This is a genomic window from Streptomyces sp. JLYT201 (assembly GCF_059448825.1).
On sequence record NZ_CM182551.1, the window covers coordinates 7,802,571 to 7,916,160 of the forward strand.

The window sequence follows — 113,590 nt, forward strand, 5'->3', positions numbered from 1 at the left end:
TCCGCGACCGGCGGCCCGGACGTGGCGCGCCGGATCTATCCCATCGTGACGGTGATCTCCGAGGAGGGTTTCCGGAGGCTGTCGGAGGAGGAGTCCTCCGCGATCGCGCGCTCGATTCTGGAGCGGCGTCTTGAGCAGCCGGACGGACCCCGCGCAGCACTGCTCTGAGTACTCCGTTGTTGTTGTGAAGTTTTGACAGAAAGGGACGGATAGCCGGTGTCGACGCCGTTCTATGTCTCACCCCAGCAGGCCATGGCCGACCGGGCGGAGTATGCCCGCAAGGGCATCGCTCGCGGTCGCAGTCTGGTTGTGCTGCAGTACGCCGACGGCATTGTGTTCGTCGGTGAGAACCCGTCCCGTGCGCTGCACAAGTTCAGCGAGATCTACGACCGGATCGGTTTCGCCGCGGCCGGCAAGTACAACGAGTACGAGAACCTCCGAATTGGCGGTGTCCGCTACGCGGATCTGCGGGGATATACGTACGACCGTGACGATGTGACGGCCCGTGGTCTGGCGAACGTGTACGCGCAGACGCTGGGCACGATTTTCTCCTCCAATGCCGAGAAGCCGTACGAGGTGGAGCTGGTCGTCGCGGAGGTCGGTACGACCCCGGACGGGGACCAGATCTATCGGCTGCCGCACGACGGCTCGATCGTGGACGAGCACGGTTCGGTCGCGGTGGGTGGCAATGCGGAGCAGATCAGTACGTATCTGGATCAGCGGCACCGGGACGGGATGACCCTCGCGGAGGCGCTGAAGCTGGCGGTGCAGTCACTGTCGCGCGATACGAACGGCAGTGAGCGGGAGATCCCGGCGGAGCGGCTCGAAGTGGCGGTTCTGGACCGGACGCGTCCGCAGCAGCGCAAGTTCAAGCGGATCGTGGGCGGCCAGCTGGAGCGGCTGCTCGGCGGCGAGGCCGCGGCTCAGGCGTCCTCGGACGCGGAGGCCGACGGCGAGTCGGACGAGGCCTCCGAGGGCGGTTCGTCCCAGGAGTAGCGGTCCGAGGTTCCGCGGAGGGCCCCGTGCCCCGGTGCGTCAGCGCCGGGACACGGGGCTCTGTGCTGTGGAGCCGCGGACGACGAGCTGGACGGGCAGGGGCGCGGGCTCGGGGGTGCGGCCGTCGAGGACGTCCAGGAGGGTGGCCATGGCCTGCTCGCCGAAGTCCTCGGCGGGCAGTCGGACGGTGGTGAGCTCGGGTTCGACGGCGGTGGCGAGGGTGAGGTCGTCGAAGCCGGTGACGCTGAGGTCGTCGGGGACGTGCAGGCCGAGGCGGCGCGCGGCCTTGCAGGCGCCCGCGGCGAGGACGTCGTCGTCGCAGATGAGGGCGGTGGGCCGGGGGCCGGGTGCGGTGAGGGCGGCTTCGGTGGCGGTGCGGGCCTCGTCGACGGTGAGGGCGGCCTTGACGGTGCGGTGGCGTGCGCCGGTGCCGTGCAGGGTGGCGGCGAGGGTGTGGCGGCGTACGTCGAAGGTCCAGGAGTCGATGTCCGCGGTGAGGTGGAGCAGGTCGCGGTGGCCGAGGGCGAGGAGGTGCTCGGTGACCTGGCGGGTGCCGTCGGCGATGTCGAGGTTGACGGTGGCGGCGCCGAGGCTGTGGGCGGGGTCGCTGTCGAGCATGACGAGGGGGAGGGCGTCGCCGCGGAGGGTGGCGAGGGCGTCGGAGGCCATGGAGGAGGCGAGGACGCCGTCGAGGGCGGCGCGGGCGGAGCCGAAGGGATCGCTGACGCGGGGCGCCTGGGTGGTGGACCCGCTGGGGCCGACGCTGTCGGGGGAGGGGTAGAGGACGACGCTGAAGCCGTGCCGGGCGGCGACGCGGGCCGCACCGGTGTGCAGCCGGGCGAAGAACTCGTTGGTGAGCGCGGGGACGACGAGGAGCGCGGTGCGGGTGCGGCCGAGGCGGAGGTTGCGGGCGGCGAGGTTGGGGCGGTAGCCGAGTTCTCGGGCGGCGGTGCGGACGCGTTCGGCGGTGCGCTCGGCGACGCGGCCCTGCCACTTCTCGCCGAGGACCAGGGAGACGGTGGCCTGCGAGACGCCGGCTGCGCGGGCGACGTCGCGGCTGGTGGGGCGGGGGGCCGTGGTGTCGTGCTGGGGCCTTGCCACGGACGTCTCCTGGGGTGGGTGGTCGCCGCCGCGGGGCGGAGTACTCGGTGGACTGTGAACAGCGCTCATGGTACGTATGACCCGCGACGTTATACGTAACACTTGAGGCGCTGCGGCGCACGGGCGGGCGAGGAGAGCTCACTGATGGCTTCCGGTTACGGCGAGATCCTGCGCGCGCGGTACGCGACACGGCTGCTCGCGGGCACCCTTGTGGGCCGTTTGCCCAATGCGACGGCGGCCATCGCCATCGTCCTCTTCGTCCGCGCGGAGGGCGGGACGTACAGCCTGGCGGGTGCGCTCGCGGCGGTGTACGGGGTGGCGACGGCGGTGGGCCAGCCCCTGTTGGGACGCCTTGTGGACCTGTACGGGCAGCCGCGGGTGATGCTGCCGTCGGCGGTGGCGTCGGCGCTCGGCATGGCGCTCTTCGCGGTCGCGGGGCCGAACGCGCCGGTCGCCGCGTATCTCGCGATGGTGATCGCCGGAGTGTTCACACCGCCCCTGGAGGGCGGTCTGCGGGCGCTGTGGCCGGACGTGCTCGGCAAGGAGGAGCAGGTCCACACGGCGTACGCGATGGACGCGGTGGCACAGGAAGTGATGTTCACCGTCGGCCCGTTGCTGGTGACGGGCATCGTGTCGCTGTGGTCGGCGCAGGCGGCGCTCCTGGTGGTGAACGCCATCGGGGTGCTCGGCGCGCTGTCGGTGGTGGTGTCGCGCCCCTCGCGCGCGTGGCGCTCGGCGCCCCGGGAGGCGCACTGGCTCGGGGCCCTGCGCTCGCCGGGGCTGCTCGCGCTCCTCGGCGCGTTCCTGTGCGTGGGGACCGCGCTCGGGGCGATCACGGTGGCGGGCGTCAGCTACGCGGACGCGCACGGCGGCGACGCGGTCTACGGCTGGATGATGGCGGGCCTGGGCCTGGGGGCCCTGCTGGGCGGCGTGGTCTACGGGGCGCGGCAGTGGAGCGGGGTGCCGGAGCGGCGCCTGGTGGTCCTGGTGGCGCTGCTCGCCGTCTTCTACCTGCCGCTGGTCCTCACGCCGGGCGCGGTGGGGATGGTGGTGCTGACGTCGCTGGCGGGGGTGTTCCTCGCGCCGGCGCTCGCGTGCGCGTTCATCGTGGTGGACCGGCACGCTCCGCGGGGCACGGTCACGGAGGCGTTCTCGTGGCTGGTGACGACGTTCACGGTGGGGACCGCGGTGGGGACGGCGGCCGGTGGGCCGGTGGTGGAGCGGGGCGGCACGGAGTGGGGTTTCGCGGTGCCGGGCCTCGCAGGAGCGGCCGCCGTGCTGGTGCTGTTGTGCACCAGGAGGGTGCTCGTGGTGCGTGGTGCGGGTGTGGTCGTCGCGGCCGAGGCCGGTGTGACCTCTTCGGAAACTGATCGAAACGGTACCGTCGAACCCGGTTTCAGTGCGGGGCATCGGGCGTAATGTTCTGGCATGGACCGCCGCATTTTCGGGCTGGAGAACGAGTACGGTGTCACGTGCACGTTCAGGGGACAGCGCCGTCTGTCGCCTGACGAAGTGGCGCGCTACCTCTTCCGCCGTGTTGTGTCATGGGGCCGCAGCAGCAACGTCTTTCTGCGGAACGGCGCCCGCCTGTATCTCGACGTGGGCTCACACCCGGAATACGCAACACCCGAGTGTGACAACGTGACCGAGCTGGTCACCCACGACAAGGCCGGCGAGCGCATTCTGGAAGGCCTGCTCGTCGACGCCGAGCGTCGCCTGCACGAGGAGGGAATCGCGGGTGACGTCTATCTGTTCAAGAACAACACCGACTCGGCGGGAAACTCATATGGTTGCCATGAGAACTATCTCGTGGCGCGGCACGGTGAGTTCTCGCGCCTCGCGGACATCCTGATTCCGTTCCTCGTCACCCGGCAGTTGCTGTGCGGTGCGGGCAAGGTGCTCCAGACGCCGCGGGGCGCCGTCTACTGCGTGAGCCAGCGGGCGGAGCACATCTGGGAGGGCGTGTCGTCGGCGACGACGCGGTCCCGTCCCATCATCAACACGCGTGACGAGCCGCACGCGGACGCCGAGCGCTACCGCCGCCTGCACGTGATCGTCGGCGACTCGAACATGTCCGAGACGACGATGCTCCTGAAGGTCGGTGCGACCGATCTGGTGCTTCGCATGATCGAGGCGGGCACGGTGATGCGGGACCTGACCCTGGAGAACCCGATCCGGGCGATCCGCGAGGTCAGCCACGACACGACGGGCCGCCGCAAGGTCCGCCTCGCCAGCGGCCGGGAGGCCTCGGCCCTCGAGGTCCAGCGCGAGTACTACGAGAAGGCGGTGGACTTCGTCGAGCGCCGAGGCATCCGCACGGGCACGGTCGAGCGCGTCCTGGAGCTGTGGGGACGCACCCTGGACTCGATCGAGTCCGAGGACCTGGACCGCATCGCCACGGAGATCGACTGGGTGATGAAGTACAAGCTCATCGAGCGCTACCGGGCGAAGAACAACATGACGATGTCGCACCCGAGGGTCGCCCAGATAGACCTCGCGTACCACGACATCCACCGTCGCCGGGGCCTGTACTACCTCCTGGAGCGGAAGGGGCAAGCCGCCCGGATCTGCAACGACTTGAAGATCTTCGAGGGCAAGTCGGTGCCGCCGCAGACGACCCGGGCGCGGCTGCGCGGCGACTTCATCCGCCGGGCCCAGGAGCAGCGCCGGGACTTCACGGTCGACTGGGTGCACCTGAAGCTGAACGACCAGGCGCAGCGCACGGTGTTGTGCAAGGACCCCTTCCGTTCGGTGGACGACCGGGTGGAGAAGCTCATCGCCGGGATGTGAGGGACCGGCGGGCCGGGCCCGCCGCCGTTCGGCCGGTCCCCGGGACCGGTGAGACGTCAGTGCGTGGCGGGAACGCAACGCGGGGCGCCGCACGTTCCTCGTGCGGCGCCCTTCTCACTGCGTAGAGTTGCGCGCACGCCAACTGACAAGATCGAACGATACGAGGCCCCCACCGTGCGCCGACGCTCACTCCTCCTGGCCGTTCCGGCCGGCCTGCTGACCCTGGCCGGATGTGGTGACGACAAGTCCGACAAGGCCAAGCCCAAGGACAGCAACTCGCCGACGAACTCCATGCCCCCCAAGGGCAAGATCGTCGACGGCCCTGTGCCCGAGATCACGAAGGGCACGAAGTTCGGTGAGAAGCCGACGGTGGCCAAGGGTTCCGGCAAGCCGTCCACCGACCTCGCGGTGAAGACGATCATCGCGGGCAAGGGCGTCGAGGTCGCCAAGGGCGACTATCTCCAGGCCCACTACCTGGGCCAGATCTGGGACACCGCGAAGGTCTTCGACAACTCCTACGACCGCAAGGCGCCCACGATCTTCCCGATCGGCGTCGGCCAGGTCATCCCCGGCTGGGACCAGGGCCTGGTCGGCAAGAAGGTCGACAGCCGCGTCGAGCTCGCCATCCCCCCGGCCCTCGGCTACGGCAAGGAGGGCAACAAGCAGGCGGGCATCAAGGGCACGGACACCCTGGTCTTCGTCGTCGACATCGTGAACACGTACGGCCCGAAGAGCTCCGCCAAGGGCAAAGACGTGGCGCAGGACAACAAGGACCTGCCGAAGGTCGGGACGAACACCGACGGCAAGGCCCCCAAGGTCGACGTGCCGAAGACGGCCGCCCCCAAGAAGGTCTCGGCGACCTACGTCATCGAGGGCAAGGGCGACGAGGTCAAGGAGAGCGACACGCTCCTGTGCCAGTACAAGGGCGTGCTGTGGGCGGACGGCAAGGAGTTCGACTCCTCGTACAAGAGCGGTCGGCTCGCGCAGTTCCAGCTCGCTCAGGTCATCCCGGGCTGGCGCCAGGGCCTGACCGGCAAGAAGGTCGGCAGCCGCGTCCTGGTCGTCGTCCCGCCGAAGGACGGGTACGGGGACAAGCCGCCGCAGAACAGCCCCATCAAGAAGGACTCCACGCTCGTCTTCTCGGTGGACATCCTCGCGAAGATGTGAGGCCGCGGGATGGCAGACTGTCCCGGTTGTCCTTATCGCTATGAGCAGGAGCTAGTCACGTGAACATCGACAAGCCCGAGATCGACTTCCCCGAGGGCCCGGCTCCCACGGAGCTCCAGATCGACGAGATCTGGGAGGGCGAGGGCGCGGAGGCCAAGGCGGGCGACTTCGTCCAGGTCCACTACGTGGGCGTGTCCTTCTCCTCCGGCGAGGAGTTCGACGCCTCCTGGAACCGCGGCAAGCCGCTGGAGTTCCAGCTCGGTGCCGGTCAGGTCATCGCGGGCTGGGACCAGGGCGTGCAGGGCATGAAGGTCGGCGGGCGCCGCAAGCTGACGATCCCGGCGCACCTGGCGTACGGCGACCGTGGCGCAGGCGGCGGCCGCATCGCCCCGGGCGAGACGCTGATCTTCGTCTGTGACCTCGTGTCCGTCTGAGACGGCTGACCCGGCCGCGGCGGCTCGTGCCGTGCGGCCGGAGGTGTCCGTGGGGCCCGCGCCGGTGTCGGCACGGGCCCCCGCGGCGTCTTCCGTCCCCGTCGGCGGACGGGCGCCCGGGGCGTGCGCCGTGCCCTCGGCTTTTGCCACGACACGCCGTAGCGGTACGGTCATCGTTCGGAAGCACTGGTGAGCGGGGCACCTGGGGCGGCGGGCGGTCGTCCACCGGGGAGCACGGCCGAGAAAGGGCGTCGATGGCCATTGCCAAGGCCGAGCGGCTGATGAGTCTGGCGCTGTGTCTGCTCGGGACGAGGCGTCCGCTCAGCAAGCGTGAGCTTCGGGAGTCGATCGAGGCGTACGTCGAAGCGTTCGGGCCGGGAAGGGGCGCCGCCTTCGGGCCGGGGCGGGGTGCCGCCGGGTCCGGCAGGGGCGCGGCCACCGGGCCGGGGGCCGCCGCGGCGGCGGCCGAGGAGTCCTTCAACCGCATGTTCGAGCGAGACAAGGACGATCTGCGGGAGCTGGGCCTCGTCATCGAGACGGTGGAGAACCTGGACGGCGAGACGGGCTATCTCGCCCGCCGGGACAGCAACCGGCTGCCGCCGATCACTCTGGACGCCGAGGAGGCCGCGGCCCTCGGTGTCGCCGCGAAGGTGTGGCAGCAGGCGAGGCTCGCCGGTGCCGCGAGCGGCGCGCTGCACAAGCTGCGGGCGGCGGGGCTGCCCGAGGGCGTCGATCCGTACGAGGCGCACGGCGCCCTGGAGCCGCGCATTCCGGTGCACGAGGCGGCGTTCGAACCGCTGATGCTGGCGTGCCGTGACCGCAGGCCGGTCGTCTTCGACTACCGCAAGGCGACGGCGGCCCGGCCCGAGCAGCGCCACGTCGAGCCGTGGGCGCTCGAGTGCTGGCGCGGCCACTGGTATCTGGCGGGCTGGGACCGGGACCGCGAGGACGAGCGGGTCTTCCGGCTCTCCCGCATCACGGGCAAGGTCCGCTCGCGGGCGGGCACGTTCCGGGCCGAGGTGCCCGACGTGGTGACCGTGCGGGAGACCGTGGCGAGCTGGGCGGGCGAGAAGGCGGACCGCACCGCGCTGATCCGGCTGCGCAAGGGCGCGGGCTATCCGCTGCGCGCCCGGGCCGTGGGCACGCGGGAGCTGGACGGCGACTGGGACGAGCTGGAGATTCCGTACGGGCACGGGCTCGACGCCTGGCTGGTGGAGTTCGGGCCCGACGTGGTGGTGCTTGAGCCCGCCGAGCTGCGGGCCGACGTGGTGGACCGGCTGCGTGCCGTGGCCAAGGGCTGAGGGGACGAGAGCGAGCAATGGCCGCGAACGCCATCGACCAGACCCGGCGGATGCTGTCCCTGGTGACGTATCTGCGCGAGCGCCCCGGGGCGCGCGTCGCGGACGTCGCGCGGGCCTTCGGCATCAGCCAGGACGAGCTGATCTCCGACCTGGACGTCCTGCCGCTGTGCGGGACCAGCTTCCGCGGGGGTGACCTGCTCGACATCGACACGGACGGCGACCGCATCTGGTGGCACAACCCGGACGCGCTGGGGGCGGACGCGGCGGAGCCCCTGCGGCTCGCCGCCGACGAGGCGACGGCGCTGCTCGTGGCGGCGCGCGCGGTGGCGACGCTGCCGGGCCTGCGCGAGAGCGACCGCCTCGCCCTGCTGCGGGCCACCGCCAAGCTGGAGGCGGCGGCCGGTGAGGCGGCCGGTGCCAGCTCGCGGCTCTCGGTGACGTTCGAGTCCGAGGGCGGGGTCTTCGCCGATGTGGACCGGGCGATCTCGGAGCGGCGCAGGCTGTGGATCCGCTACTACTCGCCCGCGCGTGACGAGCTGACCGAGCGCGAGATCGACCCGATCAGGCTGGTGAGCGTCGGCCACACCTATGTGGAGGCGTGGTGCCGCCGCTCCGAGGCGCGGCGCACCTTCCGCCTCGACCGGGTCGCCGAGATCAAGGTCCTGGACGAGCCGTCCGCGCCGCCGGAGATCGAGCTGCGGGACCTGTCGGAGGCGCTGGTGCAGCCCGCCGCCGAGGACCCCGAGGTGGTCGTGGAGGTGGGTCCCGGCGGCCGCTGGGTCGCGGAGTACTACCCGCACGACAGCGCGGAGGAGCTGCCCGACGGCGGTCTGCGCATCACCCTGCGCACGCCCGACCCGGCGTCGCTGCGGCGTCTTGCGCTGCGCCTGGGCGGCGACGGCCGCATCGTCTCGCCGCGGGACCTGGCGGACAGCGCCCGCGAGGCCGCCCGGGAGGCGCTGGCCGCGTACGACGAGCTGCCGTGCGAGGGCGAGCGGGACGGGCGTGAGCCCCTCGCGCCGGGTCCCGGCGCGTCGGGTGAGCGTGGGGCGTGAGGGCGCGGGGCACGGTGAGGGGGCGTGCGGGGGCGGATCGTCCGGAAGCCGGCGCCCGTAGCAGGTGCTCCACCGGGGCGCGGATGCCGGTCGGCGGCGGCTGTGACCGGGGCCGGGGGAGCGGTGCCGTCCGGCGCGGTCGCGCGGTGCGGCCCAGGGGAGCGGCGAGGGCCGCGGGCGCGGGGTGGATTCCGTTCTCGGCAGGGCGTGACCGTGCGTCGTCGGGCGGCTCCGCACCCGGGCCTGACCGTGGGTCATCGGACCAGTTCCGGCCGGGGCGCGACCCGGCGGCCCGACGCGACCCCTCTGCCGTGTGCGACCGCGTGCCCGGGCGTGGCCGTGCGCCGGGGCACGACCGTGCGCCGAAGCGGTGGTGCGGGCCGAGGTGCGACCGTGTGCCGATGCACGCCGGCGAGGTGCGACGCGGGACGGGGCCGCGGCGGATCGGAGCGAGGCCGCAGCGCCCGCGCGGTGGTGCGTGGGAGCCCGCGCGGTGGAGTGTGGAGAGCGCGGAGAACAGAGCCGAGGAGACTTGCACAGTATGTCACTGATGCCCCTTACGCCCCGCCCGGTGGCCGTCCTCTTCAAGGCCGCCTGCCCCGACTGCCGCGCGCGCTTCGAACTGGCGGCGGGTGCGCTGCGGTTGGCGATCGGTGCCAGCCGCCGCACCACCTTCTACTCCTTCACCTGCCCCGAGTGCGGCACCGCCGTGCGCAAGCCCGCGGGGGAGCGCATCGTCGAACTCCTCACCGGTGGCGGGGTGCGCACGCTGCGCCTGCACTCCACCGTCTAGGCTCGACGCATGTTCTGGGCGATGCTGGCGGTGGCCGTGGGATTCTGCGGTCTCGCCGTTCTGGGTGTGTTCGCGATCAAGGTCTTCGTGGAGGCCCAGCGGCTCGGGCGGCAAGTGACCGAGACCACACGGCGGATCAACCGCGCTGCCGAGGACCTGGAGCGGGCGGCGGCCGGTGTGGCCCGCGCGAGCCGGGACGTCGGCTGAGCGCACGCGCCCGCACGGCGCCCGCGGACGCCGGACGGGTGCGGGAGACACCGGACCGGTCCCCGGGGCGACTTGCCGAGGTGGCCGTCGCCCGCGGTCATGCGGCCTGCCGCCGTCCCCGGCCCTGCGGGTACGCTGCTGAAGTGGTCCGAAATGTGAGGCGCGGGCCGCAACTGGGAGTATGCACGGGGATTGCCCCGCGTTTACTCCAGGGGGTTACGATCGCTGCCAAGCCCGGTGGTCGGACGACTGTCCGACAGCCGGTCCCGAAATCTGACGCCTCGGTGAAGAAGGTAGACAGCTATGGGTAGGCTCGGCCCCACCGAGATCATCCTGATCCTCGTCATCCTGGTCCTGCTCTTCGGTGCGAAGAAGCTCCCGGACATGGCCCGGTCCCTCGGCAAGTCGGCGCGCATCCTCAAGAGCGAGGCCAAGGCGATGAAGTCGGACGGCAAGCAGGACGAGGCCGCCCCGGCCGACCCGCCCGCCGACACGACCGCTCCGCAGCAGCGCACCATCCAGGCGGCTCCCGGCGATGTGAGCAGCTCCCGTCCGGTCGCCGAGCCGACCGACCACACGACGAAGCGCTGACCCAAGGCCGGCCCCGGCGGTCGGCCTGCCGCACGAGATGAGGACGTGGGTTGCTCAAGTCTGCCCGCAAGAAGGAGAGGGACCCCGAGGGGCGGATGCCCCTCGCGGACCATTTGCGTGAGCTCCGCAACCGGCTCGCGAAGGGAATGCTGGCGATCGTCGTCGTGTCGATCATCGCCGCGTTCTACAGCGAGGAACTCATGGAGTTCCTCTCCGACCCCGTGCCGCGCTGCGAGGACGGAAAGCCCACCACGGGCGGCGTCTGCGCCAAGGTCGCGTACATGGACCTGCTCTCGCCGTTCACCACGACGGTGAAGGTCTCCCTCATGGTCGGTGTCGTGGTGGCCAGCCCCGTCTGGCTGTACCAGCTCTGGGCCTTCGTCGCGCCCGGACTGCACAAGCACGAGCGCAAGTACACCTATGCCTTCGTCGCCGCGGCCGTGCCGCTGTTCTTCGGCGGCGCCTGGCTGGCGTACGAGATCATGCCCATCAGCATGCGGGTGCTGCTGAGCATCACTCCGGACGGCTCGGAGAACATCCTGCCGATGGACAAGATCCTGGACTTCAGCGTCCGGATGGTCCTGGTCTTCGGTGTCTCCTTCGAACTGCCCCTGCTGCTCGTCATGCTGAACATGACGGGCATCGTCACCGGCCGCCGCATGCTCACCTGGTGGCGCGGGGTCGTGATGGGCGTGTTCGTCTTCGGCGCCGTGGCGACGCCGACGACCGACCCGTTCGGCATGATCGCCCTCGCGGGCCCCATCGTGGTCCTGTACTTCCTGGCCGTCGGCTTCTCCATCCTCAACGACAAGCGTCGCCGCCGCGCCGACCCGGACGCGGAGCTGGACGACGACGAGGCCTCCGAGCTCGACCTCACGCCGCAGCCGGTGGACGACAGCGAGCCCGTCCCCGCGGCCAGGACCGTGCCGGAGCAGGTGAACGGCGACAGCGGCCGCTCGTCGAAGTACAACGGCTACGACGACGTCACCTGACCCCCGGCGTCATCGGGAGCGCAGCACAGCACAGGGGCCGGACGCCCATCGCGTCCGGCCCCTTCTGGTTGCCGGGCGGCGCGCTGTGTAGGGTCCGCCCAGTGACCAGCGAGATCACCCTCTTCGTGAATCCCACCGCGGGCCGCGGCCGCGGCGCGCACGCCGCCCAGCCCGCCGCCGCGGCGCTGCGCGCGTCCGGCTTCTCGGTGCGCACCGTCATCGGCGAGGACGCCGGGGACGCGCTGCGCCGGGCCCGTGCCGCCGTCGACGGCGGCACCGGGGCGCTGATAGCCGTCGGCGGCGACGGCATGGCGAGCCTCGCCCTCCAGGCCGTCGCCGGGACCCGCACCCCGCTCGGCGTGATCGCCGTGGGCACGGGCAACGACTTCGCGCGCGCCCTCGGCCTGCCCGTGCGCGCGCCCGCGGCCGCCGGGGCGCTGGTCGCCGACGCGCTCAAGGGCGCCCGGACGCGGGACGTCGACCTCGGCCGGGTGGGGGAGACCTGGTTCGGCACGGTCCTCGCCTCCGGCTTCGACTCGCGGGTCAACGACCGCGGCAACCGCATGCGCAGGCCCACCGGACGCTTCAAGTACGACCTGGCGATGGTCGCCGAACTCGCCGCCCTCAAGCCCATCCCGTACCGCCTTACCCTCGACGGCGGCGCGGTGCGCGAGATCGAGGCCACGCTGGTCGCGGTCGGCAACGGCTCCTCGTACGGGGGCGGCATGCGGATCTGCGCCGGGGCCGACATGAGCGACGGCCTCTTCGACGTCACGGTCGTCGGCGCCTGTAGCCGCACCACGCTCCTGACGGTGTTCCCACGGGTCTACCGAGGAACGCATCTGGGCCATCCCAAGGTCACCGTGCACCGCGCCGCGAAGGTCGAGCTCGCGGCCCCGGACGTCACCGCGTACGCCGACGGGGAGCGGCTCGGGGCGCTGCCCCTGACGGCGGAGTGCGTCCCCGCGGCCGTCCGGGTCCTCGGCCCCTGAAGGGGCGGCTCCCGACGGGGAGCCCCGCCCCTGACCTGGAGCGTTTCCGTCGACCCCGATATTGATCGTCCGATGTCAGCGGTGGCCGGTAGGCTCGAAAGCACGATGACAGAGGACCTCTCACCGGCCGAGCGATATGCGGCAGCGCGGCAGCGCGCTGCCGAGCAGGCCACCGCACTCGCGTCCTTCCGCGGGATGTACGAATTCGGCCTCGACCCCTTCCAGATCGAGGCCTGTCAGGCACTCGAGGCGGGCAAGGGGGTGCTGGTCGCCGCGCCCACGGGCTCCGGCAAGACGATCGTCGGCGAGTTCGCCGTGCACCTCGCCCTCCAGCAGGGCAAGAAGTGCTTCTACACCACGCCGATCAAGGCGCTCTCCAACCAGAAGTACGCCGACCTCGCCAAGCGCTACGGCGCGGAGAGGGTCGGCCTGCTCACCGGTGACAACAGCGTCAACTCCGAGGCGCCGGTGGTCGTCATGACCACCGAGGTCCTGCGGAACATGCTGTACGCGGGCTCCCAGTCCCTGCTCGGCCTCGGCCACGTGGTCATGGACGAGGTGCACTACCTCTCGGACCGCTTCCGCGGCGCCGTCTGGGAGGAAGTGATCATCCACCTGCCGGAGTCGGTCACCCTGGTCTCCCTCTCGGCCACGGTGTCGAACGCCGAGGAGTTCGGCGACTGGCTCGACACGGTCCGGGGCGACACCGAAGTGATCGTCTCCGAGCACCGGCCGGTCCCGCTGTTCCAGCACGTCCTCGCCGGCCGCCGGATGTACGACCTCTTCGAGGAGGAGGGCCGCCGCAAGACGGTCAACCCCGACCTGACCCGCATGGCCCGCATGGAGGCCAGCCGGGGGTACAACCCGCGCGAGCGCCGCAAGGGCAAGATGGTCCGCGAGGCCGACCGCGAGCGCGAGCGCCGCCAGCGGTCCCGGATCTGGACGCCCTCGCGCCCCGAAGTCATCGAGCGGCTCGACGCCGAGGGCCTGCTGCCCGCCATCACGTTCATCTTCAGCCGCGCGGGCTGCGAGGCCGCCGTCCAGCAGTGCCTGTACGCGGGCCTGCGGCTGAACGACGACACGGCGCGCCTGGCGGTCCGCGAACTGGTCGAGGAGCGCACGGCCTCCATTCCGAACGAGGACCTGCACGTCCTCGGGTACTACGAGTGGCTGGAGGCCCTGGAGCGCGGCATCGCCGCCCACCACGCGGGCATGCTGCCCACCTTCAAGGAAGTCGTGGAGGAGCTGTTCGTCCGCGGTCTGGTCAAGGCCGTCTTCGCCACGGAGACCCTCGCGCTCGGCATCAACATGCCCGCGCGCAGCGTCGTCCTGGAAAAGCTCGTGAAGTGGAACGGCGAGCAGCACGCCGACATCACCCCGGGCGAGTACACCCAGCTGACCGGCCGCGCCGGGCGCCGGGGCATCGACGTCGAGGGCCACGCGGTGGTGCTCTGGCAGCGCGCCATGAGTCCCGAGCACCTGGCGGGCCTCGCGGGCACGCGCACCTATCCGCTGCGCTCCAGCTTCAAGCCGTCGTACAACATGGCGGTGAATCTGGTCGCGCAGTTCGGCCGCCACCGCTCGCGCGAGCTCCTGGAGACGTCCTTCGCGCAGTTCCAGGCCGACCGCTCGGTCGTCGGCATCTCCCGCCAGGTGCAGCGCAACGAGGAGGGCCTGGAGGGCTACAAGGCCTCCATGACCTGCCACCTCGGCGACTTCGAGGAGTACGCGCGGCTGCGCAGGGAGCTCAAGGACCGCGAGACCGAGCTGGCCAAGCAGGGCGTCGTGCAGCGCAGGGCCGCCGCGGCGGCCGCCCTGGAGAAGCTCAAGCCGGGCGACGTGATCCACGTGCCGACGGGCAAGTACGCGGGCCTCGCCCTGGTCCTCGACCCCGGCCTGCCCGCCGGGCGGGCCAACGGCCACCGCGGCTTCGACCACCAGGACGGCCCGCGCCCCCTGGTGCTCACCGCCGAGCGGCAGGTCAAGCGGCTCGCGGCGATGGACTTCCCGGTGCCGGTGGAGCCCGTGGAGCGGATGCGCATCCCCAAGTCGTTCAACGCCCGCTCCCCGCAGTCCCGGCGCGACCTGGCCTCCGCGCTGCGCACCAAGGCCGGGCACATCGCGCCCGAGCGGCACCGCAAGGGCCGCGCGGCCGCCGCCGACGACCGGGAGATCGCCCGGCTGCGCACCGAGCTGCGCGCCCACCCCTGCCACGGCTGCGACGAGCGCGAGGACCACGCCCGCTGGGCCGAGCGCTACCACCGCCTCAAGCGCGACACGCACCAGCTGGAGCGCCGCATCGAGGGCCGGACGAACACCGTGGCGCGCACCTTCGACCGCATCGTCGCCCTCCTCACCGAGCTGGACTATCTGCGCGGCGACGAGGTCACCGAGCACGGCAAGCGCCTCGCCCGGCTCTACGGCGAGCTGGACCTCCTGGCGAGCGAGTGCCTGCGCGCCAGGGTGTGGGAGGGCCTCGACCCCGCCGAACTGGCCGCGTGCGTCTCGGCGTTGGTGTACGAGGCGCGGCTCAGCGACGACGCGCTCGCGCCCAAGCTGCCCTCCGGCAAGGCCAAGGCCGCGCTCGGCGAGACGGTCCGCATCTGGGGCCGCCTCGACGCGCTCGAGGAGGAGTTCCGGATCAGCCAGACCGAGGGCGTCGGCCAGCGCGAGCCCGACCTGGGCTTCGCCTGGGCGGCGTACATGTGGGCGAGCGGCAAGGGGCTCGACGAGGTGCTGCGCGAGGCGGAGATGCCCGCCGGTGACTTCGTGCGCTGGTGCAAGCAGGTCATCGACGTGCTCGGGCAGATCTCCGCGGCGGCCTCCGGCGAGGGCGGCACGGTCGCGCGGAACGCCCGCAAGGCGGTCGACCAGCTCCTTCGCGGAGTGGTGGCGTACAGCTCCGTCGGCTGAGCGCGGCGCCGTCGGCGCGGACGGTGAGCGAAGGGTGTGGCCCCCGCCGGGTGACTCGGCGGGGGCCACTCGCGTACCGGCCGGGGCCGCCGCGGGCGCCGGGGGTTGACGTCGGCCTCGTACACGCGGGGGAGGCCGGGGGTCGTACAGGCGGTCGGGATGCGGCGGTGGGCGGGGCGGCGGCGCTCGCACGCCGCCGTTCGACGCCATCACCCCGCGCGTTCGAGTGATCGCGATGCGTGTAAATAAAGCTGAGTGTAGGCGTGTTGGCGGGCGCTCGCAGAGGGTTGCCGAATATGACTCCAGCGTGATGCGAGCGGACTAAGCTCGCCCGGAGCGCGACGAGTTGAACGAGTTGCGACAGATTCGCGCACTTGTTCGTGCTTTAAGGCTGCTAGTTCGATACTTCGCTTTGCTGTATGTGTCGAAACCCCCACGTACCACCTTCACATGCAGAACTCCCCACGCACTCCCCCCACATGGCGAACTCCCCGCGCACCACGTCGTTTTTCCAGGTACTACCTGAACCCCCGCGCACCACCAGATTTCCCAGGCACCACCCGAACCCCACGCACCACCCCGTGCACATCCCCCTTCCCCCCAACTTCCTCCCCCCAAGACGAGTGTTCAGAGGGCATACATGGTGAGTGTTCAATCGCCTCCCGGTGGCCGAGAAGTCCCTTACGCACGCGTGCTGTTGCTGCCCGCCATGGTGATGGCCGCGGCGACCGGAGCCGCCGTCGCCGTCGTCGCGGCCCCGGCCCGGACCGCCGTGGCCTGGTGCGGCGCCGTCGCCACGCTCGTGGTGATCGCCGTCGGCGCCGAGGCCGCACGCCGCGCCCGCATCATCCGGGAGCTGCGCAGGAGTCACGCGGAGCGGGTCGCCCACCTGGAGCGGCGCATCGCGGCCATCGACGAGGACACCGAACGACTCGGCCAGGAGCTGCTGCCCGAGACCCTCTACCGGGTCCGGCAGGGCGAGGCTCCCTCTGAGGTCGTCCGCCACGTCATCGACGGCGACGAGACCAACCGCCGTCTGCCGCTCTCGCAGCGCGTGCTCCTTCGCTCCATCCTGGACATCCTGGACCGCGAGGAGGCGATGCGCGAGAACGCCCAGCGCGCCTTCGTCAACATCGCCCGCCGCGTGCAGTCCATCGTCCACCAACAGGCCGCGGAACTCCGTGAGATGGAGGAGTTCCACGGCCGCAACCCCGAGGTCTTCGACGACCTGCTGCGCATCGACCACGGCACGGCCCTCATCGGCCGTCTCGCCGACTCGATCACGGTCCTCGGCGGGGCCCGGCCGGGCCGGCAGTGGCCCAAGCCCGTCCCGCTGTTCAGCGTGTTGCGCGGCGCCATGTCCCGCATCCTGGAGTACCAGCGCGTCGATCTGCACTCCATCGCCAAGGTCGCCATCCACGGCACCAAGGTCGAGCCGCTCATCCACGCCTGCGCCGAACTCCTCGACAACGCCACCCGCTACTCCCCGCCGCAGACCCGGGTGCACGTCACCGCGGTCGAGGTGCAGACCGGCATCGCCATCGAGATCGAGGACGGCGGCGTCAGCCTCAGCGAGGAGGCCCGCGGCCGCGCCGAGCGCATGCTCGAACAGGCCCAGCAGGGCATGGACCTGAACGACCTCGGCGAGACCCCGCGGCTCGGCATGGCGGTCGTGGGGCGGCTCTCGCAGATGTACAACATGCAGGTCTCCCTGCGGCAGTCCGCCTACGGCGGCGTGCGCGCCGTCCTGATCGTGCCGCGCGACATGCTCACCGCCGAGCCCGCGCACGGCCTCGCGCACGGCATCGGCGCCTCCGCGGTGCCGCGCGTCAACGCCGACGGCACGGTCATCGAGGAGGCCCGCGACATCCGGCGCAAGAAGCCGCGCAAGGTCACCACCGTGCCGCGCCCCTCCATGCCGCTCACCGCGTCCATGGAGGACGAGATCCCCGAAGTCACCGAGTGGACGGCCAACGGCCTTCCCCAGCGCAGGAGTCGAGTCAAGATGCCCCTCAGCCAGCGCTACGCGCAGGAGGCGGAGGCACAGCGGCGCGCCGAGGCGGCCATGGCCGCCGCGCCCCCGCAGGCCGCGAGCCCGCCCGCCCAGAAGGAGGAGCCCGAGCCCGGTCTGTGGATCGAGGCCTTCATGAAGGGCGTCAACGGCGAGGACACGGCCGAGCGGCCGGACGGCCCGGCGGCCCCGCAGCAGAACCGCACCGAGAACGACCACGGCAGCACCGACCACGCCGACGAGGGGGGCTGGAAGTGATCCAGCAGCGTGCCAACTTCGACTGGATGCTCAAGGAGCTCGCCGACGGCGTGCACGGCACCCGGCAGATCGTGGTGCTCTCCGCCGACGGCCTGCGCATCGCGCGCCACGGCGGCGACCCGGACGGCGCCGACCGCCTCGCCGCCGCCTGTGCGGGACTCCAGAGCCTCGCCGCGGCCGTCGCCACCGAGATCCCGGAGAGCGACGGCAAGATGCGCATGGTCATCATCGAGGTCAACGGCGGCTACTTCTACATGATGGCCGCGGGTGCGGGAGCCTTCCTGGCCGTACTCGCCGACGAGACCGTGGACGCGGGCCTGATCGGCAACCGCATGCGGGACCTCGTCGTGCGCATCGGCGCCCATCTGACGAGCCCGCCGCGGCGAGACGGGCAGGCCGTATGACTCATCCGCAAGACCCCCCGTACGACGATCCCCACGACCCCCGCTTCCAGGCCGAGGTAACCGCGCAGCGGGAGCGCCGCAGCCAGGATCCCGCCGCCAACCCGGCGCGGCTCTACATCCTCACCGGTGAGGACTCCGAGCGGGCACCGCTCGACCTGGTCACGCTGATCGTCGCCAAAGGACAGCCGTCGCCGACGGCGCAGCCGGAGCACTCCGCCCTGCTGCGCCTGTGCCGGACCCCGCTGTCCGTGGCGGAGCTCTCGGCCTATCTGGTGCTGCCGTTCAGCGTGGTGACCGTGCTCCTCACGGAGCTGCTCGCGGCGGACTTAGTGCAGGCGCGCGCTCCGCTCGTGCGCTCCGCGCTCCCCGACCGTTCCCTCCTCGAAGCGGTGATGCATGGACTTCAAAAGCTCTGACACGCTCACCTCCGGCGCCGGTGCCGGGCCGCGCGGGCAGGACGTCCTGCCCGCCACGGCCGCCGCCGCGGTCAAGATCGTCATCGTGGGCGGCTTCGGGGTCGGCAAGACCACGATGGTGGGCTCCGTCAGCGAGATCCGCCCGCTGACCACCGAAGAGACCATGACACAGGCCGGCATCGGCGTCGACGACAACTACGGCTCCGAGACCAAGACCGCCACGACCGTCGCCATGGACTTCGGGCGCATCAGCATCTCGGACGAACTGGTCCTCTATCTGTTCGGCACCCCCGGCCAGGAGCGGTTCTGGTTCCTGTGGAACGGCCTCTTCGAAGGCGCCCTCGGTGCGGTCGTGCTCATCGACACGCGCCGCCTCGAAGTGAGCTTCGACGTGATAGGCCGCCTGGAGGAGCGCGGCGTCCCGTTCATCATCGCCGTGAACGACTTCCCGGACGCGCCCCGGCACCCCGTCGAGGCCCTGCGTACGGCACTCGACCTGGAGAAGGAGGTGCCGATCGTGCACTGCGACGCGCGGCGGCGCTCCTCCAGCCGCGACGCGCTCCTCACCCTCATGCACTATCTGCACTCCCTCGCCATGGCCCGGGCCTAGGCCCGGCCGCACGACCCTTCGCGACCCCGGAGCGACCACCGTGACGACTCCCTCCTCACCTCCCTCTCCCGCCTCGTCCGGCCCCACGGCCGGCACCGCGGCGCCGCCCGGCTGCCCCGCGCACCACGGCGCGTCGCTCGGCCCGGACGGACTGCGCCGTCTGTACGGACCCGAGGCCGACGAGGACCTCGCGGGCGTGTACGAGAAGCTGCGCGCCGAGCACGGCCCCGTGGCCCCCGCGCTGATCCACAACGACGTACGCGTCTGGGCGGTCCTCGGCCACAGCGAGAACCTGCACATGGTGCGCACGCCCTCGCAGTACACCCGCGACTCCCGCGTGTGGAGCGCGGTCAAGGACGGCACGGCGGGCCCCGACCACCCGCTCGCGCCCGTGTTCACCTGGCAGCCGATGTGCAGCTTCGCCGAGGGCGCCGAGCACCAGCGGCTGCGCGGCGCGGTCACCGGCGCCATGGCGGGCCTCGACCACCGCGGTATCCGCCGCCACATCAACCGCTACAGCAACAAGCTCCTCAACGGCATCTGCGAGAAGGGCGAGGCCGATCTGGTCGGCCAGTTCGCCGAGCACCTGCCGATGATGGTGATGCTGCACGTGCTCGGCATGCCCGAGGACTACAGCGACCGCATGGTGCAGGCCGCCCGCGACATGATCAAGGGCACCGAGACGGCCATCGCCAGCAACGCGTACGTGATGGAGGCCCTCACCCGGCACGTGGTGCGCCGTCGCGCCCAGCCCGAGGAGGACTTCACCAGCGCCCTCATCGCCCAGCCGCAGCAGCTCACCGACACCGAGATGGCGGAGCACCTGCGCCTCGTGCTCATCGCCGCGTACGAGGCGACGGCGAACCTCATCGCGAACGTGCTGCGGATGGTGCTCACCGACCCGCGCTTCCGCGCCCAGCTCAGCGGCGGCCAGATGACCGTCCCCGAGGCGGTCGAGCAGTCGCTGTGGGACGAGCCGCCGTTCAGCGCGATGGTCGGCTACTTCGCCAAGCAGGACACCCAGCTCGGCGGCCAGCAGATCAAGGCGGGCGACGGCCTCCTGCTCGGCATCCAGCCCGGCAACGTCGACCCGGTCGTGCGCCCCGACCTGTCCGCCAACATGCAGGGCAACCGCTCCCACCTCGCCTTCAGCGGCGGGCCGCACGAGTGCCCGGGCCAGGACATCGGGCGCGCCATCGCCGACACCGGGGTGGACGCGCTCCTGATGCGGCTGCCGGACGTCGAACTGGCCGTGGACGAGGCCGAGCTGTCCTGGCGCTCGTCGATCCTGTCGCGGCATCTGGTGGCGCTTCCGGTGACGTTCGGCAAGCGGCCGCCGCAGGACGTCACTGCCCGGCCCATGGCGCAGGTGCCGACGCCGCGCACGAGCTGGGAGGTGTCGTCGCCGATGCCGGAGGCGCAGGTTCCGCCGGCGGCCCCGGCGCCGCAGCCCGCGGCGAGCGCCCCCGCGGCCCCGGCGGCCGCTCCGGCGCTCGTCCGCCGCAAGGGCGCGTGGCGGCGCTTCCTGGAGTGGTGGCGGGGCTACTAGCGGCCGCTCAGCCGTCGGCCCACGTCCCGTACGACGACCAGGCCTCCAGGACCCGCTCGCTGACGAAGCGGTGCGCCGCGCCCGTGAGCGGGTCCGTGAACTCCAGGGAGCGGGCGAGGAGTTGCAGCGGGCGCCGGAAGTCGTCCGGCGCCACCGCGGGGAGCACCGCCGGGTAGAGCGGGTCGCCGAGCAGGGGCAGGCCGAGGGCGTTCATGTGGACGCGCAGCTGATGGGTGCGGCCGGTGTGCGGGACGAGCCGGTAGCGCCCGATGCGGCCGTCGTGCGCGAGCAGTTCGACCCGGCTCTCGCTGTTGGGCCCGGCGCCCGGCACCTCGTACGCGGCGAGCACGCCGCGCTCCTTGACGATGTGGCTGCGGACGGTGCGGGGCAGCGCGACGGCCGGGTCGTACGCGGCCACGGCCTCGTACTCCTTGTGCACGCGCCGGTCGGCGAAGAGGGTCTGGTACGCGCCGCGCTCCTCGGGCCGCACGGTGAGCAGCAGCAGCCCGGCGGTGAGCCGGTCCAGGCGGTGCGCGGCGCCGAGCGCGGGGATGCCGAGTTCGGCGCGCAGCCGGGCGAGCGCGGTCTGCGTCACGTGGCTGCCGCGCGGCATGGTCGCGAGGAAGTGCGGCTTGTCGGCGACGACGATGTGCTCGTCGCGGTACACGACGGTGAGGTCGCCCGGCACCCGGGGCTCGGCGGGCAGATCCCGGTGGAACCACACGTACAGGCCCGCCGCGTACGGGGTGTCCGGTGCGAGCGGCGTGCCGTCGGCGCCGACGATCCGGCCCTCGCGCAGCATCCGGTCGACGACACCCGGTTCGGCCGCGAGCCGCGCCACCAGGTGGTCGCGCACGGTCGCCCAGGTGCCGTCCGCCGGGAGGCGCACCCGCACCGGGTCGACGCCGTCGCGCTGGGGGAGCGGTGCCGGGGGCACGCGGGGCTTTCGTCTCACGTCGGCCCAGCGTACGGGGCGGTCGTCGGGCGCGGCCCGCGGGGCGGCCCGGGTGCGGGGGCGAAAACCGCTGTGCCGCGACGGCCTCCGGCAGCACTATGAGGGGCATGCCCTTCATGATCTCGAACGCGGTCGAGCCCGGTGCCCTCGCGGGCCGGGCGCAGCCGACCCTGCCCGCCTCCGGCGGCCTCCTTCTGCGCCCCTGGGCCGACAAGGACGCGCCCGCCGTCTACGAGGCCTTCCAGGACCCCGTCCTCCAGCGCTGGCACGCGCGCGTGGCCGACTCCGAGGAGGAGGTCCGCCAGTGGCTGGCGACCTGGCGCACGGAGTACGAGGAGGAGACCAGTGCCCAGTGGGCCGCCGTCGACGCGGACACCGACGAGGTCCTCGGCCGGGTCGCCCTGCGCATGATCAACTTCATCGACGGCCAGGCGGAGATGGCCTACTGGACCATGCCGCGCGCCCGCGGCCGGGGCGTGGCCCCGCGCGCGGTGGCGGCGCTGACCACCTGGGCCTTCGAGGGCCTCGGCTTCCACCGCCTCGAACTGCGCCACTCCACGCTCAACGAGGCGTCCTGCCGCGTGGCCCTGAAGACGGGCTACGTCGCCGAAGGTGTCCAGCGCAGCGCGGTCCTGCACGGGGACGGCTGGCACGACATGCATCTGCACGCGCGGATCCGCGCGTAGCCGGGGCCGGACCCCGCGGGAGAGGGGACCGGCCCCGGTGCCGGAGCCGCGGGCGGGGCGCGGTGGTCAGGCCGCTTCCTGCTCGGCCTCCACCTGGGCGTTCCAGTCGCGCTTGGAGGCCTGCCAGCCGTCCTCGTTGTGGCCGAGGCGCCAGTAGCCGGAGATGGACAGGCGCTCGCGCGGGATCTGGTGCTCGACGCGCAGGACGCGGCGCAGTTCCTTCACGAAGCCCGCCTCGCCGTGCACGAAGACGTGCGGGGTGCCCGTGGGGAAGTCCAGGGCGCGCACGGCCTCGACCAGGGCCTGGCCGACCGGGCGGCCCGCGCGGTGCAGCCAGACGACCTCCGCGCCGGTGGCGATCGCCTGCTCCTCCTCGGGGCCCTCGACCTCCACGAAGGCGCGGACCTCGCAGCCCTCCGGCAGGGCTTCGAGGGCGGCGGCGATCGCGGGCAGCGCGCTCTCGTCACCGGCGAGCAGATGCCAGTCGGCGGCCGGGTCCGGGGCGTAGGCCCCGCCGGGGCCGAGCAGGCGCACCGTGTCGCCCGGCTCGGCGCGCAGCGACCAGGGCCCGGCGAGGCCCTGGTCGCCGTGGACGACGAAGTCCAGGGCCAGCTCGCGCGTCTTGGGGTCCCACCAGCGCACGGTGTACGTACGCGTGACGGGCCACTGCTCGCGCGGCAGCTCCTCGCGGATGCGCTGGAGGTCGAACGGCTCGGGGTAGGTCACGCCCGCGGGGGCGAACAGGAGCTTCACGTAGTGGTCGGTGCAGTCGCCGGCCGTGAACTCCGCCAGGCCGTCGCCGCCGAGGACCACCCGCTGCATGTGGGGGGTGAGCCGTTCGGTGCGGACGACCTGCGCGACATGAGGCGTGGGACTCTTGCGTGCGGGCCGCTCTGCCATGGTGTGCCTCCCCTGATCCAGCTTGTTAGGTTCACCTAACCTAACATCCGGCCCCTGCTCACGCCTCGAGCGTGGCCAGCAGTCGGCCGAGCGAACCTCCGAGGCCCCAGCGGGCGGCGAGCGCGTCCAGGGCGGCCGGATCGCGCGGCGCGTGCGGAAGCGCGACGTCCACATCCGGCAGCGGCACGTCGCTCGCGACCCGCACCACCGTCGGCGCGACGGCCACGTACGGGCGGGCCTCGTCCAGGCGCTTGCGCTGCGACGGCGTCAGCTTGGACGTCGGGTCGTCCACCGCCGCCATGATCCCGGCCAGGTCGCCGAAGGCGTCGAGCAGCTTCGCCGCGGTCTTCTCGCCGATGCCGGGCACGCCGGGCAGGCCGTCGCTGGGGTCGCCGCGCAGCAGGGCCAGGTCCACATAGCCCGGTCCGTTCACGCCGTACTTCTCGCGCAGCAGGGCCTCGTCGGTCATCTGGAGGGTGCCGACGCCCTTGAGCGGGTACAGGACGCGGATGCCGCGGGCGTCGTCCACCAGCTGGAACAGGTCGCGGTCGCCCGTGACGATGTCGACCGGGCCGGTGGCGCGGGCCGCATACGTGCCGATCACGTCGTCCGCCTCGTACGCCGCGACGCCGACGCGGGCGATCCCGAGGGCGTCCAGGACCTCCTCGATGACCGGCACCTGGGGGGAGAGCGTGTCCGGGGTCTCCTCGACGTCCGGGGCCGCAGAGCTCTCCGGGGACTCCTGCGCCACGCGGTGCGCCTTGTACGAGGGGATCAGCTCCACGCGCCAGTGCGGGCGCCAGTCCGCGTCCATGCAGGCGACCAGGTCGTCCGGGCGGTGGTCCTGGACGAGGCGGGTGATGAATTCGAGCAGGCCGCGGACCGCGTTGACCGGAGTGCCGTCCGGGGCCTTCACGGATTCGGGGACGCCGAAGTAGGCCCGGAAGTACAGGGACGCCGTGTCGAGCAGCATGAGCCGTCGGGTTTGGTGGGTCACGGGTGCATCTTGCCGCACGGGCGGCGGGGCCTCGCGGGGGCGCCCCAGGGCCCGCCCGGCCGGACACCGGCACTCGGGACAAGTGGGGCCTTTTGTGACCTGGGACACTTCCTGGTTTGGGTGGTGCCGACGGGGGCAGGCGCGCACGCGGAGCGACCCGTCTCGTTTTCAACTTCTTGACGGGTGAACGGGCGATCCCGTGTCGCTCCACGGCCCGCCGGCGGGGGAGGCGGGCCGTCTTCGTTCGACCCGAGAGGTGTATGTGTCCAGGCTGCAAGCCGAGCACTTGTACAAAGTGTTCGGCAGACGACCCGACGACGCGGTGACCAGGCTCCGCGCCGGAGCCGACCGTGAGGAACTGCGCGCCGAGGGGACCACCGCAGCGGTGGTCGACGCGTCCTTCACCGTCGAGCCGGGCCAGATCTTCGTCGTCATGGGTCTCTCCGGATCCGGCAAGTCCACGTTGCTGCGCATGCTCAACGGGCTCTCGGAACCGACGGCCGGGCAGGTGCTCTTCGACGGCCAGGACCTGACGAAGCTCAGCCCTCGCGAGCTGCGCGAGGTCAGGTCCCGCAAGATCAGCATGGTGTTCCAGCACTTCGCGCTGTTCCCGCACCGCAGCGTGCTGGAGAACGCCGCGTACGGCCTGGAGGTCCAGGGCCTGCCGCGCGCGGAGCGCGAGCGCCGGGCCACCGAGGCGCTCGAACTCGCCGGGCTCAAGGGCTGGGAGAAGTCCTGGCCCGACGAGCTGTCCGGCGGTATGCAGCAGCGCGTGGGCCTGGCCCGCGCCCTGGCCACGGACGCCGACCTGCTGCTCATGGACGAGTCGTTCAGCGCCCTCGACCCGCTGATCCGGCGCGACATGCAGGACCAGCTCCTCGAACTCCAGAAGACGCTGAAGAAGACCATCGTCTTCATCACCCACGACCTGAACGAGGCCATGCGCCTCGGCGACCAGATCGCCGTCATGCGCGACGGCCGCATCGTCCAGACCGGCAGCGCCGAGGACATCCTGGTCACTCCGGCCAACGACTACGTCGCCGCCTTCACGCAGGACGTGGACCGCGCCCGGGTGCTCACCGCGGGCGCCATCATGGCCGACCCGGAGACCGTGTACGGGACCACGACGCCCGAGGGCACCGAGCTGCGCACCGCCGCCGACGTCCTCAAGGCCGCGCCCGCGACGGTGGCCGAGGACACCCCGATCATCGAGCTGTTCACGCCGTGCTCCACCAGCGGCGTCGCCGTCGCCGTGACCGGCGCGGACGGCGCGCTCGTCGGCGTCGTGCCGCGGGCGCGGCTGCTCGCCGTGCTCGGGGAGCCGGCCACGCAGCAGGAGCCCGCCGTGAGCGCCGTCATCCCGGCGCAGGTCAAGGACGCGGCCGAGGCCGCGGGCGACGCGGTCGAGGACGGGCGGAACGCCGGGGACGACGGCGGCAAGAGCGTGGGCAAGGTGAGCAGCGGTGCCTAGGATTCATCTCGGCGACTGGGTCAACGACGCGGTCGACTGGCTCACGAAACACCTCGACTGGCTGTTCAGCTTCATCGAGTCCGTGCTCAGCGGCATGAACGACACGATCATCGACGTCCTTCAGGCGCCCGAGCCGCTGCTCCTCGCGGGCATCTTCGCCGTCGTCGCGTTCTGGCTGCGCGGGCTGACCGCGGGGGCCCTCACCTTCGTCGGCTTCGCGTTCATCGACTCCCTCGAACTGTGGGACAACGCGATGATCACGCTGTCCCTGGTGCTCGTGGCGACGATCATCGCCCTGGTCATCTCGGTGCCCCTCGGCATCTGGGCGGCCCGCTCGAACCGGGTCAGCGCGCTGCTGCGGCCGGTGCTCGACCTGATGCAGACGCTGCCCGCGATGATCTACCTCATCCCGGCCATCCTGTTCTTCGGCATGGGCGGCCCGGCGGGCATCGTCGCGACCCTGATCTTCGCCCTGGCCCCCGGCGTGCGCATGACCGAGCTGGGCATCCGCCAGGTCGACAAGGAGCTGGTCGAGGCGGCCGAGGCGTTCGGTACGACGCCGCGCAACGTGCTGTTCCGCGTCCAGCTGCCGCTCGCGCTCCCGACGATCATGGCCGGTGTCAACCAGGTCATCATGCTGGGTCTGTCCATGGCCGCCATCGCGGGCATGGTCGGCACCGGCGGCCTCGGCGCCGACGTGAACGAGTCCATCGGCCAGCTGGACGTCGGCCTCGGTGCCGAGTCGGGCGTCTCCATCGTGATCCTCGCGATCTACCTGGACCGCATGACCGCGTCCCTGGGCACCCAGGTCTCCCCGCTCGGCCGCCGCGCCGCCGCCAAGGCGCGCGCCGCGCAGGGCCTGAAGCTGTGGAGCTACCGGCCGCGCCCGGCCTTCGCCGTGATCGGCGTCGTCGTCCTCGCGCTCGTCGCGGGCGGCGTGGGCGTCTTCGGCGGCTCGGACGACGACGCGACCACCGCCGCGGACGGCAAGAACGTCGGCCACGGCAAGCAGCTGAACGTCGGCTACATCCCCTGGGACGAGGGCGTCGCCTCCACCTTCCTGTGGAAGGAGATCCTGGAGCAGCGCGGCTTCAAGGTGAACGCCAAGCAGCTCGACGCGGGCCCGCTCTACACCTCGCTGGCCCAGGGCAGCGTCGACTTCCAGACGGACTCCTGGCTGCCGACCACGCACGCCTCGTACTGGGAGAAGTACGGCGACAAGCTGGACGACCTCGGCCGCTGGTACGGGCCGACGTCCCTGGAGCTGTCCGTCCCCTCGTACATGAAGGGCGTCGACTCCCTGGAGGACCTCAAGAGCAAGAAGGGCACCTTCAAGGGCAAGGTCATCGGCATCGAGTCCAGCGCGGGCATGATGAAGCTGCTCAAGGACAAGGTGCTCAAGGAGTACGGCCTGGAGAAGGACTTCGAGGTCGTCGACGGCTCCACGCCCGCGATGCTCGCCGAGCTCAAGCGCGCGTACGCCAAGAAGCAGCCCATCGTCGTGACCCTGTGGTCGCCGCACTGGGCGTACAGCGAGTTCGACCTGAAGAAGCTCGAGGACCCCAAGGGCGCCTGGGGCAAGGGCGACGGCGTGCACACCCTGTCCCGCAAGGGCTTCGGCGGCGATCACCCCGAGGTCGCCAAGTGGCTCAAGGACTTCAAGATGAGCGAGAAGCAGCTCACGGGTCTTGAAGCGGAGATCAACAAGGCGGGCAAGGGCAACCAGCGGCAGGCCGTGCGCGCCTGGCTGGAGAAGAACCCCGGCCTGGTCGACAAGTGGGCCCCGGTGGCCGCGGGCAAGGGCGCGGCTCCGGCCGAGGCCAAGCGGACCCTGAACGTCGCCTGGTTCCCCTGGGACGAGGACGTGGCCGTCACGTATCTGTGGAAGAACGTCCTGGAGCGGCGCGGCTACAAGATGAAGCTGTCGCAGTCCGACGTGGGCCCGGTCTACACCGGCCTCGCGCAGGGCGACATCGACGTGAACTTCGACGCCTGGCTGCCCAGTACCCAGAAGAACTACTGGGACAAGCACAAGGACGACCTCGTCGACATGGGCACCTGGTACAGCCCGACCTCCCTCGAGGTCGCCGTGCCGTCCTATGTGAAGGGCGTGAAGTCCCTGGAGGACCTCAAGGGCAAGGGCGGCACCTTCAACGGCAAGATCGTCGGCATCGAGCCGGGCACCGGCGTGATGCAGAAGCTCAAGGACGAGGTCCTGCCCGGCTACGGCCTGGCGGACGAGTACAAGATCGCCAGCGGTTCGACGCCCGCGATGCTCGCCGAGCTGAAGCGCGCGTACGCCAAGAAGGAGCCGGTGGCCGTCCTGCTCTGGTCGCCGCACTGGGCGTACAGCGAGTACGGCCTGACCAAGCTGAAGGACCCCAAGGGCGCCTTCGGCAAGGGCGACACGATCCGCACGATCACCAGCAAGAAGTTCCCCGAGCAGTACCCGCAGCTCACGAAGTGGTTCAAGAAGTTCAAGATGAGCGAGTCGGAGCTCGCGGGTCTGGAGAACGAGATCAAGAAGCGCGGCAAGGGCCACGAGGAGCAGGCCGTCGCCGCCTGGCTGAAGGAGCACCCGGAGGTGCCGGACCGGATGGCTCCGCAGTAGCCGACGGCTGGACCGCACGTCCTTCGGCCCCGCCGACGGCTTGAAGCAGTCCGCGCCGTCGCGGTGCCCCGCCGCTTCGCGGCGGATTCACGCCCGCCCACCCGCCCGCTTCGCGGCGGGTGGGCGGGCGTACGCGTGCCCGGGCACGGGCCGAAGGGGGCGGAGGAGATGCGCCGGGCGGGCCCGGGAGTTGCCGGAGTTGCGGTCCGGCGGGCCCTGCGGCGACGATTTCCGGTCCGACGGGCGTTGTTCGACGAGCGCGCGGCGCGGTGACCCCGCGACGGCGCGCGCCCCAGCGCCCGGCTGGAACCTGCGCACGGACCGCCCAACTGGGTAAAACCGTTTGGCGAACATGCGTAGGGTGCAGAAAACCCATCAGGGTGAAGGCACTGGCTCGCCCGAGTCGGCCCAAGCGCGCAAGAGAAGAAGGGAGCCGAGGCGATGGACGAGCACAAGGAAAATCTCCGGGTGGGCTCGGCCGTACGGCGGCGCCGCCGTCAGCTGGAGCTCACCCTCGCGGTCGTCTCCCGGCGCAGCGGCCTGTCGGTGCCGTTCCTGAGCCAGGTGGAGAACGAGCGGGCCCGCCCCAGCATGCGCTCCCTGGAGCGGGTCGCGGACGCGCTCGGCACCACCGCCGTGGAGCTGCTCGCCGCCGCCGACCCGACCGGCACGGTCGACCTGGTGCGCGCCGACGACGAGGTGAACCTGGCGGGCGGCACCTGCGAGACGCACGTACGGGACCTGGTGCGCGGCCACCACCAGCTGCACGCCTTCGAGTACGTGGGCGACCACGACGAGGGCCGCGAGTTCCAGCACCGCAACGACGAGCTGATGTACGTCATCGCGGGCGCCGTCGAGGTCGAGGCCGAGGGCCGCGCCTACCGCCTCGGGCGCGGGGACTCCCTGTATCTGACGGGCGGCGTGCGGCACCGCTGGCGGGCCACGGCCGCCGACGCGCGGGTGCTCGTCGTCGCGGTGGGCGAGCACATCGAGGCCCTGGACGCGGGGCGGCGCTGAGCGATGCCCGCCGCCCGGGTGGTCTCCCTGGTGCCGTCCCTGACAGAAGCGGTCGCCGTGACGGTGCCGGGTGCCCTGGTCGGCGTCACCGAGTGGTGCAGCCACCCGGCGGACCTCGACGACCTCGGCGTGGCGAGGATCGGCGGCACGAAGAACCCGGACGTCCCCGCGGTCGTGGCGCTCGCTCCCGACCTGGTGCTCGCCAACGAGGAGGAGAACCGCCCCGCCGATCTGGCCGCCCTGCGCGCCGCGGGCCTGGAGGTCCTGGTCACGGAGGTGCGCGGCCTGGAGCAGGCGTTCCGCGAGCTGTCCCGGGCGCTCGCCGCCTGCGGCGGGCCCGCCCGGCCGCGGTGGCTCGCCGAGGCCGAGGACGCCTGGGAGGACCCGCCGCGCCCGGCCTCCCGGCTGCGGGCGGCGGTGCCGATCTGGCGGCGGCCCTGGATGGTGCTCGGCCGCGACACGTTCGCGGGGGACCTGCTCGCGCGCCTGGGCGTCGACAACGCCTGGGCGAGGCACGCCGAGCGCTACCCCCGCGTCCCGCTCGACGAGCTGCGCGCCGCGGGCCCCGACCTGGTGGTGCTCCCGGACGAGCCGTACCGCTTCACGCCCGACGACGGCCCCGAGGCCTTCCCGGGGACGCCCGCCGCACTGGTCAGCGGCCGCCACCTCACCTGGTACGGGCCGTCGCTGCGCGAGGCGCCGGGGGTGCTCAGCGCGGCGCTGCGAGCAGCACATCCACGGATGTAGCTTCGGCCCATGGCCGATGACTTAGTACGGCGAGCCCACTGGGGTGACCTGGAGGGGCAGGCCTGGGCAGGACTGGCCCGGCTGTCCACAGAGGAGGTCGAGGGTGAAGCCCTCGATGACGGCCCGACGGGCAAGGCGCGCTTCGTGCCGATGACCGGCAGGGACATCAAGAGCACGGAGGAGCAGGAGAAGGACGGCCGCGAGTTCGTCGAGAAGCGGGGCGGCCGTTACGTGTACACCTACCTGGAGCCGGACACTTCCGCGTGGAAGCGTAGGCGCGTACGTCTGCCTGACGGCAGCGTGGGCTACCGAGTGGTCAGGCCAGTGTTCGAGGGAGCGCTGGAGGACCTCAAGCAGGGCAAGGCCCCGAACGGGAAGCGGATCGATGGGCTGATCGTGTACGACATCGACCGTCTGACGCGTGATCCCCGACACCTCGAAGACGCGATCGAGACCGTCGAGCACTACCGTCGACCGATCATCGACATCACAGGGACTCTGGATCTCTTGACCGACAACGGTCGCGCCATGGCACGGGTCGTCGTCGCCATGGCCAACAAGCAGTCGGCGGACACGGCTCGCAGGGTGAAGCGCAACCACAAGGCACGGCGGGACCTGGGCATACCCGTGGGCGGGACGCGCCCGTTCGGCTGGCAGGAGGACAAGCGCACGCTGAACACGGCTGAGGCTGACTTGCTCCGCAAGGCGGCCCGTCGGCTGATCGAGGGGGCGACGTGGTACGCGATCATCGCTGACTGGAACCGCGCGGGCCTCACCACGTCCAAGGGCAATCCCTGGACGCAGAGCGCACTCAGAGAAATGCTGCGGAACCCGCGTGTATGTGGCTACCGGTCGTACTCGGTGGTGGAGGCCGACCCGGAATCGGGGCGCGAACTCAAGAACATGGCCATCGCACGCGACGGCAAGGGCAACCCCGTCATCGGGCAGTGGGAACCGATCTTGACGGTGGCCGAGTGGGAGTCACTCGTCGCGATCATCGGCGAAGGGCCGGTACGCGGGACGGGATTCAACAGCCGCAAGTACCTGGGGACCGGGACGCTTCGCTGCGGCAAGGAGGGGTGCGGGGCGCTCCTCCGCCCCTACAAGGCGCCTCCCAGCGTCGGCAAGCCAGAGGGCTACTTCTACTACGGGTGCCACGCGAAGAGCACAGGGCGAGGCTGTGGGGGCGTGAAGATCGGCGGTCCGGAGACGGACGAGCTGATCGCGAAACTGGTGATCGCGAAGTACGAGGAGGAAGCCGCCAAGCGGAAGGCAGTCGCTGTCCCCGGGCCATGGCGAGGAGAGGACGAGCTGAGGACCGTTCGAGAGGACTTGGACGACCTGAAGCAGGCCCGCAGGGCACGCAAGATCAGCGCTGAGCGTTACTACACGGATCTTGCCGAGTACGAGGCGGACGAGCGTCGGTTGGTCAAGGAGCGCAACGCCTGGAGTCGCAAGATCATGACTGCCCAGGGAGACCCCGTCGACATCGCTACGGAGTGGTACCGCGATGGCGTCACTCTTGCCGAGCGGCGCGCCTACGTGGAGCAGACGTTGACTGCCCTCGTCGTTCTCCAGGTGGGCCGAGGGCGGCGAGTGCCTCTGAGGGACCGTCTGGTCCCTGTGTGGGCCGCGAACGAGGACTAGCAACCAGGGGAGGAGCCCGTCACTTCGCGCGGTGGTGGTGACGGACTCCGACGGATGAGGCGATCTCTAAGCCCAAGGTGGCATTCATACGTCGCCACTGGCTGTCAGCCCAGCGCGGAGCCTTGCGGGCATGCTCCCGAGCCCAGGCCGTATCTCGATCTTCTTCGTTGTCACCCGGACCCTGCACCCGGCCACCCCCTCTCGGTAGTGAGCACCTCCTGGGCGATCTGACGGTTGGCCACAAGGTCTTCCGCCACTCCAGCCGCGAGCCAGGCGGCGCCGGGTGTGTGGCCGGAGTCGAGGTAGCGCCAGTGCGCGTCGGTGGTGGTGCCCGGTGGCTCGTCGAGGGTGGCGCCCTGGTGTTGCGCGCGCTCGGCGCGTAGGGCTGCGTAGGTGGTGGAGTAGGTGCGGGATTTGGTGAGGATGTGGCCGCGGTAGCCGAGGGTGTGGGTCCAGGCGCGCAGCCGCAGCGGCTCGTACTCGGGCAGTCCGCCGAGGCGCCAGCAGGTGCGCTTGAGGGTGCGGACGTGGTCAGTGGCCGGGGCGTGGGTGATGTCGTCCCAGGTGGTGAGCCTGTGGTCGGTGCCGGCCCCGGTCTCGCTGGCGCCCTTGGTGACGTACTTGGCGACGTAGGCGGCCACCGCGTCGTCATCGGGGCCGTGGCCGTCGGCGTGGACGGGGCGGGCGTCGAGTTGGGTGCCCCAGCGCAGGGCGAGTTCGCCGACGGCGGGGCTGTAGGGGGTGTGGACGACGACGCGGCTCGCGGCGGCGTGCACGGCGTGGGCGAGGAAGTCTGTGGTGGCCCAGGGCGGGGGTTCGTCGCGGGGTCCGGCGGGGCCGTCGAGGCGGATGACGGCATGGAGGTGGATGGCGGCGCGACGCTGGTACTCGGCGACGCGGGCGAAAGACAGGCGCGCATGGTCCGGGAAGCGGGACTGAGGGAGGCCTGCCGCCGTGGCTAGGTGGCGTCGGACGCCGCGCGTGAAGCGGTCCCAGAGCAGGCCTGCGTGGGCGTGCCAGAGGGCGTGGGCGGTGTAGTCGTAGCAGGCGGTGCAGAGCGGCTGGCCGATTAGAGGGGTTTCCGGGGCGTGGGCGGCGGCGCAGCCGAGGGGGCGGCCGTGTTCGCATACGCCGCCCTCGCGTCGCAGTCGGCAGTGCTCTCCGGCCCGGTGCACGGGGCCGAAGGACGGTGCCGTGAGGGTGAGGAAGAGCCGGGGCCGGTCGCGGACGGTGGCGGGGATGTTCTTGCCGCCGAGGATGCCTGCGCGGACGAGGTGGTAGGTGTCGCCTGCGTGGAGGCGGGAGCAGGGGGCGCAGACGGTGGCGCGTCGGTTGCGGCAGCGGATCAGGAGGCGTTCGCCGGGTTCGTCGCGGGTGTCGTAGTGGCGGAGGACCTGGCCGGTCGCGGTCTCGTACGTGGTGGTCGTGCCGGACAGGTGGATGGGGTGGGTGCAGCCGCCGGTGGCGGTGATCTGGTCCAGCCAGCGGGCGAACTGCGGGTCTTGGGCGATGCGGATGGCGTCGCGGTCTGCTTCGGGGAGTTGGCGCAGGCGCGCCGCGCGGTCGAGGACGGCGCGCCTGCCAGCCGAGGTGGACTCGGGGGTGATGGTGGTGACCTTCCGGGGTGGGCCGCCGCAGCGGCACGGATGGGGGTGGGTGGCGCGGTGTGGTCCATGGGCTTCGCTCCTTGGTTGTGGTGGTCGGTTAGGTCAGCGGATGACGCCTGCGCCCCGGCAGTAGCGGCAGCGGTGGCGGTGGCCGGTCCAGGTGGGGCGGGTGCCTTCGCCCTTGCAGTGGGGGCACTTCACGCGGCTCATGGGCATGACGAGTCCTTCCGGATCAGTGCTGGGAGAAGCCGTTGGTGAGCCAGGTGATGAGTTCGTGGACGCTCAGGGCCACGGGGGTCTGGCCGAGGTAGACCCCGAGCAGGACGGCGCAGATGGCGTGGTGGACGCGCATGTCCCGGGAGCGGACGAGGAAGACGGTGATGACGCCGAAGATCAGCGAGAGGGAGAGGGCGGTGCCTTCGGTGATCACGGGGTGCCTCCCCGGAGTGCGGCGAGCATCTGGTCCACGGCGGGCAGGCTGGGCGTGAGGGCGGCATGTGCGTCGGCCGTGGCCCTGGCCTGCGCTGTGGTGGTCAGGTGGGAGCGGGCGCGGCTCCAGCCGCCGTCGGGGCCGGTGCACACGGCCACGCCCTTCTCTTCCGGGGTGATGGACTGTGCGACGGTGACGGCGTCCTTGTTGAGGTCGCCCAGGGCCATTTCGGCGGTGCCGGGGTCGTGGACTCGGTGGCAGATGCGGCCGCCGAGCTGGGCGCGCAGGGCGGTGACGCCGGAGCCGAGGTCGGAGCCGACGCGCTGCCCGGCAACGACCAGGTGCATCCCGAGTGCGGCCCCGAGTTGGGCCAGGCGCAGCAGCAGGGTCGAGCATTGCTCGGTCTCCGCCCGGCTTTCGCGGGTGCCGTCGGAGAGGTAGAGCTCTGCCAGTTCGTCGACGATCACGACGACGGGTACGGGGCGGAGTTTGTCGGGGAGTTCCCAGATCGAGCGGACGCCCGCGGCGCGGCACTCGTCCATGCGGTCGCGCATTTCGATGGCGAGGGCGCCGAGGACGGCCACGGCTTCGCGCCTGCACGTCGTCAGCGCCGACAGGCGGCGGGCGAACAGGCCCAGTTCCATGCCGCCCTTGCAGTCGATCCCGACCAGTGCGACGTCCTGCGGGGCAAGTTGCGTGATCAGCCGGGCCAGGAGTGTGGACTTGCCCGAGCGGGTGGCTCCGGCGATCAGCCAGTGCGGGACCAGGCGCAGGTCCATCACCCACGCCCCGCCGCTCTCCAGCACCCCCACGACGGCCGCGAGATGCGAAGCCGGGGCAGAGACCAGACCGGGGTGTTCCAGCGGGTCACTGGCCGTCGCGGCCAGGACCACCAGACCGCGCTCCGGGGAGGTGACGCGGACCGCGTGCATCTTCCAGGCATGGGCGAAGGCGTCTGCCGCCTTCAGATACGGGGCCGGGGTCTGGCCCGCGTGCAGCCGCACCGCCACCCGCAGGCCCATGCGGTGGGCGCGGGGCAAGGAGATGCGCGGAGCCACCGGCCGCAGCGGATCGCCCTTGACCACCAGCTCCCCGAGCAGCCCGCGGGCCGGGTGCTTGGAGACGGCCAGGTCGTTGAGGATGGCGACGCGGCGCCAGGTGCACAGCACCCGGCACGCCGCGACGGGGTAGCCGGTGAGATACCAGTGCCAGTGCGGGCGCAGCCGCCGCAGATGGTCGCCGATGACCAGCAGCCAGGCCAGCACGGCTAACGCGAGAGCGAGCAGGACGGCATCCATCAGGCACCACCGCCCGTCTTCTCGGTCCGGGGCATCTGGGGTGCGGTGGTGCCGGGCATGGGCGTGATCGCCTCCGCGCGGAAGCTGACGCCGTGGCGGTCGCCCATCGCCCAGGCGAACGCCGTCAGCCCGGTGACCTTGACGATCTGCCCTTCCTCCAGGCCCTTGGGCTCGCCGGAGACGGCGATCTCGATCACCGAGATGCGCCGCCCGTCCTGGCGGACGATGACGGCCACGGTGTAGACGGTGTTGCCGTCGCGGTCCTTCTTGGCCTCCCCGGTCTCGGAGTTGCTGATCTTCGCTTCGGGCGTGATGGCGCACCGCAGTACGCCGAGCCGCGCCGTGTCCACGGGTATGGACTGCATTGCGTGGGCCTCCTTGGCCACTTGAAGCGCGTCAGAAACTCTTCCTGACGTCACTTGTCCTTACGAGTGATGAGCATGGAGCTCTTCCCGGTCGGGGGGCAACTACTTATGCTGACGAGTGATGTCGCGCGTGCGACGTGACGATGACCTACGAGCCGCCGGCCCAGACGCCGATGACGAAGGTGCCCAGATGACGGAGATCCACCGCCCCGGAGCGCTCTACCAACAGGTCGCCGCCGCCATCCGCGAAGCGATCCTCTCCGGCGAGTTCGCCCCCGACAGCCTGCTCCCGTCCGAGGCCCAGCTCATGACCCGCTACCAGGTCTCCCGCCCCACCGTCCGCAACGCCATCGCCGCTCTGCGATCCGAAGGCCTGATCGACGTACGGCACGGCAAGGGCAGCTTCGTCCGCTCCAACGGCCAGCCCGCCGTGACGCTGGAGCGCCGTATCACCCAGGCCCGGGGAGGCGGCTTCACGCTGCCCGACGGGACCGAGTGGGACGAGGCCGAGACGCCGAGCGCATACCGGTCGCACACCACGAAGGAGACCGGCCCGCTCCTCCACCTCGGCGAGGAGGAAGCCCTCTTCTGCTGCGACCGTCTGCTCACCGACCCGGCGACCGGCACCCGCGCCATGCACCGGACGTCGATCCCCTTCGAGGTCGCCGACGCCACCCCGCACCTGGCCGAGAGCCCGGATCAGCAGCCCGTAGCGATCTACGGTCGGCTCGCCGAGGCCGGGCATCAACTGACCTGGTCCGAGACGGTGCGCGCCCGCATGCCCCTGCCCGACGAGCGCACGGCCCTGAAGCTCCCGGACGCGACACCACTGCTGCACCTGGCCCGCATCACCCACGGCACCGACGACCGCCCCTTGCTCCTCGAAGAGCTTCGCGTGGGCGCGGACCGCGCCGAACTCGCCTACCGGATCACCGCCGACAAGCAGCCCGCCCGCCGCGCCCGCACCTGAGGGCAGCGCACCTGTCGAAACTTCCTTCACTTCCTCAAGGGCGCGCCTGCGGCGCGCCGGGGCGCCCGTGCGCCTCGGCCGGGCATGCGGCGTGCCCGCCGGTCCCGGCCGGACACCCAGCGCCCCACACCGCGGCCCGCACAGCGAGGCAGCGCGTCGACCCGCAGCCACGGGCCGAGGCCGACGTGGCCGGGGGTCGGCGTTCTGAGGCTTTAGGCAGCCACTTTGGCGCGAGCCTCGAAGATCATGGCCCCACATCGGGCACTTGCGGGCAGGCCAGGAGCCAGCCCGATCCGCGGGCGAGCGTAAGGGGCCATGATCACTCGCGCCAAAGCAGCTCCAGCCCAAAGCAGCCCGCCGACGTGCCCACGCCCGGCACCCACGGGAACAGCACCTCATGCCTCACCACCGCCCCTGCACCCGGCCGACTCCAGGAGCCCGGCGAGCCGGTCCACGACGCCCGGGGCACCCGCCAGCCGCACGAGCCCGCGGCCATCCTGATCAGTCGAGGCGACGCACCGCACCTCCGACAGCTCGAAACCCGCACCGAGAAGCGCACGGTTCAGCCGGTCGGCAGCCTCTCGTGCCGCACGCCAGCCCGCCAGGTAGTCGACACCCGGGACCCACATACCGAAGTCCCCGCCCGTGACATCCAGGCTGTCACTCAGCCAGTCCTCACCCGCGCCAGTCACTTTGCTCACCTTCACCTTGATCGAGGTAACGGATCGTCAACTCACTTGCACCAAGGTCGAGATGCAGCACAGCGACCCCGGTACCATCGGGCACCGGGGGCCGCTGAGTCCCCAACCGGGCCACCCTTCGCTTTCCAGGGCTGATGGGGTGGCCCGGTCTCGGTATGAGGTTGTGAAGCGCGGCCCCCGGCGTGAGGACCAAGAGCCGCGCTCCTTGCAACCGGAGCTGGGTCGGCTACCGGCTGCGATCCGCCCCGCCGCCCGCTCCTCCCCAGCACGTAGGAGGACGTACGAGTGGCGGCGAGCCGGATGTCTCTACGGAGCCCGCTCGTTGGCGACGGGGTCCAGGTCGAAGCGGCACCAGACCGTCTTGCCTCCGGGCTCTTCCGGCGACCACCACACCGAGTCGGCCAGGCGCTGAACGATCAGCAGCCCGCGCCCCCGGTCCGGTAACAGAGCCTCCGGGAACTCACCGGCCAGGGCGGGCGATACGCACTCGCCCGCCGGAAGATCCGGCGGAGCGGAGTCCTCATCCGTCACGCCGATGCAGAGCAGGCCGGGCCAGGTCATGACGGACACGTCCACGCGCCGACTCGCTCCAGGACGCGCCAGGCAGCCGTCCGGCACGGCATGCTGCACGACATTCCCGACGAGTTCCGAGACGACCAGGCGGACGTCGTCACGCATCCAGCCGAGCCCCCAGTCCTGAAGCGAGGCGCCCACCATGTCCCGCGCCGCCCGTACAGCGTCCGCAGACTCAGCGAAGATCGTCAGTGCCCGGAAGTGCCCTGGGCTCCCCGCCCCTGCCGTGCCTCGTGGACCACTCTCACCCCGCTCCCGGGCAGAGTTGTCGCGCTTCCGGACGCCCCTCGGATTCATGACCCAGTCCACCGTCCCCGGCCGCGCCTGCCGGGACGCTCCCGGCAGGGTGTAGTGAGCGTGCACCCCCTCCACCGGCCGTCGCTCCCCCCTCTTGGGGACCCCCCTCATCGGTACACTCGCGAAACGGGCACACGAGAACGTCAGGTCAATCACGATGGGGAAGTGAGATGGCCGGAGTCGCTCCGACACCAGCAGCACTGCCGCCGCACGTTCTGGAACGCGCCGACGTACGCGCAGCCATCGCCAACCACGACTTCGGCGAGGTCTTCAGGCTCGCCAAGCTCCACGGCAACATCAGCTACGCCAAGATCGCCGAGGCCGTCGGCTACAAACGCGAGCACATCGGCAAGATGGCCCGCCCCGAGACCAACGGCACGGGCGTCCGCCCCCGGATCACCCAGCACTTCAAGATCCTCGAAGTGGTCGACGGGCTCCGCATCCCGGGCCACCTGGCAGGCCTCGCCCCACGCCCGTGGGAACTGGAACAAGCAGCGGACAGAGCCCAGCCGGACGACCCGAGCACCTTGCTCGCCCAAGGCGGCGCAGGCCTCTGGGACGTCGCCGAGCTACTCCGCCGCACAGAGATGTCCAGCATCAACAGCGCCGCCCTGGAGTCGATCGAGCAAGGCATCGACCAACTGGCCCGCGCGTACCCGTACGCGGACGCCGACTACCTCCATCAGCGCACGCGAAACGGCTTGCAGTACGTCACCAAGCAGCTTGAGAGTCGCATGACCCTGCGGCAGCACCGAGAGCTCCTCGTCGACGCCGGGTGGCTCTTCCTCCTGAACGCGTGCGTCCAGTACGACCGGGGCCAACGCGAGGCCGCCAACCTCAGCAAGGCCGCAGCCCTCCGCATCGGCGAGGAGGCCGGGCACGGCGAGATCAAGGCATGGGCCTGGGAAATCGAGGCCTGGTTCGCACTCACCCAGTGCCGCTGGGACGACATGCTCACCGCGGTCGACGCCGGACACGCCGCCGACCAAACCCACTCCGTCGGCGTCCAGTTGTACGCCCACAAGGCCCGCGCCGCAGCCCGCATGGGCGACGCCCGCCTGGTCCGCGACTCCCTGGACGCCGGACGAGCCCGCCTGGAACGCCTCCCGCGCCCGGACCACCCCGAGCACCACTTCATAATCGACCCGGACAAGTGGGACTTCTACGAGATGGACGCGTACCGCCTCCTCGGCGACGACGAACGCGCCGCCACCCACGCCCGCTCGGTCATCCGCATCAGCACGGGCCCCGACGGCACCGAAATCTCACCCATGCGTGCTGCGGAGGCTCGCCTCACACTCGGAGTCGCCGCCGCCCGCATGGGCGAGATAGAAGAGGCTATCGGCATGGGGAACGCTGCTCTCGGAGCCGACCGTAAGTCCCTCCCATCTCTCCTTTTGGTCGCCGACGAGTTGGACAAGGAACTCCGCTTCCGCTACCCCCGCGAGGCTGCTACGCGTGAATTTCACGAACGGATTACGACGATCAAGCGAGGTGCGGTTAGGTCTGAGCTTCCGTTCTGACTACTTCTGCACTCGATCCTGGTCCCACTTCAGAAGGGGAGCCTGAGCTTCAGTCGCTGCAAACTTCTCTCCTCGCTCTAAGCGATCACTGGAGGTAGGGTGCGCAAATGATGGATAGTCATCTTGAATAGGGTGATACTCGGCATGCGTGGGATCTAGTGTCCCAATTCGGGAGGTGAGGCAACATAAGCCAAGCTGCCTGTTGCTCATGCCTCCTGGGCCTCCACCGCTTTGCGCTACAAGGCGTCAATGCAAGACCGAAGCAATGCGTTCAGCCAGGCCCGGGGCGGGACGTCATGCATGTTGATGAGGTCTGGGCTAGTGCGAATCTGGCGATGCAAGACGTCATCGCCTTGTGCACGGAACAACTTGAGGTTTTTCATGTATACCTCATCCGTTCTCGACCACGAGATATTGCTAACCACCTGATTAAAGCCTGGAGTGCCAGTTGTGGGCGCGACAAGAATCGGCGGTATGTGGTCGAGGATTGCCCGCAGTAGTGAGTGGCAAGCGTAGGGGTGCCCGTCCGCGTAGTTACTGTTCAGCTCCCGGAGGAGCTGGACCAGCTTGTCAAGATTCCATTGTGTGGAGCCGGTCTTGTTCTCTAGCTCCTCGATCAACGACCAATCTACGTACATGGCGGGGGGCATCCGGAGTTGAGGTGCAGCAGCCGATGCGTCTTGGTGAGCGGGAATGGTTGTCGAACGGTTCACTAGATCAGTCGTTCGGTGTACGTAGGACTGAATATCGTGGACGTCCATGTACTGAAGCACGTCCCGAGGGATGGGCCTCTTCCACTCTTCGCCTTCAACGAACATGCCTGCGGATGTGGCAGGTTCATATCCGAGTATGTCGGGAAGGCGGTTCAGGATGGTGCTATCGAGGTTCGGCAAAGCCTGTCCGATGCCAGAGCGGGTGATCTCTGGCTGTGTGACTTCTTGCGTTGAAATGGGGGTATCCAGTCGAGCCCTGATCATGATGTGCAGCACGCTGAGAAACGGCTGTGCAATGAGGCGGTCCAACTCTTGCAGGTGTGCCGCAGCTGCCACCGTCAGTGCTGGCCTGACATCGTCTGCCATGCGAGGGCGCAGGTACCACGCGACCCCGTACGAAAGTCCAGTAGTGTCCTGGGAACCCGCCATGGGAAGCGAGTGCAGAACCTCGGTCGCGTTCAAGCCATGCCGCCCAAGTTGGTCTTGGACGTAGCCCCACAGCGGCCACACCCCCTCCTGCGCGTACGGCGTCGCCATTGTGGTCAGCAGCATCAACTGCTCATCGTTCAGAGGAGCCAGCAAGTCCGACAAGGCAGTTTCCGATCATCCGTATCCGGCGCGGAGTACCGGAATGATACTGGCGTTGATGCCTTCCGTGCCTTGAGGTTTGTTGCTGGCAGCGGCGTACGTGGAACCTGGCGGGGGCGCCGGTTGAAGTAGCGCAGGCCTCCTTTAGGCGAAGCTACTTCTGCTGAGGTGTTGCGAGCAGCCGTCCGCTGAGCAGGCCCCGGGCCGTCTGCGCCAGGGCCACCGACCACGCGGTCACGAGGACGGCGAAGAGGGCCGCGGCCAGCCAGTCGTAGGCGGCGAGGCCGGTGTGCCGGCCCAGGCCCGCGGCGCCGGTGACGCAGGTGCCGACGGGGAAGGTGAAGGCCCACCAGGTCATCGCGAAGCCCATGCCCGCGCGCCGGGCGCGGACCACCATCGCGGTCGCGAGGGCCAGCCACATCAGGGCGAAGCCGAGCACCGGGACGCCGTACAGCACGGCGAAGACCGCGAAGCCCTGGTCGTAGGGGGCGGGCAGGACGCCCTGAGCCACGTCGGCGAACTTGTTGGCGGCGGTCGTGGACTGGCCGAGGGGGCCGAGGACCAGGAAGACGGTGGGGGTGAGCGCGAGCGGCAGCGGGGGCCCGGTGACCAGGCGGGCGAAGATCAGCGGAAGCATCACCAGGGTGGCGAGCAGACTGATGCCGAACATCGCGAAGCAGGCGTAGAGCAGGGCCCTCTGGGCCTGCCCGGGCGGCAGGTGGGGCACGAGCAGCGGGCCGAGGGCCGCGGCGACCATGGGGGCCACGACGGGAAGCAGCCACACCGGGGACGCCTGGTCGGCCGCGATCTTGTGCCGGACCACCATCAGGTACGGGATGGCGACCGCGGCCGCGAGGCCGAGCGCCGCCCCGGCGGTGAACAGGACCGTGTCGAGGACGACCGCCGCGCCGACGCCTATCCAGTCCCGGCCGACGAGCAGGGTGGCGCCGCCGACCGCGAGCAGGGCCATGGAAAGACAGCCGTAGAACGGCGCCACGGCCGGGTCGAGGAGGTGTGCGCGGGCCTGGTCCCGGTGGTGCGCCCAGTGGGCGGCGCGCGCGAGCAGGAGCGCGGTCAGCATCAGCAGGGACAGCGCCCACACGGCGGCGCAGGCCGTGCGCAGACCCGGTACGTCGTACGGCAGCGCGACGCCCGCGTTGGCGATGATCGCGGTGCCCATGACGGACGCGTACCAGTTGGGGCCGAGGTGCCGGACGGCGGCGAGCGGGGTGCCGGGGCGGACCCGGGGGCGACTGTGTGCTGCGGTGACCATGGCTCCACGGTGCGCCCCGGTGGTCCGGCCCACCAGAGATCTTGGAGCTATGAGGGCATAACCTGGGGTTATGAGCTCAGCGTCGTCGCCCCGGCCGGACCGGCCCGGCCCGTCGGACCCCGTGCCGGGGGTGCCGCTCGCACACCGGGTGCCGGACCTGGCGGCCCTGGAGCTGCTGCTCGCCGTGGCCCGGCTCGGCAGCCTGGGCCGGGCGGCGCGGCAGCTCGGCATCTCCCAGCCCGCCGCGAGCGGGCGCGTCCGGTCCATGGAGCGGCAGCTCGGCGTGGCGCTGGTGGACCGCTCCCCGCGCGGCTCGCGGCTGACGGAGGCGGGCGCCCTCGTCACCGACTGGGCGCGGCGGATCGTGGAGGCGGCCGAGGCCTTCGACGCGGGCGCGCAGGCGCTGCGGGACCGCAGGGACTCGCGCCTGCGGGTGGCGGCGAGCATGACCATCGCCGAGTACCTGCTGCCCGGCTGGCTGATCGCGCTGCGCGCCCGGCGTCCGGACACGGCCGTCTCGCTGCTCGCGGGCAACTCCGCCGAGGTCGCGGAGCGGCTCCTCGGCGGCGACGCGGACCTCGGGTTCGTGGAGGGCCTCCAGGTGCCGACCGGCCTGGACGCGGCGGTGATCGGGCACGACCGGCTGATCGTGGTGGTCGCGCCCGGCCACCCCTGGGCGCGGCGGCGCGCGCCGCTCGCCGCCCCCGAGCTCGCCGGGACGCCGCTGATCCTGCGGGAGCGGGGCTCCGGCACCCGGCAGGTCCTGGACACGGCCCTCGGCGGGCTCGCGGCGCCGCTCATGGAGCTGTCCTCCACCACCGCGGTGAAGTCGGCCGCCGTGAGCGGGGCCGGGCCCGCCGTGGTCAGCGAGTTGGCCCTCGGTGACGAGTTGGCCGCCCGCCGCCTGGTGCGTGTGCCGGTCGAGGGGGTGCGGCTGCGCCGCGAGCTGCGGGCCGTGTGGCCGACGGGGCATGTGCCTGCCGGGCCCGCGCGGGAGCTGCTCGGGCTCACGCGGGGGAGTGCCCCGTAGCGGCGCGGGGAACTGCGCGACCAGCCACAACGGGCCCGCGGCCGCCCGGCGCGGTACGGTCGGCCGAGCGCTCAGCCGCGCGCTGCCGCGGCCCGTACCAGCGCCTCCATCACCCGGGTGTCCGTGCCCGCCTCCGGGTGCCACTGCACGCCAAGGACCCAGGCGGGGCCCGGCAGCTCGACGGCCTCGACCGTGCCGTCGTCCGCGTGGGCGCAAGCCAGCAGGCCCCGGCCGATGCGGTCCACCGCCTGGTGGTGGTACGTGGGCACGTCCGTGGCCGCGTCGGGCACGGCCGCGGCGTACCGCGTGCCGGGGACCGGCCTGACCGCGTGCGTGCTGAAGACGCCGGGGGCCTTCGCGTGGCCGTCCAGGTGCTGGACCAGGGTGCCGCCCAGGGCCACGTTGAGGAGCTGCATGCCGCGGCAGATGCCGAGCAGGGGCGTGCCCGCGGCCAGGGCGGCCCGGATCAGGGCGAGTTCCCAGGCGTCCCGCTCCTTCGCGGGCGGGCCCGTGCGCTCCTCGCGCGCGGCGCCGTAGTGGGCCGGTTCCACGTCGGGGCCGCCCGCGACGACCAGGCCGTCGAGGCGGGCCACGACGTCCGCCGCGTACGCGGGGTCGTCCGGCGGCAGCATCGACGCGAGGCCGCCCGCCGCCTGCACCAGGCGCGGATACCCGGCGGGCAGCAGCGCGGCGGGCAGCGTCCACACGCCCCAGCGCGCCTCGGCCTCCAGATAGGTGCTCACGCCGATCAGCGGGCGCTTGCCGTTCCCGTTCACCTTCTGCTCCCTCTGCCTTGTCGCTAGGTGGGTCAGTTCCGTTCCAGCTCGGCCTCGGCCGCGGCGAGGGCCGCGAACTCCTCCTCCGGTGCCCGCGCCACCAGATGCTTGCGGCTGTACAGGCCGAAGTACGCGATCGCCACTCCGTACACGCCGAGCGCGATGAACGCCGCCGTGACGTCCACCAGGAACGTCGCCACCAGGGCGGCACAGGCGAGGGCGAGCGCCACCGAGGAGGTCAGGATGCCGCCGGGCGTGCGGTAGGGCCGCTCCAGGCCCGGCTCGCGGCGGCGCAGCACGATGTGGGAGAGCGACATCAGGGCGTACGAGATGGTCGCGCCGAAGACCGCCACGTTCAGCATGCGCGCGCCGTCGCCGCTGGCGGCGGCGAGCGAGAAGCCGATCGCACCCGGCACGAGCAGCCCCAGATAGGGCGCCTTGCGGCTGCTCGTCAGGGACAGGAAGCGGGGCAGGTAGCCCGCCCGGGACAGGGCGAAGAGCTGGCGCGAACCGGCGTAGATCAGGGAGAAGAAGGAGGCCACGAGGCCCGCGAGGCCCGCGTAGTTGATGACGCGGCTCAGGCCCGTGCGCTCGCCGTCCGGCTGGAGCGCGTCCACCAGCGGGTTGCCGGTCGACTGGAGGGCGGCGGAGCCGCGCGCGCCGGCCGACGCGAAGAACGTCAGGAGCGCGAGCGCGACCAGGATGAGCATCGACCAGCGGATCGCCCGCGGCAGCGTGCGCGCCGGGTCCTTGGTCTCCTCGGCCGCGAGCGGTACGCCCTCCACGCCGAGGAAGAACCACATGCCGAACGGGAACGCCGCCCAGATGCCCAGGAGCCCGAGCGGCAGCCACGAGGTGGCGCCGAAGGCGTCGTGGTCCACGGGGATGTCGTTGAGCTTGGAGCCGTCGAAGTCCATGAACGCGCCGACGGCGAACACCAGGAGCGCCGCCACCGCGATGCCCGTGACGACGAAGCTGAACCGCAGCGCCTCGCCGACGCCCCACAGATGGATGCCGATGAAGATCACGAAGCAGGCGAGGTAGACCGGCCAGCCCGACTCCAGGCCGAAGAGGCCGAGCGACTCCACGTAGTCGCCGATGAAGATGGAGATCGCGGCGGGCGCGAGGATGTACTCGATGAGGATCGCCGTGCCGGTCAGGAAGCCGCCCCAGGGGCCGAGGGCGCGGCGCGCGAAGCCGTAGCCGCCGCCCGCCGTCGGCAGGACGGACGACAGCTCCGCGAGCGAGAAGACCATGCAGGTGTACATCACGCCCATGAGCGCCATCGCGATGGCCAGGCCGCCGAAACCGCCTTCCTTCAGGCCGGAGTTCCAGCCCGAGTAGTCGCCGGAGACGACGTAGGCGACGCCGAGGCCGGTGAGCAGCACCCATCCCGCGTTGCCGCGGCGCAGGGCGCGCCGTTCCAGATAGTCGTCGCCTTCGGCGGCGCGCGCCTTCGGCGGTTCCGTGGACTCCAGGCTCATGCGGGGCTCCCCCTGCGGGATTCAATGGATTGGCGGCATACCTTTGCGGTGTGGAGGCATACCTTCGCGGTGCGGGCGGACAGAAAGCAAGACCCGTGCGTAACGTGCTGGTTAACCGGCGGGGGCGCGAGGGGGAGCCCGCCCCGCCGCTCAGGTCAGGAATCCGCGCAGCAGGGCGGCGGTGCCCGCGCAGTGCTCGCGCATCATCTCCCGCGCCCCGTCCGCGTCGCCGTCGAGCACGGCCTCCACGAGGGCGGTGTGCTGGCGCTGCGAGTGCTCCAGGTTGCGCACGAGCAGGGGGATGCAGTCGAGCAGGTCGTTGACCGTCGCGCGGACCGCCGCGTACTGCGCGGCGAGCGTGGGGGAGCCGGACAGCTCGGCGAGCGTGAGGTGCAGCAGGGTGTCCAGGCGGCGGTAGTCGGCGAGCGGCGCGTCATGGGTGCGGGCGAGGGCCTCGCGCAGCCGGTCGGCCTGCTCGGCGGTGAGGCCGTGCGCCGCGCACAGGCCCGCCGCGCCCACTTCGAGCACCTCGCGGAAGCGCAGCGCGTCCTCCACGTCCACGTCGGTGACCCGGCGGCGCAGCTCGGCCTCGCCCGGCGCCCCGGCGCGCGGACGCACGAAGGTGCCGCCGTAGCGCCCGCGCCGCGACTCGACCAGGCCCTGGTCCTGGAGCACCTTCAGGACCTCGCGCAGCGTGACCCGGCTGATGCCGAGCAGATCGGCCAACTCCCGCTCTGCGGGCAGCCGTTCGCCGCCGGGCACCAGGCCGAGGCGGACCACCTGGAGGATCTGCTCCAGGGCCTCCTCGAAGCCGTTGCCCGCCCGGACCGGTCGCAGCACCTGAATGAGGCGATCCTCGCCCCGCGCGTGGGACATCTGCCCGTACCCCCTTCCCAAGCAATGGTTCTTGCCCATACCTTATGGCCACTCGGCTGACCCAAGGAGGCTTTTCCCGTGGCAGACCGCACACCCCCGCTCGGTGTCGAGGAGCTGCGTGCCCTCGTGGCGAGCGGCGAGATCGACACTGTCGTCCTGGCCTTCCCCGATATGCAAGGGCGGCTCCAGGGCAAGCGGTTCGCCGCCCCGTTCTTCCTGGACGAGGTCCTGGAGCACGGCACGGAGGGCTGCAACTACCTCCTGGCCGTCGACACGGAGATGAACACGGTCGACGGCTACGCGATGTCCTCCTGGGACCGGGGCTACGGCGACTTCGCCATGCGCCCCGACCTCTCCACCCTGCGCCGGCTGCCCTGGCACGAGGGCACCGCGCTGCTCATCGCCGACCTGGCCTGGAACGACGGCTCACCCGTGGTCGCGGCCCCGCGCCAGATCCTGCGCCGCCAGCTGGAGCGGCTCGCCGAGCACGGCTACACCGCGCACGTCGGCACGGAGCTGGAGTTCATCGTCTTCAAGGACACCTACGAGCAGGCCTGGGACGCGGGCTACCGGGGCCTGACCCCGGCCAACCAGTACAACATCGACTACTCCGTCCTCGGCACCGGCCGCATCGAGCCGCTCCTGCGCCGCATCCGCAACGAGATGGCCGGCGCGGGCCTGACGGTGGAGTCCGCCAAGGGCGAGTGCAACCCGGGTCAGCACGAGATCGTGTTCCGCTACGACGAGGCCCTCGTCACCTGCGACCAGCACGCGCTGTACAAGACCGGAGCCAAGGAGATCGCCGCGCAGGAAGGCGTGTCGATCACCTTCATGGCGAAGTACAACGAGCGCGAGGGCAACTCCTGTCACATCCACCTCTCGCTCCAGGACGCCGACGGCACCAACGCCATGGCCGGGGACGGGCCCGGCGGCATGTCGCCCGTCATGCGCCACTTCCTCGCCGGGCAGCTCGTGGCGCTGCGCGACTTCAGCCTCCTGTACGCGCCCCACATCAACTCGTACAAGCGCTTCCAGCCCGGCTCCTTCGCGCCGACCGCGGCCGCCTGGGGCTACGACAACCGCACCTGCTCCCTGCGCGTCGTCGGCCACGGCCGCTCGCTGCGCTTCGAGAACCGGCTGCCCGGCGGCGACGTCAACCCGCACCTGGCGGTCGCGGGCCTGGTCGCGGCGGGCCTGTACGGCATCGAGCAGCGCCTCGAACTGCCCGAGGCGTGCACGGGCAACGCCTACACCGCCGACTACGAACACGTCCCGACGACGCTGCGCGAGGCCGCCGAGCTGTGGGAGAACAGCCCCGTCGCCAAGGCCGCGTTCGGCGACGAGGTCGTCGCGCACTACCGCAACATGGCGCGGGTCGAGCTGGACGCCTTCGACTCCGCGGTGACCGACTGGGAGCTGCGCCGCTCCTTCGAACGCATGTGAGGCCCGTCTTGCTCGAAGAACTCCAGGTACTCAACCCGGCGACGGAGGACGTCGTCGCGACGGTCCCCGCCGCGACCGCGGCCGACGTCGACGCGGCCGTCGCCCGCGCCGTCACCGCGCAGACCGCGTGGGCCGCCGTCGCCCCGGCCGACCGGGCACGACTGCTGCGCCGCTTCGCCGCCGTCATCGACGGCCACATCGAGGAACTCGCCCGGTTGGAGGTCCGCGAGGCCGGACACGTCATCGGCAACGCGCGCTGGGAGGCGGGCAACGCCCGCGACCTGTTCGACTACGCGGCGGGCGGCGTCGAGCGCCTCAACGGCCGCCAGATCCCGGTCCCCGGCGGCCTCGACGTCACGATCCTCGAACCCCTCGGCGTCATCGGCGTCATCGCGCCCTGGAACTTCCCGATGCCCATCGCCGCCTGGGGCACCGCCCCGGCCCTCGCGGCGGGCAACGCGGTCGTCCTCAAGCCCGCCGAGGCCACCCCGCTGACCGCGCTGCGCCTGGCCGCACTCGCCCTGGAGGCGGGCCTTCCCGAGGGCCTGTTCCAGGTCCTGCCCGGCGAGGGCGCCGTCGCCGGGAACGCGCTCGTCGAGCACCCCGACGTCGCCAAGATCGTGTTCACCGGCTCCACCCGCGTCGGCAAGCAGATCATGGCCAAGTGCGCGGACCGCGTGAAGCGCGTGACCCTCGAACTCGGCGGCAAGAGCCCCAACATCGTCTTCGCCGACGCCGACGTGGAGGCCGCCGCCCTCGCCGCGCCCGGCTCCTTCCTCGACAACTCGGGCCAGGACTGCTGCGCCCGCACCCGCATCCTCGTGCAGCGCTCCGTGTACGACCGCTTCGTCGAGCTCCTGACGCCCCTGGTCGAGTCGTACGTCGTGGGCGACCCGGCCGACGAGAAGACCCAGATGGGCCCGCTGATCTCCCGGGCCCAGCTGAACCGGGTGCGGTCGTACGTGCCCCCGGGCGCGGGCATCCGCGGCAGTGCCCCCGAAGGGCCCGGCTTCTGGTTCCCGCCGACCGTCCTCACCGACGCCGGGCCCACCTCACCGGTCGCCGTCGAGGAGGTCTTCGGGCCGGTCGCGGTCGTGCTGCCCTTCGAGGACGAGGCCGAGGCGGTCCGCCTCGCCAACGCCACCGAGTACGGCCTCTCGGGCTCCGTCTGGACCCGGGACGTGGGCCGGGCGCTGCGCGTGTCCCAGGCCGTGCGGGCGGGCAACCTGTCCGTCAACTCGCACTCCAGCGTGCGCTATTGGACCCCCTTCGGCGGCTACGGCCAGTCCGGCCTCGGGCGCGAGCTCGGCCCGGACGCGCTCGCCGCCTTCACCGAAACCAAGAACGTCTTCATCAGCACGGAAGGGCCCGCCCAGTGACCGAAGAGATTGTCTGCCGCCGCCTCGTCGGCCGTACCGCCGTCATCACCGGCGCCGGCAGCGGCATCGGCCTCGCCACCGCACGCCGCCTCGCCTCCGAGGGCGCGCACGTGGTCTGCGGCGACATCGACGACACCGCGGGCAAGAAGGCCGCCGAGGAGGTCGGCGGGACGTATGTGAAGGTCGACGTCACCGACGCCGAACAGGTCGAGGCGCTGTTCAAGACGGCGTACGACACCTACGGCTCGGTCGACATCGCCTTCAACAACGCGGGCATCTCACCGCCCGACGACGACTCCATCCTGGACACCGGCCTGGAGGCCTGGAAGCGCGTCCAGGAGGTCAACCTCACCTCCGTGTACCTGTGCTGCAAGGCCGCCATCCCCTACATGCGGCGCCAGGGCCGGGGCTCCATCATCAACACGGCCTCCTTCGTGGCCCGGATGGGCGCCGCGACCTCGCAGATCTCCTACACCGCGTCCAAGGGCGGCGTGCTCGCGATGTCCCGCGAGCTCGGCGTGCAGTTCGCCCGCGAGGGCATCCGCGTGAACGCGCTGTGCCCGGGCCCGGTGAACACCCCGCTGCTCCAGGAGCTGTTCGCCAAGGACCCCGAGCGCGCCGCGCGCCGCCTGGTGCACATCCCGGTGGGCCGCTTCGCCGAGGCCGAGGAGATCGCCGCCGCGGTCGCCTTCCTCGCCAGCGACGACTCCGCGTTCGTGAACGCCACGGACTTCCTCGTCGACGGCGGCATTTCCGGGGCGTACGTCACGCCCCAGTAGTTCACCCAGAGGCCACCCACCGATCAGCCGGGCGTCGCACGACGCCCGGCTGACCTGCGTAGACAGGCACCGTGTTCATGAAGATCAAGCATCGCTGGTACGCGGCGGCCGCCGCCCTCGCCGTCGCCGGGACCGGCCTCGCCACCACCGCCCAGGCCGCCCCCGCCCCCCGCGCCGCGCACGGCACCGCCGCCGCGAAGTGCCCCGCCCTCACCGTCTCGAAGGGCTGGTACGGCGACAACAAGGACCGCCTCCAGCGCCTCCTCGACACCTACGGCCGCTGCGGCGACGGCTACGGCAAGCACGACAAGCCCCTCGCCGTCTTCGACTGGGACAACACGGTCATCAAGAACGACGTGGGCGACGCCACCATGTTCTGGATGCTGCGCCACGACAAGATACGCACCCCCGAGCGCGGCGACTGGCGCACCACGAGCCGCTATCTCACCGCGCCCGCCGCCAAGGCCCTGGCCGAGGCCTGCCCGGCCACCGGCCGCACCCTGCCCACGCGCACGCACACCGCCTGCGCCGACGAGATCGCCGCCGTGTACGGCGAGGGCGCCACGACCACCGGCAAGGAGGCCTTCGCGGGCTTCGACCACCGCCGCATGGAGCCCCAGTACGCCTGGTTCGCCCAGCTCCTGCGTGGCTGGAGCCCCGCCCGCGTCAAGGACTTCGCGGCCGCGGCGCGCACGGAGAACCTCGCCGCGCCCATCGGCGCCGAGCAGCGCGTCGGCAGCGGCAAGGTCACCGGCTGGGCCCGCTACTACGACCAGCAGCGCGATCTGATCCGCACCCTCAAGAAGGCCGGGTTCGACACCTACGTCGTCTCCGCCTCGCCCGAGCCGGTCGCGGAGGTCTGGGCCAAGGGCGTCGGCCTCGACGCCCGGCACACCCTCGGCATCCGCAACGTCACGCGCGAGGGCCGCCTCACCGCCCGCCTCAAGGGCTGCGGCTCCGTCAAGGACGGCGCCGACTCGATGATCACGTACATCGACGGCAAGCGCTGCGCCATCAACGAGCGGATCCTCGGCGTGCGCGGCAAGGCCGCGGAGAAGGTCCAACCGGCCGCGAAGCGCCAGGTGTTCGCTGCGGGCGACTCCGACACCGACGTCTCCTTCCTGCGCGACGCCACCGGCCTCAGGCTCGTCCTGAACCGCAACAAGACCGAGCTGATGTGCCGCGCCTACGACAACGGCGACCGGCGCTGGCTGGTCAACCCCATGTTCATCGAGCCCAAGGGCAAGCAGCCCGCGCCCTATCCGTGCGCCACCACCGGCTACACCGGCCGGGACGGCACGAAGGCCCCGGTGCGCCGCGCGGACGGATCGGTCATCAGGGACCAACAGGACACGGTGTACGGGGGTTCAACGACCTCGTAGGACTGCTGTACCGTCCACGCACATGCGTAACAGAAACATTCTGGCGCTGACGCTGGCCTCGGCCGCCACCTTGGTGGCCGGGCCCGTCACGCTTCCCGCTGCCGCCGCCACGGCCGCGCCCGCGTCGCACACCGGCGCCCACTGTCCCCAGCTCTCGAAGAAGCTCACCTGGTACGGCGACAACCGCGCCCGGCTGCAGAAGGTCATCGACGAGCGGGGCACCTGCTCCAACCCGCACCTCGGCCACGGCCAGAAGCGCCCCGTCGCCGCCTTCGACTGGGACAACACCGTCGTCAAGAACGACGTCACCGACGCCACCATCAGCTGGGCGCTGCGGCACGACAAGATCCTGCGCCCCAAGAGCTGGAAGTCCTCCAGCAAGTGGATGACGGCCGCGGGCCACCGCGCGCTCACCCAGGCCTGCGGCACCACGGTGCCCGTCGGCAAGCCGCTGCCCACGTCCACCAACACCGCCTGCGCCGACGAGATCCTCCAGATCCGCGAGGACGGCACCACGATGAGCGGCGCCGCCGCCTTCGCCGGGACCTGGCACCACCGCCGCACCGTCCCGCAGTACGCCTGGGTGCCCCAGCTCTTCGCGGGACACACCGTCAAGGAGGTGGAGACGTACGCGAAGAAGGCCCGCACCGAGGCCCTCGCCGCGCCCGTCGGCACCACCCGCACCATCGGCAGCCACACCGTGCCCGGCTACGCGCGCTACTACGCCCAGCAGCGCGACCTGATCCGCACCCTGAAGAAGGCCGGATTCGACGTCTACATCGTCTCCGCGGGCTCCGAGCCCGTCGCCGAGGTGTGGTCGCGCGGCGTCGGCATCGACCGCGGGCACACCATCGCGATCCGCTCCGTCCTGGACGGCAAGGGCCGCATCACCACCTGGAACCAGGGCTGCGGCGGCGTCGGCGTCAACAAGGGCGACGTCATCCCGTACATCGACGGCAAGCGCTGCTTCATCAACCAGGAGATCTACAAGGTCAAGGGCAAGAAGGCCTGGGACAAGCAGCGCTGGAGCAAGCGCATCGCGGTCGGCGGCGGCGACGCCGACACCGACGTGACGTTCGTCGGCGACGCCACCGGCGCGCACCTCGTGCTGAACCGCAACAAGGGCGAGTTCATGTGCCGCGCGTACGACAACGCCGACGGCCGCTGGGTCGTGAACCCCATGTTCATCGAGCCGCTGCCGCAGAAGCCGGGCACCTACCCGTGCGCGACCGCCGCGTACAACGAGCCCGACGGGCGCAAGGGCCCCGTCCTGCGCGAGGACGGCTCCGTGGTCCCCGACCAGCGGGACACCGTCTACTGACCGCGTGACCGGCTGGTTGTACCGGCCGGCGCGCCACGTCCTAGAGTGCCGGGATGAGCATGTCGCCCCCGCCCGGCTGGTACCCGGACCCGTCCCGACCCGCCGTCGAGCGCTGGTGGGACGGGTCCGCGTGGACCGAGCACCGGCGCACGCCCGAGGCCACGGTCCACCTGGTCCGGGCGCGGCCGGAGCTCGCCGCCACGGCGGTGCGGCCGCTGCCCGCGCGCACCGGCGGGCGCCGTGCCAGGGCCGTGGCGCTCGGCGCGGCCGGTGCGGTCCTCGTCGCCTCGATCGTCACCGGCTTCCTGGTCCTCCAGGACGACGACGGCGACCCCACGGCCGGGCCCGCGCCCACCGCGCAGGCGCCGGACGCACCGACCCCCACGGCAGCCTCGCCCACCGCGTCCCCGTCCGCCACCGAGGACCCGGACCTCCTCACCGACGAGCTCAACGGCATCACGCTGCCCGTGCCCGACGGCTGGGAGAAGGCCGACCACACCGTCGGCGACGAGCTGACCCTGCAGACCCCGAACACCTACGACTGCCCCGGCGACCCCGGCTTCTGCCGCCACGGCACGATCACCACGCGGACGGTGACCGGCACCGACGAGCGCTCGCCCGAGAAGCTCGCCAGGCGCGACATCAAGGACGCCGCCGACGCCGCGTACGACCACGACGCCCTCGACCGCGAGCCGTTCGGCGGCATCACCCGGCACGCCCAGGTCAAGAGCGGCACCGTCGCGGTCGCGGGCCGCGGCGGCTACTTCGTACGGTGGCGCGTCCACACCGAGAAGGGGCCCGGCGGCTACGTGCAGTCCCTCGCGTTCCCCTCCAGCACCGGCTCCGAGGCCATGGTCATCGTCCGCGCCAGCGTCGACGCGGCGGACGGCGCGCCCCCGCTGTCCGACATCGACGAGCTCGTCGACGGGATCAGGCCCATCGGGGACAACGCCACCGGCGGGGGAGTGGGCAGCAGCGTGGGCCCGACGCCGTAACCCGGGCCTGACCGCGGCACGGCTTCACAGGAAGGTGTGGCCCTCGCCCCGGTACGTCGGCACGGTCTCCTCCACCCGGTCGCCCACGACCAGGTGCAGCTCCGCGAACCGCTCGCACAGCTCACCTGCCTTGGCGTGCCGGAACCACACCTTGTCACCGATCCGCAGATCGTCCGCGGCGGACCCGAGCAGCGGCGTCTGCACCTCGCCCGCGCCCTCCTGGGCGGTGTAGCGCAGCCCCTGGGGCAGATACGGCACCGGCGACCGGTCCGCGCCCGCGACCCCCGACGCCGGATAGCCGCCGCCGAGCACCGTCACCACGCCCCGGCCCGGCCTGCGCACGACGGGCTGGGCGAAGAGCGCCGCCGGACGCCCGCTGAACGACGTGTAGTTGTCGAACAGGCGCGGCACGTACAGGCCCGACCCGGCCGCCACCTCCGTGACCACGTCCTCGGCCGCCGTGTGCTGCACGCTGCCGGTGCCGCCGCCGTTCACGAATTCCAGGTCGGGCACGGCGTCCCGCACCGCCCGGATGGTCGCCGCGCGCCGGTCCGCCAGCTCCCGGCGCGCGGCGGACTGCATGAGCCGCACCGCCCGGGACTTGGCGGGGTGCCCCGCGACGGCGTCCCCGACCCCCGCGACGTGCCCCTCGTACGCCATGACGCCGACGAGCCGGAAGCCCGGCCTGCGCGCGATCGCCCGGGCGAGGGCGGCGACCTGGGTGGGCTCGTGCAGCGGGGAGCGCTGCGTGCCGATCCGCACCCGGCCGCCGAGCAGCCGCAGGGAGGTGTCCAACTCCAGGCACACGCGCACCACTTCGCGCCCGTCGCCGCGCGCCTCCTCGATCAGCCGCAGCTGCGCCGGGTCGTCGACCATCACCGTCACGGCCGCCGCCAGCTTCGGATCCGCCGCGAGCTCGGCGAAGGCGGCGCGGTCCGCCGAGGGGTACGCGAGCAGGACGTCGTCGAAGCCGGAGCGGGCCAGCCACAGCGACTCCGCGAGCGTGAACGACATGATCCCCGCGAACCCGTCCCGCGCGAGGACCCGTTCCAGCAGGGCCCGGCACCGCACCGACTTGCTCGCGACCCGGACGGGCTTCCCGCCCGCCCGGCGCGTCAAGTCGTCGGCGTTGGCGTCGAACGCGGTCAGGTCGACGAGCGCGAGCGGCGCGTCGAGATGTGCCGTGGCCCGGTCGTAACGGGCCCGGTCCGCGGTCCTGTCTCCGGTGAAGTCAGCGGCTCCGCCTGTCATGGGCGCAGCCTGCCAGACACGGCTACCCGAGGGTAGGGGGACGTTCCGGGCAGATCACCCGGTGGCCTGGACTGGGTTCCCGTGGGGCTCATGTCAACCCGTAAAGTGACGCGCACGCAGGGAGCGCGCGACGCGACGGAACGGGGGGTGCATGAGCACGGAGGCGCGACGGCCCCCCGTCCCCCCACGTTCCGGTACGCCACCACGGCTGCCGACCGAGACCCACGAAACCCCCGCCGCCCCGGCCCCTCCCGCCGAGCCCGCCGCCCCGGCCCCTCCCGCCGAGCCCGCCGCCCCGGCCTCTTCCGCCGAGCCCGCCGCCCCGGCCTCTTCCGCCGAGCCCGCCGCCCCGGCCTCTTCCGCCGAGCCCGCCGCCCCGGCCTCTTCCGCCGAGCCCGCCGCCCCGGCCTCTTCCGCCGAGCCCGCCGCCCCGGCCTCTTCCGCCGAGCCCGCCGCCCCGGCCTCTTCCGCCGAGCCCGCCGCCCCGGCCCCGGTCTCCGCCCCGGCCCCGGCGTCCGTCCCGGCCTCGGCGTCTGTCCCGGCCCCGGCGTCCGCTTCGGCCCCGGCGTCCGTCCCGGCCGCGCCCCGCACCGCGGCGGAGCCGCCCCCGCCCCCGGCGAGCGCCCGTTTTCCCGACGCGCGCCCCCCTGCGGTGGTGCCCCCGCGCCCGTCCCCGGACGCCCTCGCGCCCCCCTCCGCTCCTTCGCTCCCGCCCGAACACGAGGCCGCGGTGGCGGACTTGCTCGCGCCCTTCGACCGGGCCGCGCCTGACCGGGCGGCGGCCGTCGAGGCAGAGGCGGCCGGGGCGGACACCGGTACGGATGCCGGTGCGGACACCGGCGCGGCTGCCGGGACGGGCACCAGTGCGGACGCTGGTACGGGCACCGGTACGGATGCGGGGACGGACGACGCGGGCGACGAGGGCCCCGTCGGGCCGCGCCGCGCCACCGCGGGCCCCGTGTCGCCCGCCACCTCCGCCGTCGAGGACGCCCCGCCCCCGCCCGCCTCCGCCCGCCTCCCGGACGCGCCCCCCGCCGCCCCGGCGTACCCGCCGCGTCCCGCCGCGCACCGGCCGTTCGTGTTCTTCGCGCGGCCCGCGCTCTACGACGACACCACCGCCAGGCCGCGCCCCGTCGCGGCCTGGCTGCGCCCCCGCGCGGCCGCCGCCGCGGCCTGTGCCGTCCTCGGGCTCGGGCTCATCGGCGGTGCCGTCACCGGGAGTTGGCTGACCGGCGAGTCCGACGCGGCGGGCAGCTCCCGCTCGACCTACGCCACCGCGGGGACGCTGTGGCACAGCCTGCCCGTCGACGCTCTGTTCCCACCCGCCATCAAGGGCGGGGGCGCGGGCCCCGGCGGCGCCGACCGGGTCTGGAACCGCGTCGCCGTCGCCCCCGACAGCGGCTGCGCCAAGGCCTTCGACCCGCTGCTGCGCAAGGCGCTCGCCCCCGTGGGCTGCCAGCGCCTGCTGCGCGCCACCTACACCGACGCCACGAAGAGCCACCTCACCACCGTGGGCCTGCTGTTCACCACGGCGGACGCCGACGCCATGCACGCGCTGCGCACCCGCTTCGGCCAGGAGGGCCTGGACCGGCGCACCGATCTGATGCCCCGCGCGTACGCCGCCCCGGGCACCCCCGCCGCGGGCTTCGGCGACGCGCAGCGGGCCACCTGGACCCTGTCGGTCCTGCCCGACGCTCCCGTCGTCGCCTACGCCGTCTCCGGGTTCGCCGACGGCCGTGCCGTCACCGAGCCCGAACCCGCCGCCGACGCCATGAGGGCGGGCGCCGCCTCCGCCCCCGCCCAGGCGGGACTCGGCCACGACGCCAAGGGCATCGCCGACCGCGTCGAGCGCAGCCTGCGCAAGACCGCCACCGCGGCTCCGGAGACCTCCTGATGAGCACGCCGAGCACACCGAGCACGCCCGGCTCGCAGGGCACGCCCGGCCCGCAGGGCACACCGGGCACATCGGGCACACCGGGCCGGGAGCGGCCGACGCGGTGGCACGCGCCGGCCGCCGCCGCCCTCGCCGGAGCCCTCGCGCTGCTGCCCGCCGCCCCCGCCCGCGCCGACGACGGCATCCGCGCCCAGCAGTGGGCCCTGGACGCCATGGGCACCGGCCAGGCCTGGCGCACCACCAAGGGCGAGGGCGTCACCGTGGCCGTCCTCGACACCGGGGTCGACGGCTCCCACCCCGACCTCAGGGGCAGCGTCCTGCCCGGCAAGGACATGGTGGGCTTCGGCGCCCGGCGCGGCGACCGGACCTGGGCCCGGCACGGCACCGCCATGGCCGGGATCATCGCCGGGCACGGCCACGGCGAGGGCCGCGGCGACGGCGTGCTCGGCATCGCCCCCGGCGCCCGGATCCTGCCGGTGCGCGTGATCCTGGAGGACGGCGACCCGGCCCGCAGGAAGGCGCGCCAGTCCCGCGGCAACGCCCTCGCCGAAGGCATCCGCTGGGCCGCCGACCACGGCGCCGACGTCATCAACCTCTCCCTCGGCGACGACTCGAAGTCCGCGCACCCCGAGCCCAGCGAGGACGCCGCCGTCCAGTACGCCCTCAAGAAGGGCGCCGTCGTCGTCGCGTCCGCGGGCAACGGCGGCGAGCGCGGCGACCACGTGTCCTATCCCGCCGCCTACCCGGGCGTGATCGTCGCGACGGCCGTGGACGAGAACGGGGCGCGGGCCTCCTTCTCCACCCGCCGCTGGTACGCCACCGTCAGCGCCCCCGGTGACGACATCGTCATCGCCGACCCCGACCGCAAGTACTACGAGGGCTGGGGCACCAGCGCCGCCTCCGCCTTCGTCTCCGGCGCCGTCGCCCTGATCCGGGCCGCCCGCCCCGGCCTCGCCCCGGCGCAGGTCAAGCGGCTCCTCCAGGACACCGCCCAGGACGCCCCCGCGGGCGGCCGCGACGACTCCCGCGGCTTCGGCCTCATCGACCCCGTGGCCGCCCTCGGCCGCGCCGCCGCACTGAAGCCGGACTCCCTGCGGGCCAGGGCCCACGGCGGGGCGTACGCCAAGAAGTACTTCGGCCCCGGCCCCGACGAGGCGCCGGACGACACCGGGTCCTCGGGCTGGCTGGGCCCCGTGGCCGGAGTCGCGGGCGTGGCCCTGCTCGCGGCGGCCGCGTACCTCTGGCGAGGGCGCCCGCGCCGCCGCTGAGCAGCACTTCCCCGAGCCGCGCCTCGCGGTGCCGAGGGACGGGCGGGTGGGTGGGCGACTCCCGCCGCGAAGCGGCGGGCTAGTGTCGACGGCGTGCAGACAAAGAACATCCCCGACCCCGGCTTCTCCGACGACGACGGCTCCGCGGCTCCGGAGCTGCGCGCGGCCCTGGAGGCGTGGTCCCAGGACCGAACTGCCCACGGCCCGGTCCTGAAGGCCCTGGCGAACGCCAGGCTCCTCGTGCCCGTCGTGGCCGTCCTCGGCGAGGTCGAGGAGGACGAGAACGGCCTGCGCCGGGAGAAGACGAGCGACATGGCGGTGCCCACGCTCAAGGCGGGCAAGCGCACCGCCCTGCCCGCCTTCACCTCCACCGAGGCCCTCGCCTTGTGGGACCCGGGAGCCCGCCCCGTCGCCGTACCGCTGCACCAGGCCCTGAAGGCGGCCGCCCACGAGAAGGCCGACACGATCGTCCTCGACCTCGCGGGCCCCGTCCCCTACGAGCTGAACCGCGCCGCGCTCATCGCCCTCGCCGAGGGCCGCCACAGCGCCGACGCGCTCACCGACCCGGCCGTGCGGGAGGCCGTGCGCACCGCGGTCGCCGCCGAGCCCGCCGTGCTCCGCGCCCACCTCGGCCCGGGCACGGCCGACGGCACCCTCGCCCTGGTCCTCGCCCCGGGCGCCGCCCCGGCCGAGACCGCCCGGCGCCTGGCCGGGGCCCTCGCCGCCGACGAAACACTGAGGGCCCGCCTGGTGCGCGGCCTCGACCTGGCACTGCTGCCGGCCGAGGCGACGCCACCGGGCGAGCCCCTCTACGTACGCTGACGGCTAGCCGAACACCGGCCCCGTGTACTTCTCGCCGGGGCCCTGGCCCGGCGCGTCCGGCACCACGGAGGACTCGCGGAACGCCAGCTGCAGCGACTTCAGGCCGTCCCGCAGCGGGGCCGCGTGGAAGGAGCTGACCTCCGTCGCGCTCGCGTCCAGCAGACCGGCCAGGGCCTGGATGAGCTTGCGGGCCTCGTCCAGGTCCTTGTGGGTCTCGCCCTCCTCGGCCAGGCCCAGGTTCACCGCCGCCGCGCTCATCAGGTGCACCGCGACCGTCGTGATCACCTCGACCGCGGGCACGTCCGCGATGTCGCGGGTCATGGCGTCGAAGTCGGGGCTCTCGGCGGAGGCGGCCGAAGGGGCCGGCGATGGCGTGGGGCTTGTGTCACTCATGTCCCACACCCTAGAGCCGCCCGCGAGCCGTTAGCCCCACCCCCCAGGACCTGCTAACCTTGGGTGACGACCGGCCGGATGCCCACGTACGAACGAGGGATCCGGCCCACAAGTGGAGGCTCCGAACTCCCACCTGGCCGCTCCCCGAGCGGCGGGTCACCGGTCAGGCGGACCGCACCGAGCGTGCAGGCCCGCCCGATGCGCCCCGTGGTCACCACGGAGGTGCTCCGGTAGTTGTGTGGAGCCCCGCTGTGATCAGCCGGGGCATTTTTTGTGCCTCCGGCGGGTTGGTCGAGAAAACAGACGTTACGCGGCTGTCCGCCAGACCGTCGCGTGGTGCTACCGAGGAGGATCCATCAGCGCCGAGCCCCGCATCAACGACCGGATTCGCGTTCCCGAGGTGCGACTTGTCGGTCCCAGCGGCGAGCAGGTCGGGATTGTCCCGCTTGCCAAGGCCCTGGAGCTTGCGCAGGAGTACGACCTGGACCTGGTCGAGGTCGCGGCGAACGCCCGTCCGCCCGTGTGCAAGCTCATGGACTACGGGAAGTTCAAGTACGAGTCGGCCATGAAGGCCCGTGAGGCGCGCAAGAACCAGGCGCACACGGTCATCAAGGAGATGAAGCTCCGGCCGAAGATCGACCCGCACGACTACGACACCAAGAAGGGTCACGTCGTCCGGTTCCTCAAGCAGGGCGACAAGGTCAAGATCACGATCATGTTCCGTGGTCGCGAGCAGTCCCGGCCGGAGCTCGGCTACCGGCTGCTGCAGCGCCTCGCCGAGGACGTCCAGGACCTCGGGTTCATCGAGTCGAACCCGAAGCAGGACGGCCGCAACATGATCATGGTCCTCGGTCCGCACAAGAAGAAGACCGAGGCGATGGCCGAGGCCCGTGAGGCCCAGGCGGCCCGCAAGGCGGACGCGAAGGCCAACCCCGGCAAGTCGCAGAACGCCGCCGAGGGCGAGCTTTCCGAGGCTCCCGCCGAGGCCCCGGCCGAGGCCCCCGCCGAGGCCTGATCCCCGGACGCGAGTCCAGGGATGCCAACCGAACACATGACGCTCCCGGATGCCCGGTTTCGCGACCGGGCATCGGAGCGCCACTGACGAGGAGAGAACGGCGCTATGCCGAAGAACAAGACGCACAGCGGTGCCAGCAAGCGCTTCAAGATCACCGGCTCCGGCAAGGTGCTCCGCGAGCGCGCCGGCAAGCGCCACCTGCTCGAGCACAAGTCGTCCCGTCTGACGCGTCGCCTCACCGGCAACGCCGAGATGGCCCCGGGCGACGCCAAGAAGATCAAGAAGCTTCTCGGCAAGTGACGTCGCGACCCCCGGTGACGGGGGTCACGCGACGCCAGGACCGGGACATCAGTCGAATCGGGCCGTGTGACGACCACCACGGCCCCGCTACAAGGAGTTAACAAGTGGCACGCGTCAAGCGGGCAGTCAACGCCCACAAGAAGCGTCGGGCGATCCTCGAGCAGGCCAGCGGCTACCGCGGCCAGCGGTCGCGCCTGTACCGCAAGGCGAAGGAGCAGGTCACCCACTCCCTCGTCTACAACTACAACGACCGCAAGAAGCGCAAGGGCGACTTCCGTCAGCTGTGGATCCAGCGCATCAACGCCGCTGCCCGCGCCAACGGCATCACCTACAACCGCTTCATCCAGGGTCTGAAGGCCGCCAACATCGAGGTGGACCGCAAGATCCTGGCCGAGCTGGCCGTCAACGACGCCAACGCCTTCGCGGCGCTCGTCGAGGTCGCCCAGAAGGCGCTGCCTTCCGACGTCAACGCCCCCAAGGCCGCGTGACGTCGCACTGAGCTCGAACCGTGACTGGACCCGCAGGCGCTCTGAGCCTGCGGGTCCAGTCGCGTTCCCCCCTCCCTCCCGACCCCGTACAGCGGAAAGCGACTCGATGGCACACGGTCCCGAACTGATCTCCCCGCGTTCGCCGCGCGTCAGTGGCGCGCGGCGGCTTGGCAAGCGGAACTTCCGGGGGAAGGAGCGGCTCTTCCTCGCGGAGGGACCGCAGGCGGTGCGGGAGGCGGGCGGGCACCGCGGCGGCGGACAGGCCACGCTCGTGGAGCTGTTCACGACCGTCGAGGCCGCCGAGCGGTACGCGGACATCGTGGCGGACGCGCGCGCCGCGGGGGCACGGGTGCACCTCGCCGACGAGAGCGTGATCGCCGAGATCTCGACCACCGTCACGCCGCAGGGGCTCGTCGGGGTGTGCCGCTTCCTCGACGTGCCGTTCGAGGAGATCCTCGCCGGCCGCCCCAAGCTGGTGGCCGTGCTCGCGCACGTGCGCGACCCCGGGAACGCGGGCACCGTGCTGCGCTGCGCGGATGCCGCGGGCGCCGACGCGGTGGTGCTCACCGACGCGTCCGTGGACCTGTACAACCCCAAGGCGGTGCGCGCCTCCGTCGGCTCGCACTTCCATCTGCCGGTGGCCGTGGGCGTCCCCGTCGAGCAGGCCGTACGCGGCCTGAAGGCGGCCGGCGTACGCGTCCTGGCCGCGGACGGCGCGGGCGAACACGACCTGGACGCCGAGCTCGACCAGGGCACCATGGGCACCGAGACCGCCTGGATCTTCGGCAACGAGGCCTGGGGGCTGCCGGAGGAGACCCGCGCACTCGCCGACGCCGTGGTGCGCGTTCCGATCCACGGCAGCGCGGAGAGCCTGAACCTCGCGACCGCGGCAGCCGTATGCCTCTATGCGTCCGCCCGTGCACAGCGTGCCGCCGGAGGGTGCCGCTCCGTCACCCCCGGCTAGTAGTGTGTCGGGCTCGGGGGCCCACTGCGCCAGCTCCGAGAGGCGGGGATAAGGGGAATGAGCGTCGGCACGAGCAGAGCACCGGGGGTGCGGGGCATCCTGTGCCCTCCCGCGGGCCACGCGGGCCCGGCGGGCCCCGGTCTCGGAGAGCTCGGCATCGACCCGGACGACCTGCCCGACGGCCTCGTCGTCGCCGACGAGAGCGGGCGCGTCATCTGTTTCAACGCCGCCGCGGCGCGCATCACCGCCGTGCGCGCCGCCGACGCGCTCGGCATCCGCATCGAGAGCGCCCTGCCCCTGGAGGACCTCGAAGGGCGCCGGTGGTGGCAGGTGACCGACCCCTATGGCGGCCTCGTCACGCGCGTCGCCCAGCCCGAGCGCAATCTGCTGCTGCCCGGCGGCCGGGAAGTGCTCGTCTCCGCCCGTTACGTACGGTCGCGGCCCAAGGGCCCGCTGAGCCGCCTCGTCGTCTCGCTGCGCGACACCGAGGCCCGGCGGCGCACCGAGCGCAGCCACGCCGAGCTGATCGCGACGGTCGCCCACGAGCTGCGCTCCCCGCTGACGTCCGTGAAGGGCTTCACCGCCACGCTGCTCGCCAAGTGGGAGCGGTTCACCGACGACCAGAAGCGGCTGATGCTGGAGACCGTCGACGCCGACGCGAACCGGGTGACCCGGCTGATCGCCGAGCTCCTCGACATCTCGCGCATCGACTCGGGCCGCCTGGAGCTGCGCCGCCAGCCCGTCGACATCGGGGCCGCCGTCGGGCGCCACATCCAGGCCCACGTCGCCGCGGGACAGGACGCGGACCGCTTCCTCGTCCGCCTCCAGCAGCCGCTGCCCGACCTGTGGGCCGACCCGGACAAGATCGACCAGGTGCTCAGCAACCTGCTGGAAAACGCGGTGCGCCACGGCGAGGGAACTGTCACCATCGACGTGGCGCCCTCGCCGTCCCTGCGGGTGCGGGGAGCGACCGACACCGCGGTCACCGTCAGCGACGAGGGATCCGGCATTCCGGAGGAGTCGATGGGCCGCGTCTTCACCCGCTTCTGGCGGGGCAGCAAACGCGGCGGGACGGGACTGGGGTTGTACATCGTGAAGGGCATCGTCGAGGCACACGGCGGCACGATCACCGTCGGCCGCGCGGCGAGCGGCGGCGCCCAGTTCCGATTTACCCTGCCCGTGGGGGCCCCGGCGTACCTCCAGTGAGGACGCCCTGAGCAGCCCGCGGGCGCATCCGTTCACCACCACCCCGTTAGACTCGGTCGTTGGCACCTTTGTGTCCCCAATTTCGGGACAACTCGTCTCCGACTCGTTGACGGGGACCATCCGCCAGCCAACCGGAAGCACGGGAAGAGATGTCGGCACCGAACAAGTCGTACGACCCTGTCGAGGTCGAGGCACTGAAACCTGAAGAGATCGAGCGCGTGCGGGACGAGGCGCTCGCCGCCTTCGCGGCCGCCGCCGACCTCGACCAGCTCCAGGAGGCGAAGACCGCGCACTGCGGCGGCACCTCGCCGCTCGCCCTCGCCAACCGCGAGATCGGCGCGCTGCCTCCGCAGGCCAAGGCCGAGGCGGGCAAGCGCGTGGGCATGGCCCGCGGCGCCGTGAACAAGGCGCTCGCCGCCCGCCAGGCCGAGCTGGAGGCCGAGCGCGACGCCCGCGTCCTGGTCGAGGAGGCGGTGGACGTCACGCTGCCCCACGACCGCGTCGCGTCCGGCGCCCGGCACCCGCTGACCACGCTGTCCGAGCGCATCGAGGACATCTTCGTCGCCATGGGCTACGCGGTCGCGGAGGGCCCCGAGGTCGAGGCCGAGTGGTTCAACTTCGACGCCCTGAACATCGGCCCGGACCACCCGGCGCGCGGTGAGCAGGACACCTTCTTCGTCGAGGCCGCCGACGGCTCTGCCGACTCCGGCGTCGTGCTGCGCACGCACACCTCGCCCGTGCAGATCCGCTCGCTCATCGACCGCGAGCCGCCGGTCTACGTGATCTGCCCCGGCCGCGTGTACCGCACCGACGAGCTGGACGCCACCCACACCCCGGTCTTCCACCAGGTCGAGCTGCTCGCCGTGGACGAGGGCCTGACCATGGCGGACCTCAAGGGCACCCTGGACCACATGGTGCAGGAGCTGTTCGGCGGCGAGGGCATGAAGACCCGTCTGCGGCCGAACTTCTTCCCCTTCACCGAGCCGTCCGCCGAGATGGACATGGTCTGCTACGTGTGCCGCGGCGAGTCCGTGGGCAACGCCGACCGCCCCTGCCGCACCTGCTCGTCCGAGGGCTGGATCGAGCTCGGCGGCTGCGGCATGGTCAACCCGAAGGTGCTCGCCGCCTGCGGTGTGGACCCCGAGAAGTACAGCGGATTCGCCTTCGGGTTCGGCATCGAGCGGATGCTGATGTTCCGCCACAACGTCGAAGACATGCGAGACATGGTCGAGGGTGACGTCCGCTTCACCCGGCCGTTCGGGACGGAGATCTGATGCGCATCCCGCTTTCCTGGCTGCGGGAGTACGTCGACCTCCCCGCCACCGAGACCGGCCGCGACGTGCAGGCCAAGCTGATTTCCGCGGGCCTCGAAGTCGAGTCCGTCGAGCAGCTCGGCGCGGGCCTGAAGGGCCCCCTCGTCGTCGGCAAGGTCCTCACCATCGAGGAGCTGGAGGGCTTCAAGAAGCCCATCCGCTTCTGCACCGTGGACGTCGGCACGGCCAACGGCACGGGCGAGCCGCAGGAGATCGTCTGCGGCGCCCGGAACTTCGCCGTCGGCGACAAGGTCGTCGTGGTCCTGCCCGGCGCCGAGCTGCCCGGCGGCTTCGCGATCTCCGCGCGCAAGACGTACGGCAAGACGTCGCACGGCATGATCTGCTCCGGCGACGAGCTGGGCATGGGCGACGACGGCAGCGGCGGCATCATCGTGCTCCCGCCCGAGCACGAGGCCGGCACCGACGCCATCGAGCTGCTCGAACTCGTCGACGAGGTCCTGGACATCGCCGTCACGCCCGACCGCGGCTACTGCCTGTCGCTGCGCGGCGTCGCCCGCGAGACGGCCACCGCGTACGGCCTGCCGCTGCGCGACCCGGCGCTGCTCGACGTCCCGGCCCCGAACTCGTTCGGGTACCCGGTGCAGGTCAGCGACCCGGCCGGCTGCGACCGCTTCACCGCGCGCACCGTCACCGGGCTCAGCCCCGACGCCCGCTCGCCGATCTGGCTCCAGCGCCGCCTGCAGAAGGCGGGCATGCGCCCGATCTCGCTGGCCGTCGACGTCACCAACTACGTGATGCTGGAGCTCGGCCAGCCGCTGCACGCCTACGACCGCTCCCGCGTCCAGGGCACCATCGGCGTCCGCCGCGCCGAGCAGGGCGAGAAGTTCACCACCCTCGACGGCGCCCGCCGCGTGCTCGACGCCGAGGACCTGGTGATCACCGACGAGCGCGGCCCCATCGGCCTCGCGGGTGTCATGGGCGGCGCCAACACGGAGATCGCCGACCACGCCGAAGAAGAGGGCACCACCGACGTCGTCATCGAGGCCGCGCACTTCGACGCGGTCTCCGTGGCCCGCACCGCCCGCCGCCACAAGCTGTCCTCCGAGGCGGCCCGGCGCTTCGAGCGGGGCGTCGACCCGCAGGCCGCGTCCGCCGCCGCGCAGCGCACCGTCGACCTGCTCGTGCTGCTCGCGGGCGGTACCGCGGAGGCGGGCGTCACGGAGGTCATCGCGCCCTCCGCGCCGCACACCATCACGATGCCCGCCGACCACCCGGACCGCGTCGCGGGTGTCGTCTACGGCCGTGAGACGGTCGTGCGCCGCCTCCAGCAGGTCGGCTGCGACGTGTACGGCCAGGACGTCCTGACCGTCACCGTGCCGTCGTGGCGCCCCGACCTCGCCGAGGTCAACGACCTCGCCGAGGAGGTCATCCGCCTCGAGGGGTACGAGAACCTGCCCTCGACGCTGCCGAAGCCCCCGGCCGGGCGCGGTCTGACCGAGCGGCAGCGGCTGCACCGCAGGGCCGGGCGCGCGCTCGCGGGCGCCGGTTACGTCGAGGCGCCGAACTACCCGTTCGTGAGCGAGCAGGTCTTCGACCAGCTCGGCCTGGACGCCGACGACCCGAACCGCCAGGTCGTCAAGCTCGTCAACCCGCTGTCGGACGAGGAGCCCGCGCTCCGTACGACGCTGCTCCCCGGCCTCCTCGCCGCGCTGCGCCGCAACGACGGGCGGGGCAGCCACGACCTGGCCCTGTTCGAGACCGGTCTGGTCTTCCACCCGCACGCCTCCGCATCGGCGGGCGTTCCGGCGGACCTGCCCGCGGGCCGGCGTCCCACGGACGAGGAGATCGCCGCGCTCAACAGCGCCCTGCCCGAGCAGCCGCGGCACGCCGCGGTCGTGCTCGCGGGCGCCCGCGAGCGGTCCGGCTGGTGGGGCAAGGGCCGTCCGGCCGACTGGGCGGACGCCGTCGAGGCGGCGCGCACCCTGGCCCGCGAGGCCGGTGCCGAACTCATCGTCCAGCAGGGCCAGTACGGCCCCTGGCACCCGGGCCGCTGCGCCGAGCTCCTGGTGTTCCTGGACAGCGCCGAGGGGCCGAACGGCGAACAGGGCGACCTGGTCTCCATCGGTCACGCGGGCGAGCTGCACCCGCGCGTCACCAAGGCGCTCGGCCTGCCCTCCCGCACCTGCGCGATGGAGCTGAACCTGGACCTGCTCCAGGAGGCGGGCGAGGGCTCGCTGCGGGCGCCGCGCATCTCGACCTTCCCGGTGGCCACGCAGGACGTCGCCCTGGTCGTCGACCAGGACGTCCCCGCGGCCGTCGTCGAGGCCTATCTGCGCGACGGCGCGGGCGACCTCCTGGAGGACATCCGCCTGTTCGACGTCTTCACCGGCGAGCAGCTGGGCGAGGGCAAGAAGTCGCTCGCGTACGCGCTGCGCTTCCGCGCCCCCGACCGCACGCTGACGGTCGAGGAGGCCTCGGCCGCCCGTGACGCGGCCGTGGCGCGCGCCGCCGAGACGACCGGCGCGGTGCTGCGCGGGGCCTAGTACCGGCCCGGCGCACAGAGGTGCTGCTGAGGGGGCGTGTCCGCGAAAGCGGATGCGCCCCCTCCGGCGTCTCCGGGGACACCCCGAGCCCGCTCACTCGTTTGAGTGACAACTGCCGGTGATCTGACCCGATCCGGCCACCCGGTCGACAGAATCAATCCGGCCGTGGGGACCGGTCCCGTACACGGCCCGCACGCTGAACCGGGCCTTAGGGGGGCCGTCGGCATGATCCGTATCAAGCCTCGTACGCCCCGCCGCGGCGCCGGGACCCGGCGCGGACCGCGGCGGCGGGCCCACGGTTCCGGCGACGGCTGCGACGGGCGTCCGTCAGCGGCGTTCGAGCGGCCGTGCCGCCGCCGGCTGCGGCGGGCGCTCGCGCTCGGCCTGCCGACGGTGTGGGGCGCCGTCGCCATCACGTACAAACTGGTCTGTCCGCTCGCGCAGCAGCACGGCCTGGGGGCGCGGATCGTCACCAGCGCCGTCTTCTTCGCCGTCGGCACGGGACTCATATTCCAGGTGCGGCGCGCGCTGATCCGGGAGCTGCGGCAGATCCGCGAGGTCGCGGGCGCCGCGCAGAACGTCCTGCTCCGGCCGCTGCCGCCGCGCGTCGACGGGCTCGCCCTGGCCGCGGGCCGCCTCTCCGCCTCGCTGGGGGCCTCCGTCGGCGGCGATCTGTACGAGGTCGCCGCCACCGACCACGGCGTCCGCCTCGTCATGGGCGACGTGCGCGGCCACGGCCTCGCCGCGATCGGCACCGTCGCCGCGGTGCTCGGCAGCTTCCGCGAGGCCGCCCACGACGAGCCCGAACTGCCGCAGGTGCTGCGGCGCCTGGAGCGGGCCCTGGCCCGGCACTTGCGGGAGCGCTCCCGCGCCGAGCACCCGGCGAGCGGCGCGGCGGCGCCGGAGAGCCCGGTCGCCGAGGAGTTCGTGACCGTCCTCCTGGTGGAGATCGGCCGGGACGGGGAGGTGTGGGCGCTCAACTGCGGCCACCCGTGGCCCTACCGGCTGCGCGGCCGCGCCCAGCTGCTGTCCGGCGGCGAGCCGCTGCCGCCGCTCGGCCCCTTCCCGCTGCCCGCCGAACTGCCCGTACAGCTCTGCGGCAGGCTGCTGCCGGGCGACGCCCTGGTGCTGCACACGGACGGCGTGGAGGACGCGCGCGACGGCTCCGGGCGGTTCTTCCCGCTCCAGGCCGTGCTCGGCGAGGCGGCCAGGCCCCAGCCGGTGTCGCCGCAGCAGGTGATCCAGTCCGTGTACGCCCGGCTCCTGCGGCACATCGGCCGCCTCCCGTCCGACGACGCGGCGCTGCTCGTGCTGCGCAACGACCGCAAGAGGGTCCCCCGGCAGCAGACGGAGACCGGGCGGTGCGCCCGCACCATGAGCTGAACACCGCCCGGTGTGGTGCGGCCCGCGCCGTCCGCGCCGTCGCGGAACTGCCGGGCAGACGACGGACGAACGGACGGCGCCGAAAGGGGGCCGTCGCGCTGAGTGAGGGGGGAGCCGACGGCCCGGCCGCCTCCTGGTGAGGACCCTCAGTCAAGCGACCGCGCGCCCCGTGCGGCAGAGCGCGTGCCCCCCCGGATGCGAGCACTCCGTTCACACCCCGTGTGAAGGGTGCTCCACTAGGCTGGGCGCACCGAGCCACCGGAGGGGCATCCATGCAGCCCAACACCCTGCTCGACGCGATCCTCGACGAGGCCGGCATCTCGCACGCGGGCCTGGCCGCCCATGTGAACCAGGCGGGCAAGGCCCGCGGCCTCTCCCTGAGATACGAACACACCGCCGTGGCCCGCTGGTTGAAGGGCCAGCGCCCGCGCGGCCAGGTGCCCGACCTGATCTGCGAGGTGCTCGCCGCGCGGCTGCAGCGCACCGTCACGCTCGACGACATCGGCCTCGGCGTGCCCGGCGGCCCGGCCCTGCGCGGGGGCACCATGGCCTCCACGCTCTCCGGGTTCGTCGAGCGGGCGACGGCGCTGTGGCGGTCGGACGAGCAGCAGCGGCCGCATCTGCTCGGCGCGCCCGCGGTGACCGGGACGCCCGCCGTGATGCCCGTGTGGGAGTGGGAGAACCCGCCCGAGGACACGGACGTCTCGCGCGGCGGCCGCCACCCGGTGAGCATGGCCGACCTGGAGATGCTGCGCGCGGCCCGTACGCACTACGAGCAGATGTACCGCAAGACCGGTGGCATCGCGACCCGCACCCGCATCGTCGGCTTCCTCAACGCGGAGGCGGCGCCGCTGCTCCGCGGCAGCTACACCGACGCGATGGGGCGTCAGCTGCACCGCGCGACCGGCGGCCTGGTGGCGATAGCGGGCATCTGTGCCTACGACTCGGACGCGCACGGCCTCGCCCAGCGCTACTTCCACCAGGCGCTGCGCCTGGCGAAGGCCAGCGGGGACCGGGGGCTCGGCGCGTACGTGATCGCGCTGCTCGTCAACCAGTCCCTGTTCATGCGGGAGTTCCGCCAGGCGGTGGCCTTCGCGGAGGCCGCGCTGCGCGCCGCGGGCCGGGACATCACGCCCGCCCTCGCGTCCGATCTGTACGCGATGCAGGCCAAGGCGTACGCCCACCTGGGCGACGGCAGCAGCGCGCTGTCCTGCATCCGGCGGGCCGAGGTGGCCGCCGAGCGCATCCGGCGCGGCCGGGAGCCGGACGAGACGGGCTATGTCCAGCCGGGCCTGGTCAATGTGCAGGTGGCGGAGGCGCTGCTCAGCCTCGGCGATCTCGCGGCGGCCCGGGAGCACGCCGCCGCCGCGGTGGACACCCCGGCGCACGACCGGGGCCGGGTGCACCGGCTCGCCATGCTCAGCCAGATCGAGCTGCGCCAGGGCAACACCGACGAGGCGGTGGCCACGGCGGTGGAGATGGCGGAGCAGGCGCGCGGGATGGAGTCCCAGCGCCTGCGCGACCGGTTGCGCGCGGTGCGCGAGTACCTGGTCCGCAGCGACTGCGCGGGCACGGCCGAGGCCGCCGAGCTGATCGACGGAGCGCTGCGGGTACCGCTGTGAGGGGCGGGGGCGCAGTGCGGCGCGGTTCCGCATGACGCCGTGACGTCGTGACATCGGGAGCGCGGGGGCGGAACGACGCCTGACACGTGCTACGCCGCTCCGCCGTGCGCCGAGTGCTCTCCCACCCTCCTGCTGCGATATTGCCATCTACTCGGCGGAAGGTGGCAGAACCGTGCAGTGGACGAAACAGAGCGAACAGACTGTGTATGGAAACCGATGGTTCACCGTCAATCTCGCAGACGTCGAGCTGCCGGACGGCCGGCACCTCGACCACTTCCTGATAAGGCTCCGTCCGGTGGCCATCGCCACGGTGGTCAACGAGGCCAACGAGGTGCTGCTCCTGTGGCGGCACCGCTTCATCACCGACAGCTGGGGCTGGGAGCTCGCGGCGGGGGTGGTGGAGGACGGAGAGGACATCGCCGACGCGGCGGCGCGTGAGATGGAGGAGGAGACCGGCTGGCGGCCGGGGCCCCTGCGACACCTGATGAGCGTCGAGCCGTCCAACGGGCTCACGGACGCCCGGCACCACATCTACTGGTCGGACGAGGCGACCTACATCGGCCACCCCGAGGACGACTTCGAGTCGGACCGACGCGAGTGGGTGCCGCTCAAGCTCGTTCCCGACATGGTGGCGCGCGGCGAGGTCCCGGCCGCCAACATGGCGGCGGCGCTCCTCCTGCTGCACCATCTGCGCCTCGGCGAGGACGCGCGCTGACCGCTCGGACGCGGCCCTGGGCTAGCGCCCGAGGGCCTGCCAGACCGCCACGGCCAGCGCACCGACCGCGGTGAGCGCGGCGAGGGCGGGCAGTGGCCAACGGGTGTGTTCCAGGGCCGCGATCCGTACGGACAGGTCGTCCTGGTCCTTGGTGTGCTGAACGTCGCGCTGGGTGAGTAACGCGAGCTGTCCGTCGACGCGGGCGAGACCCACGTCCAGGCTCCGACGTAACTCTGCGAGTTCTTCCGGGACCACGGGACGCTCGGGGTCGGTGGTCACGACTCCGCTCCTCTCAGTAGTGGGGTCACATCCCCCCTGTGCGCAGCGGAAAGTCAACTCGCCTGGTCGTCGCGGCGGGAGAGTGTGCGCAGGGCATATGCGAGCCCACCGCGCACACGGTGTGTGAACGGTACGGGCCCGGCACTCAGCGAGTGCCGGGCCCGTGAACTGGCCGGAAATTGACTTGAATTCAGCAACGCAGCGTAGCCGCTACCGGAGTCCACCGATCCAGATGCCGTGAGCATGCCCACCCCTGCGCCGGGCGGGCCCGATCCGGGTCAGTCGTACGGGTAGAAGCCCGAGCCCGACTTGCGGCCCAGGCGGCCCGCGTCGACCATGCGCTGGAGGAGCGGGGGAGCGGCGTACAGGGGCTCCTTGTACTCCGTGTACATCGAGTCGGCGACCGAGGCGACCGTGTCGAGGCCGATGAGGTCGGCCAGCTTGAGCGGGCCCATCGGGTGGGCGCAGCCCATCTCCATGCCGTTGTCGATGTCCTCGCGGCTGGCGATGCCCGACTCGAACATCCGGATCGCGGAGAGCAGATACGGGATGAGGAGCGCGTTCACGACGAACCCGGAGCGGTCCTGGGCGCGGATGGCGTGCTTGCCGAGCACCTTCTCCGTGAACAGCTGCGCCCGGCTGAGCGTGCCCTCCGACGTGGTCAGGGCCGGAATCAGCTCGACGAGCTGCTGCACGGGGGCCGGGTTGAAGAAGTGGATGCCGATGACCTGGTCGGGCCGGGACGTGGCCACGGCCAGCTTCACCAGGGGGATGGAGGAGGTGTTGGAGGCGAGGATCGCGTCCTGGCGCGTCACCACCTGGTCGAGCACCTGGAAGATCTCGGTCTTGACCTGCTCGTTCTCCACGACGGCCTCGATGACGAGGTCGCGGTCGGCGAATTCGCCCAGATCCGTGGTGAAGCTGAGCCGCGCGATCGTCTCGTCCCGCTCCTCCTCCGAGATCTTGCCGCGCTCGGCCGCCTTGGACAGGGAGTTGTACAGCCGCGTGCGGCCGATCTCCAGGGCCTCTCCGGTGGTCTCCGCGACCTTCACGTCCAGGCCGGAGCGGGCGCAGACCTCTGCGATCCCGGCGCCCATCTGGCCACAGCCCACCACTCCGACGCGCGCAATGTCGGCCATAGAGTCGGTCACCTCGTGCCTTTCGCTCATCTACAGGGGCGGCAGGTCCCCCGTGCGGTACCGGTCCCTGCCTCGCCGGTGAACGTTACTCCGCGCGTCGCGGTGCGCGGCCGCCCGGGTCGGGCATGCTGTCCCCGAACGGCCAGGGCTTGTCCGGGGATTTCGAGCATCAGGGGACGGGAACATGAGGCGTATGTCACGTCGGGCCTTCACCGTGGCGGCGGCATCGGTGGCCGCGGGGCTCGCGACAGCCGGGGACGCGGCCGCGGGGGCGGACCCCAGACGCAGGGGGCGCGAGATGCGGGGCATGTGGGTGGCGACGGTGGTGAACATCGACTGGCCCTCCAGGCCGGGCCTGCCACCGGACCGGCAGCGCGCGGAGCTGATCGCCCTCCTCGACGAGGCGGTGCGCCGCAGGCTGAACGCGGTGGTCCTCCAGGTGCGCCCGACGGCCGACGCGTTCTGGCCCTCCGCGTACGAGCCGTGGTCGGAGTACCTCACCGGCACCCAGGGCAAGGACCCGGGCTGGGATCCGCTGGGCACCGCCGTGCGCGAGGCGCACTACCGCGGCCTGGAGCTGCACGCCTGGTTCAACCCGTTCCGGATCGCCATGCACGCCGACCCCTCCCGCCTCGTGCCGACCCACCCCGCGCGCGTGCACCCCGAGTGGGTGGTGCCGTACGGCGGGAAGCTGTTCTACAACCCCGGCCTGCCCGAGGTGCGGCGGTTCGTGCAGCAGGCGATGCTCGACGCGGTGCGGCGCTACCGCCTCGACGCCGTGCACTGGGACGACTACTTCTACCCGTATCCGGTGGCGGGCCAGGTCTTCGACGACGACGAGGCCTTCGCGCGCTACGGCGGCGCCTTCCCCGACCGGGCCTCGTGGCGGCGGGACAACATCGACCGCCTCGTGCGCGAGATGGGCACCCGGATCAAGAAGGCCCGTCCGGGCACGCAGTTCGGGATCAGCCCCTTCGGCGTCTGGCGCAACGCGGCCACCGACCCCACGGGGTCGGACACGCGGGCGGGCGTGCAGACCTACGACGACCTGTACGCCGACACCCGCGGCTGGGTGCGCAAGCGCTGGCTGGACTACATCTGTCCGCAGCTCTACTGGCACATCGGCCTGCCCGCCGCCGACTACGCGAAGCTGGTGCCCTGGTGGGACGAGGTCGCCCGGGGGACGGGCGTGCGCCTGTACGTGGGGGAGGCGCTGTACAAGGCGGGCGACCCCGCGCAGCCCGCGCCCTGGCAGGATCCGACCGAGCTGTCCCGCCACCTCACGTACGCGAAGGGCTTCCCGCGGGTGCGCGGGCACGTGTTCTACTCGGCGAAGCACGTGGTCGCCGACAGGATCGGCGCGATGCAGCGCGTTGTCGACGACCACTACACGTACCCCGCCCCCTAGCGGCCGCGGGCCGAAGGGGCGTGCGGCTAGTCGTTGGCGGCGAAGGGGCGCACGACGGTGTCGGGGCCCGGGGACATCACTGTCTCGTGACCGTCCTCGAACCGCACGCGGTACGGCGGGCCGCCGTCCGCTCCGAGGACCTCGATGACTTCCGCATTCCGGTCGTGCTGTCCCACGATCCTGCCGTGGATCAGCAGCCGGTCGCCCACGGATGCTTGCATGGGGAGTGACCTCCTCGTCCGCGTCGCTGTTGGTGGCGGTGCGTGGCGGACAGTGTACGACCGGTGGCCCCGGTTGGCGCCTACCCGCGCGCCCGTTGGGTGGCGGCGATGCACACCAGGACGGCGACGGCCGTGAGCGGCGCGGCCGGGGTCAGCGCCTCGCCGAGCAGGAACACCGACCAGACGAGCGTGAGCAGGGGCTGGGCGAGCTGGAGCTGGCTGGCCTTGGGGATGCCGATCACGGCCATGCCCCGGTACCAGACGACCAGGCCGAGGAACTGCGAGCCGACCGCCGCGTACAGCAGGCCCGCCGTGCTGTGCGCGGTGAGCGCGAACGCCTCGTGCGGCAGGGCGAGCGCCGCCCAGAGGACGCCGAGCGGCAGACACAGGACGAGCGCCCAGCCGATGACCTGCCAGCCCGGCATGTGCCGGGCCAGACGGCCGCCCTCGGTGTAACCGGCGGCGCAGACCACCAGCGCCCCGAACAGATACAGATCGGCGGTCGTCAGGGCGCCGCCGCTCTGCTGGACGGTGAAGCCGACCACGGCGGCGGCGCCCGCGAGCGCCGCCGCCCAGAAGGCGCGCGAGGGCCGGGCGCCGGTGCGCAGCACGGAGAACACGGCCGTGGTCAGGGGCAGCAGCCCGACGACGACGGCCGCGTGCGCGGTGCTCGACGTCTGGAGCGCGAGCGTCGTGAGCAGGGGGAAGCCGATCACCGTGCCGGCCGCGACGACGGCGAGGCCGGCCCAGTCGGCGCGCCGGGGCAGCGGCACGCGCAGTGCGAGCAGACAGCCGCCCGCGACGAGGGCGCTCAGCACGCAGCGCAGGGCGACGAAGCTCCAGGGGCCGATCCCTTCCAGGCCCCAGGCGGTGGAGGGGAACGTGAGCGAGAACGCGGTGACGCCGAGGGCGGCCTGGAGCGTGCCGACCCGGCGGGACACGGGAGCCGCCTGCGGGGCCTGCGGCCGCGCGGTCGCGGTCGCCCGGGTCGCCGTGGCGGCTCCCGTCCCGGTCCTGCCGGTGGCGGTGTCCTTCGCGGGGTGGCCGGTGGCGGGCCGGTCCGCCGGGGCGGTGTGGGGCGGGACCGCTATCCCCTGTCGTTCAGTAGCGCTATCCTGTGTTCTCATGCAACAGCGTAGCAGTGTGGGTGAGTTGGCGTATCAGCTCCGAAATGAGCTGGACCGCTACTCTCCAGGTGGAAAGCTGCCCTCCAGTCGGGCCCTGGTCGAGCGGTTCCGGGTGAGCCCGGTGACCGTGTCGCGCGCCCTCGCTCAGCTCGCCGCCGAGGGTCTGGTCGTCACCCGGCCCGGCGCCGGTGCCTTCCGGGCGGAGGCGCCGGGTGCCGCCGTTCCTGTGGGCGACACCTCGTGGCAGGAGGTGTCCCTGAGCGCCGACGCCACCGCCGACGTCGTGCCGCGCTCGGTGGACGCCTCCGGGGTGCTCGCCACGCTCGCCGCGCCGGGCCCGGGCGTCATCGAGTTCAACGGCGGCTATCTGCACCCCTCGCTCCAGCCCGAGCGCGCGATGGCCGCCGCCCTCGCGCGGGCCGGGCGGCGCCCCGGCGCCTGGGAGCGGCCGCCGGTCGACGGCCTGCCCGAGCTGCGCGAGTGGTTCGCGCGCGGCATCGGCGGGGCGATCACCGCGGCCGAGGTCCTGATCACCGCGGGCGGGCAGAGCGCCCTGACCACCACGCTGCGGGCGCTCGCCCCGCCCGGCGCGCCGGTGCTCATCGAATCCCCCACGTACCCGGGGCTCCTCGCGATCGCGCGGGCCGCCGGGCTCAGGCCGGTGCCGGTGCCGGTGGACACCGACGGGGTGCGCCCCGACCTGCTCGCCGCCGCGTTCGAGGCGACCGGCGCGCGGGTGTTCGTCTGCCAGCCGCTGTTCCAGAACCCCACCGGCGCCGTGCTGTCCGCCGAGCGCCGCCCGGAGGTGCTGCGGATCGCCCGGGCCGCCGGGGCCTTCGTCGTCGAGGACGACTTCGTGCGCCGCCTCGTGCACGAGGACGCGGGGCCGCTGCCGAGGCCCCTGGCGTCCGAGGACCGGGACGGCGTCGTCGTGCACGTGTGCTCGCTCACCAAGGCCACCTCGCCGAGCTTCCGGGTCAGCGCGCTCGTCGCGCGCGGCCCCGTCCTGGAGCGGCTGCGCACCATTCAGGTCGTCGACCACTTCTTCGTGCCCAGGCCGTTGCAGGAGGCCGCGCTCGAACTCGTCGGCTCCCCGGCCTGGCCCCGCCATCTGCGGGCCGTGGCGGGGGAGTTGAAGGAGCGCAGGGACGCCCTGGTGGCCGCGCTGCGGCTGCGGCTGCCCGCGCTCGCCCTGCCGCACGTCCCCGCGGGCGGCTACCACCTGTGGCTGCGGCTTCCCGACGGCACCGACGAACTCGCCCTTGCGGTGGCCGCGTTGCGCGCCGGGGTCGCGGTCGCCCCCGGGCGCCCCTACTTCGCGGCGGAGCCCCCGGCCGCGCACATCCGCCTCAGCTTCGCCGCCCTCGCCGGGACGGCCGAGATCGCCGAAGGCGTCCGCCGCCTCGCGCAGGCGTGCGACGAGGTGACCGCCTGAGCCCGGGCTCAGCGCACGCGGGCGTAGTCCGTCGTCAGGAGCAGGTCCTTGGCCGGGCCCCGGACCCGCCAGCGCGTCCGCCAGGAGTCCGCGTCGGCCACCGTGAAGTCGCCCCGGTAGAGGTCCGCCGCGCACGGGTGGTCGGCGGTGTGGCGGCCGGTGCGCAGGTCCAGGCCGTGGAAGAAGCGCCCGTCGGCGAAGTGCACGAGCACGGTGCCCGCGGGCTCGCCCGGCAGGAAGCGCAGCGTGCGCTCGGCGGGACGCGGGGTGCCCCGCCAGGTGAACGTGCCGGACTCGTGGTGCAGCAGACCGCCGCCCCGCGCGGCCCTACCGGTCAGCGGCGTGAACCGGGTGGTGCCGCTGAAGCGGCCCTCCACCGGTCCGTCCGCGCCCGCGGCGAAGTCCCGTACGGTCCGCTCCACGCGCCACTCGCCGGCGAGATGGGCGAGGGCGTCGGGCACGGGGAAGGGCATGTCCGCAGCGTACGCGGCCCGCGCCGGGATCCGCCCGGCCGGTCCGCCGCCCTAGCGGTCGACGACGGTGAGGCTCACCGCGTCGTACCGCGTCCCCGCGACGCCGTCCGCGGGGGCCGCCGCGTCGATCGCGGCGAGGTCGTCGGCGGACAGCTCGATCGTGGCGGCCGCGAGGTTCTCCCGCAGATACGCCTCGCGGCGCGTGCCCGGGATCGGCACCACGTCGGCGCCCCGGTGCTGCACCCAGGCCAGGGCGAGCTGGCCCGCCGTGACGCCCTTCTCGGCCGCGAGTGCCGCCAGGGCGTCGACGATGGCGAGGTTGCGCTCCAGATTGCCGTCGGCGAAGCGCGGCTGCGAGCGGCGTACGTCGTTCGCCTCCAGGTCCGCGACCGAGGTGACCCGGCCCGTCAGGAAGCCCCGGCCGAGCGGCGAGAACGGCACGAGGCCGATGCCCAGCTCCCGGCACACCGGCGCCGTCTCCTCCTCCAGGTCACGGGTCCACAGCGACCACTCGCTCTGCAGCGCCGCGATCGGGTGCACGGCGTGCGCGCGCCGGATCGTCCGCGCGCTCGCCTCGGACAGGCCGAGGTGGCGCACCTTGCCCGCCGCGACCAGCTCCGCCATCGCGCCGACGGTCTCCTCGATCGGCACGTTCGGGTCGACGCGGTGCTGGTAGTACAGGTCGATGTGGTCGACGCCGAGCCGGGCGAGCGAGGCGTCGCAGGCCTGCCGCACGTACGCGGCGTCGCCGCGGATCAGCGGGGGCTCGCCGAGCCGGTTGGCGAAGCCGAACTTCGTGGCGATCACGGCCCGCTCGCGGCGCGCTCCGGACAGGGCGCGGCCGAGCAGCTCCTCGTTGTGCCCGGCGCCGTAGTAGTCGGCGGTGTCGAACAGGGTGACGCCGAGGTCGAGGGCGCGGTGCAGCGTGGCGATCGAACGGTCGTCGTCCGAGGTGCCGTAGCCGTGGCTCATCCCCATGCAGCCGAGCCCCTGAGCCGAGACGGTCAGCGCGCCGAGCGTGCGGGTGGGCAGGCCGGTCATGTCGTACCTCCAGGTGGTGCGGTGGTCTGCGCGGATCTCCGCGGTGCGGTGATCACGGCCGTGACAGTAGGAGTTGGAGCGCGCTCCAACGCAAGCGCCGCCCGGCGGGGGCCCGCTCCCCGTCACCGCTCGGCTGGGGCCCGCCCCCCTGTCGCCGTTCGGGGTGGCCGCAGGGCCGGGGCTGGGGCTGGCCGGATGGCCGTCCGGTGCACGCGTTCGTAGCGTGATCGGCGTTCGCGGACCGTCCTGCCCCTCCTCGCCACACCCCGGAGCGTCATGCGTGCCGTCACCTTCACCACGGCGGGCCTCGGGCTCGCCGTCCTGCTCGCGGGCGGTGTGCCCGCCGCCGGATCGCCGCACCCCACCGGCGCAGCCGCCCTCGCCGCGTACGAGAACCAGCACCTGACCTGGGGCGTCTGCTCGCCCGCGCAGAAGGAGCTGCGGGCGGCGGGCGCCCGGTGCACCCACGTCACCGTGCCGCTCGACTACGCCGACCCCGGCGGCCGCTCCCTGCGCATCGCGGTCTCCCGCATCGGGGCCGAGGTCCCGGCGGACCGGCGGCGCGGCGTCCTGCTGTCCAACCCGGGCGGGCCCGGCGGCACCGGCCTCGCCTACACCCTCGCCCTGCGCCCGGCCCTGAAGCGGGTGGCGGGCGCCTACGACCTCATCGGCTTCGACCCGCGCTTCCTCGGCGAGAGCAGCCCGCTGACCTGCGACCCGGCCCGCAAACCCGCCGAGCCGGGGCCGACCACCACGCCGCGCAGGGACTTCGAGGAGTCCCTGGCCGCCGCTCGCGAGGACGCCCGCCGCTGCCACGCGCGCGGCGACAACGCCCGGCTCCTCCCGCACGCCTCCTCGCGCAACGTCGCCCGTGACATGGACGTGATCCGCGCGGCCCTCGGCGAGCGCCGCCTCTCGTACTACGGCGTGTCGTACGGAGCCGACCTGGGCGCCACCTACGCGCAGCTGTTCCCGCGCCGCGTGGACCGCTTCGTCGTCGACTCCGTCACCGACCCGGCCGCCACGCAGTACGAGCAGTTCCAGCGCTCCGGCAGGCCCGCCGAGGCGGCCCTGGACGAGTGGGCGGCGTGGACGGCCCGCCGCGACGGGACCTACCACCTGGGCCGCACGGCCGCCGCGGTCCGCCACCAGGTGGAGGCGCTGCTCGCCCGCGCCGAGCGGCGGCCGCCGCGGGTCGACGGGCTGCGCCTGAACGCGCCGCTGCTGCGGATGATCCTCAAACAGCCCCTCGTCCAGGGCGAGAACGACCCGACGGCGGCGGCCGTCGTCCGGGACCTGGTCGCCGCCTCGCACGGCCGGCCCGTCGAGCCGGGGCCCGAACTCGCCCGCATGATCGCGCTGTTGAAGTCGCCCGAGCTCGCGGACGGCATGCTCGGCGGCGTGCTCTTCATGTGCGGCGACGGCGGCTGGCCCGCCGGCGGCTGGCCCGGCTCACCGGCGACGTACTGGCGGAACAGCCAGCGCAGCCGCGCCACCGAGCCCGTCTTCGGGCCGTTCGTGAACGGCATGACCGCGCCCTGCGCGTACTTCCCGAAGCCGCCGCGCGAGCCCGCCGTCACCATCGGCAACGACGTGCCCGTCCTGCTGCTCCAGGCCCGGCGCGACCACACCCCGTACCGCGACGCGCTCGCCATGCACCGGGCGCTGCGCGGCTCCCGCATGGTCACGGCGGACATCCGCGGGCACGGCGTCTACGGCCGCGCGGTCGACGGACTCGACCCGGTGCCGTGCGCCGACCGGGCCGTGAACGCCTACCTGGGCGGGGGCGGCCTGCCGCGCGCGGACGTCACCTGCCCGACGGCGCGCGCTACGCGAAGCGGTCCACGCCGGTGAGCTCGGCGGACAGCTCCCACAGCCGGGCCGCCGCCTCCGGGTCCCTGACCCACGGCTTGACCCCGCCGATCAGCATGTCGTCGGTGGTGGCGGGCTCGGCGACGTCGCAGTCCTGGCAGTAGGCGCCGCCGTGGTCCGCGAGCAGCGGCGAGGTGGCGGCCCACACGGCCGTCGCCGCGCCCTGCGCCGGGGACTTGAAGCCCGCCGCCGGAGTGCCGTCAGGGCCGAACCAGCCCCGGGCGAGCTGCTCCTCGCGCGGCACGTGCCGTTGCAGCGGCGTGAGGACGCTGCCCGGGTGCACGGCGAAGGCGCGCGGCCCCCGGGGCCCGGCGAGCCGGTCCAGGTGCAGGGCGAACAGCGCGTTGGCGGTCTTCGACTGCGCGTACGCGAGCCAGCGGTCGTAGCCCTCGTGGAAGTGCGGGTCGTGCCAGCGGACACCGGACAGGAAGTGCCCCGACGAGGCCACCGCCACGACCCGCGCCCGCCCCGGGGTCAGCGCCGGGGCGAGCCGGTTGACCAGGGCGTAGTGGCCCAGGTGGTTGACCGCGAAGTGCGCCTCCCAGCCGGGGCCCACCCGGGTCTCGGGGCAGGCCATGATGCCCGCGCCCGCGATCAGCAGGTCGACGGCGCGCCCCGCGTCCAGGACCCGGTCGGCGAAGGCGCGCACGCTGTCCAGGTCGGCGAGGTCCAGGGCGGCCACCTCCGTGCCGGGCACGCCGTCGAGGGCCGCCGCGGCCGCCCGGGGCCTGCGCGCGGGGACGAGCACCCGGGCACCGGCGCGGGCCAGCGCCCGGGTCGCCTCCAGGCCGAGGCCGGAGTGGCCGCCGGTGACGATCGCGGTCCTGCCCTCCAGGGAGATGCCCTTCAGCACGTCGTCGGCGGTGCTCCACGCGCCGTGCCCGGAACCGATCCTGCGCTGCTCTGCTGTCGTGGTCGTCATGGCGGGAACGCTAGGACCTAGACTGCGATCTAGATCAAGGACCGTGGCCCGGGTCGACAACCGTGATCCGGATCGAGGGCCGCGGCCCGGATCGAGGACTGTGGCCCGGACCGGGCCGAGCACGCGTGGAGGTCGAAGGTGGCGCAGCGCGCCGAGGGGATGTCCATCGGGCAGGTCGCCGAGGAGACCGGGCTCAGCGTGCACGCGCTGCGGTTCTTCGAGCGCGAGGAGCTGTTCCTGCGGCCGGTCCCGCGCACCGGTGGCGGGCGGCGCGTGTACGAGCCCACCGACGTGGAGTGGCTCCAGCTGTGCAACCGGCTGCGCGAGTCCGGGATGCCGATCGCGACCCTCAGGCGCTTCGCCCGCCTCGTCCGCTCGGGGCCGGGCAACGAGCCGGAGCGGCTCGCCCTGCTCCAGGAGCACGAGCGCGCCGTCCGTACGCGCAGGGCGGAACTCGACGCCGCCCTGGAGATCATCCACGGCAAGGTCACGGCGTACGAGAAGCACGTGCGCGAGGGCACGGCAGCGGGGGTCTGGGCCCCGGCCCCGCCCCGCTGACCCGGCGGTCCCCGCCGCCGGCCAGGGCCCGCGCGTGTCCGGTATCCGCCGCTCGGCCAGGGCCCTGTCGGGACCGGCGAGTCCACGAGATATCTTGATGTCGAGCAATGTTGCAGACGTGGAGCGGAGCACCCGGTGACTGACTCGACCATCATCTACACACACACTGACGAGGCCCCCGCCCTCGCGACGCATTCGTTCCTGCCCGTGATCCAGGCGTACGCCTCGACGGCCGGTGTCCGCGTCGAGACCCGTGACATCTCCCTGGCGGGCCGGATCATCGCGAGCTTCCCGGAGCGCCTGGAGCCGAGCCAGCGCATCGAGGACGCGCTCGCCGAGCTCGGCGAGCTGGCCAAGACGCCGCAGGCCAACATCATCAAGCTGCCGAACATCTCGGCGTCGATCCCGCAGCTCAAGGCGGCCGTGGCCGAGCTGCAGGAGCAGGGCTACGCGCTGCCGGACTACCCGGACGACCCCAAGACCGACGAGGAGCGCGACATCCGCGCCCGCTACGACAAGGTCAAGGGCTCCGCGGTCAACCCGGTCCTGCGCGAGGGCAACTCCGACCGCCGCGCCCCCGCGTCGGTCAAGAACTACGCCAAGGCGCACCCGCACCGCATGGGCGCCTGGACGGCCGACTCCAAGACCAACGTCGCCACCATGGGTGAGAACGACTTCCGGTCGACGGAGAAGTCCGTGGTGATCGAGAAGGCCGGCGCGCTCAAGATCGAGCTGGTCGCCGCCGACGGTTCCACCACCGTCCTGCGCGAGTCCGTCCCGGTCCTCGAGGGCGAGGTCGTCGACGCCTCCGTGATGCGCGTGGCCGCGCTGCGCGAGTTCCTGACCGCCCAGGTCGCCCGCGCCAAGGCCGACGGCGTGCTGTTCTCCGTGCACCTCAAGGCGACGATGATGAAGGTCTCCGACCCGATCGTCTTCGGCCACGTCGTGCGCGCCTTCTTCCCGAAGACCTTCGCGGCCTTCGGCGCCGACCTCGCGGCCGCGGGCCTGAGCCCGAACGACGGCCTCGGCGGCATCTACAAGGGCCTGGAGGCGCTGGCGAACGGCGCCGAGATCAAGGCGTCCTTCGAGGCCGAGCTGGCCGAGGGCCCGGACCTGGCGATGGTCGACTCCGACCGCGGCATCACCAACCTGCACGTGCCGTCCGACGTCATCGTCGACGCCTCGATGCCGGCCATGATCCGCACCTCGGGCCACATGTGGGACAAGAACGGCGCCGAGGCCGACACCCTCGCCGTCATCCCGGACTCCTCCTACGCGGGCGTCTACCAGGTCGCCATCGACGACTGCCGCGCCCACGGCGCCTACGACCCGGCCACCATGGGCTCGGTCCCGAACGTCGGCCTGATGGCGCAGAAGGCCGAGGAGTACGGCTCCCACGACAAGACCTTCGAGATCGCCACCGCCGGCACGGTCCGCCTGGTCGACGCCGAGGGCACCGTCCTCATCGAGCAGCCGGTCTCCGAGGGCGACATCTTCCGCGCCTGCCAGACCAAGGACGCGCCGATCAAGGACTGGGTGAAGCTGGCCGTCAGCCGCGCCCGCGCCACCGGCGACCCGGCCGTGTTCTGGCTGGACGAGACCCGCGCGCACGACGCCAACCTGATCGCCAAGGTCCGGGCGTACCTGCCGGAGTTCGACACCGAGGGCCTGGACATCAAGATCCTGTCCCCGGTCGAGGCCACCAAGCTGTCGGTGGAGCGCATCCGCCAGGGCCTCAACACGATCTCCGTCACGGGCAACGTGCTGCGTGACTACCTGACCGACCTGTTCCCGATCCTGGAGCTCGGCACCAGCGCCAAGATGCTCTCGGTGGTCCCGCTGATGAACGGCGGCGGCCTGTTCGAGACCGGCGCCGGCGGCTCCGCCCCGAAGCACGTCCAGCAGCTGGTCAAGGAGAACTACCTGCGCTGGGACAGCCTCGGCGAGTTCCTCGCGCTCGCGGTCTCCTTCGAGCACCTGGCGCAGACCACGGGCAACGCCCGCGCCCAGGTCCTCGCCGACACCCTGGACCGCGCCACGGCCTCCTTCCTGGAGGAGGACAAGTCGCCGAGCCGCAGGCTGGGTGGTATCGACAACCGCGGCAGCCACTTCTACCTGTCCCTGTACTGGGCCCAGGAGCTGGCCAAGCAGACCGACGACGCCCAGCTCGCCGAGGCCTTCGGCCCGCTCGCCAAGACGCTGACCGAGCAGGAGCAGCGCATCGTGGACGAGCTGCTCGCCGTCCAGGGCTCCCCGGCCGACATCGGCGGCTACTACCAGCCGGACGCCGCCAAGGCCGCGGCCGTCATGCGCCCGTCGGCCACGTTCAACGAGGCCATCGCGTCGCTCGCGTAACGGCGCCCGCCTGCCAGGTGTCATGAGGCAAGCACCGCTCGCCCCGGTCGGCAACCGCCGACCGGGGCGGTCGTGTCTTGGCCACCGGACACCGGTGCCGCCCGGGAGGCCGGGCGGCACAAGATCTCCATTGCATAGATCTGCAATACCTTGTATATTCATGCCATTCACGAGGAGGAGTCATGACGGTACGCGCTGCGGTGGCGGGGGCGAGCGGATACGCGGGCGGGGAACTGCTGCGCACGCTGCTCACGCACCCCGAGGTCGAGATCGGCACCCTCACCGCCAACTCGAACGCGGGCCAGCCGCTCGGTGCCCTCCAGCCGCACCTGACGCCGCTCGCCGAGCGCGTCCTGGAGCCGACCACCGCCGCATCCCTCGCCGGGCACGACGTCGTCTTCCTCGCGCTGCCGCACGGCCAGTCCGCCGCGGTCGCCGAGCAGCTCGGCCCGGACGTGCTCGTGGTGGACATGGGGGCGGACTTCCGCCTCAAGGACGCCGCGGACTGGGAGAAGTTCTACGGCAGCGAGCACGCGGGCACCTGGCCGTACGGCCTGCCGGAGCTGCCGGGCGCCCGCGCCGCCCTCGCGGGCAGCAAGCGCATCGCCGTGCCCGGCTGCTACCCGACGGCGGTCTCGCTCGCGCTGTTCCCGGCGTACGCGGCGGGGCTCGTGGAGGACGAGGCGGTGATCGTCGCGGCCTCCGGCACCTCGGGCGCGGGCAAGGCGCCCAAGCCCCACCTCCTCGGCTCCGAGGTCATGGGCTCCATGTCGCCGTACGGCGTGGGCGGCGTGCACCGGCACACCCCCGAGATGATCCAGAACCTCAGCGCGGCCGCGGGCACCCGCGTGTCGGTCTCCTTCACGCCCACCCTCGCCCCCATGCCGCGCGGCATCCTCGCCACGTGCAGCGCCAAGGCCAGGCCGGGCGTCACCGCGGAGAGCGTGCGCGCCGCGTACGAGAAGGCGTTCGCCGACGAGCCCTTCGTGCGCCTGCTCCCGGAGGGCCAGTGGCCCGCCACGGCCTCCGTCCACGGCTCCAACGCCGTGCACGTCCAGGTCGCCCACGACCCGGGCTCCGGCCGCGTGATCGTGATCAGCGCCATCGACAACCTCAGCAAGGGCACCGCGGGCGGCGCGGTGCAGAGCATGAACATCGCCCTGGGGCTCCCGGAGGAGCTGGGGCTCTCTACGATCGGAGTCGCACCGTGAGTGTCACGGCAGCCAAGGGATTCCAGGCTGCGGGTATCGCCGCCGGAATCAAGGAGAACGGCAACCCGGACCTGGCCCTCGTGGTCAACAACGGGCCCCGCCTCGCCGCCGCGGGCGTCTTCACCTCCAACCGCGTGAAGGCCGCCCCCGTGCTCTGGTCCGAGCAGGTCCTCAAGGGCGGGCAGGTGTCCGCGGTCGTCCTCAACTCCGGCGGCGCCAACGCCTGCACCGGACCGAAGGGCTTCCAGGACACCCACGCCACCGCGGAGAAGGCGGCCGAGGTGCTCGGGGTGAACGCGGCCGAGGTCGCCGTCGCCTCCACCGGCCTCATCGGCGTCACGCTGCCCATGGACAAGCTCCTGCCGGGCGTCGAGACGGCCGCGGCCGCGCTCTCCCCGCACGGCGGCGAGAAGGCCGCCATCGCCATCAAGACGACCGACAGCGTGCACAAGACGGCCGTCTTCGAGGGCGACGGCTGGACCGTCGGCGGCATGGCCAAGGGCGCGGGCATGCTCGCCCCCGGCCTCGCCACCATGCTGGTCGTCCTCACCACGGACGCCGACCTGCCCGCCGCCGACCTGGACAAGGCGCTGCGCGAGGCGACCCGGCTCACCTTCGACCGGGTCGACTCCGACGGCTGCATGTCCACCAACGACACCGTGCTGCTCCTGGCCTCCGGTGCCGCTCAGGTCGCGCCGGGGCAGGCGGAGTTCGCCGAGGCCGTCCGCACGGTCTGCGACGACCTGGCCCGGCAGCTCATCGGCGACGCCGAGGGCGCGAGCAAGGACATCCGCATCGAGGTCGTGGGCGCCGCGAGCGAGGACGACGCCGTCGAGGTGGGCCGCTCCATCGCCCGCAACAACCTCCTCAAGTGCGCCCTCCACGGCGAGGACCCCAACTGGGGCCGCGTCCTGTCGGCCATCGGCACCACCGGCGCGGTCTTCGAGCCCGACCGGCTGAACGTCGCGATCAACGACGTCTGGGTCTGCCGGAACGGCTCGGTGGGCGAGGACCGCGACCTCGTCGACATGCGCTACCGCGAGGTGCGGATCACCGCCGACCTGGCCGCGGGCACCGAGTCCGCCGTCATCTGGGCCAACGACCTCACCGCCGACTACGTCCACGAGAACAGCGCCTACTCGTCCTGAGCCCGGCGGGACCGCACGGTCCCGCCCCGGGCGGCCCGTCCTGAACCCGAGGACCCTGAACACCCCATGAGCACCCGCAAGCACACCGCTCTGCCCAAGGCGCAGATCCTCATCGAGGCGCTGCCCTGGCTGACCCGGCACCGCGGCAAGACCGTCGTCATCAAGTTCGGCGGCAACGCCATGGTGGACGCCGAACTCAAGGCGGCCTTCGCCCAGGACGTCGTCTTCCTGCACCACGCGGGCCTGCGCCCCGTCGTGGTGCACGGCGGCGGCCCGCAGATCAGCGCCCAGCTCGACAAGCAGGGCCTGGTCAGCGAGTTCAAGGCGGGTCTGCGCGTCACGACGCCGGAGGCCATGGACGTCGTCCGCATGGTCCTCGCCGGGCAGGTGCAGCGGGAGCTGGTGGGGCTGCTCAACGAGCACGGCCCGCTGGCCGTGGGGCTGACCGGCGAGGACGCGCACACCATCACCGCGACCCGGCACCGCCCGCTGATCGACGGCGAGCCCGTCGACATCGGGCGGGTCGGCGAGGTCACCGGCATCGACACCGGCGCCATCGAGGCGCTGCTCGCCGACGGCCGCATCCCGGTCGTCTCCTCGATCGCCCGCTCCCAGGACGAAGGTGACACCGGGCATGTCTACAACGTCAATGCTGATACGGCGGCTGCGGCACTCGCTGCGGCGCTTGGTGCCGAGACGCTGATGGTCCTCACCGACGTGGAGGGCCTCTACGAGGACTGGCCGCGCAGCGACGAGGTGATCAGCCGCCTCACCGCCGCCGAGCTGGAGAAGCTCCTTCCCGAGCTGTCCAGCGGCATGGTGCCCAAGATGAAGGGCTGTCTGCACGCGGTGCGCAACGGCGTGCAGACGGCCCGCGTCATCGACGGCCGCGTACAGCACTCGATCCTGCTTGAGATTTTCACGGATGAAGGAATCGGCACGATGGTCGTGCCCGACGAGCTGACCGAGGGAGCCACGGCATGACCGCCGCCACCCCGTCCACCGACGCCAACCAGTTGCTGACCGAGCGCTGGCGGGGCGCGCTCATGGACAACTACGGCACGCCGCGCCTGCCCCTGGTGCGCGGCGCGGGCAGCAGGCTCTGGGACGCGGACGGCAAGGAGTACGTCGACTTCGTCGGCGGCATCGCGGTGAACGCGCTCGGTCACGGGCACCCGGCCGTGGTGGACGCCGTCTCCCGGCAGATCGCCGCGCTCGGCCACGTCTCGAACCTCTTCGTCGCCGAGCCGCCCGTCGCGCTCGCCGAGCGGCTGCTCCAGCTCTTCGGCCGCGACGGCCGCGTGTACTTCTGCAACTCCGGCGCGGAGGCCAACGAGGGCGCCTTCAAGATCGGCCGGCTGACGGGCCGACCGCACATGGTCGCCACCGACGGCGGCTTCCACGGCCGCACGATGGGCGCGCTCGCCCTCACCGGCCAGCCCGGAAAGCAGCAGCCGTTCCTGCCGCTGCCCGGGGACGTGACGCACGTACCGTACGGAGACGCCGACGCCCTGCGCGCGGCGGTCACCGAGGACACGGCCTTCGTGATCATCGAGCCGATCCAGGGCGAGAACGGCGTCGTCGTGCCGCCCGCCGGATATCTGCGGGCCGCCCGCGAGATCACCCGCGCCACCGGCACCCTCCTCGTCCTCGACGAGGTGCAGACCGGCGTCGGCCGTACGGGCCACTGGTTCGCGCACTTCGCGGACGAGGACGTGCTCCCCGACGTCGTCACCCTCGCCAAGGGGCTCGGCGGCGGTCTGCCGCTCGGCGCCACCGTCGCCTTCGGCGAGGCCGCGGCCCTGCTGCGGCCGGGCCAGCACGGCACGACCTTCGGCGGCAACCCCGTCGCCTGCGCCGCCGGACTCGCCGTGCTCGACACCATCGCGGCCGAGGGGCTGCTCGACCGCACCAAGCGCGCGGGCGAACGGCTCCGGGACGGAATCGAGTCAGCGGGGCACGGCATGGTCGACCATGTCAGGGGCGCGGGCCTCCTGCTGGGTATGGTGCTCACCGAGCCGCTGGCCGCGCAGGTGCAGCGGGCGGCTCAGGACGCCGGCTTCCTGGTCAACGCGCCCGCCCCCGATGTCGTACGGCTCATGCCGGCCCTGAACGTGGGCGACACCGAGGTGGACGCCTTCCTCCGGGCCCTGCCCGGCGTCCTCGACCAGGCCGCGGCCGCGGCGAACGGGGACGGACGATCCGGAGAATGAGACGACGATGAGCCATGCGCAGCGCAACGAGCGAGGGGAGTCCGCCGGGCCCGCGGTGCCGCAGACCCGTACCGCACGCCACCGCAGGATCGTCGACATCCTCAACCGGCAGCCGGTGCGCTCGCAGAGCCAGCTGGCGAAGCTCCTGGCCGACGACGGCCTGAGCGTCACCCAGGCGACCCTCTCGCGCGACCTCGACGAGCTGAACGCCGTCAAGATCCGCAACGCCGAGGGCGACCTGATCTACGCCGTGCCGAGCGAGGGCGGCTTCCGCACCCCGCGCGCCCCGCTCGGCGAGTCGGCGAAGGAGGAGCGGATGCGGCGCCTGTCCGGCGAGCTCCTCATCTCCGCCGAGGCCTCCGCCAACCTCGTGGTGCTGCGCACTCCGCCCGGAGCGGCCCAGTTCCTGGCCTCCGCGATCGACCAGGCCGAGCTGCACGACATCCTCGGCACGATCGCGGGCGACGACACGGTGATGCTGATCAGCAGGGATGCGACCGGGGGCCAGGCCCTGGCCGACCATCTGCTGCGGCTCGCGTCCAACGAGCACTGAGGCCGGCCCCTGGCCTTGGCTTGGCCTGATCGGCCCGCGGCCTCGTCCTCACTCGCCGGACGGGCCCGAGGGGCCGCGGCTCGCCTTGTCCCGGTGGGCCATCCACGCCGCCACCAGCGAGCCCGACACGTTGTGCCAGACCGAGAAGACCGCCGCGGGCAGGGCCGCCAGCGGGCTGAAGTGGGCGGTGGCCAGGGACGCGGCCAGGCCCGAGTTCTGCATGCCCACCTCGAAGGCCATCGCGCGGGACGCGGGCGTCCCGAGCCGGGCCAGCCGGCCCGCGCCGTAGCCGAGGGCGAGGCCCAGCCCGTTGTGCAGCACCACCGCGAGCAGCACGAGCGCGGCGGCCGACTTGATGGCCGCCGCGCTGCCCGCGACGACCACCGCCACGATGACGGCGATGGTGGCGGCGGACAGCCACGGCAGCGCGCCGAGCGCCCGGTCCGCGTACCGGCCGAGGAACAGCCGCGCCAGCAGGCCCGCGACGACGGGCAGCAGCACCGTCTTGAGGATGTCCGTCACCATCGAGCCGGTGTCCACCGGCAGGTACTCGCCCGCGAGCAGCAGGGTCAGCGGCGGTGTGACGAGCGGGGCGACCATCGTGGAGACGGTGGCGACCGACACCGAGAGGGCGACGTCGCCGCGCGCCAGATAGGTCACGACGTTCGACGCCGTGCCGCTGGGCGCGCACCCGACCAGGACCACCCCGGCCGCCAACTGCGGTGACAGGTCCAGGGCGTGGGCGACCAGCCAGCCGAGGCCCGGCATGATTGCGGATGGGGTCTCCCCTGCTCATTAAGAGCTTGGGGAAGGGCGACGAGGCCGAGCGCCACGGCCCAGGGCCTGCGTGCGACCCCCTGGAAGTCCGCCGGGGTCATCGTCAGGCCCATGCAGAACGTCACCACGCCGAGCAGATACGGCACGCCCGGCTTCCAGCCCGCGAAGGCGTCCGGCGCCGCGAGCCCGACGGCGCCCGCGGCGAGCACCAGGACGGGAAAGACGGTGACGGCCCGGCGCGCGGCCCGTTCGGTACCGCTCGGGGCCCCGACGGGCCCCGCGGAGCCGGGGGTTGTCTGTTCGTTCCGCACCGGGTGATGCAACGTCCAGCGGCCGTGGGGGCGCAACCCCGTCTCGATATGTGGTCGCTACACGCGTCCCGTTCGGCCCCGACGGGGTGTCCTGCGCCGCCCGGCGGAGTTGTGAGGGGTGGGCGGCGGCCGTTCGTGCCCTGGATTGACGAAACATACGGAGCAGTGCATACTCATGCATGTCAGTGAATGCACTGAGCGAGCGAATGCACTGTGAGGAGAAACCCGTGACCGAGCGCGTCGTACTCGCCTACTCGGGCGGCCTGGACACCTCCGTCGCCATCGGCTGGATCGCCGAGGAGACGGGCGCCGAGGTCATCGCCGTCGCCGTGGACGTCGGCCAGGGCGGCGAGGACCTGGACGTCATCCGCAAGCGCGCGCTCGCCTGCGGTGCCGTCGAGGCCGAGGTCGCGGACGCCAAGGACGAGTTCGCCGACGAGTACTGCCTCCCGGCGATCAAGGCCAACGCCCTCTACATGGACCGGTATCCGCTGGTCTCCGCCCTCTCCCGGCCGACCATCGTCAAGCACCTGGTGGCCGCCGCGAACAAGCACGGCGCGGGCATCGTGGCCCACGGCTGCACCGGCAAGGGCAACGACCAGGTGCGGTTCGAGGCCGGCATCCAGGCGCTCGGCCCGGACCTGAAGTGCATCGCCCCCGTGCGGGACTACGCGATGACGCGGGACAAGGCCATCGCCTTCTGCGAGGACAAGGGCCTGCCGATCGCGACCAGCAAGAAGTCGCCGTACTCCATCGACCAGAACGTCTTCGGGCGGGCCGTCGAGACGGGCTTCCTGGAGGACATCTGGAACGCCCCGATCGAGGACGTCTACGAGTACACCTCCAACCCCGCGACCCCCCGCGAGGCCGACGAGGTCGTCCTCACCTTCAAGGAGGGCGTCCCGGTCGCCATCGACGGCAGGCCCGTCACGGTCCTCCAGGCGATCCAGCAGCTCAACGAGCGGGCGGGCGCCCAGGGCATCGGCCGGATCGACATGGTCGAGGACCGGCTCGTCGGCATCAAGTCCCGTGAGGTGTACGAGGCCCCGGGCGCGATCGCGCTGATCACCGCCCACCAGGAGCTGGAGAACGTGACGGTCGAGCGGGAGCTCGCCCGCTACAAGCGGCAGGTCGAGCAGCGCTGGGGCGAGCTGGTCTACGACGGCCTGTGGTTCTCCCCCCTCAAGCGGGCCCTCGACGGCTTCATCAACGAGGCCAACCAGCACGTCAGCGGCGACATCCGGATGACCCTGCACGGCGGCCGCGCCGTCGTCACCGGCCGGAAGTCCGAGCAGTCGCTGTACGACTTCAACCTTGCGACGTACGACACGGGCGACACCTTCGACCAGTCGAAGGCCCAGGGCTTCATCGACATCTTCGCCCTGTCGTCGAAGATCGCCGCGAAGAGGGACCTGGCGTAGGCGAATCAGCCCCTCCGGCGTTTGAGGAGCGGGGGTCCGGGGGCGGAGCCCCCGGTTTCGGGAAGGGGCGGGGTGGGGGAGAGGAACCCCCTCCCCGCCCACCGCACACCAAGGAGCAACCGTGAGCAGCAACACCGGCGAAGTCCGCCTCTGGGGCGGCAGGTTCGCCGACGGCCCCGCAGAAGCGCTGGCGCAACTCTCCGCCTCGGTGCACTTCGACTGGCGCCTCGCGCCGTACGACATCGCGGGCTCCCGAGCCCACGCGCGCGTGCTGCACAAGGCCGGGCTGCTCACCGAGGACGAGCTGACCCGGATGATCGCCGGGCTCGACCGGCTCGAAGCGGACGTGGCGTCCGGCGCGTTCGTGGGCACCGTCGCCGACGAGGACGTGCACACCGCCCTGGAGCGGGGCCTCCTGGAGCGGCTCGGCCCGGACCTCGGCGGCAAGCTGCGCGCCGGCCGCTCCCGCAACGACCAGGTGGTCACGCTCTTCCGGATGTACCTGCGGGACCACGCCCGGATCGTCGGCGGCCTGATCACCGACCTCCAGGAGGCGCTGATCGGCCTCGCCGAGGCCCACCCGGACGTCGCCATGCCGGGCCGCACCCACCTCCAGCACGCCCAGCCGGTGCTCTTCGCCCACCACGTCCTCGCGCACGCCCAGTCCCTGGCCCGGGACGCCGAGCGGCTGCGGCAGTGGGACGGCCGGGCCGCGGTGTCGGCGTACGGATCCGGGGCCCTGGCCGGGCAGTCGCTCGGCCTCGACCCGGAGGCGGTGGCCGAGGACCTCGGCTTCGAGCGCGGCTCGGCCGCCAACTCCATCGACGGCACGGCCTCGCGCGACTTTGTCGCCGAGTTCGCCTTCATCACCGCCATGATCGGCGTGAACCTCTCCCGGATCGCCGAGGAGGTCATCATCTGGAACACGAAGGAGTTCTCCTTCGTCACGCTCCACGACGCCTTCTCCACCGGTTCGTCGATCATGCCGCAGAAGAAGAACCCGGACATCGCCGAGCTGGCCCGGGGCAAGTCCGGGCGCCTCATCGGCAACCTCACCGGCCTCATGGCCACCCTCAAGGCGCTCCCGCTCGCGTACAACCGCGACCTCCAGGAGGACAAGGAGCCCGTCTTCGACTCCTGCGACCAGCTGGAGGTCCTGCTGCCCGCCTTCACCGGCATGATGGCGACGCTCACGGTCCACCGCGAGCGCATGGAGGAGCTGGCCCCCGCCGGGTTCTCGCTCGCCACGGACATCGCCGAGTGGCTGGTCAAGCAGGGCGTGCCGTTCCGCGTCGCGCACGAGGTCGCGGGGGAGTGCGTCAAGGAGTGCGAGGCGCACGGCATCGAGCTCGACCAGCTCAGCGACGAGCAGTTCGCGAAGATCTCCCCGCATCTGACCCCCGAGGTCCGCACCGTACTGAACGTGCCGGGCGCCCTCGCCTCCCGCGACGGCCGCGGCGGCACCGCGCCCTCGGCGGTGGCCGCCCAGCTCGCCGAGATCAAGAAGGACGTGGCCGCCCAGCGCGAGTGGGCGACGGCCCGCAGCGCCTAGCGGAGCGGGCCCGGGGCGCCCCGCCGGGGCCCGCCCGTCCACGGAGGGCTACGTTGAACGGAGGGGAGTGCGCCGCCCGCGCACTCCCCTCACCGCGTCCCACCCCCGAAGCGTGGAGCCCCACATGCCCTTCTCCCGCCTGGCCGAAGCCACCACCCCGACCGCCCACATCGGCCTCGGCCTGGCCGCCGTCGGCCGGCCCGGCTACATCACCCTGGGCCGCGAGGCCGACCTGCCGCCGTCCCGCAGCGTCGAGGCCCTGCGCGAGCGCGCGTTCGAACTCCTCGACGCCGCCTACGCGCTCGGCGTGCGGTACGTCGACGCGGCCCGCTCCTACGGCCGCTCCGAGGAGTTCCTCGCCGACTGGCTGGCGAGCAGGCCCGGCGTCGACGACGTCGTCGTCGGCAGCAAGTGGGGCTACACCTACACGGCCGACTGGCGCACCGACGCCGCCGCGCACGAGGTCAAGGACCACAGCGTCAGCGCGTACGACCGCCAGCGCGCCGAGAGCGCCGCGCTGCTCGGCGGGCGGCTCGACCTCTACCAGATCCACTCGGTCACGCCCGAGAGCCCGGCGCTCGCCGACAAGGAGCTGCACGCCCGGCTCGCGGACCTCGCCGCCGAGGGCGTCACCGTCGGCCTGTCCGTGAGCGGCCCCCAGCAGGCCGCCGCGATCCGCGCCGCCCTGGACGTGACGGTCGGCGGCGAGCGGCTCTTCCACACCGTGCAGGCGACCTACAACGCCCTGGAGACCTCGGCGGGCCCCGCGCTCGCCGAGGCCCACGAGGCGGGCCTGACCGTCCTGGTCAAGGAGGGCATGGCCAACGGCCGCCTCGCGGGCGAGCACGCCCCGGCCGCCTTGCGCGCCGTCGCCGAGCGGACCGGTCTCGGCTGCGACGCGGTCGCCCTCGCCCTGGTGCTGCGCCGCCCGTGGGCCGGTGTCGTGCTCTCCGGCGCCGCCACCTCCGTACAGCTCGTGTCGAACCTGCACGCCACGGCCGTCGACCTGGACGCACAGGACCTGGAGTGCGTCGAGGCCCTCGCCGAGGAGCCCGCCGCGTACTGGAGCACGCGGGCCGCGCTGCCCTGGCACTGAGAGACCACCGCTCCGCCCCGGCCTCAAGACCTGCATGCCTCTCATGAGACACAAATGTCTCATGTGGACTATGGTTGTCTCATGTCTGTCGACCGCGACCAGGTGCTGCGCAGTGCCGCCGCCCTGCTCACCCGCAAGGGCTCCGCGACCATGGACGAGGTCGCGAAGGCCGCCGGCGTCAGCCGGGCCACCCTCCATCGTCACTTCGCCGGCCGTGACGCGCTCGTCCGCGCGCTCGAGGACCTCGGCCTGAGGGAGTGCGAGCTGGCCCTGGACGCCGCCCGCCTCGACGCGGGCGGCGCCGGGGACGCCCTGCGGCGCCTGGTCAAGGAGCTTCAGCCCGCCGCGGGACTGCTCGCGTTCCTCGTCACGGAGAACGCGCTGTTCGAGGGCGTGACCCAGCACGAGGGCTGGTCCCGGATCGACACCCGAGTGGCCGAGCTGTTCCGGCGCGGTCAGGAGAGCGGCGAGTTCCGCATCGACCTGACCCCGGTCTGGCTCACCGAGGCCCTGTACGGCCTCGTCAGCTCCGGCGCCTGGGCCGTCCTCGACGGCCGCGTCGCGGCCAAGGACTTCAGCTACATGATCGCCGAGCTGCTCATCGGCGGAGCACAACGGAGAGTGGAATCATGACCCGCACCGCACAGCGCACCCCGTCGGCCGAGGTGGCCCGGCCGCCCGGCCGCTGGCTGGCCCTGGCCGTGCTCGTCCTCGCCGTCCTGCTCGTCGCCGTGGACGCCACCGTCCTCGGCCTCGCGACGCCGTACATCAGCGAGGACCTCAAGCCCTCGGGGACCCAGCTCCTGTGGATCGGCGACGTCTACTCCTTCGTGATCGCCGGTCTGCTGGTGTCCATGGGCAGCCTCGGCGACCGCATCGGCCGCAAGAAGCTGCTGCTCGTCGGAGCCGTCGCCTTCGGCGCGGTGTCCGTGCTCAACTCCTACGCCACCACGCCGGAGCTGATGATCCTGGCCCGGGCGCTGCTCGGTGTCGCGGGCGCCACCCTGATGCCCTCGACCCTCGCGCTGATCCGGAACATCTTCCACGACCCGCGCGAGCGCAGCATCGCCGTCGGCGTGTGGGGCGCGATGGCCTCGGCGGGCGCGGCGATCGGCCCGGTCGTCGGCGGCTTCCTGCTCGAACACTTCTGGTGGGGCTCGGTCTTCCTGATCAACCTGCCCGTGATGGCCGTCCTCGTCCTCGTCGGCGTCAAGCTGCTCCCCGAGTCGAAGAACCCCGCACCCGGCCCCTGGGACCTGATCAGCGTCGCCCTGTCGCTCATCGGCATGATCGCCGTGGTGTACGCGATCAAGGAGGCGGCGGCGGGCGGCGCGGGCTGGGAGGTGCTGGCCGCGGGCGTCGTCGGCGTCGCGGCGCTCACCTGGTTCGTCCGGCGGCAGCTCACCCTTGAGGCGCCGCTGCTCGACATGCGGCTCTTTCGCAACCGCGGCTTCTCCGCCGCGGTCCTGGCCGACCTGCTGACCATCCTCGGCCTGTCCGGCCTGGTCTTCTTCCTGTCGCAGTTCCTGCAACTCGTGCAGGGCAGGCGGCCCTTCGAGGCAGGCCTCGCCGAGCTGCCCGCCGCGCTCGGCGCGGTGACGGCGGGTCTGATCGCGGGCCTGGTGGCGCGCCGCTTCTCGGTGCGGTCCGTGGTCGCGGGCGGGCTCGCGGCGGTGGGCCTCGCCCTCGCCTCGCTCACCACCCTGAGCCAGCACACGGGCTATCCGCTCCTCGGCGCCGCGCTCCTGGTGGTCGGCGTCGGCGCGGGCTTCGCCTTCACGGTGACCGCCGACGTGATCCTGTCCAGCGTGCCCAAGGAGCAGGCGGGCGCCGCGTCCGCGGTCTCGGAGACGGCCTACGAACTGGGCGCTGCCCTCGGCATCGCCCTGCTCGGCTCCATCGTCACCGGCGTCTACCGCGACTTCACGGCCCCGGCCGGCACCCCGCCCGACGCCGCGGCGGCCGCCCACGAGTCCCTCGGCGGCGCCGTCGAGGCGAGCGCTGGGCTGCCGGAGCACACGGCGGGCCCCCTGGTGTCGGCGGCGCAGGAGGCCTTCGTCGACGGCCTGCGGGTCGCCGCGGGCGTGGGCGCCGCGGTGCTGCTCGCCACGGCGGTCGCGGCCTGGTTCCTGCTCAAGGGGCAGAAGCTGGAGGAGGGCGTCGAGCACCCCTGACGCCACCGCCGCCCGGACCCGGCGAAGCGCCTGTACGCGGCGAAGGGCCCGTACACAGCGAAGGGTCCGTATACGGCGAAGCGCCCGTACACGGCGAAGGGCCGCACCCCGCGCGGGGTGCGGCCCTTCGCCGTGTCGCGGCCCGGCTCAGGCCGCCTTCGCCTTCGTGGCGTACATGTCCACGTACTCCTGCCCGGACAGGCGCATGACCTCCGTCATCACGGAGTCCGTCACCGCGCGCAGTACGTAGCGGTCGCGGTCCATGCCGTCGTAGCGCGAGAACTCCATCGCCTCGCCGAAGCGGACCGTCACCCGGCCCGGCCGCGGCAGGCCCTTGCCGCCCGGCTGCAGCTTGTCCGTGCCGATCATGGCGAACGGCACCACGGGCGCGCCCGTCATCAGCGTGAGCCGGGCGATGCCGGTGCGGCCGCGGTAGAGGCGGCCGTCGGGGGAGCGGGTCCCCTCCGGGTAGATGCCGAACATCTGGCCGTCGTCCAGGACCCGCTTGCCGGTCATCAGGGCGGCCACGCCGCCCCGGCCGCCGTCGCGGTCCACCGGGATCATGCCGACGCCGGTGAAGAACCAGGCCATCGCGCGGCCCTTGAGGCCCTTGCCCGTGACGTACTCGTCCTTGCCGATGAAGTAGACCGGCCGGTCACAGACCACGGGCAGGATCATCGAGTCGATGAACGTCAGGTGGTTTCCGGCCAAAATGACGGGACCGGTCCCGGGGATGTTCTCGGCACCCTCTACCCGCGTGCGGAACGTCAGGCGCAAGATCGGTCCGAGCACTGCCTTCAGGAGCGCTAGACGGGACAACGGTTCCTCCGGTGTCAACGGGTCGACGGCAAGTCGCTGCAGGTGAGGACCATACTCGCGGGTCCCCGTTGAACGCACATCGGGTTCATGCGACCGATACGCAGAGTTGACCTGAGTTTGCGCGCCCCTTGCCCCACGAGGGTCCTACCAGCACGACCGTATCGCCGTACGAACTGCGCCGCTTGTCCGAGTGGCCCTTCTCACGCTCCCCGCGGGCCGCGTCCGGAAGCCCGCCACGGGGCCCGGACGCCTTGAAGCCCGGCGTTCTCCCGCGCCGGGCACGCGCGCCCTCGCGCCCCGCGCGGCCTTCGGCCATCGCGCGTCACCCGTACGTTCGACCCCGGGTCTCCCGTACGTCACCTGTCGCCACCTACGATCGGTGCCGCTTTGTCAGGTGCAAGGCGGCACACGGCAGTACACGAAGAGGGAGCCCTGATGGCGAACGAGGAATACGGCGCGACGGCCGAGCGGCGGACGGGGACGAGCCCGGGGCGGCGGGCGGTCCTGGGGGCCGCGGTCCTCGGCGCTGGCGCGGCCGTCGCTGGCGCGCCCGGCGTGGCGAGAGCCGAGGGCCGCCACGGCAAGGGCCACGGGCACGGCCACGGCGACGAACTGCCGGTGCCCACGGTCATCGCGCACCGCGGCACCAGCGGCTACCGGCCCGAGCACACGCTCGGCTCCTACCAACTCGCCCTGGACATGGGCGCGGACGTCATCGAGCAGGACGTCGTGCCCACCAAGGACGGCCATCTCGTATGCCGTCACGAGAACGACATCACCGCGACCACGGACGTCGCCGCGCACCCGGAGTTCGCCGGCCGCAAGACGACCAAGTCCGTGGACGGCGTCCAGCTCACCGGCTGGTTCACCGAGGACTTCACGCTCGCCGAGCTGAAGACGCTGCGCGCCAAGGAGCGCATCCCCGGCACCCGCCAGCGCAACACGCTCTACGACGGCCGCTGGGACGTCCCCACCCTGGAGGAGGTCCTGCGCTGGGCCGAGCGCGCGGGCCGCGAGCGCGGCCGCCGGGTCTGGCTGCACATCGAGACCAAGCACCCCACCTACTTCCGCAAGCTGGGCCTCGGCCTCGAAGAGCCCCTCGCCAAGCTCCTGCGCCGCTACAACCGCCACCGCAGGCACTCGCCGAACTTCCTGCAGTCCTTCGAGCCCAGCAGCATCCAGCGCCTGCGCAAGCTCGTCGACGCGCCCGGCGTGGTCCTGCTGTCGTCCGCGAACTCCCGCCCCTGGGACTTCGTCGAGGCGGGCGACCCGCGCACCGTCGCCGACCTCATCAAGCCCGAGGGCCTGCGCTGGATGGCCTCGTACGCCAAGGGCATCGGCCCGACCCTCGACCTGATCATCCCCAAGGGCCCGGACGGCAGGCTCCTGGAGCCGACCACGCTGGTGCGCGACGCGCACGCCGAGGACCTGATCCTGCACCCGTACACGATGCGCAACGAGAACACCTTCCTGCCCGCCGACTTCAAGAAGGGCACGGACCCCAACGCGTACGGCGACGCCTTCGGCGCGTTCAAGAAGTACTTCGCCACCGGCATCGACGGGATCTTCTCCGACAACGCGGACACGGCGCTCCTCGCCGCCGCCGACTTCCGCGACGGCGGCACTGTCAACGAATGACGGAGAACTCCCGGTTGGAGTGAGCCGCGGCCGTTTCGGAAACCCGGCGCCGAAACGGCCGCGTCGTCGCGGATATGACGCCCTCGCTCTCGCCCGACCTCGTCACCGCCCTGCGTCCGCTGCTCGCCGCGGAGGCCTCGGCGGAGGCGCACGGCTCCGGCGCCGAACCCGGCGACCTCGAGCAGGCCGTGTGGCTGCGCCTGATCGAACACCTGGACGCCAAGGGGTCCCTCGCCGACCCCGCGGGATGGCTGCGCACCGCCGTTCGCGACGAGGCCCACCGCAGCCGCCACGCCGCCCGCCGCGAGCGGCCGTACGTCACCGAACCGGCCGACGACCTCCAGGGCGGGCCCGAGCAGCGCGTGCTGCGGGCCGACCGGCACCGGATCCTGCACGCGGCCGTCCGCAAGCTCCCCGGACGGTGTCCTCGGCTCCTGGCTGCACTTCTGTCGCCGAAGGACCTCACTTACCGTGAAATCGCAGGAGAGTTGGGAATGTCACAAGGATCTTTGGGGCCAGAACGTTCCCGGTGCCTGGGATGCCTGCGCAGAATGCTCGCGCAAGAGGTTGCGACTCCTGGCCCGTGGGGAAAGGAGTGAGGGACAACCGGTGGAGCAGGTGAGCGGGAGGCATGCACACATGGGCATGAGCGTGACCATCTCGGAGGCGGCGGCCGACGACCAGGACGCCGCCGAGCAGATCCTCAAACTGCAGTACCTCTGCTACCAGAGCGAGGCCGAGCTCTACGGCGACTATTCGATCGAGCCCCTGACCCAGACCCTCGACTCCCTCAAGGCGGAGCTGGCCGGGGGCACCGTCCTGGTCGCGCGGCTCGGCACCGAGGTCGTGGCCTCCGTGCGGGCCAGCGTCGACGGGGCGGGCACGGCGCGCGTCGGCAAGCTCGTCGTCCACCCCCGGATGCAGCGGCACGGCCTGGGCGGGCGGCTGCTCGACGCGATAGAGCGACGACTGGGCGAGGGCGGCGCCGCCCGCCGCTTCGAGCTGTTCACCGGGCACCGCAGCGAGAGCAACCTCCAGCTGTACCGCAAGCACGGGTACGCGCCGGTGGGCACGCGGCGCGTGGACGACCGCCTGACGGTGGTGACCCTTGCCAAGGAGGTGGCGGCTGAGGCTTACGCCGCCAGCGCCTAGGCGCTTCGCGCGGTAGTTTCGTCCGCGGGCGCGTTGGGGCTGGTCGCGCCGTTCCCCGCGCCCCTTCGGGGCGCTTACGGGCGCCCGGCCTTGCGCAGCCAGTACAGGGCGGTCACCGGGAGCAGCACGGGGATGAAGAGGTACCCCATGCCGAAGTCCGACCACACCGTCGCGTCCGGGAACGCGGACGGCTCCGCCAGGGTCCAGGCCCCGACCCCGAGCACGCCGACCAGCTCGGCGGCGCAGCACACCAGCGCCGCCCTGCGGGCCGTCTCGCCGCCGCGCACCAGCGAGTACGTGATGAAGCCGTAGACCACACCGGCGAGCGCCGACAGGGTGTAGGCGAGCGGCGCCTTGTCGAAGTCCGTGGAGATCTGCACCGCCGAGCGGGACACGGCGCCGACCACCATCACGCCGTACAGCCACACCAGCAGGATGCCGGGGCCCGTGATCAGCTTCTGCCGCCGCGGCCCGCCGCCGCGCTCGGGAGCCTCTCCGGATCCGGATTCGGTCACGGCCACCTCAGCCTCCCCAGATGTCGTACAGGCGCACTTCGAGCACGGCGAGGACCACGCCGCCCGCGGCGACGGTCGCCGAGCCCCAGCGGGTGCGCTCCGCGAGCGACATGAACCCCGCCGCCGGAACGCAGGCGAACGAGCCGATCAGATACGACACGAAGATCGTCGTGCCCTGCTCCGGGTCCTCGCCCCGGGCCAGCTGCACGACGCCGACGATCAGCTGGATCAGGGCGAGGAGGGTGACCACGCCCATGCCGATGAAGTGCCAGTCCTTCGTCGGCTGGTCCCGGTAGGCGGCGAAGCCGCACCAGGCCGCGAGCGCGAGCGCGGCCACGGAGGTCGCGACGGTCAGGGCAACAAGCATGCGGAGACCCTATTACGGGCCAAAAGGCCCGATGCGCTCGGCCCCGGGGGCCCGGGTCCCGCCCGGGCGGCCCACGTATCGTCGGTCTCCATGAACACCCAGGCCGAACCCCAGACCCTGCGGGCCGAAGCGCTCCTGTTCGACAACGACGGCACCCTCATCTCCTCGATGGAGTCGGTCACGCGCTGCTGGACGCGCTGGGCGGGGGAGTACGGCATCACCGCGCGGGACTTCGCGCGGGTCGAGCTGCACGGGCGCCCCGCCGCCGAGATCGTGGCGGACCTGCTGCCCGCCGAGCGGGTCGCGGCGGCGGTCGCGCGGATCGAGGAGCTGGAGGTCTCGGACGTCGCGGGCGGTGTCGTCGCGCTGCCCGGCACCCTCGACCTGCTCGCCTCGCTGCCGCCCGAGCGCTGGGCCGTGGTCACCTCCGCCACCCGCCGCCTGGCCGAGGCCCGCCTCGACGAGGTGGGCATCCGCCCCAAGACGCTGATCGCGGCCGACGACATCACCCGCGGCAAGCCCGACCCTGAGCCCTTCCTGCTCGCCGCGCGGACCCTCGGCGTCGAGCCGGCGCGCTGCGTGGTCTTCGAGGACGCCCCCGCGGGTCTCGCGGCGGGCCGGGCCGCGGGCATGACCACCGTGGCGTTGACCACAACGCACCACGCGGCCGAGCTGTCCGCCGACGTCCTCGTCAAGGACCTCTCGGAGGTGTCGGCGCAGGCCACGGCGGGTGGGGTCGCGATCGTCCGGCGTGCCTGAAGGGGCCGGTGAGCCGCCACCGCCTGTCCGACAGGCGGGCATCCGGCGTCCGCTATTCGGACAACGGTGGCGGTGCGACGCCGCCCGCGTGTTTTACTGTCCGCATGACCACGACGAGCAGCCGCACCCTTGCGACCGAGGCGATGACGACGCCCGGTGCTCGTTGTATGTGTCGAATGTGCGCCTTCTGAGGGCCCCTGTACCACTGAGCCTCGCGCCCCGAAGCGAAGCCGCCGTGCCCCGCGTCCCCACGCTCCGCCCACGGGCGACGTAACGGAAGCGAGAGCCCGCCCCCGCGCACACGTCCTCCGGTTCCACCGCCACCGCGAGAACCGTGCCGCGTTCCGAACGAATGCCCCGTGCCCCGGCGACACCATGCGCCGCGCACTCGACAGTGACGGAAACCCAGTGATCACCACTTCCGGCCTCACCAAGGTCTACCGCTCACGCGGTCGTGAAGTAACCGCCCTCGACGGAGTCGACCTCCACGTGCGCGAAGGCGAGGTGTACGGCGTCATCGGCCAGTCCGGCGCCGGCAAGTCCTCGCTCATCCGCTGCGTGAACCTCCTGGAGCGCCCCAGCTCCGGCACCGTGACGGTGGCGGGTCAGGACCTCACCGCCCTCGCCGGACGCGGCCCGCGCGCGGGCCGGGAGCTGCGGGCCGCCCGCAGCCGCATCGGCATGGTCTTCCAGCACTTCAACCTGCTGTCCTCGCGCACCGTGCAGGACAACGTCGAGCTGCCGCTCGAAATCCTCGGCCTGTCCGGCAAGGAGCGCACCCGCAAGGCGCTCGACCTGCTCGACCTCGTCGGCCTCGCCGACAAGGCCAAGTCCTACCCGGCACAGCTCTCCGGCGGCCAGAAGCAGCGCGTCGGCATCGCCCGCGCCCTCGCGGGCGACCCGAAGGTGCTGCTCTCCGACGAGGCCACCAGCGCCCTCGACCCGGAGACCACCCGCTCCATCCTCCAGCTGCTTCGCGACCTCAACCGGCAGCTCGGCCTGACCGTCCTGCTCATCACGCACGAGATGGACGTCGTCAAGACCGTCTGCGACTCGGCCGCCCTGATGGAGCGCGGGCAGATCGTGGAGTCCGGCACCGTCAGCGAGCTCCTGGCCACGCCCGGCTCGCAGCTCGCCGCCGCGCTGTTCCCGCTCAGCGGCGCCGCGACCGGCGACCAGCGCACCGTCGTCGACGTCACCTTCCACGGCGAGGCCGCGACGCAGCCGGTCATCTCCCAGCTGTCGCGCACGTACAACATCGACATCTCGATCCTCGGCGCCGCCATGGACACCGTCGGGGGCAAGCAGGTCGGCCGCATGCGCATCGAGCTGCCCGGCCGCTTCGAGGAGAACGTCGTGCCCATCGGCTTCCTGCGCGAGCAGGGGCTCCAGGTCGACGTCGCCGGGCACGACACGCCCGCACCGCAGGACTCCGTGCTGGTGAAGGAAGGTGCCAAGTGACCTGGGACGAAATGCAGCCCCTGCTGGAGCAGGCCTGTTGGGACACCCTCTACATGGTCGGCTGGTCGGCGCTCATCGCCGTCGCCGCCGGTCTGCCGCTCGGCCTGCTCCTGGTGCTCACCGACCGCGGCGGCCTGCTGCAGAACGTCGTCGTGAACAAGGTGATCGGGCAGGTCGTGAACATCGGCCGCTCGATGCCGTTCATCATCCTCATGGTCGCCCTGATGGGCTTCACGCGCTCCATCGTCGGCACCACCATCGGCCGTGAGGCCGCGATCGTGCCGCTCGCGATCAGCGCCATCCCGTTCTTCGCCCGCCTGGTCGAGACGGCCGTGCGCGAGGTCGACCACGGCCTGGTCGAGGCCGTGCAGTCGATGGGCGGCAACACCTGGACCGTGGTCCGCAAGGTCCTCGTGCCCGAGTCGCTGCCGTCGCTCATCTCCAGCGCCACCACGACCGTCGTCGCCCTCATCGGCTACTCGGCGATCACCGGCACCGTCGGCGCCGGCGGCCTCGGCGACCTCGCGGTCCGCTACGGCTACCAGCGCTTCGAGACCGAGCTGATGTGGATCACCGTCGGCATCCTCGCCGTGGTCATCTCGATCATCCAGTTCGTCGGCGACTACGCCGCCCGCAGGCTCCACCGCCGCGGCAGCCACGGGGGAGCCGCGCCGCGCCTGCGGCTGCTGCGCGGCACGACCCCGGGCACCGCGACCGCCGAGCCGGTGAGGACGGCCGAGCCCGTCGCCGCGGAGCAGGAGCCCGCGAAGGTTTCCTGAGCCCGGCCCGGCCGGGACGCAGGAGCCGGGGGCCCGCCCCCGGACCCGAACGTCCGAGTTCACCCCAGCACCACCCCCGCACCACCGCCGCGGGCGTGTACCACCCATGGAGAAAGGCACTTTTCGTGCGTAACACCACCAAGATCACCGCTGCTGTCCTGACCGCCGGAGCCCTCACCCTGGGCCTCACCGCCTGCGGCTCGGACAAGGACTCCGCGGGCGACAAGGACGGCGCGCTCGTCGTCGCCGCGACCCCCACCCCGCAGGGCCAGATCCTCGACTTCGTCAAGAAGAACCTGGCGAAGAAGGCGGGCCTCGACCTGGAGGTCAAGGAGTTCACCGACTACGTCACGCCGAACACGGCGACGCAGCAGGGTGAGGTCTTCGCGAACTACTTCCAGCACAAGCCGTACCTGGACGACTTCAACAAGAAGAACGGGACGGACATCGTCCCCGTCCCGAACGGCACGGTGCACCTGGAGCCGCTGGGCGTCTACTCGAAGAAGATCAAGAAGATCGACGACCTGAAGAAGGGTGCGACGGTCGCCGTCCCGAACGACACCACCAACGAGGCGCGCGCCCTGAAGCTCCTCGCGGACAACGGCGTCATCAAGCTCAAGGACGGCGTCGGCTTCGAGGCCACCCCCAAGGACATCGCGTCCAACCCGCTGGACCTGAAGTTCAAGGAGCTGGAGGCCGCGGCCCTGCCGCGCACCATCAAGGACGTCGACGCCGCGGTGATCAACGGCAACTACGCCCTGGAGGCCGACCTCAGCCCCGCCAAGGACGCCCTCGTCGCCGAGAAGGCCAAGGGCAACCCCTACGGCAACTTCCTCGCCGTGAAGAAGGGCAACGAGGACGACCCGCGCGTGAAGAAGCTCGCCAAGCTCCTCACCTCGCCCGAGGTCAAGAAGTTCATCGAGGACAAGTACGACGGCGCCGTCGTCGCGGCGTTCTGACATGCGGACGCCGGGCACAGCCGTGGCGGCCGGGGCCCTGGCCCTGGCGCTCGGCCTGACCGCCTGCGGCTCGGGTTCCGGCTCCGACGGCGACAAGCTCGTCGTCGGGGCCACCCCGACCCCGGCCGGTGAGGTCCTGGAGTACATCCAGCAGAACCTGGCGGAGAAGGAGGGCCTCGACCTCCAGATCCGCGAGTTCACCGACTACGTCGCGCCTAACACCGCCCTCCAGGAGGGCTCCCTCGACGCCAACCTCTACCAGCACACCCCCTACTTGAAGGACTTCAACGCCTCCAAGAAGGCGGACCTGGTGCCGGTGACCGAGGTCTATCTGCCGCCGATGGGCGTGTACGCCGACGGCGGCAAGGACCTCGACGACGTCACCCGGCTCCGCTCCGGAGCCGTCGTCGCCGTCCCGAACGACACCACCAACGAAGGCCGGGCGCTCCAGCTGCTCGCCTCCAAGGGCGTGATCGAGCTCAAGAAGGACGCGGGCGCGAACGCCACCCCCGAGGACATCGCGGCCAACCCGAAGAAGCTCACGATCAAGCCGTTGGAGCCCGCGCAGCTGCCGCGCTCCCTGAAGGACGTCGACGCGGCCGTCATCAACAACAACTTCGCGCTCGAGGCGGGCCTGAGCCCCAAGAAGGACGCCATCCTCCTGGAGTCCGTGAAGGACAACCCGTACAACAACGTCCTCGCCGTGAAGAAGGGCCACGAGGACGACCCGAAGGTAAGGAAGCTCGCCAAGCTCCTGAAGTCGCCCGAGGTGAAGAAGTTCATCGAGGACAAGTACAAGGGGTCGGTGCTGCCCGTCACGACGGGCTGACACGCGTCGGCACCGGCGCCGCACCCACGGGGTCCGCTTCGCGACGCGGAGCGGACCCCGTGGTGCGACGAGGCGTCAGCATGCTGCATGCTGAACACTTCAGCAGGTCTGAAGGTCCCCCAGGGCCACGACGGTTCACGGAGCGACAGGCCCATGAAGGTTACGGAGCGGCGCATGACTACAGCCTCCAGGGGCTCCTCGGGGTTTCCCGACATCTCCATCAGCACGGAGCGCCTTGTGCTGCGCCCTCTCGACGAGGCCGACGTCCCCGCGTACGCGGAGATGATGAACGACGAGCTCGTCACCGCCTGGACCGCCGCGCCCCAGCCGTACACCGAGGCGGACGCGCGCGCCTGGATCACCGAGCTCGCCCCGGCCGAGCGGGCCGCGGGGCGCGGCATCTCCCTCGCCGTCACCGAGTTCCTCACCCAGCGCCTGGTCGGCACCGTCCAGCTGCGCCGCACGGACTGGCGGGTGCGCTCCACCGAGCTCAACTACGTGACCGCGCCCTGGGCCCGCGGCGAGGGCTACGCGTCCGAGGCCGCGCTCGCCACCGCCCAGTGGCTCTTCCACGACCAGAAGTTCGAGCGCATCGAGCTGCGCACCGCCGCCGACAACACCGCCGCGCAGCAGGTCGCGCAGAAGATCGGCTGCATCAGCGAGGGCGTCCTGCGCGGCGCCTGGATAGCGCGGGTCAGAAACGGCGGCGACCCCCTCGGCGGCTGGATCGACCTGCGCACCGACCTCATCGTGTGGAGCCTCCTGCCGGAGGACCTGGAAGGCGCCCCGGAACATCTGACGGCGTTCTCCGACTGGAACTAGCGCCCCGGGCGGCGTGGGCGGATCCCTCGGCCCGCGGCCTCGTCCTCAAGCGCCGCACGGGCTGGATCTCGCCGCGGCACCGTCGGCGGCCGTCCGCGGCCGGGTGCCACTGGCGCCCCCTTACGGAGTCTTCGGCGGTCGCCCCGCGTCTTCGGCAGGGCGTCACCAGGTACGCTCCCACCGGGCCGCACCCATCGGCCTCCCATCCGACGACCCGCGATCCCAGGAGACAGACGACGATGGCCGACCGGGTCACGGTGATCGGCTGGGACGGCTCGCCACTGACCACCGCGGCACGCTCCGCCCTCGGCGCCGCGACACTCGTGGCGGGCGCCGCCCACCACCTCGCACTCCCCGAGGTCCCCCCGACCGCCGAGCGCATCCGCCTCGGCAGCGTCGGCCTCGCCGCCCGCCGCATCGCCGCCCACCGCGGCACGGCGGTCGTCCTCGCGGACGGCGACCCCGGTTTCTTCGGCGTCGTCCGCACCCTGCGCGCCCCGGAGTTCGGCCTGGAGGTCGAGGTCGTCCCCGCCGTCTCCGCCGTCGCCCAGGCCTTCGCCCGCGCCGGCATGCCCTGGGACGACGCCCAGGTCGTGGTCGCCCACCGGCGCACGCTGCGCCGCGCCGTGAACGTCTGCCGCGCGCACCGCAAGGTCGCCGTGCTCACCTCGCCCGGCGCCGGGCCCGCGGAGCTCGGGCTGCTCCTCGAAGGCGTCCACCGCACCTTCGTCGTCTGCGAGGAGCTCGGCACCGCGCGCGAGCGGGTCTCCGTCGTCACCTCCGACAAGGCGGCCGACCACACCTGGCGCGACCCCAACGTCGTCATCGTCATGGGCGGCCACGTCGCCCACGACAGCGGCTGGATCGCGGGCCGCGACCCCGGTACGGACCCACGCGGCTGGGCCCTGCCCGCCGCCGCGTACGGCGGTGAGCACGAGCTCGGCGAGGGCGAGACCGATCGCATCCGCGCCGCCCAACTCGCCCGCCTCGGCCCCCGCGTGGGCGACCTGGTGTGGGACATCGGCTGCGGCAGCGGCGCGTTCGCGGCGGAGGCCGCGCGGTTCGGCGCCGCCGTCATCGCGGTGGACCGCGACCCGGACGCCTGCGCCCGCGCCACGGCCGTCGCACGCCGCTTCGGGGTACCCGCTCACGTCGTGCACGGCACCGCGCCGCACGTCCTGGAAAGCCTCCCCGAGCCCGACGTCGTACGCGTCGGGGGCGGGGGAGCGGCCGTGGTGTCCGCCGCCGCCGACCGGCGCCCGGAGCGCATCGTCACCCACGCCCCCACCCGCGACGCCGCCGAACTCCTCGGCCGGAACCTGTCGGAGCACGGATACGCCGTCGAGTGCGCCCTCCTGCAGTCCGTCGAACTCGACACCCGCGCCTGGACGGAGCGGAAGCGGAGCGTCGTCTTCCTGCTCTCCGGGCTGCTCCTCGACCGCACCGCGTGACCCTGGCGGCCCTCCTACCGCGCCGTGCGCGGTAGGCTGGCCGATCGTTGTACCGCACCCGGGTGTCCGGCGATTCCTTGCTCAATGTCCGGAAAGCTCGCCCGTTTTGGGGGGTGCGTGTGGTACGGCGGGACCGCTGGACGCGCGACGTGGCGCAGTCCACAGCGGACCGTGGCCGATCACGCTGCCGCGGTGGCGGAGCAACCGCGACAATGCCTTGTGGTCCGAACGCGGCGCGTTGCCGCGCGGCTCGCGAGCTCGTTGTGGATGACGGGCGGTCACAGAAGGACTAACCGATGGGCGAGGGGTACGCATGACCGACACCGGCCAGGTCCCGGGCGAGGGGCTGCCGGAGAGCGCAGGCATGGTGGAGCAGTCGGGCGTCCCCGCGCCGGGCCCCTACACCTTCCTCGATCCCTCCGAGCATCCCGCCGAGGACGACGACCTGCTGCTGATGCCGGGTGCCCAGGGCGCGTGGAGCGAGGCGCAGGCCGCGCAGCCGGGCATCGCGCAGCAGCAGCCGACCGGACCGCAGGCCGCCCCGGCGCCCGTGCGGCCGGCCGGACCCCAGGGCGTGTCCCAGGCAGTGCCGCAGGGCGGCGCGCCGGGCGTGCCCGCCCAGCCGGGCGCGGTGTCGGCGCAGTTCGCGCAGGCGCAGGGCGCCCCCGCGGCGTTCGGCCAGGCGGCCGCGGTCGCGGTGCCCGTCGGGCAGGCAGCGCAGCCCGGGGCGGTCGGCCAGGCCACGGCGGAGCAGGTACCGGCAGGTCAGGCCCAGGCCGACCAGGCGCACGTGCCCATGCAGGCAGTCCAGGCGCAGCCCGCCGCGGCCCCGACCCCCTTCGCCCAGGAGCAGGCCGCGCACCAGCCCGGACCGCACGACGCGCACCAGCCCGGACCGCACGAGACGGCGGGCCGTGACAGCGGCTCCGTCGACCTGACCGGCGTCCCGCTGCCCTCGGGCCCCGGGCACACCCCGGCCTCGCACCACGGGAGCTCCCGCCGCCCGCTGCACCGCGGCCCGGCCGCGCCCGCCGTCCCCGACGGCGCCGCGAGGCCCGTGCTCTCGCTCGCCGACCGAGGCCCCGCGGGCAGCGGTCCGAACGCCGTGCCGGTGCGTCGGCCGGGCCCGCCCACCAGCGGTCCCGAGTACCTGGACGTCCCGCGCGAGGACACCGGCGCCCTGCCAGGACCGCAGCTCGGCGAGATCCCGCCGCAGGGCGCGATGCCCTGGGGTGCGGAGCCCCAGCAGGCCCCGGTCGTACCGTCGCAGAACCCCCAGGGGACGCCTGCAGAAACGGTCGTCCCAGACGTCACCGAGGCCCCGGAGACCCCGGGTGCCCCGGCCGTCCCGACCGCCTCCCAGGCCCCGACGGCTCCGGCAGCCCCGGCAGCCCCGGCGGCCCTGGTGGTCACGGACTCCTCGGACGGCACTGACGCCACGGACATCCCGAGCACCCCGAGTGCCACGGACACCCCGAGTGCCTCGGACGTCACAGACACCACGGACGCAACAGACGCCGCAGACACCTCGCAGGTCACGGACGCGGCCACTGCCAACGTCACGGACGCCTCCAGCGCTTCCGCGGTGACAGAGGCCTCCGACGGCACGGACACCGCTGTCGTCACAGAAGCCACCCCCGCACCGGAGAACGCGTCCGTGGCGGACCAGCCGTCCGCCGTGGACGCCGCCCCGGAGCCGGTCGAGGCATCGGGCGCGGCCGGTGACGCGGTGGCGCCCGAGGGCGCGCAGCAGATGCCGTCGGCGCGCATCGTGGACCCCGCGCAGGCGGAAGGCGCCGAAGCCGTCGCCCTCGCCTCCGATGCCCCGGACGCAGCCGTTCCGCACGCCCCCGGCGCGGACGCGCCGGCGCATTCCGCCGTCCCTGACCCCGCAGCGGCGGCATCCGGCCAGGACGCCGCGGACGCCCCGGCCGAGACCGCCGCGGCCGCGGACCTTGTCGAGGGGCCGGTCGCCGACGGCGTGTCCGACGCCGCCGAAGCCGTCACCGTCCGGGTCGCGCCGGGCGCCCCGGTGCCGCACGCGCTGCCCGTCGTCGACGACCAGGGCGTCCCGGTCCCGTTCGCCGACGCGCCGCCACCGGGCCCGCCGGCCGCGCAGCCCGAGGCCGCCGCCGTCACCCCGCAGGCCCCCGACGCCGCCCAGCCGTGGCCCGAGGCAGGCGCGCAGCTGCCCCCGGCCGTCCCCGGCCAGGACGCCCAAGTGCCCCCGCCGCTGGGTCAGTTCGTACCGGTCGAGGGCTCGGTGCCGACCACCCCGCACCTGGCGCCGACGCCTCCGCGACCGCTCGCCGTGCCTCCGGAGTACTTCGCTCCGCAGCAGCCCGACGAGATGGCCGCGCAGGAGCCGCCCGCCGCTCCGGCCCCGGACGCCGGGCCCCAGGGGGCCGTACCGGACGCCGCCGCGTCCCCCGCTCCCGTGCCGGCGGCCCAGCTGCCGGACGCCGAGGAGGCCGTGCCGCAGGAGTGGCCCGTCCCCGAGGCCGCCGCCCCCGAGGCCGCCCCCGTCACCGGGGCGCACGCCGAGCCCGGGGAGCAGCCCGTACCCACCGTGCCCGCACCCCGCGACGGCGACCGGCCCACCGCCGCTCCCGCCGCCACCGCGGCACCCGCACCCGTCGCCGTGACGGACGGCCAGCTGCCGCCCGCCCAGGAGACGACCGACCCCGACGAGCCGATGCACGCACCTCACCCGGCCGAACCGACCGACCCCGCCGCCCCGGCCGACGAGTCCCCGGCACCCGACCTCGCCGCCCCCACGGGCCCCGAGGAAGCCACCGGCCTGCCCGAACCCCTCGTGGCGGGCACCGAAGGCCCCGAGGACCTCACCGCCCCGGCGGCCCACGACGAGGCCGACCTCGCTGAGCCCCTCCCGGCCGACTCCGCGGTGCCGGTCGAGCCCGTGCCCCCGCTCGACCCGCCCGCCCCGGGCTACGCCGACGCCGAGCGCGAGGCCGTCCTGCGCGTGATGCGCGAGCGCCGCGACATCCGCAACGGCTTCCGCAGCGACCCCATCCCGCACGAGGTGCTGCTCCGCGTCCTGGAGGCGGCCCACACCGCGCCCTCCGTGGGCCACTCCCAGCCCTGGGACTTCGTGGTCATCCGCTCCGCCGAGACCCGCAGGACCATGCACGAACTGGCCCAGCGCCAGCGCGAGGCCTATGCGAAGTCGCTGCCCAAGGGCCGCGCCAAGCAGTTCAAGGAACTGAAGATCGAGGCCATCCTCGACACCCCGGTGAACATCGTCGTCACCGCCGACCCCACCCGCGGCGGCCGCCACACCCTGGGCCGCCACACCCAGCCGCAGATGGCCCCGTACTCCTCCGCGCTCGCGGTGGAGAACCTGTGGCTCGCGGCCCGCGCCGAGGGCCTCGGCGTCGGCTGGGTCAGCTTCTTCGACGAGCGCGAGATGGTCCGCACCCTGGACCTGCCGGAGCACCTGGAGGTCGTGGCGTACCTCTGCGTCGGCTACGTCGACGAGTTCCCCGAGGAGCCCGAGCTGATGCAGGCGGGCTGGTCGAAGCGCCGCCCGCTGTCGTGGGTCGTCCACGAGGAGACGTACGGCCGCCGCGCGCTGCCCGGCGAGGACCCGCACGACCTGCTCGCCGAGACCGTCGGCAACATCCGCCCGCTGGACGCCAAGGCGCTCGGCGAGGCCTGGGAGCGCCAGAAACGCATGACCAAGCCCGCGGGGGCGCTGGGCATGCTGGAGATCATCTCCGCGCAGCTGTCCGGCCTGTCCCGGATGTGCCCGCCGCCGATCCCGGAGCCGGCCGCCGTCGCGATCTTCGCGGGCGACCACGGCGTGCACGCCCAGGGCGTCACGGCCTGGCCGCAGGAGGTGACCGGGCAGATGGTCGCCAACTTCCTGGGCGGCGGCGCGGTCTGCAACGCCTTCGCCACCCAGGTCGGCGCCGAGGTCTGCGTCATCGACGTCGGCGTGGCCAGCGAGCTCCCGGCGACCCCCGGCCTGCTGCCGCGCAAGATCAGGCCCGGCACGGCCGACATGACCACGGGCCCGGCCCTGACCCGCGACGAGGTCAAGGCCGCCGTGGAGGTCGGCATCGAGACGGCCCGCGACCTGGTCGCGGCGGGCAACAAGGCCCTCCTGACCGGCGAGATGGGCATCGCCAACACCACCGCGTCCGCGGCCCTGATCTCCGTCTACACGGACCAGGACCCCCTTGAGGTCACCGGCCGGGGCACCGGCATCAACGACGAGATGCACGCCCGCAAGGTCGAGGTCGTCCGCCGCGCCCTGGAACTGCACCAGCCGGACCCGGCCGACCCCATCGGCGTCCTCGCGGCCATCGGCGGCCTGGAGCACGCGGCGATGGTCGGCCTGCTCCTCGGCGGCGCCTCCCTGCGCACCCCGGTGATCCTGGACGGCGTCAGCGCGGGCGCGGCCGCCCTGGTGGCCCGGGCCATCGCGCCCGAGGTCCTCGCCGCCTGCATCGCGGGCCACCGCAGCGCCGAGCCCGGCCACGTGGCCGCCCTCAACAAGCTCGGCCTGCGCCCCCTGGTGGACCTGGACCTCCGCCTGGGCGAGGGCACCGGCGCCCTCCTGGCCCTGCCGATCGTCCAGAGCGCGGCACGGGCGATGCACGAGGTGGCCACGTTCGACTCGGCGGGCGTGACGGAGAAGTAGCGCGGCACCGGGGCGGGACGGGCGACGGGCAGGCCCCGGCGCCCGTCCCGCCCCTGCCCCGCCCCCGCCGTACGCTGAAGCCACCTCTAAAATCCGCACGTCAGGGCCGCTCCAGAGCAGTAGCGCCCACCCTCCTGCCCCGACGAGGAGCCGCACCGCCATGGCCGTACACCCCGCCTACCCCGTAGGCCTCCGCCTCACCGGCCGCCGCGTCGTGGTCCTCGGCGCGGGACAGGTGGCCCAGCGCCGTCTCCCCGCCCTCGTCGCGGCGGGCGCCGACGTCCACCTCGTCTCGCCGTCCGCCACCCCGTCGGTGGAGGCGATGGCGACCGGAGGCGAGATCACCTGGCACCGGCGCAGGTACGAGGAGGGCGACCTCACCGGCGCCTGGTACGCCCTGATCTCCACCAGCGACCCCGACGCCAACACCCGGGCCTCGGCCGAGGGGGAGCGCAACCGCGTCTGGTGCGTCCGCTCCGACGACGCCGACGAGGCCACCGCCTGGACCCCCGCCACCGGCCACAGCGCGGGCGTGACCATCGCCGTCCTCACCACGGACGCCAAGGAGCGCGACCCCCGCCACACCGCCGCCGTCCGCGACGCCGTGGTGGAGGGCCTGCGCGACGGCACCCTCGTGGCCCCGCACCACCGCGCCCAGGCCCGGGCCCACGGCGCCGCCCCCACCGGCGGGACACCGCCCACCGGTGCCGTCTCCCTCGTCGGCGGCGGCCCCGGCGACCCGGACCTGATCACGGTCCGCGGCCGCAGGCTCCTGGCCGAGGCGGACGTGGTCATCGCCGACCGCCTGGGCCCGCGCGACCTGCTCGCCGAGCTGCCCCCGCACGTCGAGGTGATCGACGCGGCGAAGATCCCGTACGGCCGCTTCATGGCCCAGGAGGCCATCAACAACGCTCTGATCGAGCACGCCAAGCAGGGCAGGACCGTCGTCCGTCTCAAGGGCGGCGACCCCTACGTCTTCGGCCGCGGCATGGAGGAGCTCCAGGCCCTGGCCGAAGCGGGCATCCCCTGCACGGTGGTCCCCGGCATCTCCAGCTCGATCTCGGTGCCGAGCGCCGCGGGCATCCCGGTCACGCACCGGGGCGTGGCCCATGAGTTCACCGTGGTCAGCGGGCACGTGGCCCCCGACGACGAGCGCTCCCTCGTCGACTGGCCCGCCCTGGCCAAGCTGCGCGGCACCCTCGTCATCCTCATGGGCGTCGACAAGATCGGCAAGATCGCCGAGGCGCTGACCGCCCACGGCAAGCCCGCCGACACCCCCGTCGCCCTCATCCAGGAGGGCACGACGGCCGCCCAGCGCCGCGTCGACGCCACCCTGGCGACGGTCGCCGACGCGGTGCGCACCCACGAGGTGAGGCCCCCGGCGGTCATCGTCGTCGGCGACGTGGTGGCCGTGGCCGCCACCGGAACGGCGGACGCCGGAGCGCGCCCCGAGACCCCCCACCACGAGCCCCGGAACCCGTAACCGTAACCATCGGTAACGGAACACCCCCGCAGCCGTTGGCACCACTCCCTGG

At 72.5% G+C, this 113,590-nt stretch carries 101 protein-coding genes and 1 pseudogene (1 of these 102 running past the window's edge); 74 read left to right on the top strand and 28 right to left on the bottom strand.

Features of this window, described 5'->3' with window-relative positions:
• Both prcB and prcA read left to right on the top strand, forming a co-directional pair.
• Window positions 1-168: the 3' end of a proteasome subunit beta gene (gene prcB / locus AC5WAM_RS33190; RefSeq protein WP_030684327.1), read on the top strand. Its footprint begins 678 nt before the window's first position; the window shows 168 of its 846 coding nt (coding positions 679-846); its start codon lies off the left edge, out of view; the stop codon is at window positions 166-168.
• A gap of 48 nt (window positions 169-216) precedes the next feature.
• Entirely contained in the window at window positions 217-996 is a 780-nt protein-coding gene (gene prcA, locus AC5WAM_RS33195; RefSeq protein ID WP_366789683.1) for a proteasome subunit alpha, read from the top strand.
• 39 nt (window positions 997-1,035) lie between these two features.
• Here prcA and AC5WAM_RS33200 read toward each other — a convergent pair whose 3' ends face one another.
• Window positions 1,036-2,097 carry a LacI family DNA-binding transcriptional regulator gene (locus AC5WAM_RS33200; protein WP_495519791.1) on the bottom strand — a complete coding sequence of 354 codons (1,062 nt, stop codon included), beginning with the start codon at window positions 2,095-2,097 and terminating at the stop codon, window positions 1,036-1,038.
• A gap of 144 nt (window positions 2,098-2,241) precedes the next feature.
• Here AC5WAM_RS33200 and AC5WAM_RS33205 point away from each other — a divergent pair, with 144 nt between their 5' ends.
• The 17 genes from AC5WAM_RS33205 (at window position 2,242) to AC5WAM_RS33285 (ending at window position 20,580) form a co-directional block, all read left to right on the top strand.
• Entirely contained in the window at window positions 2,242-3,516 is a 1,275-nt protein-coding gene (locus tag AC5WAM_RS33205) for an MFS transporter (protein WP_495519792.1), read from the top strand.
• 9 nt (window positions 3,517-3,525) lie between these two features.
• A complete protein-coding gene (gene pafA, locus AC5WAM_RS33210; RefSeq protein ID WP_138958692.1) occupies window positions 3,526-4,887 on the top strand; it encodes a Pup--protein ligase in 1,362 nt (453 codons plus the stop codon).
• Window positions 4,888-5,061: 174 nt separating this feature from the next.
• Window positions 5,062-6,054, top strand: a complete 993-nt coding sequence (locus AC5WAM_RS33215; RefSeq protein WP_366789686.1) for an FKBP-type peptidyl-prolyl cis-trans isomerase — start codon at window positions 5,062-5,064, stop codon at window positions 6,052-6,054.
• Between the two features lie 59 nt (window positions 6,055-6,113).
• A complete protein-coding gene (locus tag AC5WAM_RS33220) occupies window positions 6,114-6,488 on the top strand; it encodes an FKBP-type peptidyl-prolyl cis-trans isomerase (protein WP_495519793.1) in 375 nt (124 codons plus the stop codon).
• A 254-nt stretch (window positions 6,489-6,742) separates the two neighbouring features.
• Window positions 6,743-7,789 (top strand): helix-turn-helix transcriptional regulator, encoded by a 1,047-nt coding sequence (locus tag AC5WAM_RS33225; protein ID WP_366789688.1) that lies wholly within the window; start codon window positions 6,743-6,745, stop codon window positions 7,787-7,789.
• Window positions 7,790-7,806: 17 nt separating this feature from the next.
• Window positions 7,807-8,844: a helix-turn-helix transcriptional regulator gene (locus tag AC5WAM_RS33230; RefSeq protein ID WP_253916887.1), complete on the top strand. Its 1,038-nt coding sequence runs from the start codon at window positions 7,807-7,809 to the stop codon at window positions 8,842-8,844.
• A 550-nt stretch (window positions 8,845-9,394) separates the two neighbouring features.
• Window positions 9,395-9,637, top strand: coding sequence for a phage terminase large subunit family protein (locus tag AC5WAM_RS33235; RefSeq protein ID WP_225987050.1), 243 nt, complete (start codon window positions 9,395-9,397; stop codon window positions 9,635-9,637).
• Between the two features lie 9 nt (window positions 9,638-9,646).
• Window positions 9,647-9,844: a hypothetical protein gene (locus AC5WAM_RS33240; protein ID WP_495519794.1), complete on the top strand. Its 198-nt coding sequence runs from the start codon at window positions 9,647-9,649 to the stop codon at window positions 9,842-9,844.
• 303 nt (window positions 9,845-10,147) lie between these two features.
• On the top strand, window positions 10,148-10,435 hold the full coding sequence (gene tatA, locus AC5WAM_RS33245) for a Sec-independent protein translocase subunit TatA (protein WP_138958688.1): 288 nt from the start codon (window positions 10,148-10,150) through the stop codon (window positions 10,433-10,435).
• A gap of 50 nt (window positions 10,436-10,485) precedes the next feature.
• The gene (gene tatC / locus AC5WAM_RS33250; protein ID WP_495519795.1) at window positions 10,486-11,427 is read left to right on the top strand and encodes a twin-arginine translocase subunit TatC; all 942 of its coding nucleotides are present in this window, start codon (window positions 10,486-10,488) and stop codon (window positions 11,425-11,427) included.
• Between the two features lie 101 nt (window positions 11,428-11,528).
• The gene (locus AC5WAM_RS33255; RefSeq protein WP_495519796.1) at window positions 11,529-12,419 is read left to right on the top strand and encodes a diacylglycerol kinase; all 891 of its coding nucleotides are present in this window, start codon (window positions 11,529-11,531) and stop codon (window positions 12,417-12,419) included.
• A gap of 105 nt (window positions 12,420-12,524) precedes the next feature.
• A complete protein-coding gene (locus tag AC5WAM_RS33260; protein ID WP_495519797.1) occupies window positions 12,525-15,332 on the top strand; it encodes a DEAD/DEAH box helicase in 2,808 nt (935 codons plus the stop codon).
• Between the two features lie 640 nt (window positions 15,333-15,972).
• Complete coding sequence (locus AC5WAM_RS33265) at window positions 15,973-17,601, top strand: ATP-binding protein (protein WP_366789694.1); 1,629 nt, start codon at window positions 15,973-15,975, stop codon at window positions 17,599-17,601.
• Window positions 17,598-18,005, top strand: a complete 408-nt coding sequence (locus AC5WAM_RS33270) for a roadblock/LC7 domain-containing protein (protein WP_138958684.1) — start codon at window positions 17,598-17,600, stop codon at window positions 18,003-18,005. The genes AC5WAM_RS33265 and AC5WAM_RS33270 overlap by 4 nt, the downstream gene beginning before the upstream one ends.
• On the top strand, window positions 18,002-18,421 hold the full coding sequence (locus AC5WAM_RS33275; protein WP_366789695.1) for a DUF742 domain-containing protein: 420 nt from the start codon (window positions 18,002-18,004) through the stop codon (window positions 18,419-18,421). The genes AC5WAM_RS33270 and AC5WAM_RS33275 overlap by 4 nt, the downstream gene beginning before the upstream one ends.
• The gene (locus tag AC5WAM_RS33280; protein WP_495519798.1) at window positions 18,402-19,031 is read left to right on the top strand and encodes a GTP-binding protein; all 630 of its coding nucleotides are present in this window, start codon (window positions 18,402-18,404) and stop codon (window positions 19,029-19,031) included. Before AC5WAM_RS33275 ends, AC5WAM_RS33280 begins: the two co-directional genes overlap by 20 nt.
• Window positions 19,032-19,071: 40 nt before the next feature.
• A complete protein-coding gene (locus tag AC5WAM_RS33285) occupies window positions 19,072-20,580 on the top strand; it encodes a cytochrome P450 (RefSeq protein ID WP_495519799.1) in 1,509 nt (502 codons plus the stop codon).
• A 7-nt stretch (window positions 20,581-20,587) separates the two neighbouring features.
• Here AC5WAM_RS33285 and AC5WAM_RS33290 read toward each other — a convergent pair whose 3' ends face one another.
• Window positions 20,588-21,535 (bottom strand): pseudouridine synthase, encoded by a 948-nt coding sequence (locus AC5WAM_RS33290; RefSeq protein ID WP_495519800.1) that lies wholly within the window; start codon window positions 21,533-21,535, stop codon window positions 20,588-20,590.
• Between the two features lie 107 nt (window positions 21,536-21,642).
• On the opposite strand from AC5WAM_RS33290, the gene AC5WAM_RS33295 reads away from it, so the two are divergent.
• On the top strand, window positions 21,643-22,221 hold the full coding sequence (locus AC5WAM_RS33295; RefSeq protein ID WP_366789698.1) for a GNAT family N-acetyltransferase: 579 nt from the start codon (window positions 21,643-21,645) through the stop codon (window positions 22,219-22,221).
• A gap of 66 nt (window positions 22,222-22,287) precedes the next feature.
• Here AC5WAM_RS33295 and AC5WAM_RS33300 read toward each other — a convergent pair whose 3' ends face one another.
• Window positions 22,288-23,121, bottom strand: coding sequence for a siderophore-interacting protein (locus tag AC5WAM_RS33300; protein WP_366789699.1), 834 nt, complete (start codon window positions 23,119-23,121; stop codon window positions 22,288-22,290).
• A 58-nt stretch (window positions 23,122-23,179) separates the two neighbouring features.
• Complete coding sequence (locus tag AC5WAM_RS33305) at window positions 23,180-24,094, bottom strand: 5'-3' exonuclease (RefSeq protein WP_495523692.1); 915 nt, start codon at window positions 24,092-24,094, stop codon at window positions 23,180-23,182.
• Between the two features lie 286 nt (window positions 24,095-24,380).
• Here AC5WAM_RS33305 and AC5WAM_RS33310 point away from each other — a divergent pair, with 286 nt between their 5' ends.
• The 5 genes from AC5WAM_RS33310 to AC5WAM_RS33330 all read left to right on the top strand — a co-directional run bounded on the left by AC5WAM_RS33310 (window position 24,381) and on the right by AC5WAM_RS33330 (window position 31,611).
• The gene (locus tag AC5WAM_RS33310) at window positions 24,381-25,589 is read left to right on the top strand and encodes a quaternary amine ABC transporter ATP-binding protein (RefSeq protein ID WP_495519801.1); all 1,209 of its coding nucleotides are present in this window, start codon (window positions 24,381-24,383) and stop codon (window positions 25,587-25,589) included.
• Window positions 25,582-28,200: an ABC transporter permease/substrate binding protein gene (locus tag AC5WAM_RS33315; RefSeq protein ID WP_495519802.1), complete on the top strand. Its 2,619-nt coding sequence runs from the start codon at window positions 25,582-25,584 to the stop codon at window positions 28,198-28,200. The genes AC5WAM_RS33310 and AC5WAM_RS33315 overlap by 8 nt, the downstream gene beginning before the upstream one ends.
• Window positions 28,201-28,641: 441 nt before the next feature.
• Window positions 28,642-29,217: a helix-turn-helix domain-containing protein gene (locus tag AC5WAM_RS33320; protein ID WP_366789702.1), complete on the top strand. Its 576-nt coding sequence runs from the start codon at window positions 28,642-28,644 to the stop codon at window positions 29,215-29,217.
• Window positions 29,218-29,220: 3 nt separating this feature from the next.
• On the top strand, window positions 29,221-29,964 hold the full coding sequence (locus AC5WAM_RS33325) for a helical backbone metal receptor (protein WP_495519803.1): 744 nt from the start codon (window positions 29,221-29,223) through the stop codon (window positions 29,962-29,964).
• A gap of 9 nt (window positions 29,965-29,973) precedes the next feature.
• Window positions 29,974-31,611 carry a recombinase family protein gene (locus tag AC5WAM_RS33330; protein WP_495519804.1) on the top strand — a complete coding sequence of 546 codons (1,638 nt, stop codon included), beginning with the start codon at window positions 29,974-29,976 and terminating at the stop codon, window positions 31,609-31,611.
• Window positions 31,612-31,781: 170 nt separating this feature from the next.
• Here the strand turns inward: AC5WAM_RS33330 and AC5WAM_RS33335 are convergent, their stop codons facing one another.
• The 4 genes from AC5WAM_RS33335 to AC5WAM_RS33350 all read right to left on the bottom strand — a co-directional run bounded on the left by AC5WAM_RS33335 (window position 31,782) and on the right by AC5WAM_RS33350 (window position 35,311).
• Window positions 31,782-33,218 (bottom strand): replication initiator, encoded by a 1,437-nt coding sequence (locus tag AC5WAM_RS33335; RefSeq protein WP_495523693.1) that lies wholly within the window; start codon window positions 33,216-33,218, stop codon window positions 31,782-31,784.
• A gap of 232 nt (window positions 33,219-33,450) precedes the next feature.
• Complete coding sequence (locus tag AC5WAM_RS33340) at window positions 33,451-33,648, bottom strand: hypothetical protein (protein ID WP_495519805.1); 198 nt, start codon at window positions 33,646-33,648, stop codon at window positions 33,451-33,453.
• Window positions 33,645-34,946, bottom strand: a complete 1,302-nt coding sequence (locus AC5WAM_RS33345; protein ID WP_495519806.1) for an FtsK/SpoIIIE domain-containing protein — start codon at window positions 34,944-34,946, stop codon at window positions 33,645-33,647. Before AC5WAM_RS33345 ends, AC5WAM_RS33340 begins: the two co-directional genes overlap by 4 nt.
• Window positions 34,946-35,311: an SCO3933 family regulatory protein gene (locus AC5WAM_RS33350; RefSeq protein WP_495519807.1), complete on the bottom strand. Its 366-nt coding sequence runs from the start codon at window positions 35,309-35,311 to the stop codon at window positions 34,946-34,948. The genes AC5WAM_RS33345 and AC5WAM_RS33350 overlap by 1 nt, the downstream gene beginning before the upstream one ends.
• A gap of 190 nt (window positions 35,312-35,501) precedes the next feature.
• Between AC5WAM_RS33350 and AC5WAM_RS33355 the strand changes: the two genes are divergently transcribed.
• Window positions 35,502-36,281: a GntR family transcriptional regulator gene (locus AC5WAM_RS33355; RefSeq protein ID WP_495519808.1), complete on the top strand. Its 780-nt coding sequence runs from the start codon at window positions 35,502-35,504 to the stop codon at window positions 36,279-36,281.
• 395 nt (window positions 36,282-36,676) lie between these two features.
• Here AC5WAM_RS33355 and AC5WAM_RS33360 read toward each other — a convergent pair whose 3' ends face one another.
• Entirely contained in the window at window positions 36,677-36,973 is a 297-nt protein-coding gene (locus tag AC5WAM_RS33360; RefSeq protein WP_495523694.1) for a hypothetical protein, read from the bottom strand.
• A 315-nt stretch (window positions 36,974-37,288) separates the two neighbouring features.
• Window positions 37,289-37,747: an ATP-binding protein gene (locus tag AC5WAM_RS33365; RefSeq protein WP_495523695.1), complete on the bottom strand. Its 459-nt coding sequence runs from the start codon at window positions 37,745-37,747 to the stop codon at window positions 37,289-37,291.
• A 275-nt stretch (window positions 37,748-38,022) separates the two neighbouring features.
• On the opposite strand from AC5WAM_RS33365, the gene AC5WAM_RS33370 reads away from it, so the two are divergent.
• Window positions 38,023-39,375: an NsdA family TPR-like regulatory protein gene (locus tag AC5WAM_RS33370; protein ID WP_495519809.1), complete on the top strand. Its 1,353-nt coding sequence runs from the start codon at window positions 38,023-38,025 to the stop codon at window positions 39,373-39,375.
• 236 nt (window positions 39,376-39,611) lie between these two features.
• On the opposite strand, the gene AC5WAM_RS33375 is transcribed toward AC5WAM_RS33370, so the two are convergent.
• Together AC5WAM_RS33375 and AC5WAM_RS33380 are read right to left on the bottom strand one after the other, a co-directional pair.
• Window positions 39,612-40,640, bottom strand: coding sequence for a hypothetical protein (locus AC5WAM_RS33375; RefSeq protein WP_495519810.1), 1,029 nt, complete (start codon window positions 40,638-40,640; stop codon window positions 39,612-39,614).
• Between the two features lie 190 nt (window positions 40,641-40,830).
• A complete protein-coding gene (locus tag AC5WAM_RS33380; protein WP_495519811.1) occupies window positions 40,831-41,949 on the bottom strand; it encodes a TDT family transporter in 1,119 nt (372 codons plus the stop codon).
• A gap of 70 nt (window positions 41,950-42,019) precedes the next feature.
• Here AC5WAM_RS33380 and AC5WAM_RS33385 point away from each other — a divergent pair, with 70 nt between their 5' ends.
• Window positions 42,020-42,979, top strand: coding sequence for a LysR family transcriptional regulator (locus tag AC5WAM_RS33385; RefSeq protein ID WP_495519812.1), 960 nt, complete (start codon window positions 42,020-42,022; stop codon window positions 42,977-42,979).
• A gap of 71 nt (window positions 42,980-43,050) precedes the next feature.
• Here AC5WAM_RS33385 and AC5WAM_RS33390 read toward each other — a convergent pair whose 3' ends face one another.
• The 3 genes from AC5WAM_RS33390 to AC5WAM_RS33400 form a co-directional block, all read right to left on the bottom strand.
• On the bottom strand, window positions 43,051-43,755 hold the full coding sequence (locus tag AC5WAM_RS33390; RefSeq protein ID WP_366789707.1) for a gamma-glutamyl-gamma-aminobutyrate hydrolase family protein: 705 nt from the start codon (window positions 43,753-43,755) through the stop codon (window positions 43,051-43,053).
• 32 nt (window positions 43,756-43,787) lie between these two features.
• Complete coding sequence (eat, locus tag AC5WAM_RS33395) at window positions 43,788-45,239, bottom strand: ethanolamine permease (protein ID WP_366789708.1); 1,452 nt, start codon at window positions 45,237-45,239, stop codon at window positions 43,788-43,790.
• Window positions 45,240-45,389: 150 nt separating this feature from the next.
• Complete coding sequence (locus AC5WAM_RS33400) at window positions 45,390-46,115, bottom strand: FadR/GntR family transcriptional regulator (protein WP_366789709.1); 726 nt, start codon at window positions 46,113-46,115, stop codon at window positions 45,390-45,392.
• A 78-nt stretch (window positions 46,116-46,193) separates the two neighbouring features.
• On the opposite strand from AC5WAM_RS33400, the gene AC5WAM_RS33405 reads away from it, so the two are divergent.
• From AC5WAM_RS33405 to AC5WAM_RS33430, 6 genes are all read left to right on the top strand, one after another.
• Complete coding sequence (locus AC5WAM_RS33405; protein WP_366789710.1) at window positions 46,194-47,558, top strand: glutamine synthetase family protein; 1,365 nt, start codon at window positions 46,194-46,196, stop codon at window positions 47,556-47,558.
• An 8-nt stretch (window positions 47,559-47,566) separates the two neighbouring features.
• A complete protein-coding gene (locus AC5WAM_RS33410) occupies window positions 47,567-48,937 on the top strand; it encodes an aldehyde dehydrogenase family protein (protein WP_495519813.1) in 1,371 nt (456 codons plus the stop codon).
• Entirely contained in the window at window positions 48,934-49,716 is a 783-nt protein-coding gene (locus tag AC5WAM_RS33415; protein WP_495519814.1) for a 3-oxoacyl-ACP reductase, read from the top strand. Before AC5WAM_RS33410 ends, AC5WAM_RS33415 begins: the two co-directional genes overlap by 4 nt.
• Before the next feature lie 77 nt (window positions 49,717-49,793).
• Window positions 49,794-51,098, top strand: coding sequence for an HAD family hydrolase (locus AC5WAM_RS33420; RefSeq protein ID WP_495519815.1), 1,305 nt, complete (start codon window positions 49,794-49,796; stop codon window positions 51,096-51,098).
• Between the two features lie 22 nt (window positions 51,099-51,120).
• Window positions 51,121-52,419, top strand: coding sequence for an HAD family hydrolase (locus AC5WAM_RS33425; protein WP_495519816.1), 1,299 nt, complete (start codon window positions 51,121-51,123; stop codon window positions 52,417-52,419).
• 53 nt (window positions 52,420-52,472) lie between these two features.
• Window positions 52,473-53,414, top strand: a complete 942-nt coding sequence (locus AC5WAM_RS33430) for a DUF2510 domain-containing protein (protein WP_495519817.1) — start codon at window positions 52,473-52,475, stop codon at window positions 53,412-53,414.
• 24 nt (window positions 53,415-53,438) lie between these two features.
• Here AC5WAM_RS33430 and AC5WAM_RS33435 read toward each other — a convergent pair whose 3' ends face one another.
• On the bottom strand, window positions 53,439-54,665 hold the full coding sequence (locus AC5WAM_RS33435) for an amino acid deaminase/aldolase (protein WP_366789716.1): 1,227 nt from the start codon (window positions 54,663-54,665) through the stop codon (window positions 53,439-53,441).
• A gap of 730 nt (window positions 54,666-55,395) precedes the next feature.
• Here AC5WAM_RS33435 and AC5WAM_RS33440 point away from each other — a divergent pair.
• The 3 genes from AC5WAM_RS33440 to AC5WAM_RS33450 all read left to right on the top strand — a co-directional run bounded on the left by AC5WAM_RS33440 (window position 55,396) and on the right by AC5WAM_RS33450 (window position 58,649).
• Complete coding sequence (locus tag AC5WAM_RS33440; RefSeq protein WP_495519818.1) at window positions 55,396-56,559, top strand: hypothetical protein; 1,164 nt, start codon at window positions 55,396-55,398, stop codon at window positions 56,557-56,559.
• The gene (mycP, locus tag AC5WAM_RS33445; protein WP_495519819.1) at window positions 56,559-57,827 is read left to right on the top strand and encodes a type VII secretion-associated serine protease mycosin; all 1,269 of its coding nucleotides are present in this window, start codon (window positions 56,559-56,561) and stop codon (window positions 57,825-57,827) included. The genes AC5WAM_RS33440 and mycP overlap by 1 nt, the downstream gene beginning before the upstream one ends.
• 93 nt (window positions 57,828-57,920) lie before the next feature.
• Entirely contained in the window at window positions 57,921-58,649 is a 729-nt protein-coding gene (locus AC5WAM_RS33450; protein WP_366789719.1) for an SseB family protein, read from the top strand.
• Between the two features lie 3 nt (window positions 58,650-58,652).
• On the opposite strand, the gene AC5WAM_RS33455 is transcribed toward AC5WAM_RS33450, so the two are convergent.
• Window positions 58,653-59,042 (bottom strand): DUF1844 domain-containing protein, encoded by a 390-nt coding sequence (locus tag AC5WAM_RS33455; protein WP_366789720.1) that lies wholly within the window; start codon window positions 59,040-59,042, stop codon window positions 58,653-58,655.
• Between the two features lie 355 nt (window positions 59,043-59,397).
• Here AC5WAM_RS33455 and infC point away from each other — a divergent pair, with 355 nt between their 5' ends.
• The 10 genes from infC to AC5WAM_RS33505 all read left to right on the top strand — a co-directional run bounded on the left by infC (window position 59,398) and on the right by AC5WAM_RS33505 (window position 70,552).
• Window positions 59,398-60,057 carry a translation initiation factor IF-3 gene (gene infC, locus AC5WAM_RS33460; RefSeq protein ID WP_078868995.1) on the top strand — a complete coding sequence of 220 codons (660 nt, stop codon included), beginning with the start codon at window positions 59,398-59,400 and terminating at the stop codon, window positions 60,055-60,057.
• Between the two features lie 105 nt (window positions 60,058-60,162).
• The gene (gene rpmI, locus AC5WAM_RS33465; RefSeq protein WP_030560333.1) at window positions 60,163-60,357 is read left to right on the top strand and encodes a 50S ribosomal protein L35; all 195 of its coding nucleotides are present in this window, start codon (window positions 60,163-60,165) and stop codon (window positions 60,355-60,357) included.
• A 104-nt stretch (window positions 60,358-60,461) separates the two neighbouring features.
• A complete protein-coding gene (gene rplT, locus AC5WAM_RS33470; protein WP_016642495.1) occupies window positions 60,462-60,845 on the top strand; it encodes a 50S ribosomal protein L20 in 384 nt (127 codons plus the stop codon).
• Between the two features lie 106 nt (window positions 60,846-60,951).
• Window positions 60,952-61,809 (top strand): TrmH family RNA methyltransferase, encoded by an 858-nt coding sequence (locus AC5WAM_RS33475; protein ID WP_495519820.1) that lies wholly within the window; start codon window positions 60,952-60,954, stop codon window positions 61,807-61,809.
• Window positions 61,810-61,866: 57 nt separating this feature from the next.
• Window positions 61,867-63,015, top strand: coding sequence for a sensor histidine kinase (locus tag AC5WAM_RS33480; protein ID WP_138958659.1), 1,149 nt, complete (start codon window positions 61,867-61,869; stop codon window positions 63,013-63,015).
• Window positions 63,016-63,164: 149 nt separating this feature from the next.
• Window positions 63,165-64,289, top strand: a complete 1,125-nt coding sequence (gene pheS / locus AC5WAM_RS33485; RefSeq protein ID WP_366789723.1) for a phenylalanine--tRNA ligase subunit alpha — start codon at window positions 63,165-63,167, stop codon at window positions 64,287-64,289.
• Window positions 64,289-66,832, top strand: a complete 2,544-nt coding sequence (gene pheT, locus AC5WAM_RS33490) for a phenylalanine--tRNA ligase subunit beta (RefSeq protein ID WP_495519821.1) — start codon at window positions 64,289-64,291, stop codon at window positions 66,830-66,832. The genes pheS and pheT overlap by 1 nt, the downstream gene beginning before the upstream one ends.
• Before the next feature lie 225 nt (window positions 66,833-67,057).
• Entirely contained in the window at window positions 67,058-68,215 is a 1,158-nt protein-coding gene (locus tag AC5WAM_RS33495) for a PP2C family protein-serine/threonine phosphatase (RefSeq protein ID WP_495519822.1), read from the top strand.
• 272 nt (window positions 68,216-68,487) lie between these two features.
• Window positions 68,488-69,837, top strand: coding sequence for an NsdA family TPR-like regulatory protein (locus AC5WAM_RS33500; protein WP_366789726.1), 1,350 nt, complete (start codon window positions 68,488-68,490; stop codon window positions 69,835-69,837).
• A gap of 172 nt (window positions 69,838-70,009) precedes the next feature.
• Complete coding sequence (locus AC5WAM_RS33505; RefSeq protein WP_366789727.1) at window positions 70,010-70,552, top strand: NUDIX hydrolase; 543 nt, start codon at window positions 70,010-70,012, stop codon at window positions 70,550-70,552.
• 21 nt (window positions 70,553-70,573) lie between these two features.
• Here AC5WAM_RS33505 and AC5WAM_RS33510 read toward each other — a convergent pair whose 3' ends face one another.
• Together AC5WAM_RS33510 and AC5WAM_RS33515 are read right to left on the bottom strand one after the other, a co-directional pair.
• Window positions 70,574-70,831, bottom strand: a complete 258-nt coding sequence (locus AC5WAM_RS33510) for a hypothetical protein (protein ID WP_366789728.1) — start codon at window positions 70,829-70,831, stop codon at window positions 70,574-70,576.
• Between the two features lie 278 nt (window positions 70,832-71,109).
• Entirely contained in the window at window positions 71,110-71,970 is an 861-nt protein-coding gene (locus AC5WAM_RS33515; protein WP_171075672.1) for a 3-hydroxybutyryl-CoA dehydrogenase, read from the bottom strand.
• 184 nt (window positions 71,971-72,154) lie between these two features.
• Here AC5WAM_RS33515 and AC5WAM_RS33520 point away from each other — a divergent pair, with 184 nt between their 5' ends.
• Window positions 72,155-73,378 carry a glycoside hydrolase family 10-like protein gene (locus AC5WAM_RS33520; protein ID WP_495519823.1) on the top strand — a complete coding sequence of 408 codons (1,224 nt, stop codon included), beginning with the start codon at window positions 72,155-72,157 and terminating at the stop codon, window positions 73,376-73,378.
• Between the two features lie 26 nt (window positions 73,379-73,404).
• Here AC5WAM_RS33520 and AC5WAM_RS33525 read toward each other — a convergent pair whose 3' ends face one another.
• Together AC5WAM_RS33525 and AC5WAM_RS33530 are read right to left on the bottom strand one after the other, a co-directional pair.
• Window positions 73,405-73,599 (bottom strand): DUF1918 domain-containing protein, encoded by a 195-nt coding sequence (locus AC5WAM_RS33525; protein ID WP_138958650.1) that lies wholly within the window; start codon window positions 73,597-73,599, stop codon window positions 73,405-73,407.
• Between the two features lie 80 nt (window positions 73,600-73,679).
• Entirely contained in the window at window positions 73,680-74,726 is a 1,047-nt protein-coding gene (locus tag AC5WAM_RS33530; RefSeq protein ID WP_495519824.1) for a DMT family transporter, read from the bottom strand.
• On the opposite strand from AC5WAM_RS33530, the gene AC5WAM_RS33535 reads away from it, so the two are divergent.
• On the top strand, window positions 74,725-76,161 hold the full coding sequence (locus tag AC5WAM_RS33535; protein WP_495519825.1) for an aminotransferase-like domain-containing protein: 1,437 nt from the start codon (window positions 74,725-74,727) through the stop codon (window positions 76,159-76,161). The genes AC5WAM_RS33530 and AC5WAM_RS33535 overlap by 2 nt on opposite strands.
• 8 nt (window positions 76,162-76,169) lie before the next feature.
• Here the strand turns inward: AC5WAM_RS33535 and AC5WAM_RS33540 are convergent, their stop codons facing one another.
• Together AC5WAM_RS33540 and AC5WAM_RS33545 are read right to left on the bottom strand one after the other, a co-directional pair.
• Entirely contained in the window at window positions 76,170-76,634 is a 465-nt protein-coding gene (locus tag AC5WAM_RS33540) for a DUF6314 family protein (protein WP_495519826.1), read from the bottom strand.
• A gap of 51 nt (window positions 76,635-76,685) precedes the next feature.
• Window positions 76,686-77,675, bottom strand: coding sequence for an aldo/keto reductase (locus AC5WAM_RS33545; RefSeq protein ID WP_495519827.1), 990 nt, complete (start codon window positions 77,673-77,675; stop codon window positions 76,686-76,688).
• 276 nt (window positions 77,676-77,951) lie between these two features.
• Here AC5WAM_RS33545 and AC5WAM_RS33550 point away from each other — a divergent pair, with 276 nt between their 5' ends.
• Window positions 77,952-79,529, top strand: coding sequence for an alpha/beta hydrolase (locus AC5WAM_RS33550; RefSeq protein WP_495519828.1), 1,578 nt, complete (start codon window positions 77,952-77,954; stop codon window positions 79,527-79,529).
• On the opposite strand, the gene AC5WAM_RS33555 is transcribed toward AC5WAM_RS33550, so the two are convergent.
• Window positions 79,504-80,469: an oxidoreductase gene (locus AC5WAM_RS33555; RefSeq protein WP_366789736.1), complete on the bottom strand. Its 966-nt coding sequence runs from the start codon at window positions 80,467-80,469 to the stop codon at window positions 79,504-79,506. The genes AC5WAM_RS33550 and AC5WAM_RS33555 overlap by 26 nt on opposite strands.
• A 159-nt stretch (window positions 80,470-80,628) precedes the next feature.
• Here AC5WAM_RS33555 and AC5WAM_RS33560 point away from each other — a divergent pair, with 159 nt between their 5' ends.
• The 7 genes from AC5WAM_RS33560 (at window position 80,629) to AC5WAM_RS33590 (ending at window position 88,507) form a co-directional block, all read left to right on the top strand.
• Entirely contained in the window at window positions 80,629-81,027 is a 399-nt protein-coding gene (locus AC5WAM_RS33560) for a MerR family transcriptional regulator (RefSeq protein ID WP_495523696.1), read from the top strand.
• 135 nt (window positions 81,028-81,162) lie between these two features.
• A complete protein-coding gene (locus AC5WAM_RS33565) occupies window positions 81,163-83,382 on the top strand; it encodes an NADP-dependent isocitrate dehydrogenase (protein WP_366789737.1) in 2,220 nt (739 codons plus the stop codon).
• A 182-nt stretch (window positions 83,383-83,564) separates the two neighbouring features.
• Window positions 83,565-84,593 (top strand): N-acetyl-gamma-glutamyl-phosphate reductase, encoded by a 1,029-nt coding sequence (gene argC, locus AC5WAM_RS33570; RefSeq protein WP_495519829.1) that lies wholly within the window; start codon window positions 83,565-83,567, stop codon window positions 84,591-84,593.
• The gene (gene argJ, locus AC5WAM_RS33575; RefSeq protein WP_366789739.1) at window positions 84,590-85,741 is read left to right on the top strand and encodes a bifunctional glutamate N-acetyltransferase/amino-acid acetyltransferase ArgJ; all 1,152 of its coding nucleotides are present in this window, start codon (window positions 84,590-84,592) and stop codon (window positions 85,739-85,741) included. The genes argC and argJ overlap by 4 nt, the downstream gene beginning before the upstream one ends.
• Before the next feature lie 66 nt (window positions 85,742-85,807).
• On the top strand, window positions 85,808-86,725 hold the full coding sequence (argB, locus tag AC5WAM_RS33580) for an acetylglutamate kinase (protein ID WP_366789740.1): 918 nt from the start codon (window positions 85,808-85,810) through the stop codon (window positions 86,723-86,725).
• Window positions 86,722-87,954: an acetylornithine transaminase gene (locus AC5WAM_RS33585; protein ID WP_495519830.1), complete on the top strand. Its 1,233-nt coding sequence runs from the start codon at window positions 86,722-86,724 to the stop codon at window positions 87,952-87,954. The genes argB and AC5WAM_RS33585 overlap by 4 nt, the downstream gene beginning before the upstream one ends.
• A gap of 7 nt (window positions 87,955-87,961) precedes the next feature.
• Complete coding sequence (locus AC5WAM_RS33590) at window positions 87,962-88,507, top strand: arginine repressor (RefSeq protein WP_030680925.1); 546 nt, start codon at window positions 87,962-87,964, stop codon at window positions 88,505-88,507.
• Window positions 88,508-88,555: 48 nt separating this feature from the next.
• On the opposite strand, the pseudogene AC5WAM_RS33595 reads toward AC5WAM_RS33590, so the two are convergent.
• Window positions 88,556-89,595, bottom strand: a pseudogene (locus AC5WAM_RS33595) (bile acid:sodium symporter family protein).
• Between the two features lie 227 nt (window positions 89,596-89,822).
• Between AC5WAM_RS33595 and AC5WAM_RS33600 the strand changes: the two are divergent.
• The 5 genes from AC5WAM_RS33600 to AC5WAM_RS33620 all read left to right on the top strand — a co-directional run bounded on the left by AC5WAM_RS33600 (window position 89,823) and on the right by AC5WAM_RS33620 (window position 95,838).
• Window positions 89,823-91,016, top strand: coding sequence for an argininosuccinate synthase (locus AC5WAM_RS33600; RefSeq protein WP_138958637.1), 1,194 nt, complete (start codon window positions 89,823-89,825; stop codon window positions 91,014-91,016).
• Window positions 91,017-91,137: 121 nt separating this feature from the next.
• On the top strand, window positions 91,138-92,568 hold the full coding sequence (gene argH, locus AC5WAM_RS33605) for an argininosuccinate lyase (RefSeq protein ID WP_495519831.1): 1,431 nt from the start codon (window positions 91,138-91,140) through the stop codon (window positions 92,566-92,568).
• Between the two features lie 124 nt (window positions 92,569-92,692).
• Window positions 92,693-93,664, top strand: coding sequence for an aldo/keto reductase (locus AC5WAM_RS33610; protein WP_495519832.1), 972 nt, complete (start codon window positions 92,693-92,695; stop codon window positions 93,662-93,664).
• Between the two features lie 81 nt (window positions 93,665-93,745).
• Entirely contained in the window at window positions 93,746-94,297 is a 552-nt protein-coding gene (locus AC5WAM_RS33615; protein ID WP_495519833.1) for a TetR/AcrR family transcriptional regulator, read from the top strand.
• Entirely contained in the window at window positions 94,294-95,838 is a 1,545-nt protein-coding gene (locus AC5WAM_RS33620; protein WP_495519834.1) for an MFS transporter, read from the top strand. Before AC5WAM_RS33615 ends, AC5WAM_RS33620 begins: the two co-directional genes overlap by 4 nt.
• Window positions 95,839-95,985: 147 nt before the next feature.
• On the opposite strand, the gene AC5WAM_RS33625 is transcribed toward AC5WAM_RS33620, so the two are convergent.
• Window positions 95,986-96,549 carry a lysophospholipid acyltransferase family protein gene (locus AC5WAM_RS33625; RefSeq protein WP_495519835.1) on the bottom strand — a complete coding sequence of 188 codons (564 nt, stop codon included), beginning with the start codon at window positions 96,547-96,549 and terminating at the stop codon, window positions 95,986-95,988.
• 543 nt (window positions 96,550-97,092) lie between these two features.
• Between AC5WAM_RS33625 and AC5WAM_RS33630 the strand changes: the two genes are divergently transcribed.
• From AC5WAM_RS33630 to AC5WAM_RS33640, 3 genes are all read left to right on the top strand, one after another.
• Window positions 97,093-98,295 (top strand): glycerophosphodiester phosphodiesterase, encoded by a 1,203-nt coding sequence (locus AC5WAM_RS33630; protein WP_366789748.1) that lies wholly within the window; start codon window positions 97,093-97,095, stop codon window positions 98,293-98,295.
• A 74-nt stretch (window positions 98,296-98,369) separates the two neighbouring features.
• A complete protein-coding gene (locus AC5WAM_RS33635) occupies window positions 98,370-98,894 on the top strand; it encodes an RNA polymerase sigma factor (RefSeq protein ID WP_138958630.1) in 525 nt (174 codons plus the stop codon).
• 40 nt (window positions 98,895-98,934) lie between these two features.
• Entirely contained in the window at window positions 98,935-99,447 is a 513-nt protein-coding gene (locus AC5WAM_RS33640) for a GNAT family N-acetyltransferase (protein WP_366789749.1), read from the top strand.
• 74 nt (window positions 99,448-99,521) lie between these two features.
• Here the strand turns inward: AC5WAM_RS33640 and AC5WAM_RS33645 are convergent, their stop codons facing one another.
• Together AC5WAM_RS33645 and AC5WAM_RS33650 are read right to left on the bottom strand one after the other, a co-directional pair.
• Window positions 99,522-99,962: a hypothetical protein gene (locus tag AC5WAM_RS33645; RefSeq protein WP_366789810.1), complete on the bottom strand. Its 441-nt coding sequence runs from the start codon at window positions 99,960-99,962 to the stop codon at window positions 99,522-99,524.
• A 7-nt stretch (window positions 99,963-99,969) separates the two neighbouring features.
• Complete coding sequence (locus AC5WAM_RS33650) at window positions 99,970-100,329, bottom strand: hypothetical protein (RefSeq protein WP_366789750.1); 360 nt, start codon at window positions 100,327-100,329, stop codon at window positions 99,970-99,972.
• A gap of 90 nt (window positions 100,330-100,419) precedes the next feature.
• Here AC5WAM_RS33650 and AC5WAM_RS33655 point away from each other — a divergent pair, with 90 nt between their 5' ends.
• The 9 genes from AC5WAM_RS33655 (at window position 100,420) to cobA (ending at window position 113,538) form a co-directional block, all read left to right on the top strand.
• Window positions 100,420-101,088, top strand: a complete 669-nt coding sequence (locus tag AC5WAM_RS33655) for an HAD-IA family hydrolase (RefSeq protein WP_495519836.1) — start codon at window positions 100,420-100,422, stop codon at window positions 101,086-101,088.
• Between the two features lie 408 nt (window positions 101,089-101,496).
• Entirely contained in the window at window positions 101,497-102,549 is a 1,053-nt protein-coding gene (locus AC5WAM_RS33660; protein ID WP_138958626.1) for a methionine ABC transporter ATP-binding protein, read from the top strand.
• Window positions 102,546-103,328, top strand: a complete 783-nt coding sequence (locus AC5WAM_RS33665) for a methionine ABC transporter permease (protein WP_366789752.1) — start codon at window positions 102,546-102,548, stop codon at window positions 103,326-103,328. Before AC5WAM_RS33660 ends, AC5WAM_RS33665 begins: the two co-directional genes overlap by 4 nt.
• A gap of 125 nt (window positions 103,329-103,453) precedes the next feature.
• The gene (locus tag AC5WAM_RS33670) at window positions 103,454-104,287 is read left to right on the top strand and encodes a MetQ/NlpA family ABC transporter substrate-binding protein (protein ID WP_366789753.1); all 834 of its coding nucleotides are present in this window, start codon (window positions 103,454-103,456) and stop codon (window positions 104,285-104,287) included.
• 1 nt (window position 104,288) lies between these two features.
• The gene (locus tag AC5WAM_RS33675) at window positions 104,289-105,116 is read left to right on the top strand and encodes a MetQ/NlpA family ABC transporter substrate-binding protein (protein WP_366789754.1); all 828 of its coding nucleotides are present in this window, start codon (window positions 104,289-104,291) and stop codon (window positions 105,114-105,116) included.
• Window positions 105,117-105,290: 174 nt separating this feature from the next.
• Window positions 105,291-105,938 carry a GNAT family N-acetyltransferase gene (locus tag AC5WAM_RS33680; RefSeq protein WP_366789755.1) on the top strand — a complete coding sequence of 216 codons (648 nt, stop codon included), beginning with the start codon at window positions 105,291-105,293 and terminating at the stop codon, window positions 105,936-105,938.
• A gap of 239 nt (window positions 105,939-106,177) precedes the next feature.
• Window positions 106,178-107,389, top strand: a complete 1,212-nt coding sequence (gene cbiE / locus AC5WAM_RS33685; protein ID WP_495519837.1) for a precorrin-6y C5,15-methyltransferase (decarboxylating) subunit CbiE — start codon at window positions 106,178-106,180, stop codon at window positions 107,387-107,389.
• Window positions 107,390-107,702: 313 nt separating this feature from the next.
• Window positions 107,703-112,055 (top strand): nicotinate-nucleotide--dimethylbenzimidazole phosphoribosyltransferase, encoded by a 4,353-nt coding sequence (gene cobT / locus AC5WAM_RS33690; protein ID WP_495519838.1) that lies wholly within the window; start codon window positions 107,703-107,705, stop codon window positions 112,053-112,055.
• A 160-nt stretch (window positions 112,056-112,215) separates the two neighbouring features.
• Window positions 112,216-113,538, top strand: coding sequence for a uroporphyrinogen-III C-methyltransferase (cobA, locus tag AC5WAM_RS33695; RefSeq protein WP_366789757.1), 1,323 nt, complete (start codon window positions 112,216-112,218; stop codon window positions 113,536-113,538).
• The last annotated feature ends 52 nt before the right edge of the window (window positions 113,539-113,590 follow it).

Excerpts from the sequence above, each read along its gene's own strand:
- AC5WAM_RS33205 (WP_495519792.1), top strand. The coding sequence starts at position 2,242 with ATGGCTTCCGGTTACGGCGAGATCCTGCGCGCGCGGTACGCGACACGG.
- pafA (WP_138958692.1), top strand. The coding sequence starts at position 3,526 with ATGGACCGCCGCATTTTCGGGCTGGAGAACGAGTACGGTGTCACGTGC.
- AC5WAM_RS33225 (WP_366789688.1), top strand. The coding sequence starts at position 6,743 with ATGGCCATTGCCAAGGCCGAGCGGCTGATGAGTCTGGCGCTGTGTCTG.
- AC5WAM_RS33230 (WP_253916887.1), top strand. The coding sequence starts at position 7,807 with ATGGCCGCGAACGCCATCGACCAGACCCGGCGGATGCTGTCCCTGGTG.
- AC5WAM_RS33235 (WP_225987050.1), top strand. The coding sequence starts at position 9,395 with ATGCCCCTTACGCCCCGCCCGGTGGCCGTCCTCTTCAAGGCCGCCTGC.
- AC5WAM_RS33240 (WP_495519794.1), top strand. The coding sequence starts at position 9,647 with ATGTTCTGGGCGATGCTGGCGGTGGCCGTGGGATTCTGCGGTCTCGCC.
- tatA (WP_138958688.1), top strand. The coding sequence starts at position 10,148 with ATGGGTAGGCTCGGCCCCACCGAGATCATCCTGATCCTCGTCATCCTG.
- AC5WAM_RS33260 (WP_495519797.1), top strand. The coding sequence starts at position 12,525 with ATGACAGAGGACCTCTCACCGGCCGAGCGATATGCGGCAGCGCGGCAG.
- AC5WAM_RS33265 (WP_366789694.1), top strand. The coding sequence starts at position 15,973 with ATGGTGAGTGTTCAATCGCCTCCCGGTGGCCGAGAAGTCCCTTACGCA.
- AC5WAM_RS33275 (WP_366789695.1), top strand. The coding sequence starts at position 18,002 with ATGACTCATCCGCAAGACCCCCCGTACGACGATCCCCACGACCCCCGC.
- AC5WAM_RS33280 (WP_495519798.1), top strand. The coding sequence starts at position 18,402 with ATGGACTTCAAAAGCTCTGACACGCTCACCTCCGGCGCCGGTGCCGGG.
- AC5WAM_RS33295 (WP_366789698.1), top strand. The coding sequence starts at position 21,643 with ATGCCCTTCATGATCTCGAACGCGGTCGAGCCCGGTGCCCTCGCGGGC.
- AC5WAM_RS33300 (WP_366789699.1), bottom strand. The coding sequence starts at position 23,121 with ATGGCAGAGCGGCCCGCACGCAAGAGTCCCACGCCTCATGTCGCGCAG.
- AC5WAM_RS33305 (WP_495523692.1), bottom strand. The coding sequence starts at position 24,094 with ATGCTGCTCGACACGGCGTCCCTGTACTTCCGGGCCTACTTCGGCGTC.
- AC5WAM_RS33320 (WP_366789702.1), top strand. The coding sequence starts at position 28,642 with ATGGACGAGCACAAGGAAAATCTCCGGGTGGGCTCGGCCGTACGGCGG.
- AC5WAM_RS33325 (WP_495519803.1), top strand. The coding sequence starts at position 29,221 with ATGCCCGCCGCCCGGGTGGTCTCCCTGGTGCCGTCCCTGACAGAAGCG.
- AC5WAM_RS33330 (WP_495519804.1), top strand. The coding sequence starts at position 29,974 with ATGGCCGATGACTTAGTACGGCGAGCCCACTGGGGTGACCTGGAGGGG.
- AC5WAM_RS33345 (WP_495519806.1), bottom strand. The coding sequence starts at position 34,946 with ATGGATGCCGTCCTGCTCGCTCTCGCGTTAGCCGTGCTGGCCTGGCTG.
- AC5WAM_RS33350 (WP_495519807.1), bottom strand. The coding sequence starts at position 35,311 with ATGCAGTCCATACCCGTGGACACGGCGCGGCTCGGCGTACTGCGGTGC.
- AC5WAM_RS33355 (WP_495519808.1), top strand. The coding sequence starts at position 35,502 with ATGACGGAGATCCACCGCCCCGGAGCGCTCTACCAACAGGTCGCCGCC.
- AC5WAM_RS33370 (WP_495519809.1), top strand. The coding sequence starts at position 38,023 with ATGGCCGGAGTCGCTCCGACACCAGCAGCACTGCCGCCGCACGTTCTG.
- AC5WAM_RS33375 (WP_495519810.1), bottom strand. The coding sequence starts at position 40,640 with ATGCTGCTGACCACAATGGCGACGCCGTACGCGCAGGAGGGGGTGTGG.
- AC5WAM_RS33380 (WP_495519811.1), bottom strand. The coding sequence starts at position 41,949 with ATGGTCACCGCAGCACACAGTCGCCCCCGGGTCCGCCCCGGCACCCCG.
- AC5WAM_RS33385 (WP_495519812.1), top strand. The coding sequence starts at position 42,020 with ATGAGCTCAGCGTCGTCGCCCCGGCCGGACCGGCCCGGCCCGTCGGAC.
- eat (WP_366789708.1), bottom strand. The coding sequence starts at position 45,239 with ATGAGCCTGGAGTCCACGGAACCGCCGAAGGCGCGCGCCGCCGAAGGC.
- AC5WAM_RS33400 (WP_366789709.1), bottom strand. The coding sequence starts at position 46,115 with ATGTCCCACGCGCGGGGCGAGGATCGCCTCATTCAGGTGCTGCGACCG.
- AC5WAM_RS33420 (WP_495519815.1), top strand. The coding sequence starts at position 49,794 with ATGAAGATCAAGCATCGCTGGTACGCGGCGGCCGCCGCCCTCGCCGTC.
- AC5WAM_RS33425 (WP_495519816.1), top strand. The coding sequence starts at position 51,121 with ATGCGTAACAGAAACATTCTGGCGCTGACGCTGGCCTCGGCCGCCACC.
- AC5WAM_RS33430 (WP_495519817.1), top strand. The coding sequence starts at position 52,473 with ATGAGCATGTCGCCCCCGCCCGGCTGGTACCCGGACCCGTCCCGACCC.
- AC5WAM_RS33435 (WP_366789716.1), bottom strand. The coding sequence starts at position 54,665 with ATGACAGGCGGAGCCGCTGACTTCACCGGAGACAGGACCGCGGACCGG.
- mycP (WP_495519819.1), top strand. The coding sequence starts at position 56,559 with ATGAGCACGCCGAGCACACCGAGCACGCCCGGCTCGCAGGGCACGCCC.
- AC5WAM_RS33455 (WP_366789720.1), bottom strand. The coding sequence starts at position 59,042 with ATGAGTGACACAAGCCCCACGCCATCGCCGGCCCCTTCGGCCGCCTCC.
- rpmI (WP_030560333.1), top strand. The coding sequence starts at position 60,163 with ATGCCGAAGAACAAGACGCACAGCGGTGCCAGCAAGCGCTTCAAGATC.
- AC5WAM_RS33475 (WP_495519820.1), top strand. The coding sequence starts at position 60,952 with ATGGCACACGGTCCCGAACTGATCTCCCCGCGTTCGCCGCGCGTCAGT.
- AC5WAM_RS33480 (WP_138958659.1), top strand. The coding sequence starts at position 61,867 with ATGAGCGTCGGCACGAGCAGAGCACCGGGGGTGCGGGGCATCCTGTGC.
- pheS (WP_366789723.1), top strand. The coding sequence starts at position 63,165 with ATGTCGGCACCGAACAAGTCGTACGACCCTGTCGAGGTCGAGGCACTG.
- pheT (WP_495519821.1), top strand. The coding sequence starts at position 64,289 with ATGCGCATCCCGCTTTCCTGGCTGCGGGAGTACGTCGACCTCCCCGCC.
- AC5WAM_RS33495 (WP_495519822.1), top strand. The coding sequence starts at position 67,058 with ATGATCCGTATCAAGCCTCGTACGCCCCGCCGCGGCGCCGGGACCCGG.
- AC5WAM_RS33500 (WP_366789726.1), top strand. The coding sequence starts at position 68,488 with ATGCAGCCCAACACCCTGCTCGACGCGATCCTCGACGAGGCCGGCATC.
- AC5WAM_RS33515 (WP_171075672.1), bottom strand. The coding sequence starts at position 71,970 with ATGGCCGACATTGCGCGCGTCGGAGTGGTGGGCTGTGGCCAGATGGGC.
- AC5WAM_RS33520 (WP_495519823.1), top strand. The coding sequence starts at position 72,155 with ATGAGGCGTATGTCACGTCGGGCCTTCACCGTGGCGGCGGCATCGGTG.
- AC5WAM_RS33525 (WP_138958650.1), bottom strand. The coding sequence starts at position 73,599 with ATGCAAGCATCCGTGGGCGACCGGCTGCTGATCCACGGCAGGATCGTG.
- AC5WAM_RS33535 (WP_495519825.1), top strand. The coding sequence starts at position 74,725 with ATGCAACAGCGTAGCAGTGTGGGTGAGTTGGCGTATCAGCTCCGAAAT.
- AC5WAM_RS33530 (WP_495519824.1), bottom strand. The coding sequence starts at position 74,726 with ATGAGAACACAGGATAGCGCTACTGAACGACAGGGGATAGCGGTCCCG.
- AC5WAM_RS33540 (WP_495519826.1), bottom strand. The coding sequence starts at position 76,634 with ATGCCCTTCCCCGTGCCCGACGCCCTCGCCCATCTCGCCGGCGAGTGG.
- AC5WAM_RS33545 (WP_495519827.1), bottom strand. The coding sequence starts at position 77,675 with ATGACCGGCCTGCCCACCCGCACGCTCGGCGCGCTGACCGTCTCGGCT.
- AC5WAM_RS33550 (WP_495519828.1), top strand. The coding sequence starts at position 77,952 with ATGCGTGCCGTCACCTTCACCACGGCGGGCCTCGGGCTCGCCGTCCTG.
- AC5WAM_RS33555 (WP_366789736.1), bottom strand. The coding sequence starts at position 80,469 with ATGACGACCACGACAGCAGAGCAGCGCAGGATCGGTTCCGGGCACGGC.
- AC5WAM_RS33560 (WP_495523696.1), top strand. The coding sequence starts at position 80,629 with ATGTCCATCGGGCAGGTCGCCGAGGAGACCGGGCTCAGCGTGCACGCG.
- argC (WP_495519829.1), top strand. The coding sequence starts at position 83,565 with ATGACGGTACGCGCTGCGGTGGCGGGGGCGAGCGGATACGCGGGCGGG.
- argB (WP_366789740.1), top strand. The coding sequence starts at position 85,808 with ATGAGCACCCGCAAGCACACCGCTCTGCCCAAGGCGCAGATCCTCATC.
- AC5WAM_RS33585 (WP_495519830.1), top strand. The coding sequence starts at position 86,722 with ATGACCGCCGCCACCCCGTCCACCGACGCCAACCAGTTGCTGACCGAG.
- AC5WAM_RS33590 (WP_030680925.1), top strand. The coding sequence starts at position 87,962 with ATGAGCCATGCGCAGCGCAACGAGCGAGGGGAGTCCGCCGGGCCCGCG.
- AC5WAM_RS33610 (WP_495519832.1), top strand. The coding sequence starts at position 92,693 with ATGCCCTTCTCCCGCCTGGCCGAAGCCACCACCCCGACCGCCCACATC.
- AC5WAM_RS33615 (WP_495519833.1), top strand. The coding sequence starts at position 93,746 with ATGTCTGTCGACCGCGACCAGGTGCTGCGCAGTGCCGCCGCCCTGCTC.
- AC5WAM_RS33620 (WP_495519834.1), top strand. The coding sequence starts at position 94,294 with ATGACCCGCACCGCACAGCGCACCCCGTCGGCCGAGGTGGCCCGGCCG.
- AC5WAM_RS33630 (WP_366789748.1), top strand. The coding sequence starts at position 97,093 with ATGGCGAACGAGGAATACGGCGCGACGGCCGAGCGGCGGACGGGGACG.
- AC5WAM_RS33635 (WP_138958630.1), top strand. The coding sequence starts at position 98,370 with ATGACGCCCTCGCTCTCGCCCGACCTCGTCACCGCCCTGCGTCCGCTG.
- AC5WAM_RS33640 (WP_366789749.1), top strand. The coding sequence starts at position 98,935 with ATGGGCATGAGCGTGACCATCTCGGAGGCGGCGGCCGACGACCAGGAC.
- AC5WAM_RS33650 (WP_366789750.1), bottom strand. The coding sequence starts at position 100,329 with ATGCTTGTTGCCCTGACCGTCGCGACCTCCGTGGCCGCGCTCGCGCTC.
- AC5WAM_RS33655 (WP_495519836.1), top strand. The coding sequence starts at position 100,420 with ATGAACACCCAGGCCGAACCCCAGACCCTGCGGGCCGAAGCGCTCCTG.
- AC5WAM_RS33675 (WP_366789754.1), top strand. The coding sequence starts at position 104,289 with ATGCGGACGCCGGGCACAGCCGTGGCGGCCGGGGCCCTGGCCCTGGCG.
- AC5WAM_RS33680 (WP_366789755.1), top strand. The coding sequence starts at position 105,291 with ATGACTACAGCCTCCAGGGGCTCCTCGGGGTTTCCCGACATCTCCATC.
- cbiE (WP_495519837.1), top strand. The coding sequence starts at position 106,178 with ATGGCCGACCGGGTCACGGTGATCGGCTGGGACGGCTCGCCACTGACC.
- cobT (WP_495519838.1), top strand. The coding sequence starts at position 107,703 with ATGACCGACACCGGCCAGGTCCCGGGCGAGGGGCTGCCGGAGAGCGCA.
- cobA (WP_366789757.1), top strand. The coding sequence starts at position 112,216 with ATGGCCGTACACCCCGCCTACCCCGTAGGCCTCCGCCTCACCGGCCGC.